Source organism: Shewanella sp. (assembly GCF_047975355.1).
Lineage (GTDB): Bacteria > Pseudomonadota > Gammaproteobacteria > Enterobacterales > Shewanellaceae > Shewanella.
This window is the reverse complement of record NZ_JBKEDJ010000056.1, coordinates 1-90,552: the sequence shown is the minus strand read 5'-3', so window position 1 is coordinate 90,552 and position 90,552 is coordinate 1. Positions and strand designations below refer to the sequence as shown.

At 46.3% G+C, this 90,552-nt stretch carries 76 protein-coding genes, 3 tRNA genes and 1 other RNA gene; 33 read left to right on the top strand and 47 right to left on the bottom strand.

Annotated elements, in window-relative coordinates:
• From ACK5NH_RS15300 to katG, 3 genes are all read right to left on the bottom strand, one after another.
• The coding region (locus ACK5NH_RS15300) for an ATP-binding cassette domain-containing protein (RefSeq protein WP_416921429.1) at positions 1-1,271 on the bottom strand (1,271 nt) is incomplete at its 3' end.
• Between the two features lie 96 nt (positions 1,272-1,367).
• Complete coding sequence (locus ACK5NH_RS15295; RefSeq protein WP_416921427.1) at positions 1,368-2,108, bottom strand: arginine N-succinyltransferase; 741 nt, start codon at positions 2,106-2,108, stop codon at positions 1,368-1,370.
• A 204-nt stretch (positions 2,109-2,312) separates the two neighbouring features.
• On the bottom strand, positions 2,313-4,532 hold the full coding sequence (gene katG, locus ACK5NH_RS15290; RefSeq protein WP_416921425.1) for a catalase/peroxidase HPI: 2,220 nt from the start codon (positions 4,530-4,532) through the stop codon (positions 2,313-2,315).
• Between the two features lie 390 nt (positions 4,533-4,922).
• Between katG and ACK5NH_RS15285 the strand changes: the two genes are divergently transcribed.
• Positions 4,923-5,174 (top strand): DUF2999 family protein, encoded by a 252-nt coding sequence (locus ACK5NH_RS15285; protein WP_007650566.1) that lies wholly within the window; start codon positions 4,923-4,925, stop codon positions 5,172-5,174.
• Between the two features lie 189 nt (positions 5,175-5,363).
• Positions 5,364-5,852, top strand: a complete 489-nt coding sequence (locus ACK5NH_RS15280) for a hypothetical protein (RefSeq protein ID WP_416921422.1) — start codon at positions 5,364-5,366, stop codon at positions 5,850-5,852.
• 164 nt (positions 5,853-6,016) lie between these two features.
• On the opposite strand, the gene ACK5NH_RS15275 is transcribed toward ACK5NH_RS15280, so the two are convergent.
• From ACK5NH_RS15275 to ACK5NH_RS15230, 10 genes are all read right to left on the bottom strand, one after another.
• Entirely contained in the window at positions 6,017-6,421 is a 405-nt protein-coding gene (locus ACK5NH_RS15275) for a carboxymuconolactone decarboxylase family protein (protein ID WP_416921420.1), read from the bottom strand.
• A gap of 185 nt (positions 6,422-6,606) precedes the next feature.
• Positions 6,607-7,590, bottom strand: a complete 984-nt coding sequence (locus tag ACK5NH_RS15270) for an HAD family hydrolase (RefSeq protein WP_416921418.1) — start codon at positions 7,588-7,590, stop codon at positions 6,607-6,609.
• A gap of 34 nt (positions 7,591-7,624) precedes the next feature.
• A complete protein-coding gene (locus tag ACK5NH_RS15265) occupies positions 7,625-9,055 on the bottom strand; it encodes a hypothetical protein (protein ID WP_416921416.1) in 1,431 nt (476 codons plus the stop codon).
• Complete coding sequence (locus ACK5NH_RS15260; protein WP_416921414.1) at positions 9,052-10,773, bottom strand: VWA domain-containing protein; 1,722 nt, start codon at positions 10,771-10,773, stop codon at positions 9,052-9,054. The genes ACK5NH_RS15265 and ACK5NH_RS15260 overlap by 4 nt, the downstream gene beginning before the upstream one ends.
• The gene (locus ACK5NH_RS15255; RefSeq protein ID WP_416921412.1) at positions 10,766-11,773 is read right to left on the bottom strand and encodes a VWA domain-containing protein; all 1,008 of its coding nucleotides are present in this window, start codon (positions 11,771-11,773) and stop codon (positions 10,766-10,768) included. The genes ACK5NH_RS15260 and ACK5NH_RS15255 overlap by 8 nt, the downstream gene beginning before the upstream one ends.
• Entirely contained in the window at positions 11,760-12,278 is a 519-nt protein-coding gene (locus ACK5NH_RS15250) for a DUF4381 domain-containing protein (protein ID WP_416921410.1), read from the bottom strand. Before ACK5NH_RS15250 ends, ACK5NH_RS15255 begins: the two co-directional genes overlap by 14 nt.
• Positions 12,275-13,267: a DUF58 domain-containing protein gene (locus ACK5NH_RS15245; RefSeq protein ID WP_416921408.1), complete on the bottom strand. Its 993-nt coding sequence runs from the start codon at positions 13,265-13,267 to the stop codon at positions 12,275-12,277. The genes ACK5NH_RS15250 and ACK5NH_RS15245 overlap by 4 nt, the downstream gene beginning before the upstream one ends.
• Positions 13,268-13,272: 5 nt before the next feature.
• Positions 13,273-14,274: an AAA family ATPase gene (locus ACK5NH_RS15240; RefSeq protein WP_416921406.1), complete on the bottom strand. Its 1,002-nt coding sequence runs from the start codon at positions 14,272-14,274 to the stop codon at positions 13,273-13,275.
• Positions 14,258-15,568, bottom strand: a complete 1,311-nt coding sequence (locus ACK5NH_RS15235) for an anaerobic sulfatase maturase (protein ID WP_342201622.1) — start codon at positions 15,566-15,568, stop codon at positions 14,258-14,260. The genes ACK5NH_RS15240 and ACK5NH_RS15235 overlap by 17 nt, the downstream gene beginning before the upstream one ends.
• A 61-nt stretch (positions 15,569-15,629) precedes the next feature.
• Positions 15,630-17,147 carry an arylsulfatase gene (locus ACK5NH_RS15230; protein ID WP_416921404.1) on the bottom strand — a complete coding sequence of 506 codons (1,518 nt, stop codon included), beginning with the start codon at positions 17,145-17,147 and terminating at the stop codon, positions 15,630-15,632.
• Positions 17,148-17,289: 142 nt separating this feature from the next.
• Between ACK5NH_RS15230 and ACK5NH_RS15225 the strand changes: the two genes are divergently transcribed.
• The 3 genes from ACK5NH_RS15225 to ACK5NH_RS15215 all read left to right on the top strand — a co-directional run bounded on the left by ACK5NH_RS15225 (position 17,290) and on the right by ACK5NH_RS15215 (position 20,016).
• Positions 17,290-18,135 carry a LysR family transcriptional regulator gene (locus ACK5NH_RS15225; RefSeq protein WP_416921402.1) on the top strand — a complete coding sequence of 282 codons (846 nt, stop codon included), beginning with the start codon at positions 17,290-17,292 and terminating at the stop codon, positions 18,133-18,135.
• Positions 18,136-18,645: 510 nt separating this feature from the next.
• Complete coding sequence (locus tag ACK5NH_RS15220; protein ID WP_416921400.1) at positions 18,646-19,593, top strand: hypothetical protein; 948 nt, start codon at positions 18,646-18,648, stop codon at positions 19,591-19,593.
• Positions 19,594-19,836: 243 nt separating this feature from the next.
• Positions 19,837-20,016: a hypothetical protein gene (locus ACK5NH_RS15215; protein WP_416921397.1), complete on the top strand. Its 180-nt coding sequence runs from the start codon at positions 19,837-19,839 to the stop codon at positions 20,014-20,016.
• 142 nt (positions 20,017-20,158) lie between these two features.
• Here ACK5NH_RS15215 and panP read toward each other — a convergent pair whose 3' ends face one another.
• From panP to ACK5NH_RS15190, 5 genes are all read right to left on the bottom strand, one after another.
• Positions 20,159-21,808 (bottom strand): pyridoxal-dependent aspartate 1-decarboxylase PanP, encoded by a 1,650-nt coding sequence (gene panP / locus ACK5NH_RS15210; protein ID WP_416921395.1) that lies wholly within the window; start codon positions 21,806-21,808, stop codon positions 20,159-20,161.
• A gap of 254 nt (positions 21,809-22,062) precedes the next feature.
• Positions 22,063-23,208 carry a glycerate kinase gene (locus ACK5NH_RS15205; RefSeq protein ID WP_416921393.1) on the bottom strand — a complete coding sequence of 382 codons (1,146 nt, stop codon included), beginning with the start codon at positions 23,206-23,208 and terminating at the stop codon, positions 22,063-22,065.
• Positions 23,209-23,266: 58 nt separating this feature from the next.
• Complete coding sequence (locus tag ACK5NH_RS15200) at positions 23,267-24,625, bottom strand: GntP family permease (protein WP_416921391.1); 1,359 nt, start codon at positions 24,623-24,625, stop codon at positions 23,267-23,269.
• A gap of 260 nt (positions 24,626-24,885) precedes the next feature.
• Positions 24,886-25,884 (bottom strand): catalase family peroxidase, encoded by a 999-nt coding sequence (locus ACK5NH_RS15195; protein WP_416921389.1) that lies wholly within the window; start codon positions 25,882-25,884, stop codon positions 24,886-24,888.
• 257 nt (positions 25,885-26,141) lie between these two features.
• Positions 26,142-27,374, bottom strand: a complete 1,233-nt coding sequence (locus tag ACK5NH_RS15190; protein ID WP_416921387.1) for a sugar diacid recognition domain-containing protein — start codon at positions 27,372-27,374, stop codon at positions 26,142-26,144.
• A 229-nt stretch (positions 27,375-27,603) separates the two neighbouring features.
• Between ACK5NH_RS15190 and ACK5NH_RS15185 the strand changes: the two genes are divergently transcribed.
• Positions 27,604-29,103, top strand: coding sequence for a M4 family metallopeptidase (locus tag ACK5NH_RS15185; RefSeq protein ID WP_416921385.1), 1,500 nt, complete (start codon positions 27,604-27,606; stop codon positions 29,101-29,103).
• 169 nt (positions 29,104-29,272) lie between these two features.
• Here ACK5NH_RS15185 and ACK5NH_RS15180 read toward each other — a convergent pair whose 3' ends face one another.
• The 9 genes from ACK5NH_RS15180 to ACK5NH_RS15140 all read right to left on the bottom strand — a co-directional run bounded on the left by ACK5NH_RS15180 (position 29,273) and on the right by ACK5NH_RS15140 (position 43,775).
• Positions 29,273-29,998, bottom strand: a complete 726-nt coding sequence (locus ACK5NH_RS15180) for a uracil-DNA glycosylase family protein (protein WP_416921383.1) — start codon at positions 29,996-29,998, stop codon at positions 29,273-29,275.
• Entirely contained in the window at positions 29,998-30,612 is a 615-nt protein-coding gene (locus tag ACK5NH_RS15175; protein WP_416921381.1) for a hypothetical protein, read from the bottom strand. The genes ACK5NH_RS15180 and ACK5NH_RS15175 overlap by 1 nt, the downstream gene beginning before the upstream one ends.
• Positions 30,613-30,831: 219 nt before the next feature.
• Entirely contained in the window at positions 30,832-32,919 is a 2,088-nt protein-coding gene (locus ACK5NH_RS15170) for an MtrB/PioB family decaheme-associated outer membrane protein (protein ID WP_416921379.1), read from the bottom strand.
• A gap of 12 nt (positions 32,920-32,931) precedes the next feature.
• Positions 32,932-33,921: a DmsE family decaheme c-type cytochrome gene (locus ACK5NH_RS15165; protein ID WP_416921377.1), complete on the bottom strand. Its 990-nt coding sequence runs from the start codon at positions 33,919-33,921 to the stop codon at positions 32,932-32,934.
• A 68-nt stretch (positions 33,922-33,989) separates the two neighbouring features.
• The gene (locus tag ACK5NH_RS15160) at positions 33,990-35,942 is read right to left on the bottom strand and encodes an OmcA/MtrC family decaheme c-type cytochrome (RefSeq protein ID WP_416921375.1); all 1,953 of its coding nucleotides are present in this window, start codon (positions 35,940-35,942) and stop codon (positions 33,990-33,992) included.
• A 334-nt stretch (positions 35,943-36,276) separates the two neighbouring features.
• Positions 36,277-38,457, bottom strand: a complete 2,181-nt coding sequence (locus ACK5NH_RS15155) for an OmcA/MtrC family decaheme c-type cytochrome (RefSeq protein ID WP_416921373.1) — start codon at positions 38,455-38,457, stop codon at positions 36,277-36,279.
• Positions 38,458-38,702: 245 nt separating this feature from the next.
• A complete protein-coding gene (locus ACK5NH_RS15150; RefSeq protein ID WP_416921371.1) occupies positions 38,703-40,622 on the bottom strand; it encodes an OmcA/MtrC family decaheme c-type cytochrome in 1,920 nt (639 codons plus the stop codon).
• Between the two features lie 35 nt (positions 40,623-40,657).
• A complete protein-coding gene (locus ACK5NH_RS15145; protein ID WP_416921369.1) occupies positions 40,658-42,796 on the bottom strand; it encodes an MtrB/PioB family decaheme-associated outer membrane protein in 2,139 nt (712 codons plus the stop codon).
• Between the two features lie 13 nt (positions 42,797-42,809).
• Positions 42,810-43,775, bottom strand: coding sequence for a DmsE family decaheme c-type cytochrome (locus tag ACK5NH_RS15140; protein ID WP_416921367.1), 966 nt, complete (start codon positions 43,773-43,775; stop codon positions 42,810-42,812).
• A gap of 424 nt (positions 43,776-44,199) precedes the next feature.
• On the opposite strand from ACK5NH_RS15140, the gene ACK5NH_RS15135 reads away from it, so the two are divergent.
• The 3 genes from ACK5NH_RS15135 to glnS all read left to right on the top strand — a co-directional run bounded on the left by ACK5NH_RS15135 (position 44,200) and on the right by glnS (position 48,579).
• The gene (locus ACK5NH_RS15135; RefSeq protein ID WP_011623257.1) at positions 44,200-44,439 is read left to right on the top strand and encodes a FeoA family protein; all 240 of its coding nucleotides are present in this window, start codon (positions 44,200-44,202) and stop codon (positions 44,437-44,439) included.
• The gene (feoB, locus tag ACK5NH_RS15130; RefSeq protein ID WP_416921365.1) at positions 44,432-46,726 is read left to right on the top strand and encodes a Fe(2+) transporter permease subunit FeoB; all 2,295 of its coding nucleotides are present in this window, start codon (positions 44,432-44,434) and stop codon (positions 46,724-46,726) included. Before ACK5NH_RS15135 ends, feoB begins: the two co-directional genes overlap by 8 nt.
• Positions 46,727-46,908: 182 nt before the next feature.
• Positions 46,909-48,579, top strand: coding sequence for a glutamine--tRNA ligase (gene glnS / locus ACK5NH_RS15125; RefSeq protein ID WP_416921363.1), 1,671 nt, complete (start codon positions 46,909-46,911; stop codon positions 48,577-48,579).
• A 164-nt stretch (positions 48,580-48,743) separates the two neighbouring features.
• Here the strand turns inward: glnS and ACK5NH_RS15120 are convergent, their stop codons facing one another.
• Positions 48,744-49,340, bottom strand: a complete 597-nt coding sequence (locus ACK5NH_RS15120) for a Yip1 family protein (RefSeq protein WP_011623254.1) — start codon at positions 49,338-49,340, stop codon at positions 48,744-48,746.
• 277 nt (positions 49,341-49,617) lie between these two features.
• Between ACK5NH_RS15120 and miaE the strand changes: the two genes are divergently transcribed.
• Positions 49,618-50,388, top strand: a complete 771-nt coding sequence (gene miaE, locus ACK5NH_RS15115; protein ID WP_416921360.1) for a tRNA isopentenyl-2-thiomethyl-A-37 hydroxylase MiaE — start codon at positions 49,618-49,620, stop codon at positions 50,386-50,388.
• Positions 50,389-50,458: 70 nt separating this feature from the next.
• On the opposite strand, the gene ACK5NH_RS15110 is transcribed toward miaE, so the two are convergent.
• Positions 50,459-51,178, bottom strand: a complete 720-nt coding sequence (locus ACK5NH_RS15110; protein ID WP_416921358.1) for a UDP-2,3-diacylglucosamine diphosphatase — start codon at positions 51,176-51,178, stop codon at positions 50,459-50,461.
• A gap of 9 nt (positions 51,179-51,187) precedes the next feature.
• On the bottom strand, positions 51,188-51,682 hold the full coding sequence (locus tag ACK5NH_RS15105; protein WP_416921356.1) for a peptidylprolyl isomerase: 495 nt from the start codon (positions 51,680-51,682) through the stop codon (positions 51,188-51,190).
• A 140-nt stretch (positions 51,683-51,822) separates the two neighbouring features.
• Between ACK5NH_RS15105 and cysS the strand changes: the two genes are divergently transcribed.
• A complete protein-coding gene (gene cysS / locus ACK5NH_RS15100) occupies positions 51,823-53,202 on the top strand; it encodes a cysteine--tRNA ligase (RefSeq protein WP_416921354.1) in 1,380 nt (459 codons plus the stop codon).
• Between the two features lie 119 nt (positions 53,203-53,321).
• Here cysS and folD read toward each other — a convergent pair whose 3' ends face one another.
• Complete coding sequence (gene folD / locus ACK5NH_RS15095) at positions 53,322-54,176, bottom strand: bifunctional methylenetetrahydrofolate dehydrogenase/methenyltetrahydrofolate cyclohydrolase FolD (protein WP_011623249.1); 855 nt, start codon at positions 54,174-54,176, stop codon at positions 53,322-53,324.
• 353 nt (positions 54,177-54,529) lie between these two features.
• Here folD and ACK5NH_RS15090 point away from each other — a divergent pair.
• The 9 genes from ACK5NH_RS15090 to ppiD all read left to right on the top strand — a co-directional run bounded on the left by ACK5NH_RS15090 (position 54,530) and on the right by ppiD (position 63,641).
• A tRNA-Pro gene (locus ACK5NH_RS15090) sits at positions 54,530-54,606 on the top strand.
• 115 nt (positions 54,607-54,721) lie between these two features.
• Positions 54,722-54,798: transfer RNA gene (locus ACK5NH_RS15085), tRNA-Arg, on the top strand.
• A 9-nt stretch (positions 54,799-54,807) separates the two neighbouring features.
• A tRNA-His gene (locus ACK5NH_RS15080) sits at positions 54,808-54,883 on the top strand.
• Positions 54,884-55,145: 262 nt separating this feature from the next.
• Positions 55,146-56,450, top strand: a complete 1,305-nt coding sequence (tig, locus tag ACK5NH_RS15075) for a trigger factor (protein WP_416921352.1) — start codon at positions 55,146-55,148, stop codon at positions 56,448-56,450.
• An 89-nt stretch (positions 56,451-56,539) separates the two neighbouring features.
• Entirely contained in the window at positions 56,540-57,148 is a 609-nt protein-coding gene (gene clpP / locus ACK5NH_RS15070; RefSeq protein WP_416921350.1) for an ATP-dependent Clp endopeptidase proteolytic subunit ClpP, read from the top strand.
• A 99-nt stretch (positions 57,149-57,247) separates the two neighbouring features.
• A complete protein-coding gene (gene clpX, locus ACK5NH_RS15065; RefSeq protein WP_416921348.1) occupies positions 57,248-58,528 on the top strand; it encodes an ATP-dependent protease ATP-binding subunit ClpX in 1,281 nt (426 codons plus the stop codon).
• A gap of 131 nt (positions 58,529-58,659) precedes the next feature.
• Positions 58,660-61,017: an endopeptidase La gene (gene lon, locus ACK5NH_RS15060; protein WP_416921346.1), complete on the top strand. Its 2,358-nt coding sequence runs from the start codon at positions 58,660-58,662 to the stop codon at positions 61,015-61,017.
• Between the two features lie 259 nt (positions 61,018-61,276).
• The gene (gene hupB / locus ACK5NH_RS15055) at positions 61,277-61,549 is read left to right on the top strand and encodes a nucleoid-associated protein HU-beta (RefSeq protein WP_006081127.1); all 273 of its coding nucleotides are present in this window, start codon (positions 61,277-61,279) and stop codon (positions 61,547-61,549) included.
• Between the two features lie 226 nt (positions 61,550-61,775).
• Positions 61,776-63,641, top strand: coding sequence for a peptidylprolyl isomerase (ppiD, locus tag ACK5NH_RS15050; RefSeq protein WP_416921344.1), 1,866 nt, complete (start codon positions 61,776-61,778; stop codon positions 63,639-63,641).
• Between the two features lie 118 nt (positions 63,642-63,759).
• Here ppiD and ACK5NH_RS15045 read toward each other — a convergent pair whose 3' ends face one another.
• The 8 genes from ACK5NH_RS15045 to pspF all read right to left on the bottom strand — a co-directional run bounded on the left by ACK5NH_RS15045 (position 63,760) and on the right by pspF (position 71,864).
• A complete protein-coding gene (locus ACK5NH_RS15045) occupies positions 63,760-63,972 on the bottom strand; it encodes a TOBE domain-containing protein (RefSeq protein ID WP_011071920.1) in 213 nt (70 codons plus the stop codon).
• 115 nt (positions 63,973-64,087) lie between these two features.
• Entirely contained in the window at positions 64,088-65,290 is a 1,203-nt protein-coding gene (gene fabV, locus ACK5NH_RS15040; RefSeq protein ID WP_416921341.1) for an enoyl-ACP reductase FabV, read from the bottom strand.
• Between the two features lie 105 nt (positions 65,291-65,395).
• Positions 65,396-66,181, bottom strand: coding sequence for an ATP-binding cassette domain-containing protein (locus tag ACK5NH_RS15035; protein ID WP_011626595.1), 786 nt, complete (start codon positions 66,179-66,181; stop codon positions 65,396-65,398).
• Positions 66,162-67,169 (bottom strand): oligopeptide/dipeptide ABC transporter ATP-binding protein, encoded by a 1,008-nt coding sequence (locus ACK5NH_RS15030; RefSeq protein WP_416921339.1) that lies wholly within the window; start codon positions 67,167-67,169, stop codon positions 66,162-66,164. The genes ACK5NH_RS15035 and ACK5NH_RS15030 overlap by 20 nt, the downstream gene beginning before the upstream one ends.
• Before the next feature lie 3 nt (positions 67,170-67,172).
• Positions 67,173-68,063, bottom strand: a complete 891-nt coding sequence (locus tag ACK5NH_RS15025) for an ABC transporter permease subunit (protein WP_416921337.1) — start codon at positions 68,061-68,063, stop codon at positions 67,173-67,175.
• Positions 68,050-69,081 (bottom strand): ABC transporter permease, encoded by a 1,032-nt coding sequence (locus ACK5NH_RS15020; RefSeq protein ID WP_416921431.1) that lies wholly within the window; start codon positions 69,079-69,081, stop codon positions 68,050-68,052. Before ACK5NH_RS15020 ends, ACK5NH_RS15025 begins: the two co-directional genes overlap by 14 nt.
• Complete coding sequence (locus ACK5NH_RS15015) at positions 69,081-70,706, bottom strand: ABC transporter substrate-binding protein (protein ID WP_416921335.1); 1,626 nt, start codon at positions 70,704-70,706, stop codon at positions 69,081-69,083. Before ACK5NH_RS15015 ends, ACK5NH_RS15020 begins: the two co-directional genes overlap by 1 nt.
• Before the next feature lie 69 nt (positions 70,707-70,775).
• Positions 70,776-71,864: a phage shock protein operon transcriptional activator gene (gene pspF, locus ACK5NH_RS15010; RefSeq protein ID WP_416921333.1), complete on the bottom strand. Its 1,089-nt coding sequence runs from the start codon at positions 71,862-71,864 to the stop codon at positions 70,776-70,778.
• Between the two features lie 177 nt (positions 71,865-72,041).
• Here pspF and pspA point away from each other — a divergent pair, with 177 nt between their 5' ends.
• From pspA to ACK5NH_RS14945, 13 genes are all read left to right on the top strand, one after another.
• Complete coding sequence (gene pspA, locus ACK5NH_RS15005) at positions 72,042-72,725, top strand: phage shock protein PspA (RefSeq protein ID WP_416921331.1); 684 nt, start codon at positions 72,042-72,044, stop codon at positions 72,723-72,725.
• Between the two features lie 18 nt (positions 72,726-72,743).
• Positions 72,744-72,983: an envelope stress response membrane protein PspB gene (gene pspB / locus ACK5NH_RS15000; protein WP_011071929.1), complete on the top strand. Its 240-nt coding sequence runs from the start codon at positions 72,744-72,746 to the stop codon at positions 72,981-72,983.
• Positions 72,970-73,356 (top strand): envelope stress response membrane protein PspC, encoded by a 387-nt coding sequence (gene pspC / locus ACK5NH_RS14995; protein ID WP_416921328.1) that lies wholly within the window; start codon positions 72,970-72,972, stop codon positions 73,354-73,356. The genes pspB and pspC overlap by 14 nt, the downstream gene beginning before the upstream one ends.
• A 94-nt stretch (positions 73,357-73,450) precedes the next feature.
• Positions 73,451-74,911, top strand: a complete 1,461-nt coding sequence (locus tag ACK5NH_RS14990) for a YcjX family protein (RefSeq protein WP_416921326.1) — start codon at positions 73,451-73,453, stop codon at positions 74,909-74,911.
• Positions 74,908-76,104: a TIGR01620 family protein gene (locus ACK5NH_RS14985; RefSeq protein WP_416921324.1), complete on the top strand. Its 1,197-nt coding sequence runs from the start codon at positions 74,908-74,910 to the stop codon at positions 76,102-76,104. Before ACK5NH_RS14990 ends, ACK5NH_RS14985 begins: the two co-directional genes overlap by 4 nt.
• A gap of 304 nt (positions 76,105-76,408) precedes the next feature.
• Positions 76,409-77,602, top strand: a complete 1,194-nt coding sequence (gene megL / locus ACK5NH_RS14980) for a methionine gamma-lyase (RefSeq protein WP_416921322.1) — start codon at positions 76,409-76,411, stop codon at positions 77,600-77,602.
• A gap of 211 nt (positions 77,603-77,813) precedes the next feature.
• On the top strand, positions 77,814-78,179 hold the full coding sequence (locus ACK5NH_RS14975) for a ComEA family DNA-binding protein (RefSeq protein ID WP_416921320.1): 366 nt from the start codon (positions 77,814-77,816) through the stop codon (positions 78,177-78,179).
• 225 nt (positions 78,180-78,404) lie between these two features.
• Positions 78,405-78,502: signal recognition particle sRNA small type (gene ffs / locus ACK5NH_RS14970), an RNA gene on the top strand.
• A gap of 70 nt (positions 78,503-78,572) precedes the next feature.
• On the top strand, positions 78,573-79,820 hold the full coding sequence (locus ACK5NH_RS14965; RefSeq protein WP_416921318.1) for a tyrosine-type recombinase/integrase: 1,248 nt from the start codon (positions 78,573-78,575) through the stop codon (positions 79,818-79,820).
• A gap of 111 nt (positions 79,821-79,931) precedes the next feature.
• Complete coding sequence (locus ACK5NH_RS14960; protein WP_416921316.1) at positions 79,932-81,080, top strand: hypothetical protein; 1,149 nt, start codon at positions 79,932-79,934, stop codon at positions 81,078-81,080.
• 373 nt (positions 81,081-81,453) lie between these two features.
• On the top strand, positions 81,454-82,221 hold the full coding sequence (locus ACK5NH_RS14955) for a dual OB domain-containing protein (protein WP_416921314.1): 768 nt from the start codon (positions 81,454-81,456) through the stop codon (positions 82,219-82,221).
• On the top strand, positions 82,218-82,661 hold the full coding sequence (locus ACK5NH_RS14950; protein ID WP_416921312.1) for a DUF488 family protein: 444 nt from the start codon (positions 82,218-82,220) through the stop codon (positions 82,659-82,661). The genes ACK5NH_RS14955 and ACK5NH_RS14950 overlap by 4 nt, the downstream gene beginning before the upstream one ends.
• A complete protein-coding gene (locus ACK5NH_RS14945) occupies positions 82,658-83,263 on the top strand; it encodes a DUF4326 domain-containing protein (RefSeq protein ID WP_416921310.1) in 606 nt (201 codons plus the stop codon). The genes ACK5NH_RS14950 and ACK5NH_RS14945 overlap by 4 nt, the downstream gene beginning before the upstream one ends.
• Before the next feature lie 185 nt (positions 83,264-83,448).
• Here the strand turns inward: ACK5NH_RS14945 and ACK5NH_RS14940 are convergent, their stop codons facing one another.
• The 8 genes from ACK5NH_RS14940 to ACK5NH_RS14905 all read right to left on the bottom strand — a co-directional run bounded on the left by ACK5NH_RS14940 (position 83,449) and on the right by ACK5NH_RS14905 (position 89,965).
• Positions 83,449-83,775 carry a hypothetical protein gene (locus ACK5NH_RS14940; RefSeq protein WP_416921309.1) on the bottom strand — a complete coding sequence of 109 codons (327 nt, stop codon included), beginning with the start codon at positions 83,773-83,775 and terminating at the stop codon, positions 83,449-83,451.
• A 6-nt stretch (positions 83,776-83,781) separates the two neighbouring features.
• Complete coding sequence (locus ACK5NH_RS14935) at positions 83,782-84,438, bottom strand: hypothetical protein (RefSeq protein WP_416921307.1); 657 nt, start codon at positions 84,436-84,438, stop codon at positions 83,782-83,784.
• A 25-nt stretch (positions 84,439-84,463) separates the two neighbouring features.
• Positions 84,464-85,003, bottom strand: coding sequence for a hypothetical protein (locus ACK5NH_RS14930; RefSeq protein WP_416921305.1), 540 nt, complete (start codon positions 85,001-85,003; stop codon positions 84,464-84,466).
• 17 nt (positions 85,004-85,020) lie between these two features.
• Positions 85,021-85,716 (bottom strand): hypothetical protein, encoded by a 696-nt coding sequence (locus ACK5NH_RS14925; protein WP_416921303.1) that lies wholly within the window; start codon positions 85,714-85,716, stop codon positions 85,021-85,023.
• 278 nt (positions 85,717-85,994) lie between these two features.
• Positions 85,995-86,315 (bottom strand): hypothetical protein, encoded by a 321-nt coding sequence (locus ACK5NH_RS14920; protein ID WP_416921301.1) that lies wholly within the window; start codon positions 86,313-86,315, stop codon positions 85,995-85,997.
• 2 nt (positions 86,316-86,317) lie between these two features.
• Complete coding sequence (locus ACK5NH_RS14915) at positions 86,318-86,785, bottom strand: hypothetical protein (RefSeq protein ID WP_416921299.1); 468 nt, start codon at positions 86,783-86,785, stop codon at positions 86,318-86,320.
• 81 nt (positions 86,786-86,866) lie between these two features.
• The gene (locus ACK5NH_RS14910) at positions 86,867-87,496 is read right to left on the bottom strand and encodes a hypothetical protein (RefSeq protein ID WP_416921297.1); all 630 of its coding nucleotides are present in this window, start codon (positions 87,494-87,496) and stop codon (positions 86,867-86,869) included.
• A 1,008-nt stretch (positions 87,497-88,504) separates the two neighbouring features.
• Positions 88,505-89,965, bottom strand: a complete 1,461-nt coding sequence (locus ACK5NH_RS14905) for a hypothetical protein (protein ID WP_416921295.1) — start codon at positions 89,963-89,965, stop codon at positions 88,505-88,507.
• Positions 89,966-90,552: the final 587 nt, after the last annotated feature.

Below are 90,552 nucleotides of genomic sequence, written 5' to 3'. Positions count from 1 at the left end.
GGCTGTTTAATCAAGGCTCTGCCTATGAGCAATAGCCGCTGTTGACCGTAATCCAGTTTTTTAAAGCCCGTGCTAGCAAACTCACTCATGTGCAAAATAGCCAACCATTCCTTGGCCAGATCCAATTGGGGTTTAGTGGGCTTGTGATACAAGCCGATTGAATCATAAAAGCCAGACAGCAAGACATCGAGCGCCGAACAACTGACGCGATACTGTAAATGCAATGCCGACGACACTATGCCAATCCGTTGTTTAATCTGCCAAATACTCTCACCACTGCCGCGCGGCCGACCAAAGAGGGTAATATCATTGCTATAGCATTGCGGGTGATCCCCTAGGATCAACCCCAGTAAAGTACTCTTACCACAACCATTGGGGCCTCGCACTTGCCAATGCTGGCCCGCACGAATCTGCCAATTCACCCCTTTAAAGATCAAGCCGCTGACATATTCAACCTTGCCATTTTTAATGTCGACTATGGGATCGAACGCTTCGGCATTGTGGCGTTGACGCTCCATCAATGCCAAGAGTTCGGCGCTACGACTGGCCGAAAGCGCATTGAGCTGCGCCATCACAGGATGTGTACGCCACTGCGTAATCGACATGGGCGCGCTCAGTTGATGCACATGCTGCCCCGATTTGAGCATATCGCTATTAAACAGCGCCACATGGCTAATACAGGGCGGTACCTCTTCTTGGCGTGAGGTGATAATGAGTAGCTGCGTATGTTCGGCAACCTCCACCAGCAGCTGCGACAGGCTAAGCTGATGTTCTATATCCAGCCCTGCGTAGGGGTCATCTAAAATCAGCAATTCGGGCTCAGTTGCCAGCGCCCGTGCTAACATCACCCGTCGGGTTTCACCGGTCGATAACTGCCGAAACCCGCGATGCTTTAAATGCGTTAATTCGACTTTCTGTAAAATGGGCGCCAAGTGTTCATCGTTTAGGCAGCATTCCTGCACCAGTGACTCGACCGTCGAACCGTAATCGAGTTCATCCTTTTCCAATTCCCGCTCCAGCAGCGCCTGTTGCAAACCGAGTGACACCCAGCCAATTCGCGCTGACAAGCCGGTAATTTGCCCCGCATCGGGCTGAATATCCCCTGCCAATATTCGCCCAAGCAGTGAGCCGCTGTAACTATCGGTCGCAAAAATCGCCCAATGCTGCGCAGGCATTAGCTGCCAATCTTCAACCACTAACAGTTCATTACCGCGGCCGTAGCGTAATCCCTTAACGGCTATCGCCTGAGAGTCTGTGGTGTGATGCTGCATGGGGTACGTCCTTTGGGATGATTTTTATCCAGTCTAACAAGCTGTTATCGTTATTGTCCCTTCGACTTTATGCAAAGGGACAGATATAAACAGGGATCACGGGCGTAATTTGATATACAACTCGCCCTCGCGAATTTGAATATCTTCGACGCCGTCGGCAAAGGCATTCCAAAAGCCTCTGTCGCCGAACTCACTGACAAGATTGACATTCTTCATATTGCCTAACCAAGCGTTAGGAATAGGCACGCCCATCAAGCTTACGCCCACCAAAGACACACTCGGGCGGCGATTAGCATCGAGATGGATATCGAGTCCGGCATTGACCCGTAAAATCTCCCCCGCCATCACAGGAAAGTCCCTTGGGATCGGCACGAGGATTTTGGCACTGGCTAAATTATCTGAAAAATCAATGGCAATGCGCTGGGCAAAGTCAGGGTTGCGGCCAATAATGGCATTGACTTCACGCTCGCTAAAACTCACTTGCCGATCTTTAACGCGCTCGCGGTAGGGTTCGGGTTGTAAATCGTCACTCGAGGACGACTTAGCCGAATCCTTGGTATGAGTCGAGGCCTTACGCTCTGGCTGCCAACCTAACTGACTGAGTTTATCCTCAAGCTTGGCCTCTTCTTTGGTTGATAAACTCACAGGCGTCAACGGCTTAGGGAAGATATAACTGCGAACTACAAAAAAGGTAATTCCCACGGTGAGTACTATGGTCACCAGTATCATCAACAAGACTTGAACACCGGTAAAACCCTGTTGCCACAGCCCCAAACTAATGGGCTTACGTGAGCGGCGCTGCGGCCTTGCCAAATGGTGGCGAGATGTTGAGAGCATATTCGTTTCGCTGTAAAGAGATTTCCCCCGATACTACTTGGCTAAGCGGCATAAGGAAACGCCTAAGGCCAACAAGCGAGGTCTTCAGCGAAAACTCATTTCAAGTTAAGTGAGGATAGAAAGATAAAAGTCCACCCATGCACAGGGCACGGATGGACTTATAAGAGCTGAACTCGCGGGCAAGAAACCCAGAGTCAATGCCGCTTAGATATCGAAGCGATCGGCGTTCATCACCTTATTCCAGGCTTTGATAAAGTCTTGCACGAATCTGTCTTGTCCATCTTGGGCGCCGTACACTTCAGACACGGCGCGCAGCTCTGAGTGCGAACCGAAGACTAAATCGACGGGGGTCGCGGTCCATTTCAGTTTACCGCTCTTACGATCTTGCCCTTCGTAGATGCCTTCTTGCTTCTCTGACTTGCTCCACTTGGTCGACATATCGAGCAAGTTAACAAAGAAGTCATTGCTTAAGGTGCCAGGTTTGTCGGTAAACACCCCGTGTTTCACGCCTGCGCTGTTGGCATCTAAGGCACGTAGACCACCCACCAGCACAGTCATTTCCGGCACGGTCAGATTGAGCATGTTCGCACGTTCAATCAGCATCTCGGCGGGAGAATGGCTGCTGTCCTTCGAATAGTAGTTACGGAAACCATCGGCCGTTGGCTCAAGCACCGCGAAGGATGACACATCGGTTTGCGCCTGAGTCGCATCCATACGTCCTGGAGTAAATGGCACAGAAACAGTCACACCCGCCTCTTTCGCAGCCTTTTCGACCGCCACGCTACCACCGAGAACAATCACATCGGCCAGCGAAACCTTCTTGCCACCTTTCAGTGAACCGTTGAAGTCCTTTTTGACTTTTTCAAGCTTAGCCAGCACCTTAGCTAACTCTTTAGGATTGTTCGCCTGCCAGTTCATCATAGGCTCTAAACGAATGCGCGCGCCGTTTGCGCCACCACGCATATCGGTACCGCGGAAGCTGCTGGCCGAAGCCCATGCCGTTCTCACCAATTCGGGAACCGTTAAGCCAGAAGCCAAGATTTTGTTACCTAAGGCTTTGATATCAGCGTTATCGATTACAGGGTGGTCAAGGGCTGGGATCGGATCTTGCCAAATCAACATTTCCGCAGGTACATCGGCACCTAAGTATCTTGCCTTAGGTCCCATATCGCGGTGAGTTAGCTTAAACCATGCCTTAGCGAAGGCCAGCTCAAACTCTTTTGGATTTTTAAGGAAACGAGTGGTGATTTCGCGATAGCTTGGATCTTCCTTCAGCGCGATATCACTAGTAAACATCATTGGCGCATGGCGCTTATCCGCAAGATGCGCATCGGGGATCAGATTGGCGGCCTTACCATCGGCGGGTGTCCATTGGATATGACCTGCTGGGCTCTTGGTTTGTACCCAATCAAAGGTATACAGCCAAGTTAAGTATTCCATGGTCCATTTGGTTGGGTTGGATGACCAAGCGCCTTCTAAACCGCTGGTAACTGTATCTTCCGAGTGACCTTTACCGCATTTGTTTTTCCAACCTAAACCTTGTGCATCAACACCCGAGGCGGCGGGATCGGCACCGACACATTTAGAGGGATCATGCGCCCCGTGTGCCTTACCAAAGGTGTGACCACCCGCGATCAGCGCCACGGTTTCTTCATCATTCATCGCCATACGGCCAAAGGTGTCACGGATTTCCTTCGCCGAGGCTAATGGATCTGGCACACCATTCGGGCCTTCAGGGTTAACATAAATTAAGCCCATTTGGGTCGCGCCCATAGGCTTAGCCAGTTCGCCCTTTTCATTGCGGCGCTTGCTATCGAGCCAGGCTTTTTCTGAACCCCAGTTCACCTGTTCCGCTTCCCAGTCGTCGACACGACCACCGGCAAAACCAAAGGTTTTAAAGCCCATAGACTCCAGCGCCACGTTACCCGTGAGCACCATTAGGTCGCCCCACGAAATCTTGCTGCCGTATTTTTGTTTGATAGGCCACAGCAGGCGGCGCGCCTTATCTAAGTTCACGTTATCTGGCCAGCTGTTTAATGGCTCGAAACGTTGTTGACCACCGGCAGCTCCGCCGCGTCCATCAAAAATCCGGTAAACACCCGCGCTGTGCCACGCCATACGAATAAAGAAAGGACCATAGTGGCCATAGTCTGCTGGCCACCAGTCCTGAGACTCTGTCATCAGGGCTTTGATGTCATTTTTAACGGCGTCGAGATCTAAGGATTTAAAAGCTTCGGCGTAGTGGTAGTCGCTACCATAAGGATTTGATTCAACCGCATTTTGACGTAACGGGCTTAAATTTAGCTGTTCAGGCCACCAAAATTGATTACCCGTGACTTGCTCTTGTGCGATAGCAGCCCCACCAAATGCCAACGACATGGCCAAGGTCAGTGCTGACAAGGTAGGAATAGTACTTTTCTTCATGATAATTGCCTATTTCTTCTAGTAAAGAACATATCTGCCTGCCCAGATATGTGTCGTTTGTTTGCTGCATTAGGGCAAACATCAACCCCATATCTCGTTGTGTAATTCTCGGGTAATGCATGAAACCGTCACCACAATCGATGTCTGAAAGTGTAGAGATGCGAGCTAACTATATGAAATGATTAAAATCGATGATTGGAATCGCCAAAATAGATTAACGATTGTTAATTTATGAAAGCATTATAAAAATAGCTTCTTAGGGGAATTCATACGGTATCGTACTTTACGCTGCGTACGCTATAAGGCGACTACTTCACGGCCGTAGCACTTCCCCCTTGTATCTGTGATAACATAGCCGCCGTTTTCTGTTAACTTCGATAAGGTATTGCAATGAATCCCATTATTGCCATCTTAAAAGAACACAATGTCACTGACGCAAAAATTAACGAGCTATTTCAAGCATTAACCGATAATCCTCTCATGGCGATGGGCATTATTGGCCAGCTCGGCATTCCGCCCGAAAAACTGCAGCAACTGATGGCGTTGGTAATGCAAAATCCTGCATTAATCAAAGAAGCCGTACTCGAGTTAGGTCTCGATTTCGCCAAAGTGGAAGCAGCTAAGGCACAGTTACAAAAGTAATTTATCCCCAGTCAATAGGCTTATAAAGGTAAAGCGGCATTCGCTTTACCTTTATCTTCAAATTTGTTACATCCTCCCTTGCCAAGCTGTTACATAAAGATATAAAAACCTTATCACCCCTCGCTGATAATATTTGCTAGAGTGTTGTTACACGCCGTTGTGGCGAAAGAGTGACCAAGAGGAAGCAAGATGCGCCCACGTACTCCCCTATTAGTACTACTATTGCCCATATTATTGTTGGGTTGCCAGCAGCAGACTCAGGCACAAAACTCGCCCACTGCGGACAAGCCCGCCACACAGAATCCCCCTAAAACAGTGACGGCCGAGCTTAATCCCGTCAGTGCGGGAGAGCGCGATAATCAGCAGCTTTACGCGCCTGCCGACAAAGGTTTTATGAAGCCAAGTATTTCACAACAAGGAGAAGGAGTGATGCTGCAAGGCACTGTTAGATATATGAATTTAGAAGGTGGATTCTGGGGGATTATCGCCGATAACGGCCAAAATATATTGCCTAAAAACCTACCGCAGGAATACCGCAAAGACGGACTGCGCCTAAGCTTCACCGCCCAGGAAATCACCGGCATGATGACAATTCAGCAATGGGGCACACTGTCGAGTTTAACTGAGATTAAGGTTATCGGCCAAGTGGACAGTCAATCGACCGATCCCCGGATCTAGCCATAATCAGGCCTGAGTTTGAGCTGATAGAACAAACTCAGGCCAATTAAGCATGCACCAACAAAATCGATTTGTTACAGCTAGTTTATCCAAAGTGTGCTAACCCAAAGACGGCAAATTAACCGCAGTTGTTTTCACTGCACTTAATCAAAATAGGTCGAATGTTAGGATTCGCTCGCCATTTTTGCCTGCTCAGCCTGCCACTCTTCAATCACTTCTTTGGCGGCCCTAAAGGCTTCGATGCCTGAGGGCATACCGCAATACATGGTTGAATGTAAAAGCACTTCTTGGATTTCGTCCACTGTGCAACCGTTACGCAATGCGCCGCGCACATGGCCTTTCAACTCGGTAGACGCCTTTAATGCCGCTAGGGTGGCGATTGTCACTAGGCTGCGGGTTTGCCGAGAAAGTCCCTCACGTACCCAAACTTCACCCCAGCAGTTTGCCGTCACTAACTCCTGCAATGGCCGAGTAAAATCCGTCGCGCTGCTCAGGGCCTTATCGACAAAACTATCGCCCATCACAGCACGGCGCACCTCAAGCCCCTTTTGATATTGTTCATCATTCATCTATTCAGCCTCTGTATTTATCGAATCCACTGAGTGTTCACTTTAGGGAATAGCAAGCCTTAGTGCCATACTCCTTAAGTGGATGCCAAATAGGACAAATCCCTTCAATAGACAATAAAAATGGGCTTATCAATTGATTGATAAGCCCATTTATTAAACCCAAACTTGGGAGAGCCAGTTAATGATTAAGGATAGATACGATTCCAATCGTTTTTCATATCCACCATGGGCCAGCCTTTGGCCATAGCCTCATCTAAGCCTTTATTAAGTTGACCGATATGGGAGTCACGGTCGTATTTCCACTCGCGCTTGTCATCGGTATGGTGGATATACATAGGTAAGCGTAGGCCGTCGCCCGCAGCGGTCCATTGCAACATGGCTAAGTCGCCATCCGAGTTACCAAATGCGGCTATGGGTCTGTGGCCTATGCGTTCATATATTTCCTGCACTTTCATTTCTTTATCGTCATTCACTAAGAAATTAGGCATACGTGTTAGCGTTGGCTTACCGTCAACGAGGCTAAATTCGGTCTCAAAGGTACTACCCACGACTTGCTCGGGGGGAATATGGTAAACGCTCTCTACCCAGGCCCGCATAAAGCCAGTACCGCCACCAGAAACGATAAAGGTTTTAAAGCCGTTAGCGCGCAGGTAATCCAACAGTTCTAACATAGGTTGGAACACCATTTCGGTGTACTTTTTCCCTGTGGTGGGGTGCTTGGCCGTGGCAATCCAGCCCTTCACTATCGCATCGAACTCATCCGTGCTCATGCCTGTATGAGTCACATAGAGGATCTTGATCAGATCTTCGGTATGCAGCTTACCCACATCCCCCTTAAGCGCACTGGCGTAGGGTTCCTCGGTTTTCCATTCAGGATGGCTTGGTGCCAACGCTTTAAGGCGATCGAGGGCGAACAGGACTTGGAAATACATTGGCTGCTCAGACCATAGGGTACCGTCATTATCGAAGGTCGCGATCCGCTTGGCTTCTGGTACAAAATGGCGGGAATTTTTATCCGTCACTTGCTGCACAAACTCCGTGATGGCCGCCTTTGCCTTACCATCATTCCACGATGCCAAAGGCTCGCTCTGGGTCGCGTAGGCCTGCCCCACCAGCAACACGCTAACGAGTAACAGTATCCAATTGCGGTAAAGTTGTATGATTCTCACAGGGTATCTCCTTATTCACTATCTGTAGTCCCCTCTATGACTCCGAGGGTTTAGGTTCAGATGACGCTTTTCCAGATGGCACTTTTTCAGTTAAAAATGGCTGCTTATCTAATTCAATGAGCGCCTTAGGTAAGGTAAAGCCCGACCGCACTCGCTTAATCCGCTGCCAGAGGTAGATAAAATCCGCTCGGCGAGTCGTACTCGTTTGTAGCCTTAAGGCCGCATCTTGCCAATCTGGTTCCGTGGATACCGCCGTCATCGCCAGCAACTGTTTACGCCGACGTAAACGTCGGTACAAGAGTGCCCGACAGGTTTGCCACTCACCATTACGCAGGGCGCGATAAAACACTAACCACACAGGAATAGGATGAGTTTGGTAATACACTTTCCCCCAGCGTATCAATAACCCCAATATCGCTGCGCTGAGTAGCAGGGTGAACAGTGTCCATGCGTGGTACTTCAACCAAGAACTCAGGGTATGCTTGACCTTAATCGTCTTCCCTTCCAGCACTATCTGCTCCAACTGGCCGCTTTGGGTGTTCCACCACCAGAGTCGATACTCGGGCCAACTCACGTCACCGCCATTTTGCAGTACATAGGTTTGGCTATCGATTCGGCTCGACACATAACCTTCACGGCTTTGTTTATCCGCAAGCTCTGGGGTACTGGGATATAACTTCCAGTCGGGAGAGCTTTGCGCCTGCATAAGATTAGGCAGCAGCACAGAGAGGGAATCATTGGCCTCGATATTAATAGTGCGTACTAGGCTGTCTCCCACCTTCAGCACCTCACCCTCATTCGGGCTCCAATCCTGCTGTACCTTGACATTAGATGCCGCAAACCAAGCTTTGTTACTAGCAAGCTCAGCGCTTGGTAAGGCCACACGAAAACTCAAGGTAGGCGTTGTGAGCGTGACAGCTTGCTTGTCGCCATTGACGCCAGCCACCTGAGTGATGACTGTGGCTTCTGGCACGCTAAAGTCACCGCTGGTTTGTGGATAGAGGGCGATTTCCCAGCGCTGCCGCGACCAAGTCTGGCCGTCTTCCTGCTCGGTATAATTAACGGCAAAGGTATTGCGTTGCTTCACTAACACATTGGGGATTTCAATGCCCTTTATCTGAGTGCCCGAGGTAAACCAGCGGTTGGTCGACACCTCAATCTGCAATAATATCTGCTCCGTCGGCGCCCATAGCTTTTCTGTTCCATCGAAATTCTCATCCGGCTTTTCACCCAACCACGCCTTCACTTTGACCGCGGTGGCCGGCTCGGTTGGTAGGGCTGCGTCCGTCTGCGCATGGGCATGGGTTGCGAGCAGCAAACCATTCAGTATCAAGGTGATGAACATCAAAGCGATGACTCTTCTGGTCATCAATTTCGCACCGTTGACGACTGACCTTATCGACACTCGCACTCTGCCGCCAAAGAGTGTTTTGTCGCAGCGCAGTGCACTGTTTGCATGACTCATGGCTGCAACCCTCCCTTGGCGTTATCTGTGCTCTGTGCGCCCTTAGGTTGCAGATTTTGCAGCTGAAACTTCGCCCGCAAAAATTGTTCGGGATTAGCCTCGACTCGCTTTAGCCAGACTTCGGCCAATTTAGGGTCGCCCAACATCTGCTCCGCCGTCAGGTTTTGCGACTGCATTTTATCCTGTGAGGTTTGTTCATCGGCGCCTTCGGCGGTCTGCGGCTGATCGTCCGGCAACTCGATGGAGGTTTCCTGATCGTCCATACTGTTGGCTTGGGAGGCACTAGCTTGATTGATTTCATCGATAAGCCCCTCAATAACCTTAAGATTATGCTCGATATTGGCTTTTAGCTCGGGAGCAATATCCTGCTTTTTCGCCAGTGTCCTCAAGAGCTTACGCGCCGCGATATATTCCCGCTGCCGCGCTAATGCGCTGGCGGCGTAATAGGCGCCAAGATCGGTTTGTACCTGCATAAAGGCCGAATGTGCGAGCTTATACTCACCGCCATAGTAGTAGGCGATCCCCTTGTTGAGCACCGAATGGTAAGCCGCTGCCGCCTTGGCAAATTCGCCCTGATTAAACCAGAGTGCGCCTTGTTGATCCGGCGTTAGCCACAGATCCAACCACCATTGCCAACTCCGCTCGGCAAAACTGACTTCAGTCACTTGGGTCTCTGTGACCGCCTTAGAAACGGTGATTTCGGCATAAACCTGTTGCGGCGCCATACTTGGTAGCGTTAATGCTAACGCTAGGCTCCACTTCACCAACCAGCCCCGGCGAAACCACAACAAACTGAGCAAGGCTAAGGGCCAGAGTAGCCAATAGCCCTCATCCAACCAAGGCATGCTGGAATCATTATTAAGCATGCTAAAGCGTTCAATTTTGCGCTCAAGTGCCTGAATATCCGCATCATCTATCGTCAGGCGATACAGGCTACCGCCCGTGCTATCGGCCAAGTTAGCAAGGGAGCCAAAATCCACCGGCACCTGTGATTGAATATCGGGATCGCCAATCGCCAAGATCAGCAATTGATAGGGAGGCTGTTCAAACTGCTCAGTAAAATACCGCTCAAACGCATCGATAGTGAGTTGGTCTACGCCGTCGGTCAGCAGCAATACGCTGTTGCCCACATTCGCGGGTAACTGCTCAGCTAACTGACTCAGTGCAGTCTGCGCCGCTTTGCCCGATAGCGGCATCACCTCAGGGCTGATCGCCTCAAGGTAAGGCTGCAGCACCTTAGCATCGCTGGTGACTGGCATAGCCACATGGGCGCTGCCCGCAAACACCATCAACCCCGTCTTGCCACCGCTACGCGCCGAGATTAAATCCAAAATCTTATGTTTAGCGCGGCTAAGTCTATCCGGCGCCACGTCCTGCTGTTTCATGCTCTCACTGCTGTCGAGTAACACCATGAGTGCGGCATCGTCCTCGCCGAAGGGCGACGCCTCGCGCTCCCAGGTCGGCCCCGCGCAGATAATCACCGCCAGTAACAGCAATAACATTAAGATTTTCAACGGTAACTGACTGCGCCAACCGCCTTGATTCAGCGTGAGCGCATTACGTAAATGGTTGGGGAAAAATGCCAGCCGCTGCTGCACATCATCCCGGCGCCAACGCAGTAACAGCACTATGGCGACAGGAATAAGGGTTAATAACCAGAGTGGTCGAATAAAATGAAACTGCGCCAATATTTGCAGCTCTAAATGCCAATCAGTCATTGGCTACCTCGGCGCGGCTGAACATTTGCCGCAGTGTCATCCAGCTGAAGATCAGCAGATGCAAGGCGAGTACGATGGCAATCAGGTAGTGATGCAGGGTAATTTTCGGGCGAAAACTGGCGCTGCTGTATTGCTGCGGTTCCAGCTTATCGATCAGCTGATACGCCTTATCCAATTCGGCTTGGTCGATAGCAATAAAGGCGCGCGCCTCAGTCAACTGCGACACCCTTTGTACCACCTCCATATCCATTGGCTGCTCGCCCACATGGGTAGGATCGCCCATGGCAATAGTGTAAATCTTAATGCCTCTGGCGGCGGCAATCTTGGCGGCATCCACGGGTTCGACAAAACTGCCGGTATCGTTACCATCGGTCAGCACTATCATCACCTGCTGCTCCGATGGCTGCGGATTTTGCTCGAACACTTTAATGCCAAGACCAATCGCATCGCCAAGATGGGTACTCTGCCCCGCCATCCCCGTTTGCGCCTCCTCTAGCAAGCTTAACCACACCTGCTGATCGGCGGTAAATGGCGTTTGGATAAAGGCGGCATCCCCAAACAAAATCAGTCCAAACCGATCGCCACTGCGTTTGGCGATAAAGGTTTTTAAAACGTTTTTCGCCGCGTTTAAGCGGGTTAAGGTACTGCCATCGGCGGTGATAAAATCCGCCTCATCCATGGAGCCAGACAAGTCCACCAACATCAGGACGTCCCGTCCGAAGGCTTCGCGGGTTTGCACTTCGCCGAGGATACTGGGCTTAGCCAATGCGGTGACAATCAACAACCAAGAGAGGATCAGCATGCCCCGCTGCCAATGTTTTGGGCTGAGCAGGCCAGCGGCGACTTTAGGAGTCTCATTCAATGCCCGCAGGATTTCGGTAAAGAACGGCACTTTGATCGCGTCTTCGCGGCTGCGGTACGCGGGCACAAACCAGTACACCAGCACGGGCAGCGGCAACAGGATAAACGCCCAAGGATAGGCAAACTCAAGTTGCTCCATGGCGAGCCTCCGGCATCTGATGCCCGCTTAACCACTGGTTTAGCCCTTGGCGCACAGCGCTAAACTCGGGACGAGTGGCATGAGGATCTTCAAGGCATTTTAGCCACTGCTGAAACGATTCATCGCTCGCTAGACTAGCCTTCGTATGGTAGCGCCCCATCTGCTCAAGCAAGGGAGCACCGTAGAGGGAGGCGTTTTTCGGCTCTAAGTAGACCATCACGATTTTAATAATCTTCATCATCTGCGTCGGCCAATGTGGGTCCTCCGCCGACAGACTCTGCAGGGCCGTTATCGCCTCTTGGCGGTAACGGTTACGCCACCAGAAAATCCCCTTGAGATACAGTCGATAACCCAGATACAGCACCAATGACAGCAGCAATATCTGCCAGCCCAGAGTCTGTGGCCACCAGCTCACAGGATCAGGCTGAGCCACGTCTTTTAACTCCCTAAGCATGTAGCTGCCGGGAGGAGACTGAGTTGCGCCGAGCAGTAAGATTGCCGTCATTGGATATCACTCAGGGTACGAGCCAGTTGCAGCAGATGATCGCCTTGAGTGCCGATTTCAATAAAGGGCATACGCTGCATCGCCATCAGGTTTTTGAGTTGGGTTTGTTTCTCAAGATATTGTTTTTGCAGCGCCTTATTCACCTCGGCCGTTTGTTGCCCCTTCTGTAATGCCAACTGATATTGGCCATCACCCACCACCCAAGTGCTGCTAACACTATCTTCGGGCACATGGGTTTCCATCGGATCAGAGATAAAAATACACAGCACATCATTATGCTGCTGCAGGTACTTTAACTGTTTGAGGGATTGGTTATCTGCATCGGCAAAGTCGCTGACAATCACTAGCGTTGCGGCTTTGAGGCTGCGCTGACTTAAAATTTGCATCCACTCGGCGAAACTTACCCGTTTGCTATCTCGGCTCGCCGCGCTCAGGGAATGATTGGCTTGAATAAGCCTATCTAACCCCATTAAAAAATGCGCCGTACCACGCTTTGCCGAGCACCAATGCAGCTGCTGAGTCGCGGATATCAACAGCCCAACCCTGTCATTATTGGCCAGCGCCAGCCAGCCCATTAAGGCGGCAATCTCGGCGGCCACGACGGATTTCATATGGCTCACCGAGCCAAAATACATGGAGCTACGTTGGTCAACGCAGAGGATTACTTGGCGATCTTTCTCTTCGGTGTAACTGCGCACATGGGGCTTACCCGTGCGTTGGGTAACCTTCCAATCCATTTGGCGAATATCATCACCCAGTTGGTAGTGGCGCAGTTCCTCAAAGTTCAGCCCGCGCCCCCGTTGATGCGATTGATAACGGCCAGAAAGGTGCGCCCGAGAGTAACGCAGGCTAAGCATTTTGATTTGCGTCGTCTGTCCCTGTAATCGCACCAGTTGCGGCAAACTGGCATAGATACGGGGATCCTCTTGCTTGGCAGAGGATTGGGACGACTGAGATCGAGAGGATGCGGCCAGAGATGCGAGCGCCATAGCCGTTATCCAATACTGACCACATCGAGCAGTTCATGCACCAGATCGCGCTGATTGACCCCGTCCGCTAATGCCTCGTAGGAGAGGCTCAACCTATGGCTCAACACTAAAATCGCTACCTCACGCACATCGTCCACCAGCACATGGTCACGGCCATTGAGCCAAGCCAAGGCGCGGGCACATTTGTCCAACGCAATCGATGCCCGTGGGCTGGCACCAATCATCAGCCAGCTAGCTAACTTAGATTGGGGATATTGCTCGGGCTGGCGCGTCGCCATCACTAAATCGATAATATAGTTCTCCACCATATCCGATAGCGTCACGGCCGCAATTTGCTGCCGCGCCTTGAGAATACTGGCGGGATCTATGGTGATAGTTTGTGGTTTATCGGCGCTAAACACGCCGTTTTCCTCACTGCGAACGAGGCGTACTATGTCACGCTCGGCTTCTTTTGTGGGGTAATCCACCGACGCTTTGATCAGGAAACGGTCCATCTGCGCTTCGGGCAGCGGATAGGTGCCTTCCTGCTCGATGGGGTTTTGTGTCGCCAGCACCATAAAGAGTTCGGGCAGCACATGGGTTTGCCCCGCTACGGTAATAGTGCCCTCAGCCATGGCCTCTAACAGCGCCGCCTGCACTTTGGCGGGGGCGCGGTTAATTTCATCGGCAAGCACGATTTGATTAAACACTGGGCCAGGCTGAAACCTGAGTGTCGATTTACCCTCGGCCTCGTGGAGCACCTCAGTGCCCGTGACATCCGAGGGCAAGAGATCTGGCGTAAATTGAATGCGCCCAAAGGAAATCGCCAAGGCATTGGCCAAGGCTTTAACCGAACGGGTTTTTGCCGTTCCGGGTAAACCTTCGAGCAGCACATGGCCGCTGCACAGTAAACCCAAAATCAGACTGCGGATCACTGTGCGTTGCCCTACGACTTGAGATTCAACCTGTTCAATTAAGGCGAGAATATCCCCGTGGGCACGCGTTTGTGTGTTAGCCATTGGTTCCATGTGGTTGTCCTAGCAATACGGCCAATCCCGTGAGAATCGGCAACGAATAATCGAAAAATGCTTTAATCCCTGGACACAGATAATTGAGCCCTTCTTCCCCATCAGGGGTTTTCAGTAGGCGATTTTTAGGGCATTCGCCCCAACAGAGTTTTAAATACGGGCACTGCTTACAGTATTGGGGCAACGAGTCGCGCTTGGCTAATCCGAAGGTTAATTGCCGGGTAGAGAACGCCATTTCATTGAGTGGGCGCTCGTGCACATTGGCAATCTTATATTCGGGGTAAACGTAATGATCACAACTAAAGACATCGCCATTATGTTCAATGGCTAAGCCCTTACCGCAAAATTCAGCGGTAATACATAGCTGCGCCGGTTTGCCCATCACTTGTGCGACCGCCGTCTCAAACAGGTTAACCAGCACTCGGCCAAGATCGTTGTTGATCCACTCTTCAAAGGTGACGATTAGGAACTTGCCCCAATCATCGGCATCGACTGACCAATCCGTCACCACCGACATAGGATGCCCAGGCTTTGCCAGCTCGCTGCCAACCGTGGGTATCATGCTGCTGTTCCAAAACTGTGGTGCCGTGGTTTTAAAATCGCTGGGTTCGACCACAGGGTTAAACTGGATATAGGTCGCGCCCAACTCTTTGGTGACAAAGCGATAAACTTCGAGCGGGTACTTAACGTTGTGGCGGTTAACCGTCACTAAAGCGTTAAAACGCACCTTGTATTGTTTGAGCTTTTCGACCGCAGCCATCACTAAATGAAAGGTTGGCTTGCCACTGCGGGTCACACGATATTTGTTATGGAGTTCTTCGGGACCGTCGATGGATAAACCCACGAGGAAATTATGTTCGGCAAGAAACTGGCACCACTCATCGTTTAATAGGATGCCGTTGGTTTGCAGATCGTTTTCAATTTTAACGCCCACGGGCTGATATTTTTTCTGTAGCTGAACTACCTTGCGATAGTAGTCCACGCCTAACAGGGTCGGCTCGCCACCCTGCCATGAGAATACGATTTCGTCGCCATCTTGGCTTTCGATATAACCTTTAATAAAGGCTTCGAGGGTCGCATCATCCATCTCTGGTTGCTTAGGCTGATGCAGTAAGCCTTCTTTGTGCAGATAAAAACAGTATTGGCAATCGATGTTACATTTCGCCCCACCGGGTTTGGCCATTACATGGAAACGACGTTGGTAAGCAGATTTGCTATCGCTGAGGTCTTTATAGGCGGTCTTTAACGGCACAACCCCTAATTGCGTTGATGCCTGCATCGTGCTTTTAGTCATTCATACTCCTTTATTAAATATGGCGCTCCGAAGAGCGCCACAGCATACCTAGCAATAACGACTATTTAGGCACAAAGCTACCAGCTTCCATGCGTGGAGGGAACTCTTTAAAGGTCGCCATGATATCTGCCACCTTCGCCGAGGCAGGTCCCATCAAGAACGCGCGCTCGTACCACCAAGTGTCGTAGCCTATACCCGTGTCTCCACGTTCAAAGGGATCGATACTTAAATCAAACATTTTAGGTACACGCAATGGTGTAAAAGGCTGCTGCCAAATGGCTAAGCCCGTTTCATGCTCTTGGATCTTAAAGTGGAATTTGAACTGGTTGTAACGCAGCGCAAGCAAGTCACCATCGTCGCTCCAGTACACAAACTCGTTGCGTGCAGAGTCTTTGGCCTTACCCGTCAGATATGGTAATTGGTTGTAACCATCGAGGTGAACCTTGTAGGACATACCATTCGCTTTCTTACCCTTAAGCAACTCACTCTTCACTTTGTCATTGCCTGCGGCAGCGACTAAGGTTGGGACGAAGTCTTCTAATGACATCATGCCGTTAAAAGTAGTATTTGGCTTGATATGCCCAGGCCATTTGATCATTGCCGGTACACGGAATGCACCTTCCCAACCAGTGTTTTTCTCGCTGCGGAAAGGGGTCATACCCGCATCTGGCCACAGGTTGATCATTGGGCCGTTATCCGTGGTGTAGATGATGATAGTGTTATCATCGACGCCAAGTTCTTTAATCTTCTTCAGCAGTTGGCCGATTTGATCGTCGTGCTGCTTCACGCCATCGGCATAAAATCCCGCCCCCGTTTTACCAGCGTAAGAATCTGGCACGTGGGTAAAGTTATGCATACGGGTGGTGTTAAACCAAGTGAAGAAGGGTTTATCTGCCTTAACCTGCTTCTCGATAAAGGTCTCTGCCGCATCGAGGAACTCACCATCGACGGTTTCCATGCGCTTACGGGTCAGTGGGCCTGTATCTTCAATTTTGCCGTCGGCATAGGAGTGAATAACGCCACGGGGGCCAAACTTCTTACGGAAAGCTGGGTCTTTTGGATAATCGGCATTTTCAGGCTCTTCCTCGGCATTGAGGTGATACAAGTTACCGAAGAACTCGTCGAAACCATGGTTAGTCGGCAGATGCTCGTCACGATCCCCCAAATGGTTTTTACCAAATTGACCCGTTGCATAACCTAAGTCTTTTAACATAGTTGCAATTGTGGGATCTTTTTCGCTAATCCCTTCAGGCGCGCCTGGCATACCGACTTTAGAGAGACCTGTACGCTTAGGCATTTGGCCTGTAATAAAGGCACTGCGTCCCGCGGTAGAACTCTGCTGAGCATAGAAGTTAGTAAACTTGGCTCCTTCTGCGGCAATACTGTCAATATTGGGCGTGCTATATGCCATCATTCCCTGATTGTAGGTACTTAAGTTCCAGTAACCCACATCATCACCAAAAATAACCAGAATATTTGGTTTATCTGCAGCATAGGCTGTCACTGACGCGGCGCCCAAAGCCAATGTGCAAGCATTTAGCACAAACTTATTTGAGCGCCTTTGTTTTCCTGTACTCATAAAGACTCCATTTTTTACGGTGGGTGGTTATCTCATCTCGCACAAAATATAAACATCCCATCCAGATTAGGCGCAAAATGTACAAGAAACAATCATCAAAATGTTTTACGATACATAAATCAAATTTATGAGTTTAATGATTATGGATTTAAATTTAGTACGTACATTTTTAGTGGTGGAAGAGTGCCAATCCTATACCAAGGCTGCCGAACGTATGCAATTGACCCAGCCCGCTATTAGCGCGGCCATTAAACGACTAGAAAAACTCTATGGTGAAAATCTGTTTATCAAGCAAGGGCGAGGCATAGAACTCTCCAGCAAAGGGCAGCAACTTATCCCCGCATTTCGTCAAGCTGTCAGCATTATCGAAAATGCAATGAATATGCGAAAACAGTTTAATGTTTACTGTAATGAATCGCTGATAAACACCTTATTCCCCATTGATAACATTAACTTGCAAGAATCTCCGCCGGAGAAAAACCAGCTGTTTGAACACCTACGCCAAGAGAAAACCGACATTATTGTCGATAGTATGTTGACTCGAGACAGTGCATTTATGGTGGAGGAAATTCTCTTAGAGCCCTTAGTAGTGATTTGCCGAAAAGACCATCCACGGATTCAGCAAAGCATCACCAAAGACGCCTTTTATCGTGAAGAGCATGTGTTTTACAGCGGCACATGGGAAAAGATCCGCGGCTTTGAACTCTTTGCCAACGAACCCATTGAAGAACGCAAAATGGCATTAATCTGTCATTCGATTGCCAGCATTGCCTTGAATATTTCTCAGAGTGATTCAATTGCCGTTATCGCTCGCTCCTTTGCCGAGCAATGGGCAGCGAAATTAAATCTGCAAATATTAACTTGCCCCATTAATACCGATTCAATTCCCTATCATTTGGTGTACCACAAACGACAAATTAAAAATCCCCTGCATAAAAAAATCAGAGAAGAAATAAAAGCCAAGATAAAAGCTTTACATAGGCAATAGGAATAAACCTTGCGCCGATAATTGGGGCAACTTGGTGCTTTTCCGACTTACGGCTGAGGAGAGTTTAAGTCGTGGGGCTTCACCCCACACCCGACCAAGGAGGACTGCTCGTCCTATCCTCCTTGGATGCTCCAAGACGCCCCTAACGGAGTTGAAAGCCCCTTGGGCATTAAGCGTCCTTATGCTATCGCGTCAGACGCTCGTCCCTGATTCGACTGACGCAATCTCGGCATCCATGCCTCGCTCACGCAACGAACGCAAATGCCCTGCGGCAACTCCGAGGGGAAGGTGAACTCCTTCAGCGTTTGTGTTGTTTGGAATTCATGCAAAGCAAATCGAGTAATGCTTACTACCACTTTTAGACATTTAACAATGGGGGGCTCGTCAAATTAGCTTCTCGTTAAATTCTAGAAATACTGAAGTTGTGAGGTTAACATCATAAAATTGCTAGTAAAAAAAACAGAATAGACGTTATCATCGTGTTAAGTCAGGCCATTTTTTGAGACGTGTATGTTTGAGCAATTTACTAATTCGATTAAAGCTACATTATATGACAGAGTATCAAGCCCATTATCTAGTAGCTTTATAATTTCTTGGTGCTTATGGAATTACAAAATTTTAATTGTGTTGTTCTCATCAATGAAGCCATATGAAAAATACAACACAATTGATATATTGGTAAGTACTACGGCTTTTAAAACCACATTTTTTGAACCTCTTGGCTTTTGGCTTGCAAATGGTTTTTTGTTTCCATTAATTTCTGCAGTTATCTACATTTATGTCTATCCATACCCAGCAAAGTACGTTTATAAATATTGGTTAGGGAAACAAAATAAACTCAAAGAAGAAAAGGATTCAATCGGAAAAACTGTGCTACTTAGTCTCGAACAATCTATAGCAATTAAGAAAAATATGCTTGAAATTGATGTTAAGTTTGATGAGCTTTTAAGCAAAAAAGATAAGGAAATAATCGCTAAATACGAGGAGATAAATGGATTAAATGAGGTCATTAAAAATCTGGCAAATTCAAATAAAACGTTGTTAGAGGAGCGTAACTCGCTAAATACCGCTAATATAAATATGCTAGATGAAATAAAAAACCTTAATAATACGAATCAGTCATTGCTAACGGAAAATCAACGTTACAAAACTGAGATTGAAAAGCGTCTTTCTGATGAGGATATCACCTCTATTAATAATGAAGTTCATCTTTCATTGAAGAAGAAATATTTTAGAACAGAGTTGGCTTATGAGTTGTTTAAAAATATGACTGATGGCAATTTAGTGTATGAACATCAGCTTTTTAATAGTATTCCATCTGATGCACGTTCAAAAATAGCTTTTGATGTTGCTATTGACGATTTATTTAAATCAAAATTAATTTCGAATACATCAGCAGGTACAATGACCTTAACACCACAAGGAAAGCGCGTTGCTTTAGAACTAGGTTTGGCGTAAGTTCATATAATAAGTACCCGTTAACGGGTACGCTTTTCTCCCGCCGAAAAATCCCCGTATACCTATAAGCGCACTTAGCCAACGCTGTGAAGCGTTGGCACGTTAGCCCGCCGTGAGGCAGCGTATCTCAAGGGGAAAACTATGCTAAAAAATACCTGCCTTTAGTGGTGATTGCTGCCGATGTTGTCTATGCCGCTAATCGCGTCATGTCTGTTCACCATTTAATTGGTTAAGGGGTGAAACATGCGCACCACAGTTAAATTCCCATCTTTTCAAACGTTGCCGCAGATTACACTGAGATTTGCTAAGCCGAATTCGATTGCGGACGTGACCTTCGATGATATGGATATCATCGCAGAGCCGCCATGGATGGCTTCACGGCGTGTCACGGAAGCAATTGAATTCGGTGTATCAACTACGTGAATAGAAGCTCTTTATCTTTGTTATTTCAACAAGCTTTCCGCAATTTTAGCTCTGCAAACAAAAACAGTCGCAAATATTTGCGGCTGTCTGTGATTAACACTTTGTATTTGAATGAGATTTAAAGCTTACGCTAAATCACTCGCTATTCATTGGCCATAGCTAATAGCGCAGGTAAGAACTCTTTATCCAATGCGGCAATTTCACCTTGCTCGATAAGCACTTGATTTAGGATCTCATGGCTAGTCAAAGGGTTGGCTAATACGACGCGAAACACCACTGTGGGTTGTCTAAAGTAGCGCGCGGGTTGAATACGGGTGCGGGAGACGAAGGATTTACCCTGTTCGCGTTGGTGTTTTTGAATGAATTGGGTTAGGCCATCGAGCAGCTCATTAAAGCGAGCGAGTTTCACTTTATCGCCTTGTTCAATCGCCACTTGCATGGCGGCCTGCACCTCCGCGGGTACATAGCGATAGGTGAGCAGGCACAGCTCTGGCGCGGTGACTAGCTCAAAGTCAGGGTGTGCGTCGATTTGCTCAGCAAAATAACGGGCTTTTTCAAGGCTGTTATTGATCAGTATTTCGTAACCATCGCGGCCGATAATCTGCAAGCAGGCATGTACTAACATCGCCATGCCGGGGCGTGAGCCCTCGAGTGTTTGACTGCCTAAATCCTTAGATCCTCGGCGCAAAATATATTCGGCGTGGTGGGCAATGGCATGGGCAAACTCCGGATTTTTAAATAGCACCATACCCGCGCCCATAGGGACATACATTTGCTTATGAGCATCGATGGTGACTGAGTCCGCGAGTTCAATACCATCGAGTAAGTGACGGTATTTATTGGATAATAAGCTTGCGCCGCCCCAAGCCGCATCCACATGGAAGTGGCAGTTTAGCTCACTTGCTAAGGCGGCAAGTTCGCGCAGTGGGTCAATATTGCCTGTTTCAGTTGTGCCTGCCACCCCAACAATCGCCATGACTTTAATGCGTTTATTCGCCAGTTCGGCGGCAACTTCGCGCATTTTGGCGACATCGACTTTATTATTGCCATCGGTTGGGATGCTGATGATATTGTCGCGACCGATACCGAGCAGGTCGACAGCCTTACCTAAAGAGTAATGACCACGCTCGGAGACGAGAATCGCTAAATCATCGAAGCCATAGTGGCGTAGCGCCTTGATTAAGCCTTCGCGGGTCACGCCTTTAAAGTCGCCATCGGCCTTGAGTAATTGGTTGCGGGCAATCCACAGGGCTGTGATGTTAGCCACAGTGCCGCCGGAGCAAAATGCGCCGAGGGAATGGTTGGCGCTGTGCATCCAATTACGATAAAAATCATCATCTTGAGCGTAAATCAAATGGTGCATCATGCCAAGCACTTGGCGCTCAAGCGGCGTAAAGGCTTTGGAGGTTTCGATTTTGACCAAGTTTTGATTCAGCCCCACCATCATTTTCGACAGTGGTAACACGAAATAGGGCAGTGCCGAGGTCATATGCCCAATAAAACTGGGCGCCGCCGTATGCACCGAATGCGCCACGAGATTTTGCATGATTTCGTCGGTGTAGTCGGAGACAAAACGCGGCTGGCTTGGAATTTCAAAGGCTTGAAAATCGGTCTCGATTTCGGAGAGCGGCTTTTCTAGCGCGGCAATGCTGTCACCCAAAAAGCCCGCTAAGTCCTCTGAAAGCTTCTGCTCGATAATGCTTAAGGTGGATTCCGCATCTTCGGGCACAGTGAAAATTCGCATCAAACTGTCTTCGGATGCGATGGCTTGGCGAGGGATATTTTGGGTCATGGGGCTTGCCGTCTATTAATTCTTATAGTGAAACCGCAAAGGTGATTAAGAGTATAACCAAATACATGGCGCTTAAACCCATTTACGGATTACCAAAAAGGGAGCTCACTTTACTGCAAGGCCTTTTAGGCATCAAGCACTAAAACACCGCCTAAGTCTGTGCTTGGGTTATAGAATAAACAAAGGCGCTATGAATAGCGCCTCGGGTGTGTTTTGTTAGGCTATCTAAACGCTATCGGTACGCTAAGGTAAAGTTAGCGCTTGCCCAGCATCAAGACGGCGCCAATATTACGGGCAGTATTGGTCAGATTCGTTTTGGCGTTAGCCAGCACATCGTCCAGTGGACTTAAGTGTGGAATGATGGGGAAAATCGCCGCCATACCTTGCTCAAGCACGGCATTGGCATTGTCGCCAAGGCAACCCGCAATCCCGATAGTTGGAATGTTTTGCAGCTGCGCTTGCTTTAAGACGCCCATCGGGGTTTTGCCAAATATAGTCTGGCCATCGATTCGGCCTTCGCCCGTGATGACAAGATCCGCGCCGCGAATTTTGTCTGCCAGTCCTACTGTTTGCATCACAATCTCGACACCGGGTTTAAGCTCAGCACCTAAAAATGCCATTACGCCCAGCCCCATACCGCCCGCCGCGCCCGCGCCAGCTTGGTTGCGGTGATCGGTGACACCACTTTGGGCGATAACATCGGCATAGTGACTCAGTGCGGCGTCTAAAATGTTCACCATCGCTGGCGTTGCGCCTTTTTGCGGGCCAAATATGGCCGAAGCGCCACGCTCGCCGCACAGCGGATTATCGACATCGCAGGCCACTTCAAAGGTGCATTCCTTGAGCAGTGGATGGGCGTGGCTGATATCGATACTGGCAAGCTCCGAGAGTGCCGCGCCGCCCGCACTTAAGGTTTTACCTTGTTTATCAAGCAACAATATATCCAGCGCTTGGGCCATACCTGCGCCGCCATCATTGGTTGCGCTGCCGCCTAGGCCTAAAATAATGTGTTTTATCCCGCGATTGAGCGCATCACAAATCAGCTCGCCCGTACCATAACTGGTGGTGAGCAGCGGGTTACGCTGATCCCTTGGTACATGGTGTAAACCTGAAGCGGAGGCCATTTCAATCACCGCGATCGTGCCTTTGGCTTGCTGGCCTAAAATGCCGTAATGGGCTTTGACTTTATGGCCCAGTGGCCCCATGACCTCTAAGTTGACAATGCTGCCGCCAGTGGCATCGACCATAGATTGCACAGTGCCTTCGCCGCCATCGGCGACGGGGATTTTGACAATCTCACAGTCTGGGATCACTTGTGTTAAGCCTTGTTCGATCGCATTAGCCACATCGAGTGCGCTTAAGCTCTCTTTAAAGGAATCGGGGGCGATAACTATCTTCATTCAAAATCCTACAGCTTTTTGGGCGCACGGATGCGCCCAAGGATGAGAAAAGTGCGGCTTAGAGCAGCACTAAGCTTAGTACATACACGGTCAGCATTGCGGTGACGCCTTGGATCAGGGTCGCCATGGTTTGTGCTTTATAGGCTTGTTTAACGCTCATGCGGCTAAATTGAGTCACCACCCAGAAGAAGCTGTCGTTGGCGTGGGAGACTGTCATGGCGCCGGCACCAATGGCCATTACGGTTAACACGCGGCCCATATCGCTACCAAGACCAATATCGCCCAGCATAGGTGCGACTAAGGCTGAGGTTGCCACTAGGGCGACGGTGGATGAACCTTGAGCCGATTTCAGCGCGGCGGCGACGATAAAGGGCATAAAGATACCCACGCCGAGCGCCGACAGTGAGCTTCCGAGGAAGTCACCGATAGGCGTTGCTTTTAACACGGCGCCGAAGGCACCACCGGCACCGGTGATCAAAATAATTGGTGCTGCGGCAATGAGGCCTTGGCTGATGCGCTCGCTAAACTCTGCAATCTTGTTATCGCTTTTCAGTAACAGCAGAGACAGGAACAGACCGATAAGCAGGGCGTTAACGGGTTGGCCAAGGAAAACCAACAGGCTAAATAGGCCTTCTTTGCCAAGTGGTGCAGACGGGAAGTTGGCGATAGAGCCTAAGCAAATTAATAGGATAGGCACAAAAATCGGTGCAAATGCTTTTAATGGGCTAGGGAGTGTGCCATAGCTTTGTTTTAAGGCTTCAAAATCAGCAGCTTGAGCTTTGAGTTCTTCCGCGCCTTCGCCATCGGGTTCAACACTGGCAAAACGGTTCGCCCATAACATCCCCGCAAGCGCGGCAACGGCGGCAACAAATAAACCGACACCAATCACTAGGCCTAAGTTGGACTCTAAACCTAAGTTACCCGCCGCGGCGATAGGACCTGGTGTGGGCGGTACGAAGGTGTGAGTAGCATACAGACCTGTGGCTAACGCAACGCTCATGGATACGCTTGATACCTTCATGCGGTTGGCCATGGATTGTTTAAGCGAGTTTAAGATCACGAAACCCGAGTCACAAAACACTGGAATCGACACTAAGTAGCCGATGATGGACATAGTGAGTGTTGGGAAGCGTTTACCCAAGACTTTGATAACGACGTCCGCCATGGTAATGGCGGCGCCGCTTTTCTCGAGGATGATACCGATAATGGTACCCAACACGATTACAAGACCGATATATCCGAGGATATTACCAAAGCCAGTGGTGATGGTTTTGGCAATATCGCCACTCGGTAAACCGTAGGCGAAGGCGGCGATAAAGGCGGCCAGAATTAAGGTTAAAAACGGATGGAGCTTAAATTTTGAGGTCGCGATAACAATAAATGCAATCACGCCGATGAGGATGAGCACTAAGTTCATAGGTTGTCCCGTTCAGTCTTGGCTGAAGTTCTTAAGTGATTTTGGCTGTTTTTGTAGGGCGCAGTATTTATTTGATCCCAAGTCCAGATAAAGGCTGCTTTAAGGTCAGCCTATTATTGAACACCGACAGTTGAATAGCTTTGGTTAAATTGACGGAATTACGCGGGGAATTGGCCATTATTTTGTGCGCATGCACAAAATAATGGCCGTGAATTCGAATGTAATGCTGGAAATATTGTTTTTGCTAACGCAAGCCGTGTTTATTGGCGGCGAATAAAGGACTCAACATACGCCGCAGTGCGGGCATTGAGGATTGGGTCATCCGACGGTGCAATACCCTTGGGTAGAAGCAGAGGATTGAAGATGCTTCTATCGCATTGTTGTACTTGAGGATCCTTATCGCGTTTGCCATCGATCACCACTTGACCGACGAGTAGACGCTGATGGTTTTCGGGCCAGAGCACTGTCGGATTATTAATATCATCGCCTTGTTCCGCTAACTGAATATACAGATCCCACTTAGCGGGTTGAGATTGGATCCGCGCGATTAACTCAGGCTTGAGAAAGTCATCACCAAGCTCTGCCAGTGCTTGCTGCGAGAGAGCTTGCGTGCCAGCTACCGGTTCAAAAATCCACTTACCCGCAACGCTGTTATTTTGCTTGTTGGTAAACAAAAAGCTGTTCACACCAAAGTAGCGGCTATTGGCAAAACTTGGGCTTGGTGGCAACTGCTTTACATAGTCGAAAAAGGCTTTGGCATCGGGCTTATTATCGATAAGCCATTGTTTACCTTCAGTACCTTGTTTGGTTTTAGTTTGGAAAAGATAAAAATCCTCAAGATTGCTGGCAAAAAACACGGGCACATTGGTGGTGACAAAGTTCAGATTTTCCCGCTCACCATCGATTTTTAATGACATAAAACGCCCTGGCGTCTTATCGGAAAGCTTAGGATTGGTGCCACCGAGGGAAAAACGGGCGGTCACTGGAATGGAGTTTTGGTTAAAAAAGGGAATATTGAGTGAATCTTGCAACTGAGGATTGGTCGCAAAGTAGCCCGAGGTACAAAACCCTTTCGTATGATTACGCAGTTTCACTTTTTTACCCGCCTCACGACTCGCCGCATCTGGCGTACCGTTCACTGCATCCACTAATTCGGGAATGGTACGCTCCGCCGCGCTGGCAAGTGGGGCGACAAACACTGAGCCGACCATTAGGCAAGCGGTGGCGAGTGAGCTGAGTTTGGCATGATATGGCTGCATGGGGATTTCTTCCTTAAACAATTTAACCGTATGGGTGTCTTGTGCCTCTATAGGAAAGGGCAAGGCGAAAAAATCTTTCATCAAAGTATGGGGCAATATTGTCAAAGGACTGAATGCCTAAGGCGTTATTATTGCGTTACTCCGAGTTTAAAACAGCGGCACATCTTAGCGAGAATCAACAGCTATCAATTAACACGTTGATTTTATAGCAAGTTATTCCTTTCTGCTGCAAATGGCGTTTACCCGAACGTAGACTATTAATCCAGTCGATAATTTGAGGTATCAATCAACTGCCCAAGATAAAGGCTTAACAATCCATGGAGGGAATGAATGTCGGTTTTGGTGAGTTGCTGAATTTTATCTAACCGATACCTTAAGGTATTTCGATGAATAAACAGGGCATTAGCACATTGCTGCGCATCGTCAAAGTGGGTGATATAGGCCGCTAAGGTTTTGCGTAGCTGGCCATTTTTATCGGCCTTAGCTAACTGTTGGTAAGGGTTGGCGAGGGCCTGCCCACGCCAATCATGCTTGAGTCCCGAGAGCAGCACTTGCAACGAGTAGTCTTCAAACAGGTATTTAGTACCTTCGGGATGAAGCTGTTTGCCTAAGTTCAAGGTTTCTTGCGCGGTTTGGTAGGAGCGCGCAATGCCGCCTTTTTCAGGAAAAAAATGCCCAAGGGCGATTTTAAAATTTAAATCCATCTGTGCCGGTAACCGTTGCAGCAGTTTATCGATACGTTGATTTTCAAGTTCGGGATCCCATTGTTTTCCATCCAGAAAAGCCGGTTTTAGGATCACCAGTTGTGACATGGATGTCATGGCAATCAAGTTACCCCGATCGGGATATTGCAGCAAATGCAGCACTTGCTTGAGTGTTTCGCTGACTCTGGGATTACGCTCATCTGGGCTGTGATCGTTCTGAACTGATGGGGAAAAGGGCGCTGATTTGTGTTGCGTGGGGGCTGGCTGTTTTTCACTAACCTCAATAATGGCGGCCACTCGCGGCAGACTCATATCGATATCGAGTTGTTTGGCCCATCGATGCAACTGCTCATCGTCGTCTGTTTGCGCCTTGATCAATTGCAGAATAAATTCTTCACGCTGACGATTTTCCCACTGCAACTTATCCTGTTGATTGGCTTGCTCAACAATCATCTCGGCGGTCATTTTCAGCAGCTCACCGTAGTGGGTTAACTCGGCGGGATCGCCGGTAATGCCGATAACTCCGATGATTTGTCCTTGATAATGCAAGGGTAAATTGATGCCGGGTTTAACGCCATGTAAGCCTGAGGCCACTTCTTCACTCAGTTCAACATTACGGTTTTGCGCGATGGCGAGCAGTGCGCCCTCGTGGGTAGAGCCAATGCGTTTGGGATCGCCTGAACCTAAGATCACGCCCTGACCATTCATCACATTGATATTGTGCCCAATGATTTTCATTGTGCGACTCACAATTTGCTTAGCGATGTGTTGATCCAAAACGTACATAATTCACCTTAATTTCAAAGGATTGATACAGAACTTCGTAAAAACGACGACTCAGTTAGGGTAAAGGCAAACGACAGAAAAGGGCAGGTGTTTTTTTCTCTTCTATACTGAGAATTGAACCCAGGTCATCTTAACTTATTTTTAACAATTGAGTTGGGAAAAGGTTATTGCCGTATTTTGTTCCCTTTAGAGTCATTGTCCCTTTGTGGGCAAGACGAAGGATATCACGATGAAAGTCTATCTCTTACCTTCTGTACTCAGTATGTGTATTGCGGCGAGTATTCAGGCGCAGGCCGCTGAGATCAAAGTTAATCATGGGCAATCCCTGTCGGCTGCGGCAGGGTTAAGCCAAAAACACAGCTTTAGAGAGGTCAAAACAGTAACGCTTAATAAAGGTCAAAGCAAAACGAAAGCGTTGCAGTACTTTGATGGTGTGCTGGTATATGGTCATCATCTGGTTGTGAGCACGGATGATACGGAACTGAGTGCTGAGGGGGATGTGGCACAAATTACGGATGATTTTTCGGTAGAGGCAGGGATTTCTCAAGGACAGGCGATTGCGGCTTTGAATCAGTTATATCCAGGTTCGGCGGCAACCGGTAAAAAGGATGTGCAACTGATGATCTTGATGACGGATGATACCCCGAGGTTAGTATATCGGGTGTCCTATTTAAGTGACCAAACCGATGTGCTCTCTCGACCAACGGGCTTTGTCGATGCGCAAACCGCTGAGGTGCTTGAGCATTGGAATGAAATTATGACCGCCAAAAATAACGTCGGTAAACCCGGTAGCGGTGGTGGTTCAGGTGGCAACAGCAATCCTTTAGATGCTTCTGGTCCTGGTGGCAATGCCAAAATCGGTGGTTACTATTATGGTACTGACTACGGTTACCTTAAGGTGAGTGAGTCCAATGGTGTATGTACTATGACCAACGCCAATGTGAAAACCGTCAATATGGCAAACTCGACTCGCCGTGGCTCAGTGTTCACCTTTAGTTGTCCGGAGAACACTTATCAGACGGTCAATGGTGCTTATTCCCCTTTAAATGATGCGCACTATTTCGGCGGCGTTATTTTTAATATGTACAAAGACTGGTATGGGACTGCACCGTTAACGTTTCAGTTAGAGATGCGGGTGCATTATGGCCGTAACTATGAAAATGCCTTCTGGGATGGCTCGGCCATGTCCTTTGGTGATGGCGCGAGTTACTTCTATCCCCTCGTGAGTTTGGATGTTTCTGCCCATGAAGTGAGCCACGGCTTTACCGAGCAAAACTCGGGGTTAAATTACAGCGGCCAGTCAGGCGGTATCAATGAAGCGTTTTCGGATATTGCCGGTGAAGCGGCCGAGTACTATATGCGTGGCAGTAACGATTGGGAAGTGGGGTATGACATAGTTAAAGGCAATGGCGCACTGCGCTATATGGATAATCCACCACTGGATGGACGTTCAATCGATAATGCCACCAATTACACCAGCTCAATGGATGTGCATTACTCCTCAGGGGTGTTTAACAAAGCCTTTTACACGCTGGCGACCAAGAGTGGTTGGAATACGCGCAAGGCGTTCGATGTGTTTGTGTTAGCGAATCAGCTGTATTGGACACCGACCTCAACCTTTAAACAAGCGGCCTGTGGTGTTCAGCAGGCCGCGAATGCCAAGGGCTCAGGTTATCCGGTGGCGGATGTGACGGCGGCATTCTCGGCGGTTGGCGTGAGTTGTCAGTGAGCTTGTTATCAGTGCAACGTCTTGATGGCGGTTAAGCCGCTCACCTAAAAACCTTTTTCTAAGCTCCAGTTTCTAAGCTCAAGTCTAGAAGCCCCTTAATGGGGCTTTTATTTGGATTTTATTTTCATCCCAAAACCATAACTTCTGGCGGTGGTGATGTTTTGGGGCTTTATTTGGGGTCTGGAGAGCTTGCCAAAAGGTTTGCGATCCGCGTTTGAAGTGCGGGGACAAGGTCGCGTTCAAACTCGGGATGCTGTTTTAGCCAAAGGTTGTTTCGTGGGCTAGGGTGGGGCATGACCATCAAACTAGGCCAATATTTTGACCATTGCTCAATGGCTTGGGTCACTGTGATCTTCTTGTTCGCTTGTGGGTTCGATACCGCTGTCGCTTGAGAGCTTAGCGCGCCGTCTTTTGTATCTATGGCACGTGTGCGCGGTAGATGGTAATCAATGGCATATTGGCCAAGGACCAGCACTAACTCTATCTGAGGCATCAAGGCCAATAACTTCGCATGCCAAGTTGCGGCGCACTCGGGGCGGGGCGGTTTATCACCCTGCTTTTTACCATTGCGTTCAATGGTTCCCGGAAAACAAAATCCCATCGGCACTATGGCAAATAGTGTGGGGTCATAAAATTGTTCCCGACTGACATTAAGCCAGGCGCGTAGCCGCTCGCCACTGGCATCGTTGAAGGGGATGCCCTTATGGTGGGTTTTTACGCCGGGGACTTGGCCAGCAATTAAGATCCGTGCTTGGCTACTGGCTTGCAAGATGGGCTTCGCTGGCAGGGGCAATTCGGCCTGACACAGTTGGCAAGCGCGGATTTGTTTGAGCAATACACTTAGCTCGGCTGAGCAGTTTGGCTCGATAGCTGGGCGCGGCATGTCTGTCATCATCAAGCCCCAAGTTTGCTCAATAGATGGTAGAGCCAATAGCCAAAGAGCGCATAGGACGTGGCTAATACACCATAACTCAATAATTTGCAGCCCAAGGCTTTAGTGGGAGCCTTGGCATGAGAGGTTAATGCAATATGGCCCAAGATAATCGCAAACAGGGCGCAGGGTGGTAGTAGATAACTTATGCCTAAGACGAATAGGGCACCAAGACTCAGCAGCCAGTTCGCGTGTTGGTTGCTGGGTTGATTCAGTTGGCGTAACTGCAGCGGTAATAAAATCAGCCCAACTCCGACAATGATCATGCCGAGATTGAGTGCAAAGTCACTCCAAGCACGGTGATCATAAAGGGTTAAGGCAAAGGCAAGCAGAGGGACTATCAGCGCGGTCAGCACGTGGCGTTTGGCAAAGAGGGGATTACGATACTGACCCGCAAAAAAGAACAGGCCCTGAATCAATGCGTTGATAAGAGTAAATCCACCCAGTCCGACGATGATAAATAAACTCGCCGTGCGACCGCTGGAATCGAATGCCATGGCTGGGGTGGCGAGCAAACTTAAGCCTATCGAGGCGGGCAGAGGCGATAAACGCCAAAAACAACAAGTGAAGGACGACATCTAAGATCCAATGATAGTTAACTCACTGAATTAACATCCGCTAAAGTGCCAGTAAACTCAAGGAATACCTCATCTTCGGCGTAAGTTTTGCGTCAGAGTCTGATCTTATTCAAGATTTTGGTCGCTGGAATAGCAGGGGCTTGAATCTAAAGCACGGTGAGTTTTAGTTAGCAATAAAAAAGCCCGCATAGCGGGCTTTTGACTATCAATAAACACAGATTAGAGCTTGTAACTCATGCTCAGCATCAGCATTTGTGCGGTGTAGTCATGACTGTTGCTGCCAAAGCCTACGGCGTTCCAAATGCCATCAACGGCGATATCGTTAGCGGCGTCATTGTCCTTATAGTTCTCAATTTTGTAATCGAAGCGTAGCGCGAGTTTCTCGGTCGCTTGATATTGAGCGTATAAGTTAATGTTATGGACTTTGGCAAAATAGTCGCCATAGTCGCCAGTGATACCTTGCCTGACTTGAGTGTTACTGTCGGAGTCTGAATAAGTATAATCCAGGCCTAGGCGTAACTTGTTCTCTAGCAGGTTGTTGTAGCTGATGCCAGCGCCAACCACATCCACTTTGTCTTCAATAAAGCCAGTCCAGGTTGGGGTGCTGTAATTGCTGCTACCCGCCTGTTCAGACTCAATAGTTTGGTGATTGTAGAAGGCTGTTGCCAGTAAGTCAGCGGTGATCATATAGCTGATATTGGCGTCATAACTGGTGTCTTTTGACTCAGTTAAGCCAATCACAGTATCGGTATAATCATCCAGCGCATAACGGGCACCGAAGTCTATGGTCAGGCTGTCGAGTGGCGTATGGGTGATGCGCGCTTCGACTTGAGTTCTGTCACGGTCAGCCAGATTGTACTTACGTAACAGGCTGTTGGTTTCAGAAGACGTCCATTCAGAGGCTTGGTATTGTGAGCCGTCACGGTTGCCGTAACTGCCTTTTACCCACATGTCCCACATGTCGAAGCTATTGACGCGCAAGCGGGCCCAAACTGTGTTCTCATCCGTGCTTTCACGGTCTTGATACTCACGTTCGTCACGCTTGAAGTCATAACCCCCATCGAGTTTAATGCCGTGGGTAATACGATAATCCGCCGCCACTTTAAAGCGCTGTGTGCGGTTATCGTAAGGGGTGTTATAGGCCACCTTACCGCTGACATTGTTGATGCTGATCTGAGTCCATTCTTCGATTGGGGTATTGTTGTCACGGTCGTAATAATCGTAACTACCACTTAAGCGAAGGGAATTACTCACTCTGCTTACCACTTTGAGATTCATACCCAGCAGGTCGACTTTGGCATCTACTGCATCCGTTGGCAGTTGATAACCGTAGCCGGAGGTCACCAGTGACTGATCTTGGCTCATTTGTCCGGTCAAAATACGGCCAGATAGTGCGTTACTACCGTCGTTATACTGACCCATAAGCGACACTGTGTGTGACTGGTTATCGGGATCGAGTGCAATGGCACCAGTTGTTTGCGCCCCGAAGGTGGGGTTGAAGGCACTGTCAAAGTTCAGCTGGTTGTATTCATTTTTGAAAATCGAACCATTGTAACTGAGCGCTGTGAACCAACGATCGCCTTTGAGTTTAACGCCCGCTTCTATGGTGTCAGTGGTGTAATCCACGGGTTCAGCTAACATCATGGATTGGTTGAAGAAGCCACCTGAGGTTTGTTTTAAACCGGTTTTTTCTTCACGCATGTAGTTTACATAGGTGCTCCAAAGCGATTCACCTTGATATTCGAACCCTAAGCCTGCACGTTCACGTTTCAGTGATAACTCGAGGCTGTTGAGGCTGTCCATCAACAGTGGCATTTGGCTGCTCGAACCTGCGGTGACCCAGTTATCGGGTAAGGTCAGGTTATTGCCGCCGATACCAGAATAGGGCGAGAGGGCACTATTGCTATCGTAGGTGGCAATTTGGCGGTAGTTTAGATTGATATTGTACTGGCCTTGTTTGCCCGCATTCACATCTAAACGTCCGCCATCCATGCCCAGTTGATAGGCTTCAACACTGGCGCGGTAACCTTTTTCACCACGGTAAGCCAGGTCTGCATCGAACTTGCCCGCGACTTCGTTTTTAGAACCAAAGGCATTGGCAGAGCGAATGTCCTCTTCGCCATTGTAACCGACGCCGACACCGACAGTACCTGATACGCCGGTTTCAACCACGCAGCCTTTACAGCTCCATGCTGAGAGTTTCACTTTGTCGGTATTGGCATTGGCGAGGCCATAACCATCGGCAGCTACGGCGAAACCTGTGTTGGCTAATAACGCTAGAGTGATCAAATTGAGTTTGAATTTCATCTTCTCGTCTCCTTAGCGCTGTAATAGCTTGCCAGATGGATGGTTAGAACCATGGACCTGACTATGGCAATTTAAGCAGCTTCTTCCACCCGTAAAGGCATTGTCACCGACATTTGAACCTAAACCAGTATTACCTAAGTAGGCGTTGCTGGCGTGGCCATCGCTTGCGTGACATTGCTGACACAGCTGCGGTGCTCGGGTTTTCAGCATGGCATCATTCACACTACCGTGAGGATTGTGGCAAGTGACACAATTCTCAGTGACGGGTGCATGCTCCCAGAGTTTTGGGCCGCGTTTCTCGGCGTGACAGGAATAACAAGTTTCGTTGATGCTTGGCTTATTCAAGTCAGAATCTGTCATGCTCCCATGGGGGTTGTGACAGTCGCTACAGGTCATTTGTGCCCATTTGAGTGGGTGACTTGAGCGTTTGTTCATATCCGCTTTTTGCTTAGTGTGGCAACTAGTACAAACTTCCATTTCAGTGTTTTTGGCAAGCACTGGATCTTTGGCGGTGTGTACTTGGTGACAAGAAGCACAAGCAACGTCGGCGTTGTCATGGTGACCGCCATTCCAAGACATACGCTTATCGTCTTGGTGACAGCTCATACATACGCTGTTTTGCTTGTCGGCACTTAAGGTCGATTGCTTACCAAAAGTGATCATCGGTTCGTTGCCGCCCTTGTTGTGTTGACCCATAGGGCCATGGCAAGCCTCACATTGTAGGCCAGCCATTGGGTTCTTAGAGGAGTCAATTGCGCCGTGGACACCCTTGAAAAGATCCATGACTTTTTCGGATTTTTTATGGCACATCAAGCAAGAATCGGCGCCTTTAGGGGAGTAGTTGCCTTCGGCAAACTTCTTATCTAGGGTCGCTTCGACTTGCTCAGGGGTCATTTTTTCATCCCACTTCGAGGCGTGAGCACTCGGTGCGATGGCAAATGCCATGACCGCAGACATCATCAATGCCGGCAGTAGATTTTTCATTTTGTGGTTGTTCTTCATAATAGGCTTCCCAATTTGTCCCAACAAAATTCAAGAAAGGGGGAGCGAACTCCCCCTGCTTGGGCAAATTACATTTTCACTTGAGTGTGATCTGCAACTGTTGGGGTATGGCAGTAGAAACAGGTTTCTGACTGTGCCGCTTGGTTGGCTTGAACATAATCACCGTTCACAATCGCGCCCATATTTTCTAAGCCGTGGCCAATAGACTCTGGCGCGTGGCACGAAGTACAAGTCGCAGTGATTGGGGTAGTGTATTTACCTGCAGAAGTGGCCAGTGCACCTTTCACTTTGAACGCATCTAAGTTGAAATCGTTATGGCACTGAGTACATTCTTTGATAACACCTTGCTCACCGTGAACTACGTGCAGTTTCATTTCGAAACCACCTTTGTTTGCACCGCTTGCATAAGTGCCATCAGGGGTATGACAGGCCACACAGGCATCCACACCTACGATTGGCTTACCGCTTGCGTCTTTGGCATGTGATACCTGTTCAGTCATCACAAAGCCTGCATGGTAACCTTTATGGATTTCAAAGGTGTCGCTGTGGCAGTTTTGACAGGTGCTGAAGTTAACTGAGTTCACATGGCGCATGCTTGGAGCATTACCTGATTTAGTACCAAAGACTAAGTCAGCTTTCATGCTGGTGGTTGTGCTATCAGCAGTACAGGCAGTGAGTGCTGTACCAGTGTTGCACATTTCCAGACCGATAAAGGTAAAGGCGGTATCTGTATCGCCAGCACCAAATGGCAGCGCAGGTGTGGTGAATACCAGTTTTCCGTCAACTAAGGTCACACCATCTTGTAGTGCACCGTCTTTGACTAGGTCTTTAGCGATCTTAGCTGCACCACTACCAGGGCTCTTGTTGTAGCCCATGATAGGGAAGTTAGGACCTACGTTGGTGATGGTTTCTATGCGTTTGATCTTATCTTGAACGCTAGCAGCATCGATGGCATTGCCATCTTTATCTAAGATAGATACGGTTAATACCGCAGTATTGTCTTCTTTCCCTGCGAGCGTTGCAGACATACCTAACTGAGCCATTACCGCTTTCTTCTCAGCGGTTTTGCCTGTGTGTAACTCGGCAGTCCAATTGCTGTTGTGACAGGCGATACAGTTAGAGTTATCTAACTGTTGAGAGTGGCCTTTGCCCGCAGCAAAATCAACGGCAGTATGGCAGCTTCCACAGGTAGCAGCGGTTGGAATACGTGACCAGTTGCCCCAATCAGGCGCGGCTTCGGTTTCAACGTGACAGCTTTGGCAGCTTTCTAACGAACCTAAGCTGAGGTCTTTATGTTTAGCATGAACCAGTGCATTGAATTCGTTACCTACTTTTACCTTGCCCGCGGTGTGGCACGTTGCACAGTAGTTAACGTCGGAATAGGCTCCGCCATGTTTCACATTGGCTAAGTCTTGGTGACAGGCGTTACAGCTTTCGGTGGCGACGACTTTACGGCTGTAGCCCGGTGTCGCACCTGTGTCAGCGGTAAAATCGACATAAGCGTTGCTGTTTGGGACTTGTGTGCCGTCTGGTAATGGCGTGTTGTAAGCGCGGATCAGGACACGTTGCGCTAACTGATCGTTGTAGGTGATCTTAGCATTGGCACTGAGGTTCATGTTGAAGGTGTAGCTGTAGTGGCCGTTCTTCATGTCCACGAAGGTACCAGGACAAGTAGCTGCCACATCACAGGTCTCATCACCAAAATATTGCCACTGCGAGGCATTACCGGCACCTGTCGCACCTTGTGGAATGAGCTGAGCTGCAGCAAAACGCATTTTTTGCAGGCCAACAACGGGTAAATCGTCTTCGTTAGTGACGGTGAATTCCACACTAGGGACACCGTTAGTCACAACTGATTTATTGAATGTAAAATTGAGTTTTTGAATGGCTGGAGCTGGCTCGCCACCAGGTTCACCGGGTTTACCATCGTTACCATCACTTCCACCACAGCCGGTTAAGGCCACAGTGACAGCACTTGCTGCGAGCAGCAGTGCGATTTTTGATTTTTGTGCGTTCATCATTTTTTTCCCTGCATAGGTTTGGCATTACTCAAGCGCTTGTCTTCTTCGCCCGACAGATTCTTTGTCTGTGCTTTAGGTCTTGAAGGCGACTTAAGTGGATGCTGGAAATAGAATTCCCCAAGGAAAGGCTAACCTAACATGCCCCTAAAATCTTCAAGGCCTTTGCTAATGTGTGACTTGGATCTTTCTATTTCTAAAGAGGTAGTTAAACCACAGGGGAAAAACAAATTTAGATCAAAAAATCGGCGGATGGTGAAGAGAAAATAAAAAAAGAGAGAGGGGATACCTCTCTCTTTTTTGAAACCCGTATTCTCGTTTAGAGACTAGGGATTACTTAGTTACCATGTGCTTCACGTAACTGAGTTGGAGTATGGCAAGTCGCACAGCTTTCAGACGCACGGTTTTGTACATCTGCAGCGCTAGTACCATCTAAGATACCGCCGTTAGCTTCAATGTGAGACTTAGCCGCATCAGACAGATACTTCTGGTGACAGCTTAAACATGCACCCGCATCAGAAGATACCCATATACCCGCTTTGTCAAAAGTGGTCATATTTGGATAAATCCAAGCACGTTCTTTAGCACGCCCGAGTTGAATACCATCGTCAGTGTGGCAAGTTGAACAATCTGTTTTCAGTACTGTACCAGATTGCACACCAGCATATTTCAAGTAGTGTCCGTCAGCTTCATGAGCTTTCCAAGCAAAGCTGGTTGCTTGGTCAAACTTACCTGAATTTCGAACAGTCTCTTTAAGCGATTTGTCTGGTGTATGACAGGTTTGGCAGTTCACACCATTGTCATAGTGAAGCACCTGCTGGTTATGGCAACCTTGACAGTTTGCTGTGTCAACTATGGCGCGACGTGTAGCGGGTGTAGCAGAGCTATCTACGCCGTTATCTTTCCAGACGAAGTGGTATGGTGCTTCTTTGACTGGGAGCTTACGGACATTAGCCTTAGAACAATCCGTTAGAACAACTTCAGCAACACCGTAACCACCATTGTTGAAACACACTTCTAATGCAGACCAGAGCTCAAATGTTTTACCGTTAGCATCCGCTGGCAGGCTGAACTTAGTGCCAGTTAATGTATAGGTTTTGGTCGCGTCATTGTAGGTGCCTTCGCTCAGCGCGATACGACGGTTACTGTAAGAGGCATCAGCATAACTTGGGTAATCTTTATCTGAATCCCATGCCACTACAACGCGTGAGCCTTGGTTTACAAATAGTTTATCGATAGCATTGCCATCTTTATCAACAACTTGTACATCAAAGGTCATCTTACCAGTGTCATTCACACCCACATTGCTGAATTTAATACCCATTGCTTGAGTGTCAGAATAGGCTTTCAGCACGTCGCCATGGCGTTTAGCTGCGCTGCCAGTACCACCGTACGGCTCGGTGCTATTGTGACAGGAAACACAATTTGTACTGCTGTGGTTTTTAGAAGGCTTTTCTGTATGACAACCGATACAGGCATTGTTGCTTAAATCGGCCTTGAATAGATCTGCGTTGGCAGGTGCATTTACTCCCTCAACATGGCAAGAACTACAGTCAGCAGCCGGTTTTTGTGGGAAAGTAACTTTTCCATAGTCGATGACTTTGCCGCCATAGCCGACAATCTTATACGGTGCAGCTAATGGTGCGCCATCAGCATCAACAGTGCTTCTTTCAGCACCTTTGTGGATAGCATGGATCATATAGGTGAATTCAATGCTATTACCGGACTCTGGATCGCCAGAGGTTGCTGTGTGGCAAGAGGCACAGTTTTCAATGTCGATACGACGACCACCATGCAGCTCTAAGCTTTCTGGTTGGTGACAGGTGTAACAGGCTTGAATAGAAACCACATTACGGGTTTGAATGCCTTCAGTCTTACCTGTAGAAGGTTGCCAATCGAAATGGGCGTTAGCTGCAAGTTGGGGTAACTCAAGCTCCATTGTGGCGCGTTGAGTCGCATCGGCATTGTAGGTGACAGTTAATGGTTCAGTCACATTGGCAATGTTGGCTTGGTAGGTGTAGCTGTAGCTACCGTCACCGTGGTCAACTAAACATGTATCACATTTAGCCGCGGCTTCAACGTTGGCCTGATATTGAGCTGATGGATTGAGATTATCCACACCTGCAGGTGCTGTGCCTGGCTCTTTTTTAGCATTGATATAAGCTTGCCATTGATAACCGCGATCCGCAGGTTTGGCTGGATCATCAGTTGCTTCAGTCACATGGGTGAGCTGGGCAATACCGAACCGTAAATCGTGATCTTTCGTTAAGCCTAACACGGCCACACCATTGGCATTTTCCAATGTAAAATCAACGGTGACTTTGCCTGCATCTACTGTGGCATTTGTGAATTTCGCTTTTAACGTTGAAGTTGAGTCGATATTAACACCAACAACGCCTGGTTTACCGTCTTCACCATCTTTACCATCACTGCCACCGCAGCCAGTGAGAAGAAGTGAAAGTAAACCGGCACCCAACATCGCTTTTGTTGCGGTATTGAAATTGAACCGTTTCATCATGATATTTCCCTGCAATAGTTTTAATCATCATTAAGCGCTTAGCAAATAAGAATAAATCTCATTAGCCGCATTTAATGTGTGGAATTAGATCCCACCTGTAAGGCTAACTAAGTCATTGGTATTTATCAGTCACTTTAAGCGGGTAATGTGATTGAGATCTGACTATTTCTTTAGGGGTAGATGACTGCATAGTATGAGTTCCTTTTATATTTGCAGTAGCAGGCCTTTCGGCCTGCATCATAGGGTTAATTAATGGGGTGCACTTTCAACACGTCGGCGACAGCGCCTTGTCCGTGGCAGAAAGCACAGGTTTCAGTGCCCGCGGTGGCATCGGCTTTTGTTCCCGCAAATACCGCGCCTTGCTGCATCATATGGTTGTGGGTGCTATCACTTGAGTGACAATTACTGCATACCGCAGCAATTGGGCTGGTAAAGGTGCCGTTGTTCAGCGCAAGTGGTTGAACCGCTGCATTTAAGGGCAGGGCAACCGTTGAGACTCCCGCCGCATCTTTTATGTGACATTGGGCGCAATTACCGATTTTTCCTGGGTAATTTAGGTCTTCAAAACCGGCAAATTGGCTGGTATGAATTCCATGGATCAACTGCTTATAGTCAAAAGAGGTAATAGATGGATTGGCTGCTGTGGCATCGGCCTGCATATTTGGGTTGTGGCAAAGTTGACACTGGCCCGCTAAATCGTTTCGTGCGCCATGAATGTTCAGTTGCTGATCGCCGTGGCAACTAGCACAGTTGGCATTGCTAATGACGTCGCGTCTGCCTGTGGCACTTAAGGCTGACATATCAAAGTAACTATGGCTCGCCTTAATCACCAGGACTTCGGCAAGTTCAGTGCTGCAATCCACTAAGACTTTGTCTTTGGCGCATACCCGACCTTGAATAGCCAAGCCGCCATAGTCGGCCTCTGTGCCGGCAGGGACAGTTAAACCCGAAATAGTATAAGTGTAAGTCCCATTACTGCCAGAGATTGGAGTGGACTCGGGGAGTCGAATTGAACGCGCTGAGCGGGTACTATAATCGAAGCTGGCCCCCCAGTTGGCATAGACTCTTAAGTCACTGATAAATTTTAGTTTATCGGCGCTATCACTGTATGCCGCACCAGTTGATGGATTGGTCAGGGTGACGGCTACAGTCACGGTGCCATTGGCATCCATGCTTGCGCTACTAATGCTTGGACTAAATTGAGCTAAAGCGGCCATTTGATCTTCATTGCCGTGTACGCTGGCGGTCCAATCGGCATTATGGCAGGCAACGCAATTGCTATTATCTGCTTGCGCAGGATGGCCTTGGCCCGCAGGGAAATTGATTTGCGTATGGCAGGCGCCACAGGCTTCCATGGTGGGCACCCTATGCCAGTTTTGACGTTCGGCTAAATCTGGATTATCAGCGTGGCAAGTTTGGCAATTACTGATGGATTGAGGGAAACCCGTTAAGTGTTTGCTGTGGATCATTTGCGGGAAAATATCCGCAGGATCACTGACTTTTTTACTGTTATGGCAGGTTACACAGGTTTCAACTTGATTATAGCGTCCACCATGGAAAGCCAAATTGCTGTGGCAACTATTACAGGTTTCAATCGTGATTAAGTTGCGGGTGTAGGCCAAGGTATTGCCCGAAGTTTGCCAATCATAGTGTTGATTAGTGATGGGGAGCGCTGTGCCATCGGCTAATGCATCTCCGCCAAGTTTGATGACTACCCGTTGGGTGGCGTCGTTAAGCAAAGTCACACCATTCATGCCGTTAAATGTCGCACTAAAACGGTAGCTGTAATGGCCGTTTTTATGGTCGACAAAAGTGCCGGGGCATGAAGCTGCACAGGTTTCTGAGGTAAAATGTTGCCACTCACTGCTATTGCCCGCACCAGTGGCGCCTTGGGGGAGTAGTTGTGCCGCAATGAAGGTTGCCGAAGGAATGCCAACGACGGCTTCATCGTCTTGGTTACTCACCTGATAATCGACTTGGGCAATGCCATCGGTGACGGTGACTTTGTCTACCATGATGTTTAGGTTGGTGATTGTCATCGCCGGTGGTTTACCGGGCTGGCCGGGATCACCATCATTACCATCGCTGCCACCGCAGGCGGTGAGCAGGGTGGTTAAGGCCAGCAACAGACTCAATTGTGTGCTAAATCTTGCAAACTTGTTCATATTTCTATCCTTGGAATACGCTGTCAGTGCCTAAGTTACATTTGGTAGCTTAAGGTCAAACCTAAGTAATGAGCATTGTAGTCGTGGCTGATGTCGCCAAAACTGAGCACATTGGGGACAGTGTCCCAAGTGGTGTTTTGGTTTTGCCAGTTTGCATCTTGATATTTCTCGAACAACCAATCGAACCGTAACGACATACTGTCGGCCAGTTTATATTTGGCGTAGGCGTTAATATTGTGCTTGCGACTGTAATAGTCACCGTAGGGACTGTTGATGCCGTAGGTGACTTTGGTATCGCTTTGACCGTCGGAGTAGCTGTAATCTAAACCGAGATCTAAGCGATTATCCAGCAGGTTTTGATAGGCTAGACCTGCGCCAACTAAGGTCGATTTTTCTTCCGATGTGCTATACCAATCCGGCGTTGAGAAACGATTACTTCCTGCCTGATCGGAATCGCGCCAGTCTTGGTTGAGATAGGCGTTAAAACTCAGATTGTCACTAATCAGATACTGCGTAGATATGTCGTAGCCGAGGTAAGACACTTGAGTGAGTCCGACTAATGTGTGGTCATAGTCATCGTCGATGCTGTGTAAACTCGCCCCCATAGACAGACCTATATCACTTTGATAATCCGTGTGTAGGGTGATTTTTTGACGTTTCCGATCAGCAAGATACGATTTACGCAGCCAAGGATTACTCGGACTTTGGGGGCTTGTCACTGGCTCGTAGTCACTGCCATTGCGCTCTAATGCTTCACCCTTTAACCAAGCAGACCAGGCTGGCGAATAACGATAGCTGAGTTTGGCAAACAGACCCGATTCATCGACGGATTGCCTGTCTAACTCTGAATAAATGATTTCATCACGGCTATATCCCGCTTCAGCATAGGCAGAAGGCGTTAGGCGGTATTTACCTTTAAGGTCTAATTGCTTGCTGCGTTTATCGTAGAGACGATTTTGCGCTGTGCCTTGATGAAAGCTGTCAGTAACGACCTGCGGAAAATCCAACTGAGCGGTCTTGTTCTCCCTATCTTGATAGTTATAGCTGGCTTGAACACTCAGATCCTGGGTGATGCGGCCAGAATATTTAAGGAGCATCTCGAGGATATCCACTTGGGCATCGAGATTATCGGTTGGTAAAACTGGGGAGGGGCCATTAATAGTGGCAGGAAGAAACACCTCGTCCTGTGACATTTTGCTTATGCCCGCGTGCATTAGGATGTTATGGCCATTTTGACCACCACTGGCCTCTGCGGCGATACGATAGGCTTTGTTATCAGGGTCGACTGCATTTTGCCCAAAGTAGGCTGCACCAAATGTGGGAGTATAGGCCGATTGCCATAGCAGTGCCTGATGGTCATTCTTGTATTGGCTGATTTGGCTATTAATACCTGCTTGCCAACCTGCGCCACCAAAATAGACTCTGGCATCGATTTCATCGGTGCTGTCGTCGATCGGCTGCGCCAGCATTATACTATTAGTAAGAATATTCGCGCTGGTCTTTTTCGCACCGCTGCGGTTTTCATGTTGATAGTTGATTGAAGCTTTATAACGACTCGTTGATGAAATATGGCCTGCATAGTAACCACCGAGATTGAATCTATCCCGCGTAAGGCTTAAGTCCTGCTCGACTAAACTTGATTGCAGTAACGGCATCGATTGTGTCGTTGCACCCGCCACCCAATTATCAGGCAATAGCATTTTGTCATTATCGGTGAGATAAGGGCTTTTAAGCTGATTGTATTGGTAATTAGCAAGCCCCTTATAACCCAATTGGATTTGGTAATGCCCCGGTTGGCCTGTGGTAAGTTTGGCTGAGCCTGTGTCAAACCCGAGTTTATCGGCCTCTAACTTGGTTTGATAACCATTCTCAGTTTTATATAACATGTCGGCGCCTACTGCTCCGACTAAGCCATCTTTATCTGTGCCAGTACGATTTCCAAATCGACTATCTTCACCATCATTGTAGGCGAGTGTGGCACTAACGTTACCTTGATGCCCTGTCTTAGGCTGACATTGCTTGCAGCTCCATGCCTCACTTTTTACACCACTGCGATTCGCTTTTTGGATTTCGTATCCTTCGGCGTGTGCTGTGTTTAGTACGCCACTAATCGCCCAAGCCAATAGCGTGAGTGAGAAACAAGCTTTAGGAGTCGATATGTTCACTATTTGCATGATCATTCCCTTGTTATCTCTGGAGCAACTTGCCGGATGGATGATTTGAACCATGCACTTGACCATGACAATTCATACAGGAATTGCCAGAGGTGAAGGCATTGGTTTGATTACCAAAGTAAGCATTGCTGCTATGGCCATCTGAGGCGTGGCATTGTTGGCATAATTGTGGTGGTTTACTAATGAGCATCGACTCATTCACGCTGCCGTGGGGGTTATGGCAGTTAGCACAATTGTCGGTGACAGGTGCATGCTCCCACAGTTTAGGCCCACGTTTTTCGGCATGGCAGCTGTAGCAGTTTTCGTTGACGCTCATTTGTTTCAAACTTGCATCATTCAAGCTGCCGTGGGGATTGTGGCAATCGCTACAGACCATTTGTTGCCATTGCAATGGATGGGATGAGCGTTTGTGCATATCGGCTTTTTGCTGGGTATGGCATTGGGTACAAATGGCAACTTCATTCGCTTTGTCACTGATAGGGTCTTTTGCAACGTGAACTTGGTGACAGCTGCTGCAGGGGATATCGGCATTATCATGATGGTTGCCTTTCCACGCGATGCGTTGATCGTCGTTATGGCAACTCATGCAGACACTATTTTGCTTTTGCGCGGGGACGGGGGAGTTCTGGCCAAAGGTGATCATCGGCTCTTTGCCGCCTTTATTGTGATTCCCTAGTGGACCGTGGCAGGCTTCACACTGTAAATCGGCCATGGGGGAGTCTTTGACACTCGGATTGCCATGCACGCCATCAAAAATGGCCATCACAGCTGCACTTTTTTTATGGCACATCAGGCAAGTATCAGCCCCTTTGGCCGAGTATTTACCTTCGGCAAACTTTTTGTCCAATGTCGCGACGACTTCCTCGGGGGGCTTATCATCCCAAGGTGTTGCTAACGTTGGAAGGCTGAGTATCGATAACATCACTACAAGCATAAGCTGAGTTATGCTTTTGAACTTTAACCCAATATCCATGTTCATCTATTCCCGAGTGCGTTTTATTTGTTATTTTCAAGCTTGCGACATCACTAATTTAGCAGATTAATACTAGAACAAATTTGCGACAATTGCGTAACATTTTTATGGAGGTTGACAGTAAAGAAGGATGATTTTGTTAGTGATAAATAACGAAGTGTGATCTTGTTCTCATTTTGATTTGTGAGCAGCTCGTTTACAGCTCATTGACTTTTACTCTAACTCGTAAGTGTGCTGTGCAGTTATGGGAATTTTTATTTTTGGTCAGGCGTTTATTCATTGAGATTTTTGTCACATAATACTCAACACAATTGAAAACTATTATCGTTACCAGTCATAAAGCTTGATCTAGGTAAAGTTATTAGAGCCAACGCTCAGTTACAATGGGCGCAGTTTTTCAAGCTGAAGCTGTTACAAGGTGAAATAGGTAATGAAGTTAAGCGAACTCAGTCCCGGTGACCGTGGCATTATTTCTGAAATCGGGCGATTAGATCTGCCGCAAACAGTGAAGCGTAAATTATTATCCATGGGCATCACCCCAAATACACGATTTTCGTTGATCCGCAGAGCGCCAATGGGCTCTGGTTTAGAGTTGGATATTCGTGGCAGTAAGCTTTGTATGCGTAGAGACCTAGCAGACATCATAGAGGTGGAAAAGGCGAATGACTAAGCAGTTTCATTGCGTCACTGTTGGTAACCCAAATGCGGGAAAATCAACACTCTTTAACGCGCTAACGGGCGCGAATCAGCAAGTGGGCAACTGGTCCGGTGTGACCGTTGAGAAAAAAACCGGTCATTTTACCCTTAATGGTGCAGACGTTTACTTAACCGACTTACCCGGTATCTATGATTTACTCCCTGCGGGTAACAGTTGTGATTGTTCTCTCGATGAGCAGATTGCTCAGCAATATCTCGCCGAACAACGTGTCGATGGCATCATTAACTTAGTCGATGCAACCAATATCGAGCGTCACCTCTATTTGACGGCACAGCTTCGTGAACTGTCGATCCCTATGGTGGTGGTTTTGAACAAAATCGATGCGGCCATCAAGCGGGGCATCCGTGTCGATTTAAAAAAAATGAGCGAAGAATTGGGTTGCCCTGTAATTGGGGTATGCTCACGGGATCGGGCAGACGTAGCTAAAGTGCAAGCACAAGTGCTTGATTTACTTCAAGGCCGCGTATCCGAAGCGCCTTTGCTATTAGATTATGATGAGCAAATTGAAGCGGGTGTGCAGTTACTTTGCAGTAAAGACCCCAATTTAAGCCGTGGTCGTGCACTGGCGATGTTAGGAAATGGCTCAGGTTGTGGTAGCTGTAAAAATGCGGAGTTTCAAGATGAAGTGAGTACTTGTACTCAGCAAATTGCGCAACAAGGGCACGATATTGAAGTGATGGTTGCGACGACTCGCTTTAACTTTGTGGAGCGAGTGTTCCAAGGTTCAGTGAAAACCGATGGCTTCTTAACCTTGAGCGATAAACTCGATAAATTAGTCTTACATCCCGTACTTGGCATTCCGGTTTTCTTATTTGTCATGTACTTGATGTTTATGTTCAGCATCAACATTGGCAGTGCGTTTATCGATTTCTTCGATGTGTTTGTCGGGGCATTGCTGGTCGATCATTTTGGCGCACTGCTCAGTAACATTGGCGCGCCTGCTTGGCTAGTCACAATTCTGGCGGGTGGTGTGGGTCAAGGTATTCAAACCGTTTCTACTTTTATCCCGGTAATCGCGGCACTGTTCCTCGGTTTATCTATTCTTGAAAGTTCGGGCTATATGGCCCGCGCTGCATTTGTGGTGGATGGCTTAATGCGCCGCATTGGCTTACCGGGCAAAGCCTTCGTCCCCATGATTGTCGGCTTTGGTTGTTCGGTTCCAGCCATTATGGCGACTCGTACCTTAGGCAGTGAGCGTGAGCGCATTGTCACAGGGATGATGGCGCCCTTTATGTCTTGCGGTGCGCGTTTACCTGTGTATGCGCTATTTGCGGCGGCCTTCTTCCCTGATTCTGGTCAAAACCTAGTGTTTCTACTGTATGTGATCGGGATTTTTGCGGCAATTGGCACTGGATTATTACTGCGTAGCACCTTATTACCGGGCACGAGCAGTGCTGTGGTAATGGAGCTGCCAAGCTATGAGCTACCAAAATTTAAAGCCGTGATGGTGCGGACCGGTAAGCGAACTAAGAGCTTTATCTTAGGTGCGGGTAAAACTATCGTGCTTGTGGTAACACTACTTAACTTTATCAACGCGATTGGCGTCGATGGCACCTTTGGCCATGAAGATAGTCAAGCGTCACTCTTAAGTGTGGCGAGCCAAAAAGTGACCCCCATCTTTACTCCAATGGGCATTGAGCAAGATAACTGGCCTGCAACTGTGGGTATTATCACTGGTATTTTTGCCAAAGAAGCTGTTGTTGGAACTCTCAATAGCTTATATACCAATGCGGCTCCTGAGGATGGCGAATTAACTCCCTTAGCCGATAGTTTCAATGAAGCACTGGCGACTATCCCTGCAAACTTGTTCGGTTTAGATTTGGAAGATCCGCTTAAGTTATCTGTGGGTGATGTATCCAGTACCGATGTTGCCTCAGAGGCGCAAGGTGTTGCAACGTCAACTTTTAGTGCATTGCAATCTGGCTTTACCACTAAGGTGGCAGCCTTCTCTTATCTGCTGTTTATCTTACTCTATACGCCATGTGTTGCTGCTATGGGCGCCTTGGTACATGAGTTTGGTAGCCGCTGGGCAACGTTTGCCGCAACTTGGACATTCTCACTTGCCTACGGCAGTGCAACTATTGCCTATCAAGCGGCCACCTTTAGTGCGCATCCGGTGCAATCGAGTCTGTGGATTGGTTTCTTCCTCGTAGCTCTTGTGGTGTTCTATCTGTGGCTTAAACGTAAAGGGCGCAGAACACAGCAAATCATCCCTGGCATTAGGATCATTACCGAGTAATCGTAGAGTAATAAATGTCAGCTTAGTCATGACAAAGGTAAAAGCAGCTTTCATGGCTGCTTTTATTGTTTTACTATCCATGCCATAACCCTAGTTTTTTATACTGGGCATTGTAACTGGCCGAGATCTGTAGGATCATGCGGCTTTTGTTAAAATTGCCATTGTTCGCAAAGAGGAATTCCATGAGTCATGTGGACACTGAAGTACGTCCGAGTAACTTTATCCGTAATATTATTGATGAGGACCTGAAAAGCGGTAAGCACACCAGCGTGCAGACGCGTTTTCCTCCCGAGCCAAATGGTTATTTGCATATAGGTCATGCTAAGTCCATCTGTTTGAACTTTGGCATTGCGCGCGATTACCAAGGCCTATGTAATTTACGTTTTGATGATACCAATCCTGAAAAAGAAGACATCGATTATGTTAATTCGATTCAGGCGGATGTGCGTTGGTTAGGATTCCAGTGGGATGGTGAAGTTCGTTATTCATCTAACTATTTCGACCAATTACACCAATATGCGGTTGAGTTGATTAACAAAGGCTTGGCCTATGTGTGTTTCCTCAATGCCGATGAAACCCGCGAATACCGTGGCACTTTAAAAGAGCCGGGTAAGAACAGCCCGTATCGTGACACTCCCGTTGAAGAAAACCTGCACTTATTCGAAAAAATGCGTAAGGGTGAATTCAAAGAGGGCGAATGTGCACTGCGTGCGAAAATCGACATGGCATCGCCTTTTATGTGTATGCGCGATCCGGTGATTTACCGTATTCGTTTCGCTCACCATCATCAAACCGGTGACAAGTGGTGCATTTACCCAATGTACGACTTTACGCACTGTATTTCTGATGCGCTCGAGCACATTACTCACTCGCTGTGTACATTAGAGTTCCAAGACAACCGTCGTCTATACGATTGGGTGCTCGATAACTTAGATGATTTCCAAGCGCCAAACCGTACTCGTCAATATGAGTTTTCTCGCTTAAATCTTGAATATACGCTGATGTCTAAGCGTAAATTGAATGACTTAGTGACGCGCAAGTTAGTGTCAGGGTGGGATGACCCGCGTATGCCAACGATTGCAGGTTTACGTCGTCGTGGTTATACCCCAGCGTCTATCCGCGAGTTTTGCCAACGCATCGGTATCACCAAGCAAGAAAACATGGTTGAAGTGGCGATGCTCGACGCTTGTATCCGTGAAGAGCTTAACGAGCACGCCCCTCGTGCGATGGCTGTTCTGCGTCCATTAAAAGTCGTGATTGAGAACTACCCTGAAGGTCAAATCGAAACTATTCATGCGGCTTCTCACCCAAGTGATGAAAGCATGGGAACGCGCGAACTCGCTTTTGGTCGTGAACTGTATATCGATGTTGCCGACTTCAGAGAAGAAGCCAATAAGCAATATAAACGTCTGGTGATGGGCAAAGAAGTACGTCTGCGTAACGCTTATGTCATTAAAGCAGAACGTTGTGACAAAGACAGCGAAGGCAATATCACTACAGTTTACTGCAGTTACGATGCTGACACTTTAGGTAAAAACCCTGCCGATGGCCGCAAAGTAAAAGGCGTAATTCATTGGGTTGAAGCTACAACAGCAAAACCTGCGGAATTCCGTTTATACCAACGCTTGTTTACTGATCCAAATCCTGCTGCCGCTGAGACTGTGGATGAAGTATTAAACCCTAACTCACTTGAAGTAGTGAATGGTTTAGTGGAAGCGAGTTTGGTGAATGCGCCTGCGGAAAAAGCTTACCAGTTTGAGCGTGAAGGTTATTTCTGCGCTGACAATAAAGACTCTTCAGCCGAGCATTTAGTGTTTAACCTAACGGTTGCACTGCGTGATTCGTTCGAATAGAGAGTCACTTAGCAGCGGTTAAGTGCTGTTGCTAATAGACTCATAAAAAGGCCCTTAGTTTTATAAAGCTAAGGGCTTTTTGTTTTTTAGAACTTTTCGTTTTCAAAACTTCTCTTTACCACTATTTGTATTTTTAAGCGCTTGATAGAGCACCTATTGATACCTTATTGGTACATAGGGCCAAAGCCAATACTCCAGAGGATAACGCTGGTGGCCATTAGGCCAACCAACAACACTAAACCTGCTGTAACCATGGAGCTGGCGTAAATAAAGCCTTTTTCTTCCGGGATGTTCATAATGATGGGCACACCCGCGTAGAGCAGATAAACCGAGTAGGCTAAGCCAACGAGTCCAACAATCATAATAAACCAGAGTACTGGATAGAGTGCAGCTAGGCCGACCATAAACAGAGGCGTTGCAGTGTAGGATGCAAGCTCTAAGGCTTGCGTGAAGGTGGGCTGGGCATCGAAGGTTTTTGCCATCCAGTAAGCTAAATAGGCGAGGGCAAACACACCTGCAATGAGACCAAAGTACATTCCCACTGACATAAACATGGCGCTTTGTGGCGTGAGATAAATCGGATCCCCCGCCCCTGGATTCCAGCCAATATATGCAGTGGCGATAAAGCTACAGACAGCCGGAATGAGTGCGATGAGAATAACGTGACTTAAGCTACTTTTGAGTGCCTCGTGATTCTTCTCAATCGCGTGCCACTCCTGTTTTGGATGAGTGTATAACCCCATTAAGTGATTCAGTATCATTATAATTATCCTTGTTCAGCATTGATGATGGCTCGCCAAACGTCAGACGAGCTGATAACAGCTCTACAATCAGGGTAAATGCTCTCCTATCCTTTAACGCCTGACTGTTTACACTTTGAATTGAGACGCAGTGTGATCAGGATCTCAGTTCTTATAGTGTAGATTATTTATTGAACAAAAAGTTCATCTCGTCAAGTTTACCGCGGTGTAAAGCTATAGCTTGTCGATAATTACGCGTAAAATATGACGATATTTTTAATGATTTTTGAGTGTTCCCATGCAGCAATTATTGGCACCTGTTCATGCGTTTCTTCGTTGTGAGACGCCGCAAACTTGGATTGATGTGGCAAGAGCCTCTGCCTCGTTAGATGAACTTTTAATAGACCATTGTAATTGCGAGCTAAAAGCCGCGCAGACCGCGATGTTCTTATTAAGGCGATACGCCTTAGATAAAGACAGCGGACAATCACTGTTGGCGTGGGCAAAACCTTACGAGGAATTCGTTTATCACAAGGAACGTGATATCGAGGAGTTTTTGGCCCGTGATGTTAAAAAGAACGAGCTGGTTGCCAATTTGCAGCCCAATCAACATTTTGCTTTTGGTCAGGATCTTATCCCGCCACTTATTCGCCTAATAAAAGAAGAGTTTCATCATTTTGAACAAGTGCTGGAGTTGATGCACGCACGACACATTCCCTATCGCAATATTCGTGCAGGGCGTTACGCAAAAGGCATGATGAGCCACGTGACGACCCATGAGAAGGATATTCTGCGCGATAAGTTGATTGTTGGCGCTTATATTGAGGCGCGCTCCTGTGAACGTTTTGCCAAATTAGCGCCTTACCTCGATGCAGAGTTAAGTAAGTTTTATGTGTCTTTGCTGCGCTCTGAGGCGCGTCATTTTGAGGATTATCTTAAGCTGGCGCAGCTCGTTTCAACAGAAGATATTACTGAGCGGGTGGCTTATTTTGGCAAGAGGGAAGTCGAATTGATTATGGCCCCCGATGAAGAATTTCGCTTCCACAGTGGCCAGCCGTTGGCTATCTGATGTGAATGAGCGGATTAACGGCCGTTACCTTATTTGGGTTTGAGGCCGTTAATAGCTTTTTCAATGGTCGTTAAATGGCTTCAAAGGGCAGGCTTTTTAAATCTACACCATTAGCGCTCACAACCAATACGCTGCCCTGCTCATACCAATCACCGACCACAATACGTTTGCAACCCTTGTTTAATTCGTGAATGGCTGGCCTATGGGTATGACCGTGGATCATCTGCTTGCTATGGGTTTTGGCAAACAATTCATCCACTGCACTCGGTTCCACATCCATAATGACATAGCTTTTTTGTTGATTGCTGCTCTGGCTATTGCTGCGGATCTTATTAGCAATGGCTTGACGTTTTCTCTTCGGCAAACAGCTATAAAGCCAACGGGCAAATGCAAAACTGCGTAATTTGCGAAAGCGTTGGTAGGCCTTATCTAAGGTACATAGGCTATCGCCGTGCAAAATCACCGTTTTAACACCATACAGTTCTAAGCAAGTGACTTCGGGTAACATTTGCATACCTGCAGCATCGGCAAATTGTTTGCCTAACATAAAGTCACGATTACCGTGAATAAAGTAGATGGGCAGTGTTTGGGAAACTTGCTTGAGCTTACGTGCTAATTCGAGGGCGAAGGGCGCGGCTAAATCGTCGCCGACCCATACCTCAAACAAATCCCCCAAAATGTAGAGGGCATCGGCATCATTCAGCTCTGTATCGAGGAAGCGATTAAAGGCTTGAGTGATATCGAGGCGATCGGCACTTAAGTGCAGATCGCCAATAAATAAGGTTCGCATCCTAAGGAATTAGGCCGCAGTGCTTACTTTTTCAATCACAACCGCTTCTAATGGTACATCTTGGTGCATGCCACGGTTACCAGTGCTGACGGCTTTGATTTTTTCAACGATGTCCATGCCTTCAACCACTTCACCAAATACACAGTAACCCCAACCTTGCATGCTCTCAGATTTAAAATCGAGGAAGGTGTTGTCATTTACGTTGATAAAGAATTGCGCCGTCGCGGAATGCGGATCAGAAGTGCGTGCCATCGCGATAGTACCGGTACGGTTTGATAAACCGTTGTTAGCTTCGTTTTTCACTGGCTCATGGCAACGTTTTTGGCTCATTTCTGCGGTAAAGCCACCGCCTTGGATCATAAAGCCGTCAATTACACGGTGGAAAATGGTGCCATCGAAGAAACCTTCGTCGACATATTTCATAAAGTTTGCCACGGTCAGCGGTGCTTTTTCGGCGTTCAGTTGCAGTTTAATGTCGCCCAAATTAGTGTGTAATGTGATCATGTTTTCATACTCTCAGTAAATAGTGGCGCGATTCTAACTTATCTCTGATTGCACGCAAAGTGCAGTATTCAAACCCCTTGCCAACATGGTAGACTGACCCTTTGATTTTACACCCGAATCTATCATTGAAGAGAATGCCGATGTTGAAGATTTACAACAGTATTACCCGCCAAAAACAGGAATTTAAGCCAATTACTCCCGGAAAAGTTGGGATGTATGTGTGTGGGGTGACCGTATACGATCTCTGTCATATTGGCCATGGGCGTACTTTTGTTTCCTTCGATATGATCGTTCGCTACCTGCGTTATGCGGGTTATGAAGTGAATTTTCAACGTAATATCACCGACATTGATGACAAAATCATCAAACGCGCTAATGAAAACCAAGAAGACTGCAACACATTAACTGATCGTTTGATTGGTGAAATGCATAAGGATTTTGATGCGCTAAATATGATCCGTCCCGATTTCGAACCTCGTGCAACCCTGCATATTGCCGAAATCATCGACATGGTTGAGCGTTTACTGGCCCGCGGTCATGCCTATGTGGCCGCCGATGGCGATGTGCTGTTCAGTGTGGCGTCTTTCCCTGAGTATGGTCGCCTATCAGGTCAGAATCTGGAGCAATTACAGGCGGGCGCTCGGGTTGAGGTTGATGATAACAAGCAAAATCCAATGGATTTTGTGCTATGGAAAATGTCTAAACCGGGCGAGCCAACGTGGGAATCGCCATGGGGACCGGGTCGCCCTGGTTGGCATATCGAATGTTCGGCGATGAATAGCAAGCACTTGGGGCTGCATTTCGATATCCATGGTGGTGGTTCAGATTTGCAATTCCCGCACCATGAGAATGAAATTGCCCAGTCTTGCTGTGCTCATGATACGCCGTACGTGAACTACTGGATGCACACCGGCATGGTGATGGTTGACCGCGAAAAGATGTCTAAGTCTTTAGGCAACTTCTTCACTATTCGTGATGTATTAGGCCATTACGATCCTGAAACTGTGCGTTACTTCTTGCTATCGGGTCACTATCGTAGCCAAATCAACTACTCTGAAGAAAACTTAAAGCAGGCGCGTGCGGCGTTAGAGCGTTTATATACCGCGATTAAAGATGTCGACCTCACTGTAGCTGCTGCGCCAGCGGAAGAGTTTGTGTCTAAGTTTAAAGCGGCAATGGACGATGACTTTAATACCCCAGAGGCGTACTCAGTGCTATTTGATATGGTGCGTGAAATTAACCGCCTGAAAACCACCGATATGGCGCAGGCTTCTGCCATGGCGGTTGCCATGAAGCAACTGGCTGATGTATTGGGATTATTGCACCAAGCACCCGATGCCTTCTTCAAAGGTGAGGGAAGCGATGATGAAGTGGCTGAAATCGAAGCCCTGATTGTTGAGCGTAATCGTGCTCGTGTCGAAAAAGATTGGCCAGCGGCTGACGTAGCGCGTAATCGTTTAAATGAGCTTGGCGTGGTATTAGAAGATGGCCCAAGTGGTACAACTTGGCGTAAGAAATAATCCCATCGCTTAAGCTAGATTCGCGTCGACAATAAAAAACCTGCCAATGGCAGGTTTTTTATTGCGTAGTAAGGTTAAATAGCAAATTTATACGGTACTATTTAACCCATCGTTATCAATTAGTCATGATATTGCTCAGCGGCATACAGGGTATTTTCAAGTAGGCTGGCAATGGTCATTGGTCCCACACCACCGGGTACTGGGGTAATAAAGCTGGCGTTTTGCGCAGCAACATCATATTGCACGTCGCCCACTAAGGTGCCGTTTTCTAAGCGGTTAATACCCACATCGATAACAATCGCGCCGGGTTTAATCCACTCTCCAGGGATAAAACCGGGTTTACCGACTGCAACTACTACTAGATCTGCCTGACGAATTTTTTGTTCTAGGTTTTTGGTAAAACGATGGCAAGTGGTTGTGGTACAGCCCGCAAGCAGTAGCTCTAGTGTCATTGGTCGACCGACGATGTTTGAGGCGCCTACTACAACTGCATCTAAGCCATAGGTATCGACACCCGTTGATTTGATTAAGGTCATGATCCCCATTGGAGTGCATGAACGTAATACTGGAATACGTTGGGCTAAACGACCGACGTTATAAGGGTGGAAACCGTCGACATCTTTATCGGGGCGAATGCGCTCAATCACTTTAGAGTCTTCAATATGCGCAGGCAGAGGAAGCTGCACTAAGATACCGTCGATTGTTGGATCATCATTGAGTTCGTCGATAAGGGCTAATAAGGCTTCTTCGGTATAACTGGTATCGAGATCGTAGGAGCGAGAAATAAATCCCACTTCTTCACAGGCTTTACGTTTACTACCAACATAAACCTGAGAAGCGGGGTCGGCTCCCACGAGAATGACGGCTAAACCTGGTACGCGTTGTCCTGCCTCTTTGCGGGCGGTTACTTTTTCGCGAAGTTGTGTGCGGATGGATTGAGCAATCGCCTTGCCGTCGATTATTTGGGCTGTCATGGGTGTAGGATATCCTTTATATGGGCGATGGTGAAAACTGTCGTTAACACAGAGAGTGGCAATCGCGACTATTTTAACAGGGCGTTGCGGGTGTGTCATGGTGAAAGCCGCGGCGAAATGGATAAAAACAGGCGTATTCGCCTGATAATTCAGCATCTAGTTTGAATGCTTAAAAAAATCGTTGACGGGTGCAAAGTGAGGGGCTAAGATGCGCTCCGTTCTCAAGCAGATGTGCCCATTTGCTTTGAAAACAACTATTATCACTAATTAATGAGATTCTATGAACATCCTGATTTGGATGAGAGTGGACCAGAGGAAACCCTCTCAATTAATACCTGATAATGTAAGACCTTCGGTGATTAGCGCAGTCCGGTAGCGCATCTGGTTTGGGACCAGAGGGTCAGAGGTTCGAATCCTCTATCACCGACCAATGTAATATTATTGGCTCATAGATTACTTAGGTAATTTGAGCGGGTAATAGCGGATAATTTTACTATGATAAGTTATCACGCCTAGGTTAGGATACAGCAGAGTCTGTAAACCATGCGCCCGTAGCTCAGTTGGATAGAGCATCCGCCTTCTAAGCGGATGGTCGCAGGTTCGAATCCTGCCGGGCGTACCAGTTTCAGTGGTGATTGTAGCTCAGTTGGTAGAGTCCCGGATTGTGATTCCGGTTGTCGTGGGTTCGAGCCCCATCAGTCACCCCATTTTTAAGTACTTTGAGTACAAAATATAAAAAGCGACCTCTGGTCGCTTTTTTTATACCCTAGATTCGGCCGTAGAGGCTCGACTCTGCACAAAACGGTGGCTATAATGTCGCGTCTTGATAGATATCAACTAACAGCGACCTGTGCCGAAAGCCAATAGTGGTGGGCATTGTAGTCAAATTTAATGATCAAGAAACGAATACCTGAATAGTTGAAGACTCGACTATTACAAAGGACGTTAGACAAATTTCGAGGTAAAACAATGCAAGTTTCTGTTGAAGCAACCCAAGGCCTAGAGCGTCGCCTGACCATTTCTGTTCCTGCTGAACAAATTGAAAAACTGGTTAAAGACAGTTTACAACGTGAAGCTAAGCGTGCTCGTATCCCAGGTTTCCGTCCTGGCAAAGTGCCTGTTACTGTAATCAACAAACGTTATGGCGCAGCTATTCGTCAAGACATCACTGGTGAAGTGATGCAACGTAACTTTATCGAAGCGATCATCGCTGAGAAATTAAACCCAGCTGGCGCACCAACTTTCGTACCTGGTGCGACTGACGGTGAAAAATTTGAATTCGTCGCGACTTTCGAAATCTACCCAGAAGTTGAGCTGAAAGGTTTAGATGCAATCGAAGTAGAACAACCAAAAGCGTCTGTGACCGATGCTGACGTAGACAGCATGATCGAAACGTTACGTAAGCAACACGCGACTTTTGCTGCTGTTGAGCGTGAAGCGGCTGACGGCGACAAAGTGAAAATGAACTTTGTTGGCAGCGTTGACGGTGTTGAATTCGAAGGCGGTAAAGCTGAAGATTTCGAACTGCAATTAGGCAGCGGCCGTATGATCCCAGGTTTCGAAGCGGGTATCTTAGGTCACAAAGCGGGTGAAGAATTCGTTATCGACGTGACTTTCCCAGAAGAATATCACGCTGAAAACTTAAAAGGTAAAGCGGCTAAGTTTGCTATCACCTTAACTGAAGTTTTAGCGGCTAACTTACCAGAAGTAAACGATGAGTTTGCAGCATTATTCGGTATCAGCGAAGGCGGCTTAGAAGCGCTGAAAACTGAAATCCGTAAGAACATGAACCGTGAACTTGAGCAAGCGTTAAAAGCAAACGTGAAAGAGCAAGTGATCACTGGTTTATTAGCCAACAACGACATAGAACTGCCAAAAGCACTGATCGATGGCGAAGTTAACGTACTGCGTCAACAAGCGATGCAACGTTTTGGTGGTCAAACGGCTAACATGCCAGAACTGCCTGCTGAATTATTCACTGAACAAGCGGCTCGTCGCGTGAAAATCGGTCTGTTATTAGGCGAAGTTATCAAGACTAACGAGCTGAAAGCAGAAGATGAGCGTGTACAAGCGTTAATCGCTTCTATGGCTTCTGCATACGAAGATCCAAGTGAAGTGATTGCTTATTACAACAGCAACAAAGAGCTGATGCAAAACATGCGCAACGTTGCGCTTGAAGAGCAAGCTGTTGAAGCACTGCTGAAATCTGCCAAAGTGACCGAAAAAGAAGTCGCTTTTGAAGAATTTATGAACAAGGCTACAGGTCGCGCATAAGCTAAGCTTGACTTGATTGGCAGTTCGCAATTTATAATGGCTCGTATGAGGCTCCTCATGCGAGCCATTTTTATTTAGGGAAACGAATAATGCATAATGCGTCAGACATACAAAGTGCTTTAGTGCCTATGGTGATCGAACAGACGGCTAAGGGTGAACGCTCATTCGATATTTATTCTCGTCTGTTAAAAGAGCGGATTATCTTTTTAGTGGGTCAAGTTGAAGAGCATATGGCGAATCTGATTGTGGCGCAGTTGCTCTTCCTCGAATCAGAAAGCCCTGATAAAGATATCTTCTTATATATCAACTCACCCGGTGGCTCAGTCACTGCGGGCATGGCGATTTACGATACCATGCAGTTTATTAAGCCGAGCGTCAGCACTGTGTGTATTGGTCAAGCGGCCAGCATGGGCGCGTTTTTATTAGCAGGCGGCGAAAAGGGTAAGCGTTTCTGCTTACCTAACTCACGCGTGATGATCCACCAACCACTGGGTGGATTCCAAGGTCAGGCTTCTGATATTGCTATTCATGCCCAAGAGATCTTAGGCATCAAGCATAAACTGAACCTGATGTTGTCAGAGCACACTGGCCAGCCACTCGAAGTGATTGAACGTGATACCGACCGCGACAACTTCATGAGTGCGACTCAAGCAGTTGAATATGGTTTAGTTGACGCAGTGATGACTAAACGCGGCTGATTTTTACTTTTGACTGGGCTATGCTCTATTAAGCAAAGCTCAGTTAAGGGTTAGCAAGTTTACGACAAGCAGTAGAGCAGACTGCAAATGAGGTAATTAATGGGCGACAACAAAAATAATGGTGACAGCGGTAAATTGCTGTACTGCTCTTTTTGCGGTAAGAGCCAGCATGAAGTCAGAAAACTGATTGCAGGCCCATCAGTATACGTATGCGACGAATGTGTCGAATTATGTAACGACATTATTCGTGAAGAGATTAAAGAAATCTCCCCTAAGCGTGATAATGATAAATTGCCAACGCCACATGAGTTGCGTGCGCATTTAGACGATTATGTGATCGGTCAGGACAGAGCCAAAAAAGTGCTTTCTGTTGCTGTGTACAATCACTATAAGCGCCTGAGAAATTCTTCTCCCAAAGATGGAGTGGAATTAGGCAAGAGTAACATTTTGCTGATTGGTCCCACGGGCAGTGGTAAAACCCTGCTGGCAGAAACCCTCGCGCGCTCATTGAATGTCCCATTTACTATGGCGGACGCCACCACATTAACCGAAGCCGGTTATGTGGGTGAAGACGTTGAAAACATCATTCAAAAGCTGCTACAAAAGTGCGATTACGATGTTGAAAAAGCGCAACGCGGTATCGTCTATATCGACGAAATCGACAAAATCAGCCGTAAATCGGACAACCCGTCGATCACCCGTGACGTGTCGGGTGAGGGCGTGCAGCAAGCTCTGCTGAAGCTTATCGAAGGTACAGTTGCTGCGGTTCCGCCTCAAGGTGGTCGTAAGCATCCACAGCAAGAGTTCTTACAGGTAGATACCTCTAAGATCCTATTCATCTGTGGTGGTGCTTTTGCTGGCCTTGAGAAAGTGATTGAACAGCGTGCTCACGTCGGTTCTGGTATCGGTTTTGGTGCACAAGTGAAGGGCGAGAAGGATAAGGCAACGATTTCTGAAACCTTATCTCAAGTCGAACCCGAAGATTTAGTCAAATATGGCTTGATCCCTGAGTTTATCGGCCGTCTACCCGTTGTCGCAACGCTGACCGAGCTGGACGAAGAAGCGTTAGTGCAAATTCTGTCTGAACCTAAAAACGCGCTGACAAAACAGTACAACGCGCTGTTTGAGATGGAAGGGGTTGAGCTTGAGTTCCGCGAAGATGCGCTCAAAGCTATTGCACATAAAGCCATGTCCCGTAAAACGGGCGCCCGTGGTCTACGTTCAATCGTAGAAGGTATTTTACTCGATACCATGTACGATATTCCTTCGATTGAGGGCGTTGTGAAGGCGGTTGTCGATGAATCTGTGGTGAATGGCGAGTCTGCCCCTATCCTGATTTACGAGCGCAACGAAGCGCAAGCGGCCTCTGGTGAACAATAATTGTACTGATTATTAATAATCTGAAAATCAAGGAGTCCATGGACTCCTTTTTTTATTTTGGCCATTGAAACCCAGTAAAGCGCCCCAATATACTCCATAACTAATCCCTTTCATCTAAACGGAATCGAGCTATGACCTTAGAGCGTGAAGCGCATATCGAACTCCCCGTGCTACCACTGAGAGATGTGGTGGTCTATCCCCATATGGTAATTCCGTTGTTCGTTGGCCGAGAAAAATCGATTCGTTGTCTCGAAACGGCAATGGCCCAGGATAAGCAAATTATTTTAGTCGCTCAGCGTGATGCTGAGCTAGACGAGCCGACCAAAGACGATATCTTTGAAGTCGGTACAGTGGCGTCTATTTTGCAACTGCTTAAACTGCCTGACGGTACGGTTAAAGTACTGGTCGAAGGTGGCCGCCGCGCCCGTATTAAGCATTACACACAGGAAGCGGATTTCTTTGTGGCTAAGGCCGAGTACCTCGAGTCTGAGCCTTTAGAAGACAAAGAAGAGGAAGTCTTAGTTCGCAGCGCGATTGGCCAATTTGAAGGCTATATCAAGCTTAACAAGAAGATCCCGCCTGAAGTCTTGACCTCGCTTTCTGGAATCGATGAAGCGGCGCGCCTAGCTGATACTATGGCCGCGCATATGCCACTCAAGCTTGAGGACAAACAGTCTGTGCTTGAGATGACGAACATCGGTGAGCGTCTGGAATATTTAATGGCGATGATGGAGTCGGAAATTGACCTGCTACAGGTTGAGAAACGTATTCGTACCCGCGTTAAAAAGCAGATGGAAAAGAGCCAGCGTGAGTATTATCTGAACGAGCAGATGAAAGCCATCCAAAAAGAATTGGGTGACTTAGACGAAGGCCACGACGAGTTTGAAGTCTTAAATCGCAAGATTGAAGAAGCCAACATGCCAAGCGATGCCAAAGAGAAGGCCGTCGCCGAGCTGAATAAATTACGCATGATGTCACCCATGTCTGCCGAAGCGACCGTGGTTCGCAGCTATGTGGATTGGATGACCTCAGTGCCTTGGAGCCAACGCTCAAAAATCAAACGCGATTTAGCTAAAGCCCAAGAAGTTCTCGATACCGACCACTATGGTCTGGAAAAGGTCAAAGACCGGATTCTGGAATACTTGGCAGTACAGAGCCGTGTGCGTCAACTTAAGGGGCCTATCCTGTGCTTAGTCGGCCCACCAGGTGTGGGTAAAACCTCATTAGGTCAATCGATTGCGAAAGCAACTGGTCGTAAGTATGTGCGTGTTGCCTTGGGCGGCGTGCGTGATGAGGCGGAAATCCGCGGTCATCGCCGTACTTACATTGGCTCAATGCCGGGTAAAGTCATTCAAAAGATGGCGAAAGTGGGTGTGAAAAACCCCTTATTCCTGCTCGATGAAATCGACAAAATGAGTTCGGATATGCGTGGCGACCCAGCGTCAGCGCTGTTAGAGGTGCTTGATCCTGAGCAAAACGCGACCTTTAACGACCATTACCTCGAAGTCGATTACGACTTATCCGATGTGATGTTCGTGGCAACCTCGAACTCGATGAATATTCCTGGCCCGCTACTGGACCGTATGGAAGTGATTCGTCTATCGGGTTACACCGAAGATGAGAAACTCAATATTGCTAAGCAGCATTTACTGACGAAACAAATTGAGCGTAACGGTCTTAAAGCGAGTGAAATTCATGTAGAAGATAGCGCGATTGTCGGCATTATCCGCTATTACACCCGTGAAGCTGGCGTGCGTTCTCTTGAGCGTGAATTGTCGAAGATTTGCCGTAAGGTCGTGAAGATGATCCTGCTGGATAAATCCATCAAGTCAGTCACAGTGACCGCGGACAACCTCAAGTCTTTCCTCGGTGTGCAGCGCTTTGACTATGGAAAAGCGGAATCGAACAATCAAATTGGTCAAGTCACTGGTTTGGCTTGGACCGAAGTCGGTGGCGATCTGCTGACCATTGAGGCGACCTCTGTGCCTGGTAAAGGCAAGTTGACCTACACGGGTTCACTTGGCGATGTGATGCAAGAGTCAATTCAAGCGGCGATGACCGTCGTGCGTGCCCGTGCAGAACAATTAGGCATCAACGGCGACTTTTATGAGAAACGTGATATCCATGTTCACGTGCCAGAGGGGGCGACGCCAAAAGATGGTCCATCTGCGGGCGCGGCAATGTGTACTGCATTAGTGTCTAGCTTAACGGGTAACCCTGTGCGGGCCGATGTGGCGATGACGGGTGAAATTACTTTACGCGGAGAAGTGTTACCTATCGGCGGTTTAAAAGAAAAACTGCTCGCGGCACACCGTGGTGGCATTAAATTGGTACTTATTCCAAAAGAAAACGAGCGTGATCTGGAAGAAATTCCTGCCAATGTGATTGCCGATTTGGAAATTCGTCCCGTGCGTTGGGTCGACGAAGTGTTAAAACTGGCGCTAGAAAGACCGGTTGAAGGCTTCGAAGTGGTTAAAAACTTGGCATAACGCAAGAAAATGCGCTATCACGCTAAAAAAAATGAAAAAAGGGGCTTAACAAAGCGCAGACCTGTGGTAGCCTAGGTCTGTGGAGAGTCGGTTGCTCCAAGCCCTTGGCGCAACTGGCTTTGAGCTGTATCCAGTTTTATTTCTTTGGTTTTCGAACTCAGCTTGAACTTTGAATTCAAGCTTGTTATAAAAGCCTCCGCAGACCGCTCTAGAGACGGATTTGGTTGCGGCGCAAAAAAATTACATTCAAGGGGATGACATGAACAAATCTGAACTAATCGAGAAAATCGCTTCTGGTGCTGACATTTCTAAAGCCGCTGCTGGCCGTGCACTGGATTCTTTTATCGCTGCTGTGACCGAAGGTCTGAAAGAAGGCGATAAAATTTCTCTTGTTGGTTTTGGTACTTTTGAAGTGCGTGAACGTGCTGAGCGTACTGGTCGCAACCCACAAACGGGTGAAGAAATCAAAATCGCAGCAGCAAAAATTCCAGCATTCAAAGCTGGTAAAGCTCTGAAAGACGCTGTCAATTAATTTTTGATATCGTAGCCTTTGTAAGGCGTTCGTAATGATAAGCACTGTTTAAACAGTGCTTTTTACGAATTGAAAGTAATGGATTTTGAAGGTTTATTTCTACCATTACTCGGGGTTTTAGCACTTACCAGTGGTAGCGTCTGAATAATCCCCATAAATTACAGAAAGGCGCATCTCAAATTGATGCGCCTTTTTATTTTGTTAATCGCAACAAGCGAGAAATCTGATGTTAGAAAAGATCCGCGACGGTTCGCAAGGCGTGATTGCTAAAGGCATTCTCGTACTTGTGATTTTATCTTTTGCATTTGCAGGCGTGAGTAGCTATTTAGGCTCAACAACTGACGCCCCTGCAGCAGAAGTCAACGGTGACAAGATCACTAAAGCCGAGTTAGAGCAGGCCTATCAGAGCGAACGCGCTCGTATGGAGCAACAACTGGGCGAAATGTTTGCTGCGTTATCTGCCGACGAAAGATACTTAGAAAGCATTAAGCAGAGCGTACTCGAACGTTTAGTGGCCGATAAACTGATCGACCAAGCAGCTGCTGCAATGGGGCTGCGTGTGTCTGACGAGCAAATTATTGCGGCGATTAAATCAGAACCCGCTTTCCAAACCGATGGCAAATTCGATAACGACCGTTATCAGGCAATTTTGCGTCAGTTAGGCTACCAGCCACAAACCTTTAGAAGCATGATGCGTGTCGATATGACTCGTCGTCAGTTAACTGCGGCGTTAGTGGGCACTGAATTCGTGTTACCAGGTGAAGCTAAGCAATTAGCTGAGCTGCAAGGCCAAACTCGTGACATTCGTTATTTAGTGGTGGACTCGGCGCCATTCCTCGCGAATGCCTCTGTGACTGACGAGCAAGTTGAAAACTACTATGACACTAACCAAGGCCAGTTTATGAGCCCTGAGAAGGTGAGCTTAGAGTATGTAGAATTAAATGCGGCTGATTTTGCGAAAGATAGCAAAGTGACCGATGAAGAAGCTCAGGCTTACTACGATGAGCATAAGACGCAGTATGTGTCTAACGAGAAACGTTTAGCTGCACACATTCTAATCGGCCCAGGCAGCGATGAAGCTGCGGCAAAAGCCAAGGCTGAAGATTTAGCTAAGCAGTTAGATAACGGTGCTGACTTTGCTGCGTTAGCCAAAGCCAATTCGGAAGATACCTTAAGTGCCGAGCAGGGCGGTAAGTTAGACTGGTTTGAACCTGGTGTGATGGACCCAAGTTTTGATACTGCTCTGTTTGCACTGCAAAAAGGTCAGCATTCTGGCGTTGTGAAAACGGATTTTGGTTTCCATATCATCAAACTGTTAGACGTTCAGCCTGGTACTACCGTGCCATTTGCGGATGTGAAAGCGAAGATTGTGGCTCAACTGCAAGAGAAGAAAGCGGTCGATCAATTCTATAGCTTGCAGAGCAAACTGGCTGATACTAGCTACGAAGTGCCTGATACCTTAGCAGAAACCGCTAAAGTCGTTGGCGTTGAGATTAAGACGACGCCACTGTTTTCACGTGATGATGTGCCAGCGGCATTGAATAAGCCTGAGGTAGTTAAAGCGGCGTTCTCCGACACTGTTCTACGCCAAGGTTTAAACAGTGAAGTGCTTGAACTTGAGCCAAACCATGTAGTGGTTATCCGCATGAAGGAACATCACGATGCGGGCACTATGCCATTAGTAGAAGTGAAGGCCGACATTAGCGAACGTTTGAAGCAAGACCAAGCAAACGAAGCTGCACGTGCTAAAGCACAAGAGCTGATGACCCAAGTTAAAGCGGGTGCGACTGATGTGACTCTAACGGCTAAGACCAAACTGGGTCGTGGCGCGCAAGACGTGGACGCAGCCATTGTAGGTAAAGCCTTCCAAATGCCAATCCCGAGTGCCACGCCTGTGGTTGACACAGTTGCTTTAGCGAGTGGTTACGCAGTGATTGTACTGGATAAAGTCAATGCGGCTGAGTCTGTTAGCGATGAATTAGTCAGTGCACTGAAACAACGCTTAAATGCACAATACAGCGAAGCGGATTACCGCGGCCTGATTGAGTCACTGAAAGCGAATGCGAAAATCGATTACCCTGTTGAAGGTTAATTTTGATAGGGGATAACTTGCTTATCCCCTGTTTTTTCGAAGCAAATAGAAAAGGCCAAGTATTTACTTGGCCTTTTTGTTTGTCTCGATACAGCGATATGGGAGCTATATCAGCCGCTTAATCATCCACGCCAATCATCACGCTGCTGGCTTTAATGAGTGCGTAAGCCGAATCACCCACCTTCAAGTTTAAACGCTCACAGGAAGCTTTAGTGACGACAGAAGTTAACACTACGCCTGGTGCCAGTTCGATAGTAACTTCATTGTTTACAGAGCCAATTTCGATGGCGGTAATTTTGCCACTTAGGGTATTACGTGCACTGATCTTCATTCTTTGTCCTTAGTTAGTGTTGATTTCATGCTAGTTTAGCCTATCGAGCTACATTTGCAGCAAATAAAAACGCCACCCAAGGGTGGCGTTTTACATAAATTATTCAACTACTTGATTAGAGCTCGATCACATCGAACTCAACGTATGGATTAACATCTGCATCGTAGTCTATGCCTTCGATGCCAAAGCCAAATAGCTTGATGAACTCGGCTTTATATTCTTGATAATCGGTCAGTTCTGACAGATTTTCCGTGGTCACTTGTGGCCACAGATCACGGCAATGCTGCTGGATATCTTCACGCAGTTCCCAATCGTCTAAACGCAGACGGTTGTCGCTGTCGGTTTCTGGTTTTGCACCATCGGCACGGAACAAGCGTTCGCTGAACATGCGATAGATTTGCTCCATACAGCCTTCGTGCAGGCCTTCTTGGCGCATCTTCTTAAACACCATCGCAATATACAGTGGCATTACAGGGATGGCAGAGCTGGCTTGGGTCACAACGCTCTTCAGTACTGCAACGTTTGCGCTGCCGCCTTTGGCCGCTAGCTTATCATTTAAGGCTTTAGCCGCACGGTCTAAGTCCATTTTGGCTTTACCCAGTGCGCCGTGCCAGTAGATTGGCCAAGTTAACTCAGTGCCGATATAGCTGTAAGCAACAGTTTTGCAGTTGTCGCTCAATACGCCTGCTTCAGCGAGCGCGTTCATCCACAGTTCCCAATCTTGGCCGCCCATGACTGTTACGGTATCGGCAATTTCTTGCTCAGTTGCAGGCTCAACCGTGGCTTCGATAATACAGTCTTTATTCGTATCAACTGCAGTCGCTGTATACACTTCACCTATGGGTTTTAGTGCAGAACGCACCAGCTCACCAGAGTCAGGCAGTTTACGCACAGGGGATGCTAATGAATAGACCACCATATCAACTTGACCTAAATCTTGCTTAATAAGCTCGATGACTTTTTGCTTTGCTTCATGGCTAAAGGCATCGCAGTTGATGCTCTTTGAATATAAACCTTCCGCTTTAGCAAACTTGTCAAATGCGGCTGAATTGTACCAGCCAGCAGTGCCTGGTTTCGCTTCAGTCCCAGGCTTTTCGAAGAACACACCAATCGTTGCTGCATCGCTACCAAAGGCGGCTGCAATGCGTGAAGACAGGCCATAGCCACTGGATGAACCAACAACGAGGACTTTCTTCGGACCATTGGCAATTTTGCCTTTCGCTTTGGTTAAGGCAATTTGTTCTTGAACGTTAGCTTCACAACCAACGGGATGAGTAGTGGTACAAATGAATCCACGAATTTTGGGTTTGATAATCATGTTTAAGCTTCTTCTATCAAAATGACCAATAGGATAAATACTTCGGCGATTAAATGGCATCTATTTTTAGCCAATTTGCCTGAATATTTAAGTGGTTGGAGCAGTTTAACGCTTATGAACAAACAGGCTCTGCTCCTGAATAAGCCTTTGGGTATATTCGTGTTGAGGCGAATTAAATATCTGTTCTGTGGGGGCTTTCTCAACCATTACCCCTTTGTGTAACACCATAATTTTATCGCTGACATGGCGAATAATATTGAGGTTATGGGACACGAAGATATAGGACAAGCCTAAGTCTTTTTGCAATTTCAGCAGCAGATTGAGGATTTGTGAACGAACCGAGAGATCCAAGGCGGTTAAGGCCTCATCGGCGATGATGATCTTAGGGTTGAGCATCAGTGCCCGCGCCACCGCAACCCGTTGTTTCTGGCCTTCGGAAATCATATGCGGATAAAATTCTGCATGTTCGGGCAATAAACCGACCTTCCTTAAGGTATCAATCACTTGGCCACTACGCTCCTTGGCGGATAACTCAGTGTTAAAGCGCAAGGGTTCATCCAGTAATTGGCCAATGGTGAGCCTTGGGTTGAGTGAGGTATTGGGATCTTGGAAAATCATTCGAATAAGTCGACAGCGCTGCTTGATATTGCGACTATCAAGCGCCTCGCCCTCGAAGTAAATTTCACCGCCGCTGCGGGGCTCTGCGCCCACAAGAATACGTGCTAACGTACTCTTGCCTGAGCCCGCTTCACCTACAATAGCCAAGGTTTCACCGCGGTTTAATTCAAAGGAAACCGGTGCTAAGGCATCGTTATATTGGCGAGTAAAGCCTTTATAGCCAGTATCGTACCTCTTAAAGAGATCGTTAACTTTAAGCAGTGGGGTCGTCATTTGTCGTTTCACCGTGGTAAGGGAAATGGCAGGCAAAGTAGCGGTCTCGTGAATGACTCAAACTTGGTTGATTTACGCATTTCTTTTGCGCCTCAGGGCATCTTGGCCCTAAACGGCACCCTATGGGGAGATGTTGCAGTGCAGGTGCAGAGCCTGGCAGGGTTGGCATAATCGTTTTGTGTGCCTCTATCCCTGAGTAATCCGGCATATTATCTAATAGCGCCTTAGTGTATGGATGATAGGGCTGATTAATCAGTTCATCCGTTGGACCGGACTCCATCACTTGGCCGCAGTAGAGCACGGATAAGTGATCGCACCACTGGGCGAGGGTCTCAAGCTCATGACTGATGATTAAAATCGACACGTTTTGCAGCTGGTTAAGCTGTGATAGCAGACGGAAAATCTGTGCCTGTGTGCTGAGCTCCATTGAGCTTGTCGGCTCGTCGGCAATCAATAATCGCGGTTGGTTGGCGATCGCCATGGCGATCATCACTTTTTGGCATTCGCCTTCCGAAAGCTCCCAAGCATAGCTGGACATGACTTTTTGCGGATTCTTAATCCCGACCTTATGCAGCCATTTTTGCGCCGTCTGTTTGGCATGTTTGTGCTTTTGCCAAAAGTAAGCCTTAGGATTTTTAGGCATGGCCTGCATCAACTGGCTACCCACGGTTTGCGAAGGGTCAAGGCTGCCAGATGGGTCTTGGAAGATCATCGCCATATCCGAGCCCATCAGATTCCGGCGCTCCTTCGAGGTCATGGTCATCAGATTATTGCCATCCCACATCATGCGGTCGGCAGTAATGGTCCAGTTAGGGCCTGGGATCCCTAAGATGGCTCTGGCGAGCAGACTACGACCCGAGCCGGATTCACCCACAAGACCATGAATTTCCCCCGCATTGAGGGTCAAACTCACTTTCTCCAGCGCGCGCACTTTGCCGTGGGGCGTATCGAGTTCAATCGTCAGGTTTCTAACGTCAAGTAATGGCATAGGTTAGTTTCTGATGGGCGCAAGCGCCGATCTCAAGCCATCGCCCACCAAGTTAATGGCAAGCACACTAAAAAGAATCGCAAGCCCTGGAATGGTCACAGTCCAAGGTGCGGTCAATAAATTATCCATGCCTTGTGCGACCATTGCACCCCATTCTGGGCTTGGGGCTTGGGCGCCAAGGCTTAAAAAACCTAGGGCGGCAATATCTAAAATCGCGGCGGAAATGGCTAAAGTGGTTTGAATAATCACCACTTCCCAGACGTTTGGCATGATCACATACCAAAAAATTTGTAGCGAATTGGCACCGTCTAAACGGGCGGCAGTCACGTATTCTTTCTGTAACTCTTCATGCACCGATTGATGAATCGAGCGCACAAACTGCGGCGTTAAGGCAATGCCCACGGCCCAAAAGACGTTGTCAAGCCCAGGCCCCATCACAGCGACGACTAAAATCGCCATCAGCAGCGAAGGGATAGACAGCAAAGCATCGAGCAAGTGACCTAAAATACTGGATTTTAACCCACGCATCATGCCGGAGATGGAGCCGATGATAAACCCCATAAACAGGGCGGTACCGACGATCATCAGCGCCATGCCGAAGGTTAAATGCGCCCCATGCAGTAAGCGGCTAAAGATATCTCGGCCAAGATCATCTGTGCCTAAAAAGTGCGCCACTGTGCCGGATGGATCCCAAGAGGGCGACAATAGTAAGGCCCGTGGATCTTGTGCCTCAGGGGAGAAGGGCGCAATCATGGGCCCGAAGAGGGTGAGCAGTAGCAGAAAAGCAATAGTCCACAGGCCCGCTAAGGCAAAGGGGTTTGCCGAAAAATTCTGCCAGACCCGCATCATGGGTGAGGCGATTTGATCTTCCTGATAAATTTTAACTGGAGGCATAAAGATCTTTTCTGCTCAATGGATTGAAGACGGTATGTAGCACTTCAATCAAAATACTTAAAAAGATGATCAGCAAGGCCACGGCTAAGATCCCGCCTTGGATAACCGTATAATCCCGCTGATAAATCCCCGACACCAGCCAAGAGCCCACGCCAGGCCAAGAGAAAATCATTTCAACAACAATCGCATAGCTCGCAAACGCACCCAGCATTAAGCCTAGGTGTTTTAAAACTGGGATTAATGCGTTTGGTAAGGCGTGGCGCAAAATAATGGTGTTGGTGTGCATACCTCTGGCTTCGGCCGCGCGGATAAAGGTTTGGTTCATCACATTCATCATCGCAGAGCGGGTACTGCGCACTACCACGGTAAAAGGTAACACCGCGAGTGTGGTGGCGGGCAGTATTATGTGCAGCAGCGCATCTTTAAAGGCTGAAATTCGATATTCAGAATCGGACAGTAAAATATCGACCAGCATAAAACCCGTGACAGGTTTTATCTCGTACAACAGATTGAGTTGCCCAGAGATTGGCAGCCAACCAAGGTCAACCCCGAACCAGAGTGACAGATACAAACCTAGCCAGAACACGGGCACAGAATACCCTGTGAGGGTAATGGCCATAATGGTATTTTGGGTGAGTTTATGTTGGCTTTGTGAGGCGAGCACCCCTAGCGGCACACCTAAGCCAATGGCAATCACCGCCGCCATTACGGCAAGTTCGAAGGAGGCTGGCAGAACCGACCTTAACTCTTCAGCCACGCTTTGGTGGGAGGTCACGGATACACCCAAATTGCCGCTCAGTCTTTGCTGCAAATAGGCAATAAACTGAATAGCCTGATTGCTATCTAACTTATAGTCCTGTTCAATTTGTACCAGTTGACTGGCCGAGGGGGCATGGATCCCCGTGAGGGCCAAGGTACGTTCAACGGGAAATAACCCTGTTGCGTAAAACAACACGCCGACCATTACCAGTGAGGTGGCCAGAAACAGATTGAGGCGCCGAAACAGGTATCTGAACATCATTGTGTCTCCTGCTCAGCTTGACTGGTATGTGCAAAGGAGATGCCACCAAAGGGGGTCAGTTGCATATCATGGATGTTGCTGCGGGTGAGGGCGACACGTTTAGCATGGGCCAGACTTAACATTGGCACTTGTTCGGCTAAGAAGGCTTCGGCCTCTTGGTAAATCGCTTTGCGCTCGGCTTGAGTCGAGACTTCCCTTGCTCTGTCTAAAATGGCATCAAACTCTTTATTGCACCAGCGAGAGCGATTATTGTTTGATTGCATCGCCGAGCAACTGAGTAGGGGGGTGAAGAAGTTGTCGGGATCGCTGTTATCGGCGTTCCAACCGATGAGTACAGAGTCATATTCATCGCGGCTCAACCTTTGGCTAAAAACGCTCCAGTCGTAGCTGATAATATTGACCTTAACGCCAATATTGGCTAAGTCGGATTGAATTAATTCCGCAGTTTTCAGTGCATTAGGGTTGTAAGCACGGGCGACGGGCATGGCCCAAATATCGATGCTGAGATTTTTTATCCCAGCTTCTTTCAACAGTTCGCGCGCTTTTTGCGGATTGTAATCTAACAGTTTTTTATTGCTATCGTAGGCCCAAGACGCAGGTGGTAGCACGCCAATAGCCTCTATTGCCGTGTTTTGATACACGGCGCGTAAGATATTTTGTTTATCCACGGCATAGGCGAGGGCGCGGCGCACGCGCACATCATCCAATGGCGGTTTTTGAGTATTAAAGGCCCAAAAGGCGATGTTAAGGCCTGGTTGTGACTCAATACTCAGCTGTTCATGTTGCTTGATAACGGGCAGTTCTCCCGCCTTGGGCAGGGCCGATACGCTGCAGTCGCCGGCAATTAGTTTCGCGAGTCTCGCTGTGCTTTTGGGAGTGATATCGTAGATCAGCATATCGACTTTGGCGGGCTCTCCCCAAAAGTCTGGATTACGGCGATAGCGAATATATTCGTTTTTGGCGTAATGCACTAAGGTAAAAGGCCCTGTGCCTATGGCAAAATGATCGAGATTTTCAGGGTGCCCTAGTGCTAGTTGCTGATCGGCATATTCGCTGGAGAGGATGACGGCAAAGTCGGTGGCGAGATTTGATAAAAACGACGCATCTTTGCGCGCTAGCCGAAAGATAACCTCGTGATCATTGATTTTTTCGACACTTTTAACTTGTTCTGAAAAGCCAATACTTTGGAAAAAGGGATAACCGGTACGTGATACGCCATGGTAAGGGTGATGTTTGTCGATAATCCGATTGAAGGAAAACAGCACATCGTCGGCGTTAAAGTCGCGACTCGGTTTAAAACGGGACGAATGTTGAAACTTAACATTCTCCCTTAGGGTGAAGCGATAACTTAAACCATCATCACTTTCGGCCCAGCTGGTTGCAAGTGCTGGCACCAGTTGACCTGAGATCGCATCATAGTCCACTAAGCGGCTATAAATTTGGTGTGAGGTGGCGTCGATGGTGGTGCCAGAGGTCACCAACTGCGGATTAAAAGACTCGGGATTCCCTTCGGAACAATAGACCAAACCGGAAGGGAGTCGTTGGGGGCCACATGCTACCAACAACCCACTCATGCAGAAAACTGCAGTTGTTAGGCACAGGCGTCTTATTAGCACACTCATTTATAAATCATTATTTTATCGACTATGAACGGCTATTTTAGCAGTGCATCTCGCCCGTGGGCAATCTGCTTATGCTTTATCGAGCAAATTGTACTTTTTCAAGATGCCGCGCAGCTGGTGATAGCTTAAACCAAGGATTTCAGCCGTCTTCTTTTGATTGTACTGACTGGCCGATAAGGCCTGTTGAATAAGCTCCATCTCGTAACGCTCGGTTTGCTCTTTAAAGTCTAAGGGAAAACTAAAATTATTTGTCATAGGCTCAGAACTGACAGCAACCTCGGTATCGGTTGTGATAGCCGCGACGGCAGCACTTACCTGCGGCGATTGAGTTGTCGTGACTTGACGCTCGCGGGTACGCACTCGAGTGATTGGGCGATAGGGTGAGGCGAAGGGGTCGAGAATAATCTGCTCAATGGGGCGATTCTCACCACTGTTTCGATACACACTGCGCTCGACCACGTTTTTAAGTTCGCGAATATTACCCGGCCAGTCATGGCTCATCAGCTGATCTATCGCGTTAGCACTAAAGCCACTAAATAGCTCCAGTTTGAGTTGCCGTGCCATACCCACGGCAAAATATTCGGCTAAGGTCATGATATCTTCGGGGCGGCAACGCAGCGGCGGTAAGGTGATAACATCGAATGCTAAACGGTCGAGTAAGTCGGCCCTAAATTCACCGGCCTCGGCCAGTGAGGGTAAATCCTCGTTGGCAGCGCAGATAAGGCGCACATCCGCTTGAATGGTTTTACTGCCGCCGACACGTTCAAACTCCCCGTATTCGATAACACGCAACAGTTTTTCTTGGATTAAACCCGAGGTGTTAGCTAATTCATCGAGGAACAGGGTGCCACCGTCGGCCCGTTCAAAGCGGCCTTCGTGTTTGCCTTTAGCGCCAGTAAAAGCCCCCGATTCATGGCCGAATAACTCACTTTCGAGTAAGTTTTCACTCAAAGATGAACAATTTAGCTTAATAAAACTTTGATCCCAGCGTTTAGACAGATAATGTAAACGTTCAGCAATTAGCTCTTTACCCGTTCCCCGCTCACCAATAATCAGTACAGGTTTAGAGAGTGGCGCTATCTGTGAGACATGCTCTAAGACTTCGAGTAGGGCGTTTGATTGGCCGATGAGGTTGTCTTGCTGAAATTTATTATCCACGATATTTTTTAGTCGTTAGCGCTAAATTTTGGTGAAAATGATAATAAGTGGCTTGAGCCATAAAATAAAGAAAAAGTTAATAACATGTTTATCTGTATGAATTTAAATAAAAAATAAAAGTTGGCACACTTAGTGTATTACCCTAAGCGAGACCAACATCAATTTGAGGATAGCATTATGGGAATTTTCTCTCGTTTCGCCGATATCATTAACTCTAATATCAGCGCATTACTCGATAAAGCAGAAGACCCTGAAAAAATGGTTCGTCTGATCATCCAAGAGATGGAAGATACACTGGTAGAAGTTCGTTCAACTTCAGCAAAAGTGTTAGCGGAAAAGAAAGAATTAATCCGTCGTATCAACCGTGTTGAAGAACAAGTTCAGGATTGGCAAGACAAAGCCGAACTGGCTCTTTCAAAGGACCGTGAAGATTTAGCCAAAGCGGCTTTAGTTGAAAAACAAAAAGCAGCAGGTTTAGTCGATACCTTAAACCAAGAGTTGGCAGTCCTAGATGAGCATATCGCACGTTTAAAAGACGAAGTGGGTTTGCTACAGGAAAAACTGTTAGACGCAAAAGCGCGCCAAAAAACCATTATTTTGCGCACTCAAACTGCCTCATCACGTTTAGAAGTGAAGAAGCAGTTAGATTCAAGCAAAATTGACAACGCCATGCTCAAGTTTGAGCAATATGAGCGCCGTGTCGAAGGGCTAGAAGCGCAGGTTGAATCCTACGATCTGGGTAATAAAAAGACCTTAGCCGATGAGTTTGCCGCGTTGGAAGCCGAAGATTCAGTTAATGCCGAGCTGGAAGCATTGAAGGCTAAAGTGAAAGGCAAAGCACCAACTAAATCAAAAGAATAACAATTTCAGAGGTGAGTTATGGATATGGACATACTCATGGCACCGATTATCATCTTTATGATAGTGGTGGCGCCAATATGGTTAGTTCTTCATTATCGCAGTAAGCGACAAGTGAGCCAGGGACTCACTGAGGAAGAGTTTTCACAACTCAATGATTTGATTGCCAAAGCCGATAAGATGGCTGCACGCATCGAAACCTTAGAGGCCATTCTGGATTCAGAATCGCCTGAATGGAGGGGCAAACATGAGAGGAACTAGTGGCCGTACTTTGTATCGCATTCCCCAGTCAGGTAAAGTCGCAGGTGTGTGTGCGGGGATAGCCGAATACTTTGCAATTGAAACATGGTTAGTGCGTGTACTTGCGGTTTCTATCTTCCTATTAGGGGGATCTGGTGTTGTTTTTATCATCTATGTTGCGTTATGGGTGATACTCGATATCAAACCTCAAAATAGTACGGCCAGGGATGACATTGAGGTGAAGAAGAAACCTTGGCAATCTGGAGAGCCAGCTAAACAAGCGCTGAGCGACGTCAGTCGTCAATTTAGAAGCCTAGAGGTGAGACTACAAAACCTGGAACGCCATGTGACTTCTGATAATTTTGATTTAAAAAGACAAATCAATAGTTTGTAATCCCTCTAAAGGGCGGCCATGTCCGCCCTTGTTGCTTAATCTCTCGTCAATTCCAGTGTATAGTTAACCTCATTCAACATTTAGGGACATCCTTATGGGAATGCTTGATGTTTCGCTCCATAAATTAACTCAAAAGAGCCAATCCCTACTCCATAGAACGGCCGACAGGCATTTACGACTCGCGGTGACTGGATTATCGGGCGCAGGGAAAACCGCATTTATTACCGGTTTAGTCAATCAACTACTCAATAGCGGTGTGACTTCTCAGGTATCCCATTCCCGCAACGCGAATGCTTTATCCTTATGGCAAGTGAGCCGTGAGCAACGTTTGCTTGGTGTAAAGCGAGCGATGCAGCCGGATCTCGAGATTGCCAGCTTCGATTATCAGGGCGCTATGTTAGCGCTCACTTCAAATCCTCCGACTTGGCCGGCATCGACCCGCACTATTTCTGAGCTGCGTTTAGCCATCAAATATCAGCCGCAAAAGGGCCTGCTTGCCAAGTTTGCCGATACCGCCACCCTGTATTTGGATATTGTCGATTATCCCGGTGAGTGGTTGTTAGATTTGCCCATGCTGCGTCAAAGCTTTATCGAGTGGTGTACTGCGCAGCAGCAACGTGTCGCCGTGTTAAAAAGCTCGCCCTTGTATGCCGAGTTTCAAACCTCGTTAAGTGCGTTAAATTTAGCCGCTGCGGCCGATGAGCTGGTACTGAAACGAGTTGCCGATCAGTATCAGCAACTATTGTACGATTTAGTGCATGTGCAGGGCTATTATCAGGCGCAACCCGGGCGGATGTTGTTACCAGGGGAGTGGCAAGACGCACCGTTACTGGCGTTTTTCCCGCTGTTATCGGTGACCGACAGCCAGTGGAGCGAGCTTAAGCAAAGCGATAAACACAGCGCTTTCCATGTCCTGGAAAAACGTTATCAAGAATATGTGGCAAAGGTGGTTAAACCTTTTTATAAACAGCACTTTGCTGGGTTCGATCGCCAGTTAGTGCTCGTCGATTGCTTCAGTGCCTTAAACCGTGGCAAGTCACAGTTTGAGGATATGGGGGCCGCGTTAAATGCCATTATGGAGAGTTTCCAGTACGGCCAATCCAGCTACTTACGCCGTTTGTTCGCGCCGCGAATTGACCGCTTACTGTTTGTCGCCAGTAAGGTTGACCATGTGACGCGAGATCAACAAAGTCATGTGTTATCCCTGCTCACCGATATGCTTAAACACAGTCAGCACTTTGCCAGTTTCGATGGTTGTAAAGTCGAGACTATGGCCATTAGTGCGATTAAGGCGACGCGCCACGGCATGGTGACTACCCAAGAAGGAGATGTGGAAGTGGTGCAGGGAACAGGATTGAACGGCCAAGCCCTGACCTTGTTTCCCGGCGAAGTGCCCACTCGCTTACCTGAACCCAACTTTTGGCGCGATCAGGGCTTTAATTTTATAGGGTTTGCACCGCCGAATAAAAGCAATGTCGATCCATCTTCGGTGCACTTTGACCATATCCGTCTCGACCACCTTCTGCAGTATCTCGTGGGGGATAAACTGGAATGAGTTTAGATTTGTTACCACATTCAAATGAGTCACATACGAACGGGGGGAATAAGAAGGTATCCACGGATACACTCGGATCCCAGTCGCTTAAAAAACAACAAGTATTTGATTCTGACAAGGTCAAACTTCAGTCCGCGCCAGATGAACTCAAGAGTGCACAAGCTTTTGCGTCACAAATTCCCATAAAAGAGGTGGATGAGGTTGTCGATGATGCCTTAGCGACCCATCCGCAGGCATTAGACGTGGCATCCATTCGCCCCAAGTTGCATCAATCTCGCCGTTGGTCTTGGCTGGCGCGCTTTTCCGTCATTGGGCTATTGTTGCTGATTTTAGTCCAAACGGGATTAGGTTTACGGGATGCATGGCTGGCAAGCCCTTGGTTATTTAGCTTTTATGGTGTTGTACTCGGCTTAGTTGGCAGTTGGGCCATGGTAGGCGCTGTTGGCGAGTATCGTAAATTAAAACGCCTAAAACAGGTTGCCGATACGCAGAATACGGGCGCAAGGCTTGCCCAGAGTATGCAAATGGGTGAGGCCGATAGCTTTATCGATAATATTGTTCGCCATTATCCCGAAAGTCAGGGGCTGCAACGGCTGCGTCAGTCGCTCAAAGATGAACACAACGATGCCGAAAAAGTACTGTTATTTGAGGACTTAGTGCTTACCGAGCGGGACGAGCTTGCGAAAAAAATCGTGCGTAGATATGCGGCTGAGTCGGCTGTATTGCTTGCCGCGAGCCCGCTTGCGGCTTTGGATATGGCGATCATTCTGTGGCGTAACCAACGCATGTTGCGTGATGTCGCCGCTTGCTATGGGATTGAGTTAGGCTATTGGAGCCGGATTAAACTAATTCGCAGCATTATTATTAACATTATCTATGCGGGAACCAGTGAGTTAGTCACTGACTTGGGCACTCAACTGCTGTCGGTCGAGATGACGGGGAAATTATCTGCACGGCTTGCCCAAGGCTTGGGTGGTGGTCTATTAACTGCGCGCTTAGGCTATCAAGCCATGGCGCTGTGCCGACCTATCGGTTTTAGGGAAGAGCAGCGTCCAAAATTGTCGAAAGTTCATCAAGAGTTGTTGATTGAGCTCAAGCAGTTTGCTGGTAAGTTATTGACTAAGGAGGGACGAGATGCCCTTAAAACCCAATTAGAGGCTGCTGAACTTAAAACTAGCTCCAAAGAGAAATAGTTAAGCTTAAATCCGCTTTAATGTTTGATCTTAATGCGCTAATGATAACGTCGTTAGCGCATTTTTATCGCTTATTCCCTGCCACAAAGCCTTGAATGTAACAACTTAGTTACAGCCATTCTGTTGCTATTTTCACCATGGTACTGGCTTCACTCGCTCGGCGGGGTATGTTAGTGCTTATTCGATAGGGCTAATGTTTCATTAACTTATCAATAGGACATATTAATAAGCAAAGCATGAACTCATTCAAACGAACAATGAAACAACAAGCGAGTGAGTACACTGCAATAACAAGGAGTGAGCAATGCAAGATGAATCGAGCAAGATGTGGAAAGCGGCGACACAAACCATCCATGCCGGACATGAGCGAGAAGCCTTTGGCACTTTAGTGACACCGCTTTATCAGACGGCGACCTTTGTATTTGAATCGGCGCAGCAAGGCGGCGAGCGTTTTGCGGGTAACGAACCCGGTTACATTTATACTCGCCTTGGTAATCCGACCATTGCAGAGCTTGAACGTAAGATGGCGATTTTAGAAGGGGCAGAAGCGGCGGCAGCAACGGCATCAGGCATGGGGGCGGTGTCGGCGGCCTTACTCGCCAATTTGCAGATGGGCGATCATCTTGTGGCTTCTAATGCGGTATATGGGTGCACTTTTGCCCTTATGACCAGTCAATTTGCCCGTTTCGGTATCGAAGTGACCTTAGTCGACTTTACCGATTTGGCAGCGATTGAGCAGGCAATTAAACCCAATACTCGGGTCATTTTCTGTGAAACGCCGGTCAATCCTCATCTACAAGTGTTTGATCTTAAAGCCATCGCCGATATTGCGAAACAACATCAACTGGTTAGCATTGTTGATAATACTTTTATGACACCGCTACTGCAGCAACCCCTAGCATTTGGTATCGATTTAGTGGTGCACAGTGCGACTAAATATTTGAATGGGCACGGTGATGTGATTGCGGGCATCGTCTGTGGGAGCGAAGAGCAGCTACACAGAGTGAAGTATGAAATCCTAAAAGATATTGGGGCAGTGATCTCGCCCCATGATGCTTGGCTTATCCTGCGGGGGCTTAAAACCTTAGATGTGCGCTTGCAGCGCCATTGTGAAAGCGCCCAGCGTGTCGCAGAGTTTTTGGAACAGCACCCAGCCGTGATGCGAGTGTATTATCCTGGGCTTGAGTCTCACTCAGGGCATCGATTTGTCGGCGGGCAGATGAAGCGTGCCGGTGGCGTGATTGCCTTTGAATTAGCAGCCGATCTTGCCCAGGCGATGGCGTTTGTCGGTTATCTTAAACTGTTTTCAATCGCTGTGAGTCTGGGGGATGCGGAATCGCTTATCCAACATCCCGCTTCAATGACCCATTCCCCTTACACGCCAGAGGCGCGTCAGGCTGCGGGGATCTGTGATAATTTGCTGCGTATCTCGATTGGCTTAGAGGATTGCGATGATATCATTGACGATTTAAGCCAAGCTTTGGCAATGCTCACTTAATGGCGAACGGACTTTTAGTTAAATAAAGGATGTTTTAACGACATCCTTTTTGTTTTATGACAGCGATAAAACCCGCAAGTAAGCAGGCTATTTTAGCTATGGATAATATTTGTACTTTGGCATTTTGAAATTCATAAAAGCTTCGTCTATGTTTGATTGAAGGCCACGGAAGTAGGACGAAAGGCCGAATTTCAAGGAGAGAGGAAGCATTATGAAACTAAAACATCGTTTACCCGCGATGGTGAGTGCCATTGCATTTTCAGCCCTGTTTGCATTACCTGCGATGGCGGCCGATCCTGTCAAAGAAGTCACTAAAGTTCAAACGCAAGCTAAAACCGATGCTAAAAATATGGCAACGGATGCCAAGCAAGCTTTGCCTGATTCAGCTCAAGTGAACATCAATACCGCTTCTGCGGAGCAGTTACAAATACTTAAGGGCATTGGCGCCGCTAAGGCGCAGGCCATCGTAGACTATCGGACTCAAAATGGTAAATTTAATGCTATCGATGAGTTAGCGAATGTCTCGGGGATTGGTGCCAAGCTGATTGAGCAAAATCGCCATATGATTAAACTCTAGGGGCAAGGAGTGTTTAACCCCTTGTTGATGAAGTCATTATAAGAAAAAGCCTGCTCTAGCAGGCTTTTATCATTTTTATCAGGTAGGTTTGCCTATAGATTGTCCAGTTAAACCGGATATTTGCCAAACGGGCGGATTAACACTTGATCCCATAGGAGGCATGGGGGATAATCCGCGTCGTTCAGTCATCATCCTTAGTGTGATGCACTCGAAGTTATGGTGACCCTAGGGTCCCCCCGCAATGATAACTTGTGAACTCGGCCAGGCCCGGAAGGGAGCAACCGCAGCAAGCGACTCGTGTGCCGGGGTGTCGGCTCTAGGGGAACCTCCATTCTTTAATCTTTTCAATAGGTTAGCTTGAGATAAGCCTTGGTGGTACACAAGGTGGTGCACTTGAGTTCAGCCAAACCATTATCAAGCCCTTACTTATTTCAATCTCGTCACGGCATTTGGTATGCGCGTATAGTCGTACCTGAAACCCAGAGGGACGTCATTGGAAAGCGAGAACTGAGACGTTCATTGTCGACTCGTGACAAGTTTGAAGCTATTCGTAAATCATGGGATGTTCTTAAAGCTTTACGTTTGATTGTCGAAGGTAAACATAGCCCTGAGTATCAATCTGTCACAATGGAACTAGCTGACCTTAAAGACATTCATTCAGATAATGTTGTTTACCCAAAGTCTAACTCGGAGACTGTTGGTACGTCATCTTTGCCAAAGCTTAGCCAAGTAGCAGAAGAATACAGTCGAGAAAAGCTCTTAGGTGGTGCATGGTCTAAACAAACTGAAATTACCAATCGTAAGACATATAAAGACATGATTGCCTTGCTGGGCGACATTCGAATTGACCAGTTCACCAAGGAAAAGGCTCAGAAATATAAGCAGCACTATAGCGCGAAGAAAGACCTTTCAGTTGCTACTATCAACAAATACCTGACTCGAGTGACTGCTTTATTACAGTGGGCATCGTCTCACTATGGGACGTCTAATCCTATGGTCGGTATGAGCATTCAGGTGACTGAAAAGGTTAAGGTATCCAAAGAGCGAGAGGCATTGACCCCATTCCAAATAAAGCAATTATTCCAAGGGACTCCACTTCACAGTAACCAGAGGTTTTCATATAGATATTGGCTTCCAAGACTTGCAGCATACACAGGCGCTAGAGTCGGAGAGTTAGCTCAACTGTATCTAGATGACTTCACGATAATTGACGGTCATCCCTGCATCCTTATCAGAGCCAATCGACCAGACCAGTCTATCAAGACTCCTAGTAGTGAAAGGGCTATCCCAATTCATAGCAAGTTAATAGCAATGGGCTTTCTTCACTTTGTGGAACGACAACGCTCCCTAGGTCACTTGCGCCTATTCCCTGAATTACCTAAGAAAGAGGCTAGGGGATATTCCCATGCTGTTTCTAAGTGGTTTTGTTATTTCAAGAAGAAACTCGATTGGGGCGAGCGAGAGACCTTACATGGGATACGCCATGCAGTAGCAACACAATTGAAACACAAGGAGTTTAGCTCAGATTTAGTCGCTGGGTTATTGGGGCATTCTCATGGTTCAATTACCTTTGACCGCTATGGAAAGGAATACAAGATAGATAACCTACTTAAAGTGGTTGAGGCACTTGATTGGGACTAACTGACAGACCAATAACCTAGGTTGATGTTGTAAGTAGAAAATTCATTTTTTTAATTTAAGTGTTTGTTAAGAAACAATAAATACCTAAATACTATAAAAAAGGAATTGAAAATGAAGCATTTAGACAACCTAGTAACCGAATCAATCGATGTGTCAGGCGGTAGAGACCATCTGATTGCAGTCAGTAAAAAAACATCACAGAAGTTGCTTTCAAAGCTATGCAACTATCAACCAACCAGACAACCAATCGCGACTGTTTATGGTATGGCGATAAAGGCATCAGGTAACGATACTAACAACACCGAATCAACCGATGTGTTTATTGACCACTCAACAGCGGTTACGTATACCGCACCTGATTTTGATGAATTAGCAGAGTACCAAGTAGGGAATAAATTTAACCTAGATAGGATTGCTTATGAGGTCATCGATTCTAAAGATTTTCCATTGGCCTTAGACTCAACAAAAGCCTTTGACATGGCGTTAGATGGTAAGCTTAGAATCATTTGTGAGGCACCTATTCAAGCAGTACCGCAGCAAAGTAATTTTGTACTAACTCGCTGGCGTTCTGAGGTAGGTGCAAGGCTTATCAAGTTTGACTCAAGCGTTGAGCTACTAGAAGAGCTTGAAAAAGTCGGTGGTGATACTAGTTACTTAGTGGATGGTGTTCTATCGACTGTCGTTAGCGAGTCCATTAATAGTGACATTATATGCACGCTTATCGGTATCGCTAAAAAAGAGTCACCATTAGATTTATCAGGCTTTAGCGATTCGTACAAAAAAGGCCGCGAGCTAATCACACAAGCTTTGCTAATGGCTTCTGATATTAAGAAATCGACTACGGCTGTACCTAACATCCTTCTTTGTACACCAGCGATAGAAGCGTTGCTCAAGTCATCAGGGCAAGTTATCAGCAATGAGTTTAGTTATATTGAAGGGACTGACCTTGAGATAGTCTGTGATACCAAGTCACCAGTTAATTACATGATGATACTGTGTTCTGGTGGGACAATGATTGAGCCAAGTAGCCTGTACTTTAGTCCGTTATTAATTGGTGAAGGTGATTCTGAGGATTCAGAGGATGGTATTGAAATGCTGTTCAATAGAGAATCGAAGGGCATGACGCCTTCTTATGGGGCAATGGTCAGATACTGCTTAACAATTGCACAGCCTAATAACGATGACCAAGTAACTAGCATTGATTGGTCAAAGCATAGTGGTACTAGCAAGTACACCAGCTTATCGAAGGTTACTCTTTGATATAAAAGAGTGTAGGAGAGTAATAACGTTTCATACTTGCTACTACCAAGTCTGAATCGAGCTATAACTGAGTATAAAGTACCATACTGGTTGTAATTCACTTTTAGGGACGAAAATAATATACGGCGCAGAGGGTATACTAGCTTTTCGGGCAACATTTGGTACCGAACCGTATACCGCCGACCTACATATTTCTGGTCCATTTTTGTCTATCACTACAACCATGATGCTTATTTTACTCAGAACTAGATAGTGACAACCTACTGAAATGATTAAGAACGCTTAAGATCTCAGAATCAAGAAAATATGCACTACACCCACTTAGAGTGGATGTATGATATTTTAATCTTAACCTTTGTTGGATCGGTCAATTATGGACGATGTTAGAGTTATAATATTAGCTAAATCATATAAAAACGGGGCTCGGTGTATCGCAGGTAAACGCTGTGAAAGTTTGCCGAACAACAAAGTAAGAGTACACGAATGGGTTCGCCCTTCGCTTTATAACGAAGCTGGAGAAGCCATCGCACCAATAACAGAGAACGAATATCGATACTCGAATCAACGAGGTTACACTCAAGTTCTAGATATCATGGATATTCCTTACGCTTCAAACTGTACCGTAGCTGGACAACCTGATAACTTTGTTGTAGAGAAAAATAAAAGTTGGGCAAAGAACAGTACATTTAGAGCCGATTGCATCTTTAATATTGTGGATAATCCAGATGATCTCTGGTTAGATGCGGAAACAACAACACAAAAAGTTACCAAGAGATATGTTGACGAGGGTAACGTAGAAACATCGTTATACCTGATTCGCCCTACACAATTCCAGATAACCTTATCCAACGAGTATAATGAGTGGGAAGAGCGCTACAAAAGAAAAGCTTTAGCCTCATTTAACTACAATGGAACATTATACCGTGACATCTCAGTAACTTGCCCTGCTACCCGAAAAATGTTGAAAGATAATTATCCACCTGAAGGAGGTAATGCTATCACGCTAACACTACCTGATGGTGATGAGTATGCTATCGTACTAAGTCTAAGTCCTATTCTTGAAAGCACACAAATGCACTATAAATTTGTAGCTACAATTTTTGACCGTTCGGGCGGTCTACAAAGGGATTTTAAGGCATGAATATCTATACCATTGGGTTCACAAAAAAAACAGCAGAGTCGTTCTTTGGTTACCTAAACTCTTCAGGTATTAAAACCTTGATTGATGTTCGATTGAACAATACTTCTCAGTTATCGGGCTTTGCTAAGAGAGATGATTTAAAGTTCTTTCTAAAAGAGCTTTGTGAAACAAATTATGTACATATGCCAGAGTTAGCTCCAACTATAGAAATCTTAAAGCCATATCAAAATAAAGAAATCTCTTGGAAGAGTTACGAGGATAAGTTTTTAAACTTAATGGCTCAAAGAAACATTGAAAAACAGCTTCCATCCAGTCTACTTGATCACGGTTGCTTGCTTTGCAGCGAGCATGAGCCTCACTTCTGCCATCGACGCCTTGTTGTTGAATATTTAAACAAGACGACAAACCTTAACCTTGATGTGAAACATTTGTACAAATGAATACGTTGCTTATCCTTTATCCTAAAGAGTTTAAGGCTTACTCAAAGTTCGAAAGAAAGCTGAGCAAAATCACTAGCAGAATGAGTGACTTTCAGTTACTAACCCCTAACGATTTTAATGGGTTTGTTAAACGCTTTTCGAGTCAAAATGCTATCACTTTAAGCATACTGGAAGACTACAATTGGGAGTCGCATCATCCAACTCATGCCATTATATTTGATGATGGTGAGGAGTTTGTTGAAGAAGTGGAATTGCTCAAGAACAAGAAGATTCCACTTAGAGAAATTCGAATTCTTATAACTAGAGTTGTAAACATCAAAATAGACAAAGAGTTTAATGGACAGGTTGATACTCCAAGTTATTCCTATATCGGTAGAGGATCATATTGGGGTAACCCTTATTCAATGCATGAAGAAAATCATAGTCGTGAAGAGGTAATTCGGAAGTTCAAGTATGACTTCGACTTTGAGAAATTCCCAAATAAGGAAAAGAAAGAAGTATTTAAGTTGGCAGGTAAGAGGCTAGGTTGTTTCTGTAAACCAGAAGCATGCCATGGTGATGTTCTGGCCGATTACTTAAATGCTTGGGATGATGGAAAGTAATAAGCTTCAAACAGCACACTGAAATTGAGTCATTCACTCACAGCCAAAGAAAGGGCATAAATATTTTAAAAAGCTGTGTACCGATGTGATCGCTGCCTTTTCAGCATGATACGTTAATACTTGGTATGAGACTTGACTGCTCTCCAATAAAAGAACCCGAATCCTACATAGGTAATCGGGTTTTTTCATTTGGATTGGTTATCCAAGAACACTTGGAGTTTGAGCACCGCTTTGTATAGCTCTTGGTTCGTCTTAGCGTTCTCGGATAATGTCTGCTCTAGCCGTTGATTAAATTTTTCTTGGTTTTCGTTGATAGATTCCTGCTTGGTCTTGAACTGTTCAGTCGAGTAGTAACGAGTTTCTAAGGCCGAAATACTTGCTTTATTCAATTGAATGTCCTGAGTATTGCTTTTTGTCTGTATGCCTAGCGCACCTAACCATAATACCAAACCGACAAGCGCACCAAACAAACTGATGATCTCGGGGATACCCAATTTCTTATTGATTTCCATATATAACTAAACTCTAATATTAAGCTCGTCGCATACCTTGCGTGTTGGTCTACCAGCGTGATTAAGCAGTTGTTCTAGGTCATCACGGAAAAATGTCTTTAAGATAGATTCTTGTCTAGCTTCGGGTTGACTTTGATACCATGTAAAAAAGTGTTCTGGTAAATCATCATCACCATCACCTAGGTCGGGCAAATCTTGTAAGTCTGGCAAACCACCTAACGGGTCATAAGATTGTCTGCTCTTGGCTTCGGACTGTGTACCTACTAAGCTCATTAGTTCTGCATTGGTTAGCATTGCGGGCGCGTCCGATTGCTCACCTGATTCGTTTAAACCATCTACCCCAGTAATGGGATTGCCTGATTTCGTTAGCTCATGGCGAAGCAATATTAAATCTACTTCGTCCCTGTGTTTTAGTGCGCCTACAAGTGACTGTATAGTGACCTCAGTTAACACAGATTCAATGATTTTTTCCCTAAGCTCTGGCTTTAGGTCAATACCAAAAACAGGCTTGTTATCCATGAAAGCACTAACGATTTCTTCGGCCTTGCTTATCATTGCTGCTCTATGTTGTTCCTTATAGGCTTTCATCTTACGGCGGGTTTCTGCGCCCTTGAGTCCAGCTATAGAAGCCTGTTGGGGGTTGTCTTTGAAGGTTGTTCTCATCTCTTTTTTTCCTTTTGTTAAAAATTTATTCTTCTAGGTCTAGTTCGAGGTCTTCGGGTTCGATAAGTCGTTCAACATTCAATCTACTGACTGGCTCAAGAACAAAGCTGTCATACGGTAAGCAATGGGCTTTTATCATGTCTGTAAACGCTTGGTCATTGACGCTGCTTAAAACATCTGATTGTGAGTGATACCTGCCTACCAATTTATGATTTTCAGGCAATAAAAACGCCTTGCCATTATTTGTATTGATGACACAATCCCGAATATCTATTAATGAAATCTTGTAACTGTGAATTAAATCTAATACCAAAAATCGGTCATAATCAGCTTGCTTTTTCTTTTCAATCTCAACCAGTAAGTTGTCATAAGCTTGTTGTGCTATATTGATTTCTTTGTCGGTAACTGTCTTGCCAAACTTCATAAGGCAATTAGAAAATGCATCACCGACAACATCATGTGTTAAATTAAATACATCAATAACTCTACTTGTTTGATATAGTTTTGATTTGCCAGCAGTGCCAACAATAGCACTGTCATAATTTGGTTTTGTTATTTGTTCCATTTTATACCTTTATACCTTTACACCCACTTCAATGCATTATTAATTAGTTCTGTTGATTCACGATGTTTAATAATAGCCATTGCCTTTTCTTCTCGTTCTGCACTTGATAAATCACCATACCAATGATCTAGGGCAGATTCTTTAATTTCTTTATTTGAATTTTCAATTTTTGCTTTATTGATTTTATCAATAACAATATTCAGAATATCTATACCAGTTGATTTAATATCATCGATTAGTACATCATCTATACCGTGCGATTCATAAAAGTCAAAATAATGTCCCTCAGCATCAGCGAATTCATCATTAATGTAAAAATCATCGTTTTCTAGAGTGCCGATATAATAATCACGGTACATTACTTTTCTAATTCTTTTATCGGATTCAGATAGAGAATTTAATAAATCAATTTCTGATTTAATTACTGATTCACTAATTGAATTGTTTTCGCTTGATTTAATTCTAGAAGCGTCGAAGTTAATAAAGTATTTTCCATTACCAATACTAACGACTTCTGTATATATTTTATTAATGAGTGATTTTAATTTTAAAACCGCTGGTGATTCATCATCCAAAAAAACAAATTCACCGTTATTAGGATCATAACGACCTACGGTATTAATTAGCTCATTAATTCTAGCTGATGATTCGTCGAAGAACACTAGGCCAGTATGATTAGATAATAATTTGCTGAATTGTTTCACTACTTTCATTTTTCAATATCCTTAATTTAATTTCTTTAATTCATTAGTGCGTTCGATGGTTAATGTTAATTTCTTTAACTCATCTTCGATAATAGGTTGAAGTTCGTCGCTACTTAATCCCGTCATTCGACCTAATGTTGTTTTGCTCCCTAATTTCAGAACATCGGATAGATCGTATTTCGTAGTTTGTACACCGTGTCGATTAACATTGTGTCTAGTGAAATAACAGGCTACAATGAATTGTCTAATTGCGTTTTCTAAATGTATGTTAACCATTTTCTTCCTTATTAGGATTGTTTTTCTAATTGAGTTTCAAGATCTAATAATAAATTCACTTGTTCTTGTCTTATCCGTTCTTGGTCGTTGATAAACCACTGTCTGCGTTCGCAATAAGCATGTATAATCAGTGTTTTAAGTTCGTCTGATACTACACTTACGGCACTGAAAACTTCATCATCGGGCAATGGAAAACTGACTAAAACATAGTCATCCCCACGTGATACGACTGATAATAGATTATCTGAAATTAAAATTGAACCATCTTTAATAACTGGTGATATTCCAATTTCTAAAGAGATCTCTTTGATAAAATTAAATGAGTTTTTCATTTTTAAATTCCTTTCAGCATTTCTTGAGTTTTTAAATCTTTAGCATGTTGAATTCGAATTTCATCATGTTGCGCCAATAGTAATGTTCTATGATCTTTAAATTCTGATTTTGTACTCATGAATTTATAAAAACTAGACAGCAATAATTGATTTTTTAAAATGACACCTAAATTTAAATCTTGAATTGTTGGTTTTCCTATTGAATGATAAGCAATTAAAAGGAAATCTTTATATACATCGAGAAGTAATTTATAGTCTAAGGTTATGCCAGTTTTTTGTTTAAACTTTAGTACTAGTTCTTTAGAATGGAAGTTATCTTTTTCGGTCTCATTGAATAAGCTTAAATCAACAAAATACTTATCAAAACTGGATAGGATTTGCTTTTGTTGATACACAAGATTTCTTCTTTTAGCTATGTCTTGTTTGTTGTTTTTATAATATTCTATATAGTAGTCTTTTCTATTGTTCATTTTTAATATCCTTTTTAATTAATATATGCAGCGTAATTACTGCTAGGTTGAAGATCATGAATGATATAAATCCAATCATTTTTAATCTTCCTTGTTTTGTATTTGTGGTTTTTTACCAGCGCCTAACCTAGCACCGCCTCTATTTGACTTTAATATGAAATCAACAAAGCTTTTATTTAATTTATGTAAATCGATAGGCGATTCGTAATATCCTACTTTGGATCGGGTTCTTGCATCAGTTGGTAATTCAATTCGGATTAGTTTAAAAATAAATCCCGAATCATTTTTGTCTAATATGAAATACGACTCTGTATTCTTACTAATGATAGAGCCATTGAGAATTCCATCATCAATATCATACTGTCTGAATATTTTTGTTAATGACTCAAGACGCTTTGCTAATAAATCTTGTTGGTCTTTTTCTAAGTGTTTGTTATTTATTTTTTTCAGGTGACTATAATTTTTCTTAAAATTCTGCTTATGCAATATAACCGAAAGTCCACGATTCATAGTATTAGTGTTATCAGTTAATTGAATCAGCCCGCCATAAATTATCTTAGCTATATACTGGATCGGTTTATTCGATTCTGTTAATAAATCAAATGCCTCGGATTCAATAATCAGAGGTTCAGTTGATTCCTGATATCCTAATTCTGACAATAAACTCAAGGTTTCGCTTAATAAGTTTTCTGTTGATAATAATTGTTCCATTGTTCATTTTCCTCTTACCTACCTTTATTTAGTAGTGTGTTTTTGGTGGACAAAAAATATAGTCAACAAACGATTTTTTGATACAACGTCAAAATATCAGGGATAGGCAAAAGTGGATTGGTTGAGCGTGGTTGGCGGTTGGTTTAGAGCGTTAGGCAAGGGTAGGTTGGTATCATAAAGCATGGTTTAGAACAGGTCAGGATCGGCTGATACCACAAAACCACATAGGACGAACGTGGTTCAACGAGGTTCATTGATTGAGTGTGGTTATCAGGGGATTGAAAGTATGTGATTAGTTATTCATAACTACTGAGTAAATATTGATTTTTAACAAATCTGACAGGTTGCGGTTATGTTGCGTATAGCGTGGGTTTTGTGATCAAAATGATCTTAATCAATAGTAAATTAACAGAATTTTTACTAAAACGTAGATCTAAAGTTCTATAATAATATTATTAGATAATTAGATCTACGCACCATTTTGGATCGTTTGGATCTTATTCATATTCTATTCATTTGCATAAATCGAACGAAGTGAGATTACGAGCGTAGCGAGTTAATAGATTGGGTAATGATAAAAACAGATCCAAACCTGAGTCATAGTGTCATAGTGTCATAGTGTCATAGTGATTGAGTTCGCTACGCTCACGACTCACTGCGTTCGTCTAATGATTGGTTCAATGATCACTAATCACTATTCAACTAGGAATCGAGCGTAGCGAGTATCATCATTGCTAACTTGTCATAGTGATTGAGTTCGCTACGCTCACGGTTCGGCTTCGCCTCACCTCAATAAAAAAGTGTTAAAATAAACCTCTTTTAAACAGACTTCCTTTAAGATCTTGATTTTAATATTCGACGGAGCGAAGCGGAGTCGATTGGCGAAGCCATGACCACTATTAAACAGGGTTCGGATCTGTTTTTAACATTCGCTATCTTGTTAATATCTAGATTTTGGGACACAAAAAAACCAACTAAAAATAAGTTCTAGTTGGTTGTTTTTTTATCTTAAATTTTAAACGAATAGTCTTTCGGTACTCGATTTAACGTAGCTGCTTCTATCAATTTTTTAATATGGATAGGTTCTAGTGCATTAGGTGCAAACCCGTTGTCCTTAGAGAATTTATCAATAAGCCGCTTTGCCTTTGGTGCATTGACATGCTTGGTTAGCAATTGAGTAACAGCGCATCCTTTACTTTTTTTGTTAGTGTTTCCAGACTGCGCACCGCCCTTGTCAACTGCAACATCAATTGCCAATGACCAATCAATATGAGCGTTCTTGAACTTGCCCCTTAAAAAATCTGCGCATCTACTGTCGGGAACAAAGAAGGTCAGTTCACCTTCATATTCAGGATTTCTAATAGCAGTTCTGGTCACAGTCTGGTAGACCACATCTAGGACGTTCTCGAACACATACGCATCTACTAGTACATTGCTATCGAACCCCAAAACCTCTGCGCACGTTTGCATGAATGGTATGTCATAGGGATTGGGGTTCGCTGAGTACAACACCGCTGCTTGTGTTCTATCCTTGTATTCGTTTAAACCGTGCGATTTTGGTGTTATGACCTTAAAGTGTGCATCCATAACCATAGGTTTAAAGTCGTTATTAGTAGCGATTAGGACGCCTTCTTTAGTGTTGTCACGAACGACTTTTAACATTTCAGTAAAGTATTTTTCTAGTACAGGTTTACTAATGAAGTCCCGACCATTTTCGAATTTTAACAACGGTACTATTCTGACTTTCTGATCCATTGGATTACCGCGAACAACTAAATCACCTTTTGCTAATTTGTATCCAGCTAAATCAGTAAAATATTTAATTGCAATCGAGCCACTGAGATTTGCCCCGAGTAAGTGTATTATAGAATAGTTTTCGAATTTAGAACCATTGGCTAGAAATAAGTAATGGAAATATACATATTCATTAGCCGATGTGGGTTCATATGCAAAATATTTGTTATTAAGTTTTGCCGATAACAATTCAATTTTACTATCGCTGTGTTCCGCTGAACCATTTTCAAATCTTTTTATAATATCCCGAAGGTTGTCATTAGATGAAAGTTTAATTTCCTGCTCTAGTTTTACTGCATCAGATGCGGTAGTTTTTAAATGCTTTGTGCAAATAAGGTCACTAGGTAGTTCATCAATAATTAACTCGCGTTGTCCAAATTTATCGCCATGAGTTAAGAGTGTTACATGCGTAATGATTACAACCCTACGTGCATCAATTATGCTTTGTTGGTATGCAATATACTGATTTACATTTGTGTTATCGTCATTGATCACAAGTGCATCAGGAATCAATTTTGAATATTCTACTTGCAGTTTTTTGGTAGGTACTGATATAAGGTATTTTTTATTTGAGTTTTTGATTTTTGAACAAATAGCGAATGTCTTCCCTGCACCAGCATTATGTTCGTGAATGTATAAAATTTTGTTTGGGGTATTTGTATTGTGTTTAGGCATTTTGGATCTCTTATATTTTATAAGACCACAAAATGAATGGATGATATTTGGAATTGGTAAGTATGTCAATATGTCAATGACATTATATCAAGATTCGATTCGTGGTCGTTGATTGGTTGATTGTTTAATTTTGTATTATCTAATACATTTGTATTTAGTAAAAAGCTAATCAATAAGTCGGTTTTTTTAATTTAGACAAAAAAATACTGAACAGTTTGGTTAATAATTTCCACGAAAAATTATTAACCAATACTAGAAACTCACTTACCAAAGTTTTTCTAGTATTTTACTGCCCAGCATTTCCTAATTACAATCAAAATTAATAACAAATTTGTTATAAAGAGAATGACGATTAATGCCTAGTCAACCACCATATTGATAGTCACTGTAAAAACCAATGACTACAAATAACTAGGATAATTACTGTCCATCAGAAACTATCAATATGGAGATTTGTTTATATGATTAATTATACCATATTAAAAACTGCTTTTAAAAAATAAGGTCATATATTGATAACCCCTGTTGCCAAGGGTATCAAAGGAAAAATCATTTAAGTAGTAAGGATTATAAATCAATGATTTTAG

Excerpts from the sequence above, each read along its gene's own strand:
- ACK5NH_RS15295 (WP_416921427.1), bottom strand. The coding sequence starts at position 2,108 with ATGCTCTCAACATCTCGCCACCATTTGGCAAGGCCGCAGCGCCGCTCA.
- katG (WP_416921425.1), bottom strand. The coding sequence starts at position 4,532 with ATGAAGAAAAGTACTATTCCTACCTTGTCAGCACTGACCTTGGCCATG.
- ACK5NH_RS15285 (WP_007650566.1), top strand. The coding sequence starts at position 4,923 with ATGAATCCCATTATTGCCATCTTAAAAGAACACAATGTCACTGACGCA.
- ACK5NH_RS15280 (WP_416921422.1), top strand. The coding sequence starts at position 5,364 with ATGCGCCCACGTACTCCCCTATTAGTACTACTATTGCCCATATTATTG.
- ACK5NH_RS15275 (WP_416921420.1), bottom strand. The coding sequence starts at position 6,421 with ATGAATGATGAACAATATCAAAAGGGGCTTGAGGTGCGCCGTGCTGTG.
- ACK5NH_RS15265 (WP_416921416.1), bottom strand. The coding sequence starts at position 9,055 with ATGAGTCATGCAAACAGTGCACTGCGCTGCGACAAAACACTCTTTGGC.
- ACK5NH_RS15260 (WP_416921414.1), bottom strand. The coding sequence starts at position 10,773 with ATGACTGATTGGCATTTAGAGCTGCAAATATTGGCGCAGTTTCATTTT.
- ACK5NH_RS15255 (WP_416921412.1), bottom strand. The coding sequence starts at position 11,773 with ATGGAGCAACTTGAGTTTGCCTATCCTTGGGCGTTTATCCTGTTGCCG.
- ACK5NH_RS15250 (WP_416921410.1), bottom strand. The coding sequence starts at position 12,278 with ATGACGGCAATCTTACTGCTCGGCGCAACTCAGTCTCCTCCCGGCAGC.
- ACK5NH_RS15245 (WP_416921408.1), bottom strand. The coding sequence starts at position 13,267 with ATGGCGCTCGCATCTCTGGCCGCATCCTCTCGATCTCAGTCGTCCCAA.
- ACK5NH_RS15240 (WP_416921406.1), bottom strand. The coding sequence starts at position 14,274 with ATGGAACCAATGGCTAACACACAAACGCGTGCCCACGGGGATATTCTC.
- ACK5NH_RS15235 (WP_342201622.1), bottom strand. The coding sequence starts at position 15,568 with ATGACTAAAAGCACGATGCAGGCATCAACGCAATTAGGGGTTGTGCCG.
- ACK5NH_RS15230 (WP_416921404.1), bottom strand. The coding sequence starts at position 17,147 with ATGAGTACAGGAAAACAAAGGCGCTCAAATAAGTTTGTGCTAAATGCT.
- ACK5NH_RS15225 (WP_416921402.1), top strand. The coding sequence starts at position 17,290 with ATGGATTTAAATTTAGTACGTACATTTTTAGTGGTGGAAGAGTGCCAA.
- ACK5NH_RS15220 (WP_416921400.1), top strand. The coding sequence starts at position 18,646 with ATGTTTGAGCAATTTACTAATTCGATTAAAGCTACATTATATGACAGA.
- ACK5NH_RS15215 (WP_416921397.1), top strand. The coding sequence starts at position 19,837 with ATGCGCACCACAGTTAAATTCCCATCTTTTCAAACGTTGCCGCAGATT.
- panP (WP_416921395.1), bottom strand. The coding sequence starts at position 21,808 with ATGACCCAAAATATCCCTCGCCAAGCCATCGCATCCGAAGACAGTTTG.
- ACK5NH_RS15205 (WP_416921393.1), bottom strand. The coding sequence starts at position 23,208 with ATGAAGATAGTTATCGCCCCCGATTCCTTTAAAGAGAGCTTAAGCGCA.
- ACK5NH_RS15200 (WP_416921391.1), bottom strand. The coding sequence starts at position 24,625 with ATGAACTTAGTGCTCATCCTCATCGGCGTGATTGCATTTATTGTTATC.
- ACK5NH_RS15195 (WP_416921389.1), bottom strand. The coding sequence starts at position 25,884 with ATGCAGCCATATCATGCCAAACTCAGCTCACTCGCCACCGCTTGCCTA.
- ACK5NH_RS15190 (WP_416921387.1), bottom strand. The coding sequence starts at position 27,374 with ATGTACGTTTTGGATCAACACATCGCTAAGCAAATTGTGAGTCGCACA.
- ACK5NH_RS15185 (WP_416921385.1), top strand. The coding sequence starts at position 27,604 with ATGAAAGTCTATCTCTTACCTTCTGTACTCAGTATGTGTATTGCGGCG.
- ACK5NH_RS15180 (WP_416921383.1), bottom strand. The coding sequence starts at position 29,998 with ATGATGACAGACATGCCGCGCCCAGCTATCGAGCCAAACTGCTCAGCC.
- ACK5NH_RS15175 (WP_416921381.1), bottom strand. The coding sequence starts at position 30,612 with ATGTCGTCCTTCACTTGTTGTTTTTGGCGTTTATCGCCTCTGCCCGCC.
- ACK5NH_RS15170 (WP_416921379.1), bottom strand. The coding sequence starts at position 32,919 with ATGAAATTCAAACTCAATTTGATCACTCTAGCGTTATTAGCCAACACA.
- ACK5NH_RS15165 (WP_416921377.1), bottom strand. The coding sequence starts at position 33,921 with ATGAAGAACAACCACAAAATGAAAAATCTACTGCCGGCATTGATGATG.
- ACK5NH_RS15160 (WP_416921375.1), bottom strand. The coding sequence starts at position 35,942 with ATGATGAACGCACAAAAATCAAAAATCGCACTGCTGCTCGCAGCAAGT.
- ACK5NH_RS15155 (WP_416921373.1), bottom strand. The coding sequence starts at position 38,457 with ATGATGAAACGGTTCAATTTCAATACCGCAACAAAAGCGATGTTGGGT.
- ACK5NH_RS15150 (WP_416921371.1), bottom strand. The coding sequence starts at position 40,622 with ATGAACAAGTTTGCAAGATTTAGCACACAATTGAGTCTGTTGCTGGCC.
- ACK5NH_RS15145 (WP_416921369.1), bottom strand. The coding sequence starts at position 42,796 with ATGCAAATAGTGAACATATCGACTCCTAAAGCTTGTTTCTCACTCACG.
- ACK5NH_RS15140 (WP_416921367.1), bottom strand. The coding sequence starts at position 43,775 with ATGAACATGGATATTGGGTTAAAGTTCAAAAGCATAACTCAGCTTATG.
- ACK5NH_RS15135 (WP_011623257.1), top strand. The coding sequence starts at position 44,200 with ATGAAGTTAAGCGAACTCAGTCCCGGTGACCGTGGCATTATTTCTGAA.
- feoB (WP_416921365.1), top strand. The coding sequence starts at position 44,432 with ATGACTAAGCAGTTTCATTGCGTCACTGTTGGTAACCCAAATGCGGGA.
- glnS (WP_416921363.1), top strand. The coding sequence starts at position 46,909 with ATGAGTCATGTGGACACTGAAGTACGTCCGAGTAACTTTATCCGTAAT.
- ACK5NH_RS15120 (WP_011623254.1), bottom strand. The coding sequence starts at position 49,340 with ATGATACTGAATCACTTAATGGGGTTATACACTCATCCAAAACAGGAG.
- miaE (WP_416921360.1), top strand. The coding sequence starts at position 49,618 with ATGCAGCAATTATTGGCACCTGTTCATGCGTTTCTTCGTTGTGAGACG.
- ACK5NH_RS15110 (WP_416921358.1), bottom strand. The coding sequence starts at position 51,178 with ATGCGAACCTTATTTATTGGCGATCTGCACTTAAGTGCCGATCGCCTC.
- ACK5NH_RS15105 (WP_416921356.1), bottom strand. The coding sequence starts at position 51,682 with ATGATCACATTACACACTAATTTGGGCGACATTAAACTGCAACTGAAC.
- cysS (WP_416921354.1), top strand. The coding sequence starts at position 51,823 with ATGTTGAAGATTTACAACAGTATTACCCGCCAAAAACAGGAATTTAAG.
- folD (WP_011623249.1), bottom strand. The coding sequence starts at position 54,176 with ATGACAGCCCAAATAATCGACGGCAAGGCGATTGCTCAATCCATCCGC.
- tig (WP_416921352.1), top strand. The coding sequence starts at position 55,146 with ATGCAAGTTTCTGTTGAAGCAACCCAAGGCCTAGAGCGTCGCCTGACC.
- clpP (WP_416921350.1), top strand. The coding sequence starts at position 56,540 with ATGCATAATGCGTCAGACATACAAAGTGCTTTAGTGCCTATGGTGATC.
- clpX (WP_416921348.1), top strand. The coding sequence starts at position 57,248 with ATGGGCGACAACAAAAATAATGGTGACAGCGGTAAATTGCTGTACTGC.
- lon (WP_416921346.1), top strand. The coding sequence starts at position 58,660 with ATGACCTTAGAGCGTGAAGCGCATATCGAACTCCCCGTGCTACCACTG.
- hupB (WP_006081127.1), top strand. The coding sequence starts at position 61,277 with ATGAACAAATCTGAACTAATCGAGAAAATCGCTTCTGGTGCTGACATT.
- ppiD (WP_416921344.1), top strand. The coding sequence starts at position 61,776 with ATGTTAGAAAAGATCCGCGACGGTTCGCAAGGCGTGATTGCTAAAGGC.
- ACK5NH_RS15045 (WP_011071920.1), bottom strand. The coding sequence starts at position 63,972 with ATGAAGATCAGTGCACGTAATACCCTAAGTGGCAAAATTACCGCCATC.
- fabV (WP_416921341.1), bottom strand. The coding sequence starts at position 65,290 with ATGATTATCAAACCCAAAATTCGTGGATTCATTTGTACCACTACTCAT.
- ACK5NH_RS15035 (WP_011626595.1), bottom strand. The coding sequence starts at position 66,181 with ATGACGACCCCACTGCTTAAAGTTAACGATCTCTTTAAGAGGTACGAT.
- ACK5NH_RS15030 (WP_416921339.1), bottom strand. The coding sequence starts at position 67,169 with ATGCCATTACTTGACGTTAGAAACCTGACGATTGAACTCGATACGCCC.
- ACK5NH_RS15025 (WP_416921337.1), bottom strand. The coding sequence starts at position 68,063 with ATGCCTCCAGTTAAAATTTATCAGGAAGATCAAATCGCCTCACCCATG.
- ACK5NH_RS15020 (WP_416921431.1), bottom strand. The coding sequence starts at position 69,081 with ATGTTCAGATACCTGTTTCGGCGCCTCAATCTGTTTCTGGCCACCTCA.
- ACK5NH_RS15015 (WP_416921335.1), bottom strand. The coding sequence starts at position 70,706 with ATGAGTGTGCTAATAAGACGCCTGTGCCTAACAACTGCAGTTTTCTGC.
- pspA (WP_416921331.1), top strand. The coding sequence starts at position 72,042 with ATGGGAATTTTCTCTCGTTTCGCCGATATCATTAACTCTAATATCAGC.
- pspB (WP_011071929.1), top strand. The coding sequence starts at position 72,744 with ATGGATATGGACATACTCATGGCACCGATTATCATCTTTATGATAGTG.
- pspC (WP_416921328.1), top strand. The coding sequence starts at position 72,970 with ATGAGAGGAACTAGTGGCCGTACTTTGTATCGCATTCCCCAGTCAGGT.
- ACK5NH_RS14990 (WP_416921326.1), top strand. The coding sequence starts at position 73,451 with ATGGGAATGCTTGATGTTTCGCTCCATAAATTAACTCAAAAGAGCCAA.
- ACK5NH_RS14985 (WP_416921324.1), top strand. The coding sequence starts at position 74,908 with ATGAGTTTAGATTTGTTACCACATTCAAATGAGTCACATACGAACGGG.
- megL (WP_416921322.1), top strand. The coding sequence starts at position 76,409 with ATGCAAGATGAATCGAGCAAGATGTGGAAAGCGGCGACACAAACCATC.
- ACK5NH_RS14975 (WP_416921320.1), top strand. The coding sequence starts at position 77,814 with ATGAAACTAAAACATCGTTTACCCGCGATGGTGAGTGCCATTGCATTT.
- ACK5NH_RS14960 (WP_416921316.1), top strand. The coding sequence starts at position 79,932 with ATGAAGCATTTAGACAACCTAGTAACCGAATCAATCGATGTGTCAGGC.
- ACK5NH_RS14955 (WP_416921314.1), top strand. The coding sequence starts at position 81,454 with ATGGACGATGTTAGAGTTATAATATTAGCTAAATCATATAAAAACGGG.
- ACK5NH_RS14950 (WP_416921312.1), top strand. The coding sequence starts at position 82,218 with ATGAATATCTATACCATTGGGTTCACAAAAAAAACAGCAGAGTCGTTC.
- ACK5NH_RS14945 (WP_416921310.1), top strand. The coding sequence starts at position 82,658 with ATGAATACGTTGCTTATCCTTTATCCTAAAGAGTTTAAGGCTTACTCA.
- ACK5NH_RS14940 (WP_416921309.1), bottom strand. The coding sequence starts at position 83,775 with ATGGAAATCAATAAGAAATTGGGTATCCCCGAGATCATCAGTTTGTTT.
- ACK5NH_RS14935 (WP_416921307.1), bottom strand. The coding sequence starts at position 84,438 with ATGAGAACAACCTTCAAAGACAACCCCCAACAGGCTTCTATAGCTGGA.
- ACK5NH_RS14930 (WP_416921305.1), bottom strand. The coding sequence starts at position 85,003 with ATGGAACAAATAACAAAACCAAATTATGACAGTGCTATTGTTGGCACT.
- ACK5NH_RS14925 (WP_416921303.1), bottom strand. The coding sequence starts at position 85,716 with ATGAAAGTAGTGAAACAATTCAGCAAATTATTATCTAATCATACTGGC.
- ACK5NH_RS14920 (WP_416921301.1), bottom strand. The coding sequence starts at position 86,315 with ATGAAAAACTCATTTAATTTTATCAAAGAGATCTCTTTAGAAATTGGA.
- ACK5NH_RS14915 (WP_416921299.1), bottom strand. The coding sequence starts at position 86,785 with ATGAACAATAGAAAAGACTACTATATAGAATATTATAAAAACAACAAA.
- ACK5NH_RS14910 (WP_416921297.1), bottom strand. The coding sequence starts at position 87,496 with ATGGAACAATTATTATCAACAGAAAACTTATTAAGCGAAACCTTGAGT.
- ACK5NH_RS14905 (WP_416921295.1), bottom strand. The coding sequence starts at position 89,965 with ATGCCTAAACACAATACAAATACCCCAAACAAAATTTTATACATTCAC.